Below are 112,261 nucleotides of genomic sequence, written 5' to 3'. Positions count from 1 at the left end.
TGCAGCGCGTCTTCAAGGGCTTCATGTCCACGATCGCGGTCCTCGTGGGCCTCGTCGTCGCCACGGCGGTGGCGCTGGCGCTGGGCGACGCGGACTTCTCCGGGGTCGCGGCGGCGGCGCCGGTGGGCGTCACCACGCCGTTCTTCTTCGGCATCCCGCAGTTCTCCCTGGCGGGCATCGTGTCCATGGCCATCGTCATGGCGGTGACCGCCGTGGAGACCACCGGCGATGTCTTCGCCACCGGCGAGGTCGTCGGCAAGAGGATCACGCCGCGCCATATCGCCAACGCGCTGCGCGCTGATGGGCTGTCGACCCTCCTGGGCGGGGTCTTCAACTCCTTCCCCTACACCTGCTTCGCGCAGAATGTCGGGCTCGTGCGCCTCACCCAGGTGAAGTCCCGGTGGGTGGTCACCGCAGCGGGCGGCCTCATGATCCTCCTGGGCCTGCTGCCCAAGGCGGGCGCCGTCGTCGCCGCGATCCCCTCCCCCGTCATCGGCGGGGCGTCGCTGGCCATGTTCGCCTCCGTGGCGGTGGTGGGCATCCAGACCCTGGCCAAGGTCGACATGCATGACAACCGCAACGCGGTCATCGTCTCCTCCTCGATCGGCCTGGCCCTGCTGGTGACCTTCAAGCCGGACCTGGCGGGCATGATGCCGTCCTGGCTCGCGATCCTCTTCGGATCGGGCGTGACGATCGGCTCGATCACCGCCGTCGTCCTCAACCTGATGTTCTTCCACGTGGGGCGCCAGTCCGGCCCGGATGTGGCGCGCGTGGACGGCCGGGCGGTCAGCCTGGAGGAGGTCAACGCCATGGACCGCGAGCAGTTCGTCGCGGCCCTCTCCCCCATGCATGCCGGGGCCACCTGGCCCGCCGAGCGCGTGTGGGAGCGGATTCCCTTCGAGTCGACCGCCGAGCTGCGGGAGGCCTTCCAGGACGTCGTCCTGTCCGCCGACGGCGTGGAGCAGGCCGCCCTGACCGCTGGCTACCGGGACATCGTCGACCTCATGCTCGGCCAGGGCGCCGAGGATGACCCCCAGGCCGGCCTCGACACCGCCTCGCTGGCCCTGGGCGAGTTCAACGACGCCGAGGCCGCCGAGCTGCGGGCGCTCGCCGAGGCCTACCACGAGCGCTTCGACCGCCCGCTGGTCATGTGCGTGGAGCGCCTGGCCGACCGCTCCCAGCTCATCGCCCGGGGCTGGAGCCGCGCCCAGGCCTCCCCCGCGCGCGAAGCCCGCACCACGATCGGGGAGATCGTCGACATCGCCGACGAGCGCTTCGACGCCATGATCGCCGACGCCAACCCCGTGCGCTCCGCCTGGGCCCGCAAGTTCGAGCAGCTCGACTGACCGGGCGTGAGCGCGCTGAGGGCCCCGCACCATGTGGTGCGGGGCCCTCAGCGTTGGTGGAACGTGGGGAATCGAGCCCCGGCACGCGTTTGCGCCCTCATCCCGCTCCCGCGCCCTCATTCTCGCAGTTTGAGGGCGCGGGAGCGGGCCGAGACGGTTTCTGCGGGCCGAGGGCGCGGGAATGGTGGGGAATCGAGCCCCAGCGCCAGCGACCTCAAGGCTCGATCAGGCGGCGAGTGCGACGGCGGTCAGGCGATCTGGGTGATGCGACCGGGGGTGAGGCCGACGGCGCCGGCGGTGTCTCGCACGGTGCAGCCGGCCTGGAGGAGGTCGTGGACGGTGGCGAGGGTATCGGCCCTCAACTCAGCCTCCGCGGCGCGGAGTCGGGCGCGGCGGTTGCCGACCTCGATGGCATTGGCGACCTCGGACGGAAGACTGGGATCAGCGGACAGGAGGACGAGGGGGGTGACGGCGTCGTCCAGGTCGTCGGCAAGGGCAATGGCGTCCGCGATGGCGGTGCGCAGGGCCGCGAGTGTGGGGGCCCAGGTGTGGGCCTCGGGCAGATTGTCAGCCTGGGCGAGCCAGGCGGTGCCCTCGCGAGTAACGGTGGCATTGTAGGTGGCAGTCATCGGAGCCATCCTTTCCCGAGTGCGGGCTCAAGACCACGAGCGATTGCGGCGAGAGTTCCGGCTGGGATATCGCCAGTGTGCTGCGGAACGACAGTATGGAGGGTGGTGCTGTCAGGACGACGATAGGACACCGCGCCTATGGCCATTCGGTGGGCGCGCGCCGGGTTGGGGCGCGCCAAGCAGCGGCCTCGCCGTCGTGCTCGCGGCCGTGTCCGCTCGGCCGCCCATCGAGAGCAGCGGCGGGAGATCTTGAGCAGCGGCGGGACGTTCAAAGCAGCACTGGGCCGTTGAGAGCAGCACGGGGAACGCTGCTCTCGACTGCCCAGTGCTGCCCACAACGGTCATGCGCTGCTTTCAACGGCGCGGCGTCGCCAGCAACTCCCAGGGCGCGTTCCGTCCGGCCCGCCTGTACGGGGGTTCGGGCGACACGACGCGGGTTCGGGGATCATGCCGGGGGTTCGGGGCACAGGACGGGGTCACAGCCCCCGTCGTGACGGGCAAGACCCCGGTCAGACAGGCAAAACCCCGTCCAGAGTGCCACGGCGGCCACCCATCGGAGAGTGATTCACCAGGGCTCACACGGTTCACACCCCGCCCCCCACACTTGCGGACGCGCGCCAGGGTTGCGGACGTGCCCCCGGGGCGCGTCGGCAACCCCAAGACACGTCCACAACGAAGCGAATCCCGCGCAGCGGCGACGACGGGCCGCGCCCCATGGGCAGGCGCGGGCGGGACCCTCCAGCCCCGACTCCATCAAGCCGATTCCGGCACCATCGCAACGACAACCCGGTATCCAACCAACACACGGTGCCCGCCTCGACTGACGGGCGCGAGCGCGCTGAGGGCCCCGCACCAGAGTGGTGCGGGGCCCTCAGAGGTGAGTGGAGATGCGGGGAATCGAACCCCGGTCCGACGGGCATGCAACAGGACTTCTCCGGGCGCAGCTCGCTTTTGAGTTTCTCAGCCCCGGCGTCTCACGCGAGCAAGGACGCCGACGGGCTCAGTCGATGAGGAGTCCCGAGGAACCTACCGACACGGTTCCTCAGCAGTGGCTCCCTAGATGACGCCAGGAACCGGGGCGGAAGCGATCCCCGGGCTGACGGACTTCGAGGCTCGCTCAGGCGGCGAGGGCGAAGTCGGTGCGAGTGTTATCGGCACCTATAGGTTCGCGCAGAGCGTTGACGAGATGACTGCGCATCCTCGGCCCGCTTCTCCTGAACCCATGACCGTCGTCGAAACCGATCATCCCCTATGGAGTTGTACCGCGAGCCGGCTCGACGAGCGGGCCCCGGGCGGCTGCTCATCATAGCAGTCGGCCCGCGAGGCGGTCCAGGCAGCCTCCAAGCCGTCTCCAGGCAGCCTCCGGGCAGCCCAGTGGCCCGGGCCCCAGCCCGCCCGGCCCTCAGCCCCGACGGCGGTTGGCGGCCGCCATGGCGCGGTGCGCCTCGCGGTTGTCCTGGGCCTCCCGCAGCGCCTGGCGCTTGTCCCAGTCCTGCTTGCCGCGCGCCAGGGCGATCTCGAGCTTCGCCCGCCCGCCGATGAAGTAGAGCTCAAGGGGGACGATGGTGTAGCCCTTGGCGGACACGCGCATGGCGAGCTTGGCGAGCTCGGCGCGGTGCAGGAGGAGCTTGCGCTTGCGGCGCGGGGCGTGGTTGTTCCACGTGCCCTGGAGGTACTCGGGGATATAGGCGCCCTGCAGCCAGGCCTCGCCATTGCGGTCGATCTCGATCCACGCCTCGGTGAGCGACGCCCGTCCCATGCGCAGGGCCTTGACCTCCGTGCCGGTGAGCGCCAGGCCCGCCTCGTAGCGGTCCTCGATGAAGTAGTCGTGGCTCGCCTTCTTGTTGCGGGCGATCGTCTTGTGGGCGTCCGAGGCGGCCTTGGCGCGCTCGCCGGGTGTCGGCTTCTTGGGCTTGCCCTGCCCCGCCCTGCCTGATGCGGCCATGGTCGTCTCCCTCCGGTTCATCCGATGCGCTCGCCGCGCCGAGTGGCCCCGGTTGGTGCCGGAGGCGGGCGCGGCGCGCGGACTGGAGAGTCTACGCGCCGCGCGGGCCCCTTCGCGCGCGCCATTCGTGCAGGAGCCCCTTCGCGCGCTGGGCGCTCCGCCCTCGGCTCAGAAGCCGGGCAGGGTCATGGGGTCGATGTAGACGCCGTCCTGCGCGACCTGGAAGTGGACGTGCGGGCCTGTCGCGTAGCCCGTCGAGCCGGTATACCCGACGACGTCGCCGCGGTTGACGTACTGGCCGTCCGCGATCGCCCGCCCGGAGAGGTGGCACAGGGTGATGACGTAGGAGTGCCCGTCGATGTACCCGGCGTTGATGTCGATGCCGATACCGCAGGACGGGGAGTCCCAGTAGGTGGCCGTGCCGGAGACCGCCGCGTACTGCGGGGTGCCCTCGGAGGCGGCGAAGTCGGTGCCCTGGTGGCCCACGCCGACCCCGGTGACGGGGTGGATGCGGAAACCGAAGGGCGAGGTGACGGTGAGCGGCCCGGAGATCGGGTGGCCGATGTAGCCCGAGCCCAGGGAGTCCGCGGCGATGGAGTCCGAGGAGACCCCCGTCTGCCCGGCCGCGTAGGCGGCGCGGTTCTTGGCGTCGATCTCCGCGATCTTGGCCGCGGCGGCGTCGGCGTCCTTGGCGGCCTGGGCCTGCTGGGACTCGAGGTCGCTCTTGCGGGCCTCCAAGTCGGAGGCGGCCTTGGCCTTCTGGGTGGTGAGGGTGGAGACGTTGTCCCGCTTGGTCTTGGCGTCGTCGCGCGCGGTCTGGGCGGCGGTGGCGGCGGCGTCGGCGTCGGCCTTGAGGGTGGCGACCCGGCTGGTGGCCGCGTCCTGGCGGGCCTTGCGGTTGGCGTCCTGGGCGCGCTTGGCCTCCGCAGCCGAGAGCACCGACTCCTGGACACCGGAGGCGATCTGCATGGTCTCGGCGCGCGAGCTCAGCTCCTCGGCCGAGCCCGACTCCAGCACGTAGGTCAGGGAGGTCACCGAGGTGTCGCCCTGGTAGGTGGACACGACGAGCTGGGCCACGGAGCCGGAGGTCTCGTCAGCGGTCGCCTGCGAGGAGGAGGCCTCCGCGGTGATCTGGTCCAGGGAGTCCTGGGCGATCGTGAGGCGGTCGGCGGCGGTCTTCTGCTCGCGTTCCTTCTCCTTGAGGGTCGTCTCGGCGGTCTTCAGTTCCGTCTCGGCGTTCGACAGGCTGGTCTGGGCGTTCTGCAAGTCGATGTACGCCTGCCCCAGGTCCGCGGAGACCCCCTCCAGGGAGGAGGCCAGCTCGGCCTGCTTACGCTGCGCCTCGTTCTGCTCATCGACGGCGTCGGATCGGTCGTCCGCCAGGGCGGAGGAGATGGGAGTCAGGCACAGGGCTGCCGCGAGAAGGATGGGGAGGCTCCGGCGGGACATGGTTCACACCCTCGTGTACTTCGACAGGGAGGCGGCCGAGGAGATCGCGGCCAGCGCGACGGCGGCCAGGATGAGCCAGGGAGCGATGTAGAGCACCTCACTGGTCCGGATGAAGGCGGTGGTGAAGGTCACCGAGCGGCCCAGCCAGTGCTCGACGATGTAGTACACGCCGAGCCACAGCGCGCCGATGGCCATCAGCGCCCCGATGAGCGCCGCGATGACGCCCTCCAGGATGAAGGGCAGCTGTATGAACAGGTTCGAGGCGCCCACCAGCCGCATGATGCTCGTCTCCTTGGAGCGGCTCATCGCGGACAGGCGGATCGTCGTCGAGATGAGGAGGACCGCCGCCAGCGCCATGATCGCCGCCAGGCCCCCGGTGATCCAGGTGGCGCGGTTCATGACCAGGAAGAGGGGGTCGAGGGTGGAGCGCTGGTCGACGACGCGCTCGACGCCGTCGCGCCCCGTGAACTGCTCGTCGACCACCTGGTACTTCTCGGGGTCGTTGAGCTTGATGCGGAAGGAGACCGGCATCATCTCCTCCGTGGCGGTGCGCCCGATGGAGGAGTTGCCGTAGGCCTTCATGAACCTGGCGTAGGCCTCGGCCTTCGACTCGATCGTGTACTCCTTGACGTAGGGAGCCAGCGCCTCGGAGCTGACGAGCTGCTCGACGGCGTCGATCTGCGCCTGCGTGGCCTCGCCGGCGGCGCACTCGGCGCGGGCGGACGACGGCGGGCACATGTAGACCGTCACCTCGACCTTGTCGTACCAGTCCCCCTTCATGGTGGAGATCTGGGACTGCAGGAGGGCGGCGGAGCCGACGAAGAGCAGGGAGACGAAGGACACGAGGATGACCGAGATCGTCATGGCGACGTTCCGGGACAGCCCTTTGAAGGTCTCGGCGGTGATCAGGCGGAATCTCATCAGTGGTTCTCCTCAGCGGTCCGAGCCGTAGACGCCGCGGTCCTGGTCGCGAACGACCTTGCCGCTCTTGAGCTCGATCACCCGCTTGCGCATCTGATCGACGATCTCGTCATCGTGGGTGGCCATGACCACCGTGGTCCCCTGGCGGTTGATCCGGTCCAGGAGGCGCATGATGCCCACGGAGGTCGAGGGGTCGAGGTTGCCGGTGGGCTCATCGGCCAGGAGCAGCTTGGGGCGGTTGACCATGGCCCGGGCGATGGCGACGCGCTGCTGCTCGCCGCCGGAGAGCTCGTGCGGGAGGCGCTTCTCCTTGCCGGACAGGCCGACGAGCTTGAGGGCCTCGGGCACGGCCGTGCGGATGTAGTGGCTCGGCTTGCCGATGACCTGGGCGGCCAGGGCGACGTTCTCGGCGACCGGCTTGGTCTCCAGCAGGCGGAAGTCCTGGAAGACGAAGCCCATCTCGCGGCGCAGCTGGGGGACCTTCCAGGTGGAGATCTGCGACAGGTCCCTGCCCAGGGCGTGGACCTTCCCCGAGGTGGGGCGCTCCTCGCGCAGGGTCAGGCGCAGGAAGGTCGACTTCCCGGAGCCGGAGGCGCCCACGAGGAACACGAACTCGCCGCGCTCGATCTCGATGTCGACATCGTCGAGCGCGGGACGGGCTCCTCGTTTGTAGACCTTGGAGACATGGTCGAATCGGATCATCGGTGGATCGCTCCTGGCTGGCACAGGCGCCAATGCGCGCCGGTCACCGCCACGGTACGCAGGGTGAGGACGAATCCGGCCCATGACACGCCCGGCGCGAGCAAGGCGACATCCCTGTGATCCGCCCGGCCCACAGGACCGCCCGCCCGCTAGCCTGGGCGCCATGAATGACCAGGAGGCGCCGACCGCCGCGAACGACCCCTTCACCTCGATGGTGGATCAGGGGTCATGGGCCCGTTTCACGCCGTCGCTGGCCGACTTCCTGGCGGCCCTGGGCGGCGGGGCCCCGGTCACCCCCTCGTCACCGGGCCCCCTCTTCCCCGCGGGGACGATGATCCTCATCACCGCGCCGGCTCCCGTGGCCGACCAGGAGGCCCTCGGCCGGCGCCGGGGGCTGCGCGCGATTCTCGGCGCACGGCACCGCCCGGAGGCCTCCCCCGAGGTGCCGGGGATGATCGTGCTCGGGCGCGGCGGCGGGGTCGAGGTGGACCTGCCGATCCTCGACGAGGCGGGCAGGTTCCTCCTCGACGACGCGATGCGGCAGGCACTCGGCGCCCTGGGGTGGGCCAGCGACGGCGAGGTCATGCGCCAGGCCTTCGACGACGCCGCCCGGGCCGCTGAGATGATGACGCGCGCGCTCATCGAGGTGCTGCGGGTGGCGCACCCCGCTGACCTCGACCCCCTCGTCACTCAGGTCTGAGTGGCTCGGGCCTGAGCGGCGCGGGAAATCCCGGCGGATCGCCGGGCCACTACTCCTCCCGCGCGGCCTCGTCGTCGACGACGATGTAGGGCGGCTCCGACTGCTGGGCCGGGGCCTCCTGCTCGACCGGCGCCTCCCAGTGGTCGGCCGGCAGCGGGGCCTCCGGGAGCGCGCCCGGCTCCACGGCGTCGGCCGATCCGGCGCTGGCGGCGCCGGGCGTGGTCGCGCTCGTCGGGCTCGCAGGGGTGGCAGGAGTCGCCTGGGCGTCGGGGAGCTCGTTGCCGTTCTCATCGCGGCGGACCCGGGCGAAGCGGGTGAAGCCGCGGCTGAGGTCGTGGCCGGCGGCGGTGAGGCTGAGCACATTGGTGATGACGACGCCCTTGCCCGAGTCCCACGCCTCCTGGGTCATGCGGCCGGTGAGGAGGACGGGATCACCCTTGCGCAGGGACTCGGCGGTGTTCTGGGCCAGGCTCCCCCAGCACTTGGCGGTGAACCACACCGTCGGGTCGTCGACCCACTGGCCCGTTCGCGTGCGGTGGCGGGTGGTGGTCGCGACCCGGAAGCGGCAGTAGGCCAGGCGCCGCTCATCGGTCCCGGAGAAGCTGAGGACGGGGTTGGTGCCCAGGGTGCCCTGGATGGTGAGGTCGAGCTGGTGCGTCATGATGACTCCTGTGGGTGAGGGAGCCGGCCGAGCGCCGGTTCCCTCCCACGGTGCCGCAGACCCCCAGCCCCGTGGACCATGCGCCCCCAGACGTGCGCGCGCGATGAGCGCGGCGGCGCCTGTGGTTCCCGGGTGCCCCGGCAGCGGGCGCGCCAGCAGCCAGCGCTCAGACGCGCAGCGCCTCGCGCAGCTCCCTGTGGCGGGCGAGCACTCCCTGCGCGGGCGTGGTCAGGCCCCGAGCGGCGACGACGGCCAGTCTCTCGCGCACCCGGTCCGCGTAGTCGTTGGCCTCCTGGTCGGCGCGGGCGATGCGCCGGGCGCCGGACCACAGGAAGAGCAGGGCACCCAGGACGAGCAGCGCGATGGGGAGGAGGAAGTTGCCGCCCTGCGCGATCATGAGGCCTCCCCAGGCGAGTCCCAGGAGGGTGGCCACGAGCCCGCCCCACCAGCCGAGCTCGATGATCGGCGACCGGTGCCCGGGCAGGCGGATCGAGCCGACGGCCTCAGCGGTCTGGGCGGCCAGGGTCTCCGGGCTCATGACCTCGGCGTCGACGCTGCTCAGCCACGCGGCGGGCAATCCCTCTGTGGTGCGGCGCATCCAGGTGGTGCGGATGGCGGTCACGGCCGGGCGGGAGGGGGTCTCCGGGCGGGCCAGGGCGCGCGGCAGCGGCCGCGCCAGCCCCTCGCGGATAGAGGCCTCCACGGCGCGCGCGCCCGAGGCGTGGATGAGGGCCTCGACGGCGGCGGCCTCGTGCTCGGGCGAGGTGCCCACGGGGTGCGCCGCGGCGGCGGGTCGCAGTCGCAGGCAGATGGCGTCGAGCTCGGCGGAGGCGGTGCGCGCGGCGTTGGACTCGCGCGAAACCCGCTCGATGAGGATGTCGCGGACCTCGGTGAGGTTGTCGCCCCGGACCGCGGAGACGGGGATGACCCGGACCTCGTGGAGCCCGTCGGAGTCCAGCAGGGAGCGGATGTCGCGAAGGAGCCGCTCCTGCCCACCGGGGGGCAGGGTGTCGACCTGGTTGACGAGCAGCAGCATGTCCTCCTGGCGGGCGCCAAGTCCGCGCAGATAGCCCTCGTGGAGGGCGGCGTCGGCGTACTTCTGCGGGTCGACCACCCATACGAGCACATCGGCCAGGGGCACGAGCCGGTCCACCTGGAGGGCGTGCTCAGTGGTCACCGAGTCGTAGTCGGGGACGTCGAGGAGAACGAGCCCGGCGAGCTCGTCCTCGTCGTCGGCGTCGAGGAGGGACTCGCGGCGGATGCGGCGCTCGTCGTTGACCCCCAGGAAGTCCAGCAGGGCGACGGCGTCATCGCCCCAGGTGCAGGCAGCGGACTCCGAGGTGGTGGGGCGGCGGGCGCCCACATCGGCGAACTGCAGGCCCGACAGGGCGTTGAAGAGCGAGGACTTCCCCGAGCCGGTTCCTCCCAGGAGAGCCACGACAGTGTGGTCCACGCCCAGGACCAGGCGCTCGCCGACCTCCTCCAGACTGGTGCGCGCGGGCAGGGCGAGGGAGGCGGGGACCTCCGTCGGGCAGGAGTCGATGGCGGCCCGCAGGCGGTTGAGCCGGGCGTCGAGGTGCGCGGCGTCGAGCACCATCGGGGCCTCCTCCTTGGCGGTCGAGGCGGTGGTCCAGGACTGATCGGGCTTGGGAGAGGTGGTCATGCGGTCGCTCCAGGGCGGGTGAAGGGAGTGAGCTCGCCCGAGCGCAGGCGCAGGGCAGCGGCGAGCGCGGGGTCGGGGGCGAGCTTGAGGGCTGTCCCGGGGGGAGCCACGCGGGCCAGGGCGGCGTCGAACGTGGCGGTCAGGGAGGCGCGCGCGGAGGCGACGGCGTCGGCCAGGCGCAGCCTGTCCGTGGCGGTCCGGGCGCCCTCGACCCCGGCGGCGGCCGCGATGATGAGGTCGCCGATCGCCGTCCCCCGCAGGCCACGGGCGGAGGCGCCGGGATTGGCGCGCACGTCGTCGGCCCACTGCGCGATGATCGCCTCGGAGTCGGGAACGGCCGGCAGGAGGCGCCCGGCCGACTCCTCCGCCCCGGCCTCCGTCCAGATCCGCTGGACGTCGTCGGCCAGGGCGACGAGGGCAGCCTCGAGGCGCGAGGCGAGGGCCGCCTGCGCGTCGGCGGCGAGCTTGGCCAGTGCCGCGGTGCGCGCCTTGGCCGCGCGCGCGAACAGGCCCCATGGCAGGCGCGATCCCGTGGCCAGGGGGGCGAGCGGGGCGCCTGAGGAGGCCAGAGTGACCCACCGGGTGGCGGGTGCTCCCTCACCGATCTCCCCGCGCTCCAGGTCGGAGCGGATCTCGGCGCCCGGGTCGACGAGCAGGGCGGCGGTGGCCTCTTCCAGGCGCTTGGCCGCCTCGTCCTGGACGTCGACGGCGTCGGCCAGGGCGGCCAGATCGTTCTTGAGGGCGGACCACAGGCCCCGCCCACCGCGGCGCACGAGGCCAGCGGCGCGGTGGCGCCCGGCCAGGAGCTGCAGCCAGTCCCGGATCTCGCCGACGGCGTCTCCCGGCAGGAGGCCCTCGTGCGGGCCGGCGTCGGGGATGACGAAGAAGGGGGCATCGGCCAGCTCGATCTGGTCCAGGCGCGTCATGAGGTCCCTGCGAACCTCGGGCAGGACGTCGGCGCGCACGCGGTTGAGGACGATCGCGATGGGCATCTTCCGCTCCGCGGCGGCCTCCAGCGTGGTCCACGGCGTCTGGTCACCGTAGCGGGCGGCGGTGGTGACGAAGAGCCACAGGTCCGCCGATTCCAGAAGGCGCGCGGCCAGGATCCTGTTGGACTCGTGGACCGAGTCGAGGTCCGAGGCGTCCACGAGGGCCAGGCCCGCGGGCACCGCCGCCGACTCCTGGATCGTGCACACGCTGGCCAGCGAGTGGCCGCTGAGTGACGCGCGGTCCTCTGGGTTGACCACGAGGACGGGGGTGCGCGTCGTCGGGCGCAGGACCCCGGCGACGGAGACCTCCGCGCCGAGCACTGAGTTCACGAGGGTGGATTTGCCAGCACCGGTGGACCCGCCGACGACGACGATCGCCGGGACCTCGGCGTCGGCGATGCGGGGCAGGACGTGGTCACGGATCTGGCAGACGAGGCTGTGGCGCAGGCGGCGAGCGGCCTCCGTCTCGGAAGCGCCCAGCGCCAGATCGAGCCGCTGGAGGTCTCCGACAGTGCTGTTGAGCACCTCGATGAGCTGGGCGCGGCTGAGCGCCGAGGAGGGCAGGCCGTCCCCATGGGGTGCTGGGGATGCCGACGGGGCGGTAGGGGGCATGATCCAACAATATGGGCTTAAGGGCTGATCGCGCTTCATCAATCCGGCGCGGCGACTCCACTCCCTGGGCCCGGTGGCTCGGAAAACGGCGTCATTCCAACGGTGCCCCCACCCGGACTCGAACCGGGAACCTGCGGAATAGACGTCTATTGGACGGCTGGTAGCGGCGATTGACGGCTGAGTGGTGCAACTGGCGGCAACGTGCGGTCATTTCGCGTTGCGTCCAGCGGGCAGCGGCGACGGTGCGTCAATTTCGCGTGGGAAAGCGGTGCGTAAACGTGCCGCCCCACGGTCACGCACCCATGTCTTGCACTACATGCTGTAGTGCACTACAGTAGTGCCATCGGGAGCGACCAATGAGGAGGAACCCACCATGAGCACCAACATCCGCTACCGCGTCCACTGGATCACCGAGCACGACGTCCTCGTCGACGTGGGGTCGCCCGAGGAGCGGGCCACGTCCACCTGCACGTGCATCATCGAGCAGTGGAGCGACGAGGGCGCCGACTGGATCGCCGCCGACGACGACCGCGTCCGGGACGCCATCGATGCCCTGCGCGAGGGCGACGACTGGGAGTCGCCGGACCCCTATGACGACGCCAAGGCGCGACTCCTGGCCAAGGCCGGCCTCACCGAGGCGGACCTCACCGACCCGGACTGCGAGGACTGGTGACCACTGCGGGCGGGGCACCCCGCGCGGGCGCCCCGCCCGCGACGACAAGCGGCAAGAGGAAGGGAGAGGATCGTGGACAAGGAGAAGCTGATCGCCGAGGCGGTGCGCCTCGCGTCGAAGGAGCGCGCCGCGCGCGACGCGGCGGATGATCTCCTGGCCCAGCGGGACGAGGCGATGCTGCGCGCCGTCGAGGCCGGCGCATCCGTCTACTCGCTGCGCGAGCCCATGAAGTTCGCGTCGCACAAGAGCGCCTACATCGCCGTCGAGCGCGCCCGCCGCCGACGCGAGGCCGAGGAGTAGGGTGAGGACGACCACCGCCGCGCTCGCGGCCGTCCTCGCCCTCGGCGCGGTCCTCGTGTGGACGACGACGCGCAGCGCACCGAATGTCGCGCTCGCGGCGTGGAGCGCCTGGGCGGCGGCCCTGGCGACCGCCGTCCTGGCGCGCAGGCGCGCCCGCCGGTAGAACGCACTGAACCGCCCCCTCACCACGCGCAGTGGTGAGGGGGCGGTTCAGTGTTACAAACGTAGGAGATTCTGTCCCCGGCTGGGCCGGACGAGAAAATTTTCCCTACAGATGAAAGGTGGTCAGGCCCTGGTCTCCTCGGTCCCGGAGACAGTGACGTGGGCACTCGCCATCTTGACGAGGTCCCCCGCGTCACCGGGCCCGCGCGTGAGGCGCGTCCCCGATACGGTGACGCGCTCGGCCGGGGCGGCGGCCGCGCCCGCGATCTCCATGTAGGCGCGCCCCCCGGGCAGGCTGAACCCGGTGATGCGGTTGTCGCTGATCGTCACGTCCTGGCATCGCAGTGGGTCGATGGGGACCTCGTGGCCCCAGTCCTGCGCCGCGTTCAGGTCCCCGTCGGCGGGGATGCCCGTCCCACGCCCGGAGGCGTGGATGAGGATCGTGTCCGCCCCCGTGGTGGAGACGAACTCACAGCCCTGGACGGTCAAGCCCTTGATGCCTCGCAGCTTGATCACGGACGTGTCGTAGAGCCCCTTGTTCTCGTGGGGGTCGACGACGCGGCAGCCCCGGATGGTCACGTCCCAGTGCTCGCCGTGCTCCAGCTTGTCGTGGTTGCCGATGATGTTCGGCGCTGGGTAGGTGCGTCCTCCGACCGTGAGCGGCAGGAAGCGGCAGTCCTCGACGATGACGCGTGAGCACGCGACGCCGTCGTAGCCCGTGGCCTGGTTGTGGGAGAGCGTCCCCTGGAGCGAGGCGCCGACCTGGATGTTCTCCTGGAGGGCGCCGTCGCCGACGACGAGGCGGCCGCGCCACTCGCAGTCGGTGAACCGCAGTCCGTCGACGGCGACGGCGTCGACGACGTGCCCGCCGCCGCCGGCGACCTGCTCGAAGATGCACCGCTCGAAGGCGATGTCCCGGGCGTGGTGCAGGGAGGCGACGCACAGGCCCTTCCCGCTGGCGTAGTCCCCCACGATCCTCAGGTCCCGGACGGTGAAGCGCTCTCCGCCGTCCGGGATCCTCCGGTTGTTCTCGGCCTTGGAGGCGAAGAGGATGCCGCCGGACGTCGGTCCCCGCGTGATGGTGGCGCCGTGGCCCTCGATGGTGATCCCGGAGCCGATGCCCTGGACCCACCCATCGATGCGGTAGACGCGCCCTGGGTCGAGGTGGAGGGTGCCCCCACCAGAGCGCTCCAGGCGCCCGAAGGCGGCCTGGAGCGCTGCTGTGTCATCGGTCCTGCCGTCGCCGGCAGCCCCCACCATGGTCGTGGAGACGGCCGGCGCGGGCGAAGGCGGGTCAGCCTTGAACCCACCCCCGGCGTTTGATCTCCCGGGCGATGAACTCGCCCAGGACCTTGTGGCCGGCCGCGTTCATGTGCGTGGCGTCGAACGTGCCGGGCTTCTGCCAGACGTCGCCCATCAGGGACCTCGGCAGGGACCGCTGCGCCAGGTCTTCCCGATCCCCGCTGGTGACAGGCAGTCCGGCGTCGACAAGGGCCTGCTCGCTCGTGAGGTAGCTGGAGATGTCCAGGACCATCGGCCCGAACTCGTTGACGAGCGCGGCGTTGGCCTTGTCCATCATCTTGCGGCGCGGCGCGTCCCGGTTCTCGCCGCTCATCGGCGGGATGGTCAGGACCATCAGGTGGCTCGGCTGGGCGCCCGCGTAATCGGTCCCCAGCCGAGAGATGATGTCCCGCAGATTCTGCATGTACTTCTCGACGAACTGGGCGTCGCCGTAGTGCTGGAAGAGGTCGTTGATGCCCAGCTCGATGATGAACTGGGCGCCCTTGGTCACCGTGGACTCGATCTGCGTCGAGCACCGGTACGTCCCGGGCGGCAGGGGGTGAGCCTGCCCATCGGTGTTCCTGGCGAACACGAAGTAGTTCTTGCCCTGCGCCTGGTCCCAGCGAAGCCGCATGTACCCGGGCACACCGTCCAGGGTGACCTGCCAGTACGTGATGTACGTGTTGACATCCTTCACGTTGTTGCGGAGCAGCTTGCCGTTCATGACGTCGAGCGGCGGGCTCGACAGGGTGACCCGCTTCTCGACGTTCTTGCCGGCCGGGATCTGGTCCCCGTCGATCGAGGACACGATGAACGGGTGAACACCCGAGTAGATCAGGAAATCACTCGTCAGCTGGCCACTGATCGCCTGGTTCTGGAACGCGAAATTGTTCAGGTCCCGCTTCGCGATCGCGTCCCACCGCTCCGACGTCTTGTTGGCGCCGCCGCGCTCGGTGACGTTGCCGCCGGACCAGGAGTCGCCCAGGATCGTGATCGGCATCGTCGAGGTCTTGCCCTCACCAGCCCGGAACTTCGCCAGGTACGGCGCCTGGTTGTTCCAGCCGGGGTCGGGCTTGGGGACGAGGAGATCGCCCTCGGGAGCCCCCGGCGCCACCTTCAGGGCCTGCGCGATCGCCTCGCGCACGTAGGCCTCGACGGCCTCACGCGACATGAGCCCGCTCAGCTCCTGCTTCGTGGCCAGTCCCTGAACCGCCGACCGCACCTCCTGCTGCGCGGCCTTCTGCGCCTCAGCGGCGACCTCGTCCTTCTTCGCGAACGCGCTCAGATCAGCCTCAGGAGCCTTGTCCCCGGGCACAGTGACGGTGACGCCACTGACGGACCCCTTGCCCGGCTCCCACCGGGTCCCGTTGAACCGCAGATCCACGCGGGCATGCGTGTTGCCCTGCGTGTCCGACGCCGGGATCACCAGGGACAGGTCCTTACCCGCCTCCCCCGTCGGGTCCACAGTGAACGAGCCGCCCTTGGTCCACACGGCGCGAGGCTGCTCACTCGCGGTCCCATAGGACACCTTCACCTGAAGGCTTGCGGGAACCGCCCCGGTATGCACCACGTGCAGCCCCAGGACGAGGTCCCTGCCGCCGGGCACCTCGAACACCCGAGTGGACACGTCACCGCGCCACGTGTCCGTCGGGGTGGCGATGACGGACGCGGTACCACCGTCGAGGCGGATCGTCTTGGAATCGTAGACCTTGCCGCCCTCAAGGGATCCCACGAGCACTGTCGGCGCCGTCTCGCCCCCCGCCTGGGCGGCCCAGTAGGTGGGCAGCATCCTGGCGGCCCACGCGCTCAGCGGAGCCGTGACGAACGCGGCCGGGGGCGCCGCGTAGGGGGACGAGGCGGGCACGCCGAGCGGATCCGCCCCGGGAGTGAGCCCACGGTCCGTGAGGAACAGCCCATCGGGCCCCTCGGCCTCGGCCCGCTCATAGACAGCCCGGACGTTGCCGGCGGTGACGTCACGGACCATGTGGACGATGTCCACACCGGTGGACACCATCGCAGGAGTGACCCGCAGCCACGCCTTGCGCTCCCCGCTCGCCTTCAGGTACTCCACGGCCGTGTCCTCGAAGGTGCACAGGCCGTCGAACCCGGCGTCCAGCATGGCGTCGGAGACCGCCACACCGGGATTGCCGAAGACGTAGAAGCCAGCCCCGAAGCGCTCACGGATCTTGGTGATGAGCTCGGTGTACCAGGGGACGCGCTCGGCGTGGGAGTCGAGTCCGGAGGAGACCTCGTCGAGGAAGACGCCGTCGAAGACGTCGGCGCCGTAGAAGGTCCTGGCGTAGCCGAGTTGGCGGATGATCTCGTCGTGGCTCCATTTGGCGGCGTCCGGGCGTCCCTCGCCCCACTTGGCTGGGGCACCGGCCATGCCCTTGTGCGTGGGCACGTACCACAGGACGCGGGCGCCTGCTGCTTTGGCGGCCTTGGCGGCCTTGGCGTAGGCGGGGACCTCGACGGACCAGTCATGGTCGGAGTGGTCCATGACAGCGGTGCCCAGGGGCGCGGGGGCCAGCCACGCGCGCCATGCCGAGAGGTCGTCGTCCGGGCGGGGGTAGGACACGGAGAACCACGCGCGGCCGCCCTTGGCCGGCGCAGTGGGGCGCTTCTCGACGGCGCCGATGCGCTCGGCCAGCGCCTCGACGTCCTTCATGCTCGCCTTGGTGTCGAGGTCGCTTGTGCGGGCGTAGCCGCTCAGGTCGACGTCGCCGCCGCCGGGGTGGTCCTCGATCTTCTTGACGCGGGCGCCGAGTGGGGCGATGGCCGCCTTGATGGCGGCGTCCGCCCCGGCCTTGGAGTAGAGGGTGAATGCCATGGGGGTTCTCCTGGTCAGCCGAGGGTGAGGGTGCCGTCGCCGTTGTCACGGATGTTTGCGCCGGGGGATGCCCCGCCGCCGCCCGGCGATGGGGGCTGCGGGGACGGGGGCGGCTGGTTCAGGGCGCTCGCGATGTTGACGGTGCCCCCGTCGGGGACGGTCACGGTCATCGCCAGCTCCTCCGAGCCGGGGATGCGCAGCTCCAGCCGGTAGGTGCCCGGCACGACCTCGACGTCGAGGGCGCCGTCGGTCAGCATGCAGGTCGCCGTTGAGACGACGACGCCCAGCGGGGTGGATTCCAGGAGCCGGGTCGGGGTGATTCGGACGGAGGTCGCTACCCCCGTGTTGTCGGGGAGGATGAACTTCCCCTGGATGCGGCCGAGCGCCATGCGGGGCCCCTTTCTGGTCAGAGGATTGGTGGTGCGGCGTGGCGCCCGCCCTTGGCGGTGGCGCCCGGTGGGCAGGAGTCGCATCGGGCCGATTCGAGGGCGTCGAGGCGGTTCTCGACCTCGGCGGCGATGCGAGCGCCCTCCTGCCGGATGGAGGCCTCCTCGGCCTTGGAGCGGGACGCGAGCTTGTCGATCCCGGCCCGGAGGCCGTAGAGGGCCTCACCGATGGTGATCTCGGCGGAGCGCTGCGCCTCGGCGACCTGCGTGACAGCCAGGCGCGTCTGGCGCTGGTCCTCCAGGAGCTCGGAGAACTGCCTGTCCAGGTCCTCCCGCAGAGGGGAGCTGTGATCATTGGTGATCGCGTAGTGGGCGTCCTCGGCGGCGCGCCCGGCGATGTCCGCCGACCGACCCGCCCGCTCGACTTTCTCCTCGATGCGCTTGTTCGCGCGGCGCTGGGGGACCCATGCGGCGATGAGTCCGCTGACGGCACCGACGAGGGCGGTGATGAGCACTGAGACGGCTTGCAGCCACTCCGGGTCCCGCAGTGGGGATCCCGGAGTGGCCGCCTCCGTCAGGAGGATCCCTGTCATCAGGTGGCGGGGGCCTCGTGCTCGCCAGTGGCGCCGCCGCCGATAGCCTTGCCGACGGCGCGGGAGGTGTCGTAGACGCCGGCGCCGCCGGCGGCGAGGAACGCCCCGGTGACGATCGCGCCGTAGACGTCGGTGCCCGCGAGGTAGTGGTCGGCGAGGGACAGGCCGATGCCGAAGACGACGGCGAGGGCGCCGGCGAACTTCGTGGGCAGGCCCAGGTCCTTCGCGAAGGTCACCAGGGCGATGACGGCGAAGGGGGTGGCGAGGGTGGTAGCGGCGTCTGCCATGGGTCAGCCCTCCTTCTTGGTCAGGGTGTCGGTGAGCTTCTCGATGGATGCGCGCATGGCGGCGATGTTGGCGGCCATCTTCTCGGTGCGGGCGTTGGTCGCGAAGCTCTCGCGGGCCATCTGGCCGATGGCGGGGGCCAGGTGGTCGTGCAGGAGAGAGCTGATCGTGTTGACGGTGTCGGTTGCTGCGGACAATTCGTCCTCCTGTGTGTTGGCGGCGCCGGAGGCCCCAGCGCCGGGGTCGGTGTGATCGGTCGTGTAGTAGCGGCGCCAGTCGGCGGCGGAGCCGTGGAAGACGTCGAGGTCCAGGTCACGCGGATAGCCATTGACGCGGCCGGTGCCGGTGTACTGGTGGATGTGAGCGCTCATCGGCCACTGGCCGTGCCACGGGTCGGCGTCCCACCCGGTGGGCTTACTGTCGGCGTACTGGGCGACCCAGCGGCCCGTGTCGAACTGCGTGGCCACGCCCCACGGGTAGGAATCGGCAGGGGCGTAGAGCATGAGCCACCTGCTGTCGACGCGCTCGCTCAGGCGGGTGAGGAAGCGCCGCAGGTAGCCCTCGTCGCCCCATGCCGCGTTGTCCGGCTCCTCCCAGTCGACGCAGATCATCGCGTAGCCGAGCCACGAGCTGATCGTGGCGGCGAAGAGGTCGGCCTCGGCCTCAGCGCTGACCTCGCCCTGGATGTAGTGGTAGAGGCCGAGGGGGCGTCCCTGGTTCCAGGCCTGCATGGCTTGGTCGTGCCAGTGCGTGTTGAGGCCGGTGGTGCCCCGGGTGACCTGGACGATCACGAAGTCGGGGTTGACGGCGGCCAGGTCGATGCCGGCCTGGTAGTTGGCGATGTCGATTCCGAGCAGAGTGGTGCGGGTATCCGCTCCTTGCGGCGCGCTCGGGGCGGGGGCGGTCTGGGAGGCCTGCCAGGCGGCGGCCTCGGCGACGGACCCGCCGGGGCGGCGTGGCTGGGCCGGGGGCCGCACCGCGCCGTCGGTCAGGGGCAGCTCCATCGACCAGCCACCAGCCGGGTAGGCGGCCGGGGGCCGGATGATCCACTCCCACTGCCCGGTGAACGGGTGCTCCCAGAAATTGACGACGCGGGTCTCCTGGTTGGTCTGGTCGCCCGGCTCACCGCCGACGATCTCGCCGAGCTCGTTGATCCAGGCCTCGGCCAGGGTGCCGTCGGCGATGGCCACGGACACGTGCCCCGGCTTCCACAGGATGTCGCCCTTCGAGGGGTAGCCGGCGGGCACCAGAGACCAGCCGACACTGGTCAGCTCGTCGATCATGTCGTGGGTGCTCGACGCGCCGGCCGTGGGGTAGCCGCCCATCTGGGCGCCCCAGATCGTGACGCTGGAGCAGTCACCGGCACCGCCGTCGCGGATATCCCACCTCCCCCCGGTCCCATCGCCCTGCCCGTAGCCCGTGGACCACTTATCGCAGACGGTCCACACGGCTCCCACATACGCGTTGATGTCCATGCCTCTGTCCTTTCTCATGGGTCGGGCCCTGGCAGAGACGACTGCCAGGGCCCGGATGGGTGGTGGGTGTCGTGGGGTCAGCCCATGGAGATCGGGAACGCGACGACGTCCAGGTAGGTCCACTCGGCGTGCGGGGCGAGTTCGCCGGTGCCGGATGGCTGCCCGCCTCTCACCCCCATCTGGATTTTGGGGGCGGTTCCTGCGGGCACGTTGGCGACGACGATGATGTTCTGGGTGGAGTCGGTCCCGACGCTGAATCGGGCCTTCCCGACGATTCCCTGGGCGTTGATCTCAAGGTCCATGTGCCCGCTGATGTTGCTCATCCAGGCGGCGCCGAAGGCGATGATCTTCCGGTTGTAGGGGCGCATTTGCAGGGATGAGATGATCATCCCGGAGTAGACGCCGGAGTTGAGGGTGTTCTTCCATGAGTGCCCGTAGTAGTCGCGGGCCGATTCGATCTGGTTGATCGGCACCAGGTCGATGGTCTCGTCCCCTCCCCTGGCGCCGATCGACCGGTACATGACGCCGTCGATGTCGATGTAGGCGGGGTGGGCGCTTGTCGCCGGGTGCCCCTCGGTCTCGGCCCGGGCGAGGGCGAGTCGGGCTGCGGGGACGGAGGATGCGGCCATGATCGTCCCGAGGGCGTCGAGCGCGTTCGGCCACGCGGTGAGCAGGTCGTCGCCGGCTTCCGGGATGGGGGCGCCCTTCCAGTGCGTTGTCGCCATCACGTGTCCTTTCTAGAGTGCCGAGATGAGGCTGATCGCCAGTGAGCACGCGTTGGTGCCGAGGTTCGCCCCGGTCTCCTGGAGGCCCCACAGTGTGACGACGTCGTGGGCTTTGAGGCGCACGACGTCGGAGAAGGTGATCCATGAGGCCCTGTTGTGGGCCGCCGAGATGACGGTCGAGGCGGAGCCCCATTCGCCGCCGATCTTGTAGGCGACCCCCCTGGGGGTGGATGTGGACGCCCCGAATCCGATCATCCCGGTGACGTTGTAGAGCCCGCCGACGGGGACGGACAGTCCGCCGCCGGATTTGATGACCCCGCCGCCGAGGTCGCCGGTGGCGTTGGAGACGGGCATCGTGTGCCATATCCCTGAGGAGAGCTGGACGACCTGCTGGTAGTGGAGGAGCCCGTACGGCCTGTCCACGAACGTCACCCATGACTGGTGCCGCATGGGGGCCCCGTTCGCGGCGACGCCGATCTCCTTCGGCGTCATGACAGTCTGAACGCTCTTGGACTGGAACCGGACGGTTGGGAGCCCATTGGCGTTTCGCTCGATGTACAGGCCGCCTCCATTGGCGGTGATCGGCGCCGTCTCGATGGAGTCGATGGTGATCCGTGCTCCCTTCGGGATGACAGACCAGTCCAGATACATCTGGTGCTTCCAGAGAACATTTTCGTAGGGGAAGGTGGACTCTTTGGGGATCGTGAATACGTGCACGAGTCGAGTCGTCGTGGAATCGACTTCAGTCGCGAATGCCTGAGCCTTAATGCTCCGCTGCGCGTCAGCGTCCCAAATCCACGCCTGCGCACCCTCTTCCACATGAGTCCACTTAGTGTTCTCGATGGTGGCTGTCACTCGCAGCAGCTGCTCGGTTCCCGGCGTGATCCCCCAGTCCCTGATCGACTCGGTGTAGTCGATCTGCGGGTAAGTCTTATCCGCAGCCGTCTTGACGAGCGCCTTGTTGAACGTGAATCGTGGCTTCGTGTAGGAGCCGTCGGTGATGTACTCCGTCGTTACGTCGGCGTACGGCGTCGGGTCGGCGGTCGTCGGCGTCCTCTTGAACGCCCTGAAGTGGGCCGCCGCTGTGGTGTTGAGCCCGACGCGCTTCCAGGCGATCTCGCCGTCCGCGAGCTCTGGCATCGCGATCATCCCACCCATGAGGGTGTTGCCGATGAGGTCGCCGACCACGGCTTCCCCGGCGATGGTGGCGTTCCCGGCGGTGAGCATCTGCGTGGTCACCTCAAGGTACTGGCCGATGGCGGCGACCATCTCCTTCGTGACGACGAGCTTCTCCACGCCGATCGCCCCGTCCGCGATCATCGGCCCGGGGATCGGCGTCCCGTCGTTCGTGAGCCGGGAGGTTCCGATCGGCGCCTTGGAGAACTTCTCCAGCTCGGCCTTGACGCGCTCGGCGGAGTCCGCGAGCTTCTTCTCGGCGTCCTTGAGCTGGCCCTGGGCGAGGAGCATCTTCCCGGCGGTGGCGCCCACGCCGGTGCCGTCGCCCTTCACCGTGGGGGGCTCCATGATCTGGAGGATGCGGCCGGAGCCGTCCATGAGGACGATGACAACGGCGTCGAGCTCGTAGGTGCCGGCGGCGGGCCCGACCTGTTCCAGGCCCTCGCCCTCGGCGGCGGTGTGCGGGATGCGCACGCGCACCATTCCCGCCGTGGGGTCGATGGCGATCACGCGGGCGGTGACGATCGACCCGGACCGGTTGCCGGCGGACGCGGCCGCGTTCAGTGACGCCGTCGCCTTCCCCGATGAGCTGGGGATGGCGTCCAGCCACAGGCTCCTCACCATGCCAGCTCCTCCATGTCGACTCTCATCGTGCCGTCGGGGTCTCCGACGGGCAGGCTGTAGGCGGTCACCCGGCCGACCAGGTGCTCGGTGGCGCCGTCGTCGTGCTCGATGACGGCGGCGATGACATCCCCCGTCTCGATCCTGGGGTCCGGGATGATCTCCAGGGACCGGGAGGACGCTTTCGCCAGGGCGTCCCTCATGTAGGTGTCGGCGGCCTTCTGGACCTGCTCGCCGCCGGTCGCGGCGTTGAACTCCCGGTGGTCCGTGACCCACCCGTACTCGCTGGGGTGGTAGGGGTCCATGGTGGCGGTGGATTCGCCGGTCCACCGGGTCACGGACTCCTCCTCACCGGATCCCTCCGTGCGGGATCCGGTGACGTAGACCCGGTTCGGGCGGCGCTTCACGCTGGAGCGGGGCGCGCCGACGAGCAGGTCGCGGGCCGTGTAGGTCGCCTGCGGTTCCCGGGCGTCGCGGATGGGGTGGATGTGTAGGGCGGCGTCGGCGCCGACGCGGTAGGCGACGCCCTGCGCGGCGCACAGGTCGCGGATCGCCTCGGTGCGGGACGTGCCCCACTGCGTCAGCGATGAGATGGGGCTGTCGGGCACGCCGTCGTCGAGGATGACGGGCAGGGATCCGGCGAGGCGCTGCGCCTCGGATCTCAGGGTCGCGCCCGCCGCCGGGGAGGAGCCCCACGCGAAGGGGTCCTCCTCCAGGGTCTGCATGAGATCCAGGGCGGTCACCGAGACGGCCTCGGCGCCCTCCTTCCAGTCATTGATCTGGAACCAGCCGAGCTCGACGCGCCCGACGCTCCCGTGGTGGTCGATCAGGGCGACCACCTGGACGCGCTGCCCGAAGTTGCCCAGCGGGGAGTCGTCGTGGGTGGGGGCCCAGTCCCTGGGGGCCTCGAAGGTGACCTGCCCGGGCACCGTCCTCGACGTGGTGACCTCCAGCTTGACCGCTCGGACGGGGATACTGGTGGCCAGGACGCGGCGGCCACGGATCGAGGAGACCTCCACGCCGACGGCGACGGCGCCGGACAGGACATCCAGGGGCGGTCCGGGCCTCATACCGGCATCCCCTGCACGAGCTGGGCGATCCTGAAGGCGCTGTAGTGCTGCCAGCCGCCCTCTCGGTGGGCGTCGGCGTAGGCCTGCCACTCGCCCCACGTGGTCACGGGGCACGCGCCCATGGCGGTGCCCAGGCCGTGCCCGGTGGTCTCGGGCAGCGCCTGCGTCCAGGCGACCTTGAAGACGATGAGGCTGTCGGTGACTCGCGTGCGCTTGACGGTGTTGACGGTGACGCACCTGGGTGGCACGCCCGGTGTCTGGGCGGCGGGCACGAGGAGGATCGGCGAGTGGGAGCGCAGGGTCGCCCAGACGTCCGCCTCGCGGGCGGGGTCGTCCAGGGCGATCTGCCCCTCCCCCGTCACAGGGTCGTCCTCGATCGCCCAGCGCGCCACGCGCGCGTTGAACTGTTTGACCGTGGACGCCCAGGAGACCGGGTCGTCGTTGCTCTCGTAGGCGAGCCAGGGCACGGAGCGCCCGGAGGCGTCGCAGACGTGGACTCCCCACCAGTCGCCCTCGGGGCGGACCAGGGTCACTGACTCCAGGCCCGCCCGGTAGGTGGTGGGTACGCCTGGCTCGGCCAGGGCGTCGGCGATCAGGTGCTCCCCCGGGCCGACGACGGCGAGCACCCGCTCGTCGGCGAGCACGAGGGTCGTGAGCGCCGTCGTGCTCAGGAACAGGGACGGCAGCCGTGAGACGGTGCCGACCCATCCTTTGAGCGCCATGACGGGGCCCCCTTCTGTCAGATCGCGTTGATGGCCTGCACGGCCACGTCCGTGGCCCGCTCGTCGACGTAGGCGGTGAACTCGCGGTCGCCGACCTTGAGGATCACTGTCTCGGGGAACGCCCCAGGGCGGTTCTCCAGCAGGTCCCACTGGCTGGACGTGAACACTGGCTCGGGCTTGCCCGTGGCGTTCTCGACCAGCGTGAACCCGGGCTGGAGGAACCCGCCGGAGTCGTACCGGAAGCGCCCGTATCCGCTGATCGCGCCGTATTCGGGGTACTCGCGGACGGGGATCCCGAATGTGGGGGCCTCAACGATGTTGCCGTTGCCCTCGCTGATGGCGACGTGATAGGCGGGGCGTCCCCAGAAGACCAGGTCGCCGGCCGCCGGGGACGAGACCGGCTCGGAGTTGGCCTGGAAGGAGGCCGCCGTGTGCCGGGGCACGTTGTAGCCCATGGCGCGCAGCGCCCAGACGATCAGGCCCGAGCAGTCCACTCCCCCGGGCACGCTCACACCGCCCCACACGTAGGGCGTGCCGAGTGCTTGGAGGGCCTGCCCCACCAGGTCGCTGGACGCGGCCGGTGAGACCTTGTCCGTGAACGACTTGATGAAGCTCTTGATCCCCTCCCAGAGCATGGAGGGGATATGCCCGCCGAGCTTGGTGAGGAACCCGGAGCCGGGGATCTGCCCGATGAGCGCCTTGACCGGCTTGAGCATCAGCTCCTCAAGGGCGCCGAGGGGGTCCTGGATGATGGACTTGGCGGCCTCGGCCGCGTCGCTCATCCAGTTGATGGCGCCATCGATGGTCGAGGCGACGCCGTGGCGGGTCTTATCCCACGCCTTCTTGAAGATGCCGCCGTCCCAGAAGTGCTGGGTGAACGGCCGGTAGCCCCGGTCGCCGCCGGGGACCGGGGAGCCGGAGGCGGCGGCCCGGTTCATGGCGTGCACGGCGGCCGGGCCGCCGACGGCGCGCACCCACTCGGGGCGCATGATGGCCTCTCCCCCGGACAGGGCGAGGCGCCCGCCGCCGTCGTTGGACACGAAATGGTAGATGTCCCGCCCCGGCGAATAGCCCGGGAGGACGCCTCCGGATGCGTATCCGGCGATCGGCGCCACGGTCGGGAGGCGGGTGTCGAGGCCGATGGTCTCAGCGATTTTGTCAAACGCTTTTTTGATTCCGCCGGTGTAGACCGTGTTAATGACGAAGTTGATGGGCTTCGCCGCGATCCCCTTGATGGCGTCGAAGGCGGTCTTGAGCGTGTCCTTGAACTTCGTGAACGCCTCACCCATCTTCGTGGCGACGGTGGTCACCGTGGGCTTGAGCGTGTTGTTCAGGAAGTCCTTGAACGAGGTCAGCTTCTGGTTGATGAAGTTGAACGCGGGGCTGACCGCGTTGTTCCAGAGCCACATGACGATGCTGCCGACGGCGCGGATCACGACGTCGGCGACGGACCCCATGAGCCGGAACGTCGGGACGAGGACCACGCCGATGGTGCTGATGAGGGTCCCCAGGACGCTGATGATCGTGCCGAGCACCGTGGACAGGGGCGGCAGGACGGCCGCGATGATGTTGCCCAGGACGCTGACCAGGGTCCCCAGGACCGATGCGAGCACCGGCAGGACCGCCTGCACGATCGGGACGATCGCGTTGATGACCGACTGGAGCGGCGGCATGAGGTTCTGCACGACGGCGAGGATCGCCGGCATGAGGGTCTGCGCCAGGTTCGCCAGGATCGGCGCCAGGAGCTGGATCACCTGCGCGAACAGGCCTGCGATCACGCCGACGAGCTGGGCGAAGACCGGGGCGATCGCCGTCAGTACCTGTGAGAGCACGGGGAACACTGACTGGGCGAGGCTGGTCAGCGCCGGCATCACGGCGGCGAGCGCGGTGGTCAGCGCCTGCCCGATCGTGACCACGAGCCCGGAGAGGATCGGGGCGAGCTGGTTGATGGTCTGGGTCAGGATCGGGAAGACGATCTGACCGATCTGCACCAGGCCGGGCGTTACCGCCATCAAGGCGGCGCCGAGCTGGTTGCCCAGGGCCCCGGCGATGGATGCGAAGGCCCCGCCGAGGGCGGCGATCGTGGGCTGCATGGACTGGAAGATCAGGCCCAGGGAGGAGAACGCGGTGCCGACGGCGGAGCGCAGTGCCTCCGACTGCGTCCACATGGAGGCGAACAGGCCGATGACGAGCCCGACCGGGCCGGACAGTCCGCTGAACAGGCCGCCGATGACCGGGAGGTTCGTGGCCAGGCCGCCCAGGGCCCCGACGACGGCGCCGATGATCGGGGCGAGCCCGGCCAGGGGCCCGAGCATGGAGGACAGTCCCTCGCCGCCGCTGGCCTTGATCGCGGTGATGGCGTCGGCGACGCGCTGCCCCATGCCGGTGATCCCGGAGGTGAGCTCGTTGATCTTCGCGGCGATCGCGTCAACGCCGATGGCCTCGATGATGGAGGCAAGAGCCTTCTTGACGCGGTTGCCAGCGTTGGTGAAGGCGGTGCCGATGCCGCCGGTGGCGGTCTTGGCCTGCTCGGCGAAGGACGCCATGCCGTCCAGGCCCTGCTCGTTGAGGGACAGGAGGGCGTTGTTGAACTGGTCGAAGGAGACCTCGCCGTTCTTCATCGCATCGTAGAGGGCGGATGTGTTGCCGGAGGCTCCGAGGATGGACTTGCTGATCATGTCCATCTGGCCGGGCATGGCCATGGTCATGGACCGCCAAGCCTGCATGTCGACGGTGCCGTTGGCGAGCATCTGCCGGTACTGCTCCATGGCGTTCTCCACCAGGGCGGTGGAGGCGCCGCCGGCGAGGAGCGCGTTGTTCAGGGCCAGGGACACGTCCGTGGCCTTGGTCAGGGACCCGGTCAGGGGCGCCAGGCCCTTCGCTGTCTGCACCAGTGCGTCGGTGCTGGTGGGTAGGCCGTCGAGGGCGCCGCTGATGCGCTTGATCTGCTGGGTGGCCTCCTCGGAGGAGTAGCCGATGTTCCCCATGACCTTGGGGAAGTTGTTGAGCAGGTCGGCGCGCTGGATGGCGCCGCCGAGGTTCCCGGCGATGGTCGCGGAGAGCCCGGCGATGGCGAGCCCGGCGGCGTTGACGCCGGTCTGCACCGCCCCGGAGAGGGCGCCGCCGATGCTGGAGCCGATGCGCCCGGCGGTGCTGATGGCGGCGCTCGCCCCGCTTGAGAGGGCGGAGCCGATGCGCCCGCCTATGCCGTCCAGGGCGCCGCCGACCTTGGAGGAGATGAACTGGCCGACGGGGGCCCATGCGGAGCCGATCCGGGACAGGGCGCCGCCGACGGGGGCGAGCCGGGAGCTGATGGCCGTCCCGAGCCCGGACAGGCTGGACGAGACACGGGCCTTGATGGCGTCGCCGACGAAGGCCCACTTCGCGGCCGTCTGCGCGACGACACCTGCTGCCGGGGCGAGGCGCGACGTGATCGCTGACCCGAGCCCTGACAGGCTGGAGCCGATGCGCCCGCTGATCGCCGTGCCGATGCCGCCGAGAGATCCAGCGGCCTTGCCGACGATGCCGGACAGTGGGGCGAGCGCGGTGGACGCCACGCGCCCCACGCTGCCGAGCGCCGTCCGGAGCGGCCCGGTGATGTGGCTGGTGATCGAGGCGAGGGCCCGCCCGATGGGGGCGAGCTCCTTGATCGTCGTCGAGGATGCTTCCCGCGCGTACGCGCCGAGCAGGCGAATGGAGTCGGCGGCGGAGCGGGTCTGGGCGGCGATGGCCTTGCCGATGGAGGGAGCGGATCCGATGGCCTTCGTCATCCCGGCGACGAGGCTCGCGCCGAGGCTCTGCCCCGCCCTCGTGGTGACGGCCTGGGAGCCGCCGAGCGCCTTCGCGATCGCGCCCTCAACGCCCTTGAGGGAGGGGATGATCTGCACGTACGCGGCGGCGAGCTCGACGGTCTCGGTGGCCATGCCATCCCCTCCCTCAGCGCTATTGAGCTCGTTGTGTGCGGGCCTTGAGACGGGCGACCTTGCGCCGCATCCTCTCGTCGTCCCGCTCCTGCTTGGCCTTCCACCCGACCTCCGGTGGGGCGGGCGCGGCAGGCGGCTTCGTGCCCTTCTTCGCGAACAGGGAGAGGACGACGGTCTCCAGGTGCCACAGGCCGCGCAGGATCGCGGCGGTCTCGTCGCTCCAGGCCATATCGCCGCCGTTGACGCGGTGAAGGCCCGCTCCCGGTGGGAGTCCCTTGATGAGGGTCAGGCAGCGGCGGCAGGTCATGCGGCCGCGCCACAGGTCCGCCAGGTCGACGCCGTAGTAGCGCTGGAGGTCGGCCTCGATGACCTCCCCGTGCTCGGCCAGGAGCGCGGGGAGGTCGGTCAGTTTCCCGCGCCGACCGCGTTGAGGAGCTCGGTCGCCATGGCGTGGACGGTGGAGACGCGGAGTCGTCCGTCATCGCTGCGGCATGACTCGATCAGGGCGTCGCGCTTGTCATCGTCATGGATCACGGCCTCAAGGAATCGGTCGGGGACGCCCCTGGTGAGCAGGGTGACGGCCTCGTAGTCGTCGATGTCGTCGGGGTCGATCAGCAGATCGACGTCCCGGAATCGGATGCTGATCGGCGTGCCCTGCGCCTCGGCCTTGGGAAGTCGGTCCTGGGGGGCCTTCGCGCCGGCGGCTTTCGCCCTGGTGGCGGTCTTCTTGGCGGTGGTCTTCTTGGTAGTGGCCACGGTTTCTCTCCTGTCGGTCAGTCGTCGGTCGACTGGGTGTGGTGACCTGGCCCCCGCAGCGGACCGACACGCTGCGGGGGCCAGGAGATCGCTGTCAGGACTTCTTCATGTTCGGGTCATCCGTGATGAGGATGATGTCGGATGCGAAGGTGCCCTTGATGGAGTAGGCGGCGTCGTCGGTGGCGTTGATCGTGAACTCGGAGCGCTCACCGACCTCGAACCGCGAGCACGCGTAGACGTAGGTGTGCCCGTTGGCCTTGACCGTGACGGCGATGGCGCAGGCGTCGATGTCGCGTGCGTTCGACATCGTGTGGGTCGTGATCCCGCCCTGCGTATCGGTGTTCTTGATCTTCCACTGGAGGGACAGGGTCTGGTAGTTCGACTGGAGGGCGATGAACTCGAAGTCCGTCGAGGAGTCGGTCATGACGGTCCGGTAGACGCGGTGGCCCTGGTGGGCCTTGCGCTTGTCGACGGAGTCGTCAGGGCTGAACTTCATCCCGTCCTCGTTGATCCAACCGACCTCTTTCCACGGGTCGGTCAGCGCGCTGAGGTCCGTGGGCAGCTGGGTGCCGAGGGGTGCGAGTGCGACGGCGTCGTCGTCGGATCCGAACTGGAGGATCTGGGTCGCGTCGAGCTTGGCGTAGGTCATGCGGTCTCCTTGGTGGTGTCGCTGGCCTCGCCGCTTGCGGGGTCGGCCTCCTGCTTCCATCCGCCGGGGCCGGCGGTGGTCTCGGTGGCGGGCTCGTCCTGGACGGCCTGCCCGTAATGAATGAGCCGGGCGATCTCGCCCGGCTCGGTGACGTCCACGACGTCCTTGATGCTTCTGGGCTCGCCGTCGACGACGGCGGGCGCGGTGATGCGCATCCTCATGTGTTCTCCCTGATCCGCTGGTGCTTGATGAGGGCCGTCCACCGGTAGCGGTAGGAGCCGGATGCGGTGGGCGGCTGGTAGGAGGGGCCGCCGATCTCGCGGCGCCTGGTGACGCGGATGCCGCCGGGCAGGACGGGCGGCATGGTGAGGGTGACCCAGTCGCGGGCCTGCTGGGCCAGGTCGCTGGCGTCCTTCTTGGAGATGTCGGACCAGGCCTCGAAGGTGAGCATGGGCTCGTCGGAGGACAGGGTGCCGATGCCGCCGGATCGCTCGATGAGCACCCACTTCGGTGGGCGGGGGTTGGAGGTCTGCCCGACGACGGGGACGTGGAGGATCGGGGCCAGGGCCTCGACGAGAGAGTCGATGATGTCCATGTCTGTCAGGCCCTTCCCGCGTCGAGGGCCTTGATGAGGACGTTGTCGTCCGCCTGCCGGACGATGCTCTCGTGGGTGGAGGTGCGGATCTGCACGCTGTAGCGGCGGATGCGCTTGTCGCGGCGGCGGACCTCGAAGCCGGTGCCGGCGGCGTCGGCGATCTGCTGGGCCTTGCGGTCGAGGAGCGCCTGCACGCCCGGCGAGGTGAGGAGTTCGCGGGCGCCCTTGGAGTTGATCCTGACTCGCACGGTGCTGCTCATTGGTTGCCCTCCCATCGCTTGCACAGGACCTCAAGGTGGTCCAGTCCTCCCAGTGGGGACTCGAAGACGCTGGGCTCGCCGATGACCTCCCAGTCGCGGCCGCCGTCGGGGAACCGGATCCGGGAGCGGGCGGTGCACGTCGAGGCGGGGTCCAGGAAGACCTGGCGGCCGCCGGCGGCCACGTCGCGGCCGCCGGTGGTCTCGATGCCGGACAGCGAGTACCACACGCAGGTCTCGACGGTCTCGACCGGGCTGGTCCAGTCCTCGACCTGCTGCCCCCACTCGACGCGGGTGCCGGGGTTGAGGATGGTGACGGTCTGCGACGCGAACGACGGCAGCATGGACGCCTCACCCTCCTTCTTCAGGCCCAGGATTGGAGTCGGTAGGGGGCGAGCGCGGTCATGTCGTCGCCGTCGAGCTTGAGGCCGGTGCGGGCCCAGGACACGGAGACCTGCCCGGCCTGCTCCCTGGTGGCGCCCATCGGGGATGCGCAGGCGCCCAGGACGGCCTGCGTGATGACTGAGGCGACTGCGGGGGCCTCCTCGTATCCGTGCCGCATGGTGACCTCCACGGCCCGGAATCGTCGCGGGAATGGGGGCCCGTAGGACTCCAGCATCCCGGCCCGGCTCCATCCCCACTGGGTTGGAGCCCACTCGATGCCGTTGACCTTGACGGTCTCGACGTCGACGACCCGCCCCGATGGCAGTTGGAGGGCGTGGCCGCCGGTTCCGTCCAGGGTGACGGTCTCCCGGATGATGGGGGCGATGTGCCAGCCGCACCACTCCTGGACGGCGTTCTGGGCGGCCCTGATGAGGGAGGGGAGGCGGGCGTCTGCCTGGCGGATCTTGCCGCCGGAGGCGATCGCCACGTCGGCGGCGGTCACCATTGCGTGGAGCATGCCGGGCATCGGCCTGCCTCCCCTCGTTCCCTCACTTGTTGGATGCGTGACGTGCCTTGTTGGCGCGGGCGGGTGCGTCCTTCGCCTCGGCGGGCTCCTCCGTGTCGGGAGCGGCGTCCTCGGCGGGCTCCTCCGTGTCGGGAGCGGCGTCCTCGGCGGGCTCCTCCGTGTCGGGAGCGGCGTCCTCGGCGGGCTCCTCCGTGTCGGGAGCGGCGTCCTCGGCGGGCTCCTCCGTGTCGGGAGCGGCGTCCTCGGCGGGCTCCTCCGTGTCGGCGAGGCGGAGCCCGAACTTGTCGAGCTCGTCGACGCGGTACCGGATGCCCCGGATCGTCACCATGTCGCTCATCAGCCGGCCGCCTTCACCAGTGCCAGGCGGTTCGGGCGCCAGATGACGACGCCGGCCCGCAGCTCGGCGCGCACGTACACGAGGTTGCGCTGCGCGTAGTCCTTGTGCTGGTTGAACGCGGTCACGGACAGGCCCTCGCGGTCGAGGAGCTGGACCTGCTTGAAGTCACCCATGAGCGCCTGGCCCTTGGTGATCTTCTCGCTGGTGATGACCGGGACGCCCCACAGGGTGTTCGGGCCGATGCCGAAGGGCCCCTGCCCGTAGAAGCGCTTCTCGGCGTCCTGGAGGAGGTCAATCTCCTCCTGGTCCTCGGGGTTGAGGAGGATCGCCTGGACGGTGCCGCCGACGCGCGCGATCTTCGTCTTGGCCCGGCGGACGGCCTTGATGATGTCCATGACGCCCTCGGCGGAGGTGTAGGTCTGCTCCTGCACGCCGCTGGTCTTCAGGATGCCCTTGGGCTCCTGGGCGCCGGTGCCGTTGAGGATCTTGTCCTCGATGACCGTGTCCAGGTTGTAGGCCAGGGAGGTCTGCATGTAGGACGCGAAGGCGGGGGCGTCGGAGAGGAGCTGGTTCGTGACGGTGAAGCCGTCGGCGAAGGTGTAGGGGGACGCGGTGGCGAGCGAGGTCTCCATGTCCGAGGTCGGCTTGAGGCCGTCGTTGGGGCTGGTGGCCTCGGCGACGATCGCCGCGTTGTTCGTGACGCTGGTGATCTGCACGTAGTCGAAGGCGCCGGCCATGCGCCCGCGCCCGATGACGTCGAGCAGGGTCAGGGGGCGGCGGTCCACCATGTCCACGGTCGGCATGCGCAGCGTCGCCGGGCGGCTGACCGGGGTGCCGAGCACGTCGCCATCGGCCTTGCGGTTGGCCATGAAGTCGGCCATGTCGCCGATCTTCACGCGCGGCATGGACAGGGGCGTGCCCTCTCCCAGGCCGGTGGGGTTGGCCTTCTGGAACTCGGTGTAGGCGTCGGACTTGATGTACCGGTCGCCGAGCGTGGTGGCGTTCTTGAAGCCGGAGTCGTCACCGGCGTCGTAGGCGTCCTCCTCGGGGGTCTTGGCGATGCCGATGAGGGCGGCGGTCAGGCCCTTGGCCTTGGCGATCTTCTCATCGAGGGCCTTGACCTCGTTGACGGCGTCCTCGACGGCCTTGATCTGCTCGTCGGTGACGTCGCCGCCGGCGGCGTTCATGATGTTCTGGGCGTCGATGGCGGCCTTAGCAGCGGCCTCGCGCGCCTCGGTGAGCGTGGACAACGGTCACGCTCCTTTCTGCCCGGTGAGGGCGTTGATCTGCTGGTTGAGTCGCGCGACGGCCTCCACCCGTGCCGCCTTACCGCCATCGGGGGCGGCCTCGGAGCCATGGGTGTTGTCGTCGCCTTCCCCCTCCTCGGGGGCGGTCTTGGTGGTGGCCATCCGCTCGGCGGCGATGGCCCGCAGGGTGTTGATCTCGTCGTCGGTCAGCGCGGTGGGCGCGTGCTTGACGTCCTCGATGCTGGTGTCCTGGTTCGCGCCGATCGGGACGACGCTCACCTCGTAGAGGGTGAGATCGCGCAGCTCGCGTGCCTTGGTCTTGTCGTCGAGCGTGACGACGGCGTCCTCGACGACGTCGTAGGCGAAGCTCATCTGGGCGACGGCGCCCGCCTTGAGGAGCCGGTGGACCTGCGCGCCGGTGGGGTTGTCGAGGTCGAGGGAGCATGTGACCTTGAGCCCGTGGTCGTCCTCGATGGCCTCGATGACGACGCCGATGAACATTTCGGGCTGGTCCAGCCTGTGCCTCCACAGGACGGGGATCGGCAGGCCCTTCTCCTTCCACTCCTTGAGGGTGCGGGTGAAGGCGCCCTTGGCGACGATGTCGCCGTAGGCGTCGGGCTCGCGTGTCCAGGTGGAGGCGTAGCCGGTGAACCCGGCCCCGTCGTTCGTGGCCTTGACCTCGACGGCGATGCTCTTGCGCAGCATCATGGGTCCTTTCAGTGGGCGTAGTAGAGGTTCACGGAGCAGGTGCATCCGGCGACCTCGTCGGCGCCGCCGACGGGGTCCCCGGGCCACTGCATGCCGTTGGAGAACGGGGCGTGCGCCGGGGCGATGTCCCCGTTCATCGCGACATGCGAGGGGCGCGGGTTGTCCGCGTAGGTGACCCACTCCTTGACGCACCGGCCCGGGGCGGCCTGCTTGGCCGCCTCGACGACGGCGAATCCGGCCATGGCGGCCGCGAGCGCGCGCCCGGCCGATGTCGAGCGCTGGTTCTCGGCGTTGGTGAACACCTGTGCGATGTCGCCTTCGGCGGCGAGGGCTGCCTCGATCTGTCGTCGGGTGGTCTCGTTGACCCATCGGGCCCGTGACGCCGTGACGGCCTTGAGGTAGTTCAGGGTGCGGTCCTGGTCCCAGTCCTGGTCGGGGTCGAGGCCCAGGGAGCGGACGGCGTCGCGTCCCATCTGCTCGACGCAGGCGGCGGCGAGTCGGTACAGGTCGGCGCCGAGTTCGCGGTCCCATCGGTCCTGGTCCCACCAGTCGGCCTTCGGGCCGATGGAGGCGGTCACGGAGCGGGCCTGGCGGGCGAAGAAGCGGCGCAGGATCTCCTGGGCCTTCTCGTCCCATCCGCCGGTGAGGTCGGCTGATTTGACCAGTGGGGCCCCGTTGGGGGCCTTCGAGGCCGGTGCGGGGGCCGTGCTCTGGTTCTGGGTGCCGGAGTCGGTGGGTGAGGCCTGCCCGCCCACGAGGACGTTGAGCGGGGTGATGAGGTCGTCCCCGCCGTCGATGGCCGGCAGGTTCTGGCGGGCGCGGGCCTCATTGCGGGTGAGCCATGGGGCGCCGGTCGAGGTCTGGAGGATCCGCGCCTGGTCCTCGAAGGAGCCGCGGAGCTTGGCGTCGAGGTGGGCCTCGACGTAGAGGCCGGAGTTGGGCTCCAGGATGTCCACGAGTGGTGCCAGGGCCTGCTCCCAGGCCTCGATGTAGGGGCCCAGGTTGTCGCGGTAGAGGGACTGGCGGAAGGCGTCGACGTTGGAGTAGGTGCCTTCGCGGACGCCGAGGATCTCGGGGGCGATGTGGTAGGCGGTGGCGACCTCGACGTCGGTCAGGCGCCGGGCCTCAAGGTCGTTGAGGTCGGCGGGGCGCCATTCGCGGTCATGCCACTTCATGCCCTCGTCGAGGACCATCACGCCGCCGGCCCGCTCGGCGTGCGCCTCGAAGGAGCGCAGGCTCGTGAGGAAGTTGTCGCGGGCCTCTCTCTTCGGCCAGGGGGTCTCGCGCTCCACCCATCCTGTGTGCAGGGCGGCGCGGCGCATGACCTCGCGGCGGTAGGACACTGATTCGGCGGACTCCCGCAGGAGCGCCGCCAGGGTGTCCACCGGGGAGGTGCCGCGCCCGTGGGACTGGGAGTAGCCGACGTCGAGGAGGAACCCCGCCGGGTCGAGGTCGCGGGCCTGCCCATCGGAGCCGGTGACACGGACGGCGGTGATGCGGTCCAGGCCGTCGGTGACGAGCCGGAAGCGGCGCGGGGGGATCCGCACCAGGCGAGTCCCGCTCTTGTCCTGCTCGACGGCGACGGCCCAGCGGTCGTTGAGGAGGCCGTCGAGGATGACGCGCTCCCAGAACCGCATCTGCGTCTGCCCGGGAGCGTCCGTGGGGCGCGCGATGAGCTCGGCGAGAGCGCCGTCGCGCACGCGGGCGCGGTCGTTGTCGCCGTCGAGCCGGTAGACGTGCAGCGGAATGCTGGCGATGTTGGCGGCGATGAAGCTGGTGACCTTGCGGATCGACGGCTGTGTCCTCCACGCCGAGGCGAGGATCGACTCCCCGCCGTCGTAGTCCACGAGCGGGACGCCGGGGTCCGCGACGTCGAGGCTCACCACGCCGCGCTCCTCGGCGAAGGCACCGAGCTCCCCAAGAGACTGGAAGATCACGAGACCACCTGCACAGGACACGGGAGCGGGACGATGAGGAGCCCGTCGAGCACGGAGCCGCCGGCCTGCTCGCAGTCGGCGAGGATGATCCAGTCGCGCCCGACCTGGCGGAGGGTCGCCCGGACGGTCTGCCCGTCGACGGCGACGACGACGCGGTGCCCCACATAGGGCCTGAGGGCCTTGCGCATCACGCACTCCATTCGTCACCAGAGGTCCACTGGACCGTCCTCGTAGATCGATTTCTCCTCGGGGACGGTCGTCAGCACGTCCCAGAGGGCTGCGGTCACCGCCACGAGCGGCGCCGCGTTGTGCGGAGAGTTGCGGCGGTCCCATGACCAGCCGTCCCCGTAAACGCGCTGCGCGCCGGTCCTGGCCGGCAGATCCAGCACCTCCTGCCCGCGATGGGACAGAGGCGCCAGCGCCCCGCCCGGGTCGGCGGCCGCCATGACGCGGTCGTAGATCAGTCCGCAGCCGACGGTCAGGTCCGTGCCCTGCCACGGGACCACGGTCACGCCCTCGACGTCGGACAGGGCCTGGATGAGCGTCGCCGCCGGGCATCCCCTGCCCTGCACCACGACGCGCACCGGATGATCCTCATCCGCAATGCTCGCGAACCAGTCGGGCACCCACTCGATCCAGTCCCCGCCGGGACGACCAGCGGCGACCTCGACCTGCGGGCGCCCATCCTCACGGAACCCGGCGACCCCGATGTATGCGCTCCCCCGGTCCCAGTTCACGTCCACGCCGAACGTCACCGGTGCCCCCTCGGGGATCACGCCGTTGACGTCCTCGCACAGACCCCACGCCTCACTGCCGAACGGGCCCTCGACCATGCCGGTGACCCACTGGCACAGGCACTCGGTGCGGAACACCGGCTCCGGATCCGTCGCGCACGCCGACGCCAGGGTCGACTCGGCCATCGTGTACCCCAGTGAGGGATTCGCCTCGGCCCAACCGGCGCGGTCCGCCACCGGGAGCCCCGGACGCGCCGACCACTCGAACAGCCCGAGGGTCCCGTCCGCCGCCGTCAGCGCCTCACCCGAGCAGATCCCGTCAGGGTCACCGACCGCCAGATGCGCCTTCTTGCGCAGGGACATCAGCACCACGGACGAGTCGTCGCCGGCATTGCTCATGCCCCAGATCTGCGCCTTGGGACGGGCCATCGTCGTCTTCGTCACCGCGCCCCAGGAATCCCAGTTGGTGTGCTCCCGCAGCTCATCGAGGACGACCAGGTCACCGGAGAGCCCGCGCCCCGCCTTGCGGTTCGCGGCCTTCACCTTGTACTTCTGCCCGCCCTTGAGATCCAGGCTCTTCTTGCCGTTGACCTTCACGACGCCCTTGACCTGCTCATTCAGGGCGTCGACCGACTCGACGATCTCCACGCACTCCGACCACACGGTCTCAGCGACGTCGAGGTCCTGCGCCGTGCCGATCACCAGCCCCACCTGGAGCGCGTACAGCGCCCAGATCGTGAGCACCTGCACGACCGTCGACTTGCCATTCTGCCGGCCGACCAGCAGCACGATCGTGCGGTAGCGGAGCCGATCCCCGGACTTAGCGAGCTCCAGCGCCCGGATCAGCAGGGCCTGCTGCCACGGCAGCAGATCGATCCCCAGGATCTCGTGCGCGAACTCGATCACCTGGTAGCCCAGCGACCTCGACGGCGTCAGGGGGCGCAGCGGAGGAGTGTGCACGCGCGGCTCGGACAACCCGCGCCGGCTCGCGTCCTCCACCAGGGGGCACTCCCGCTCCGCTTTGCGGATGAACCGGTCGTAGTAGGCGCCCGCGTCAGACGGCGTGGAGCTTCTTCGTGCCCTTGCGGAACTTCGCGAGCGCGTCGGCATCGTTCTTCTTCTCCTTCTTCTCCCACACGGCCCGCATCTCGGGCGTGAGCCCGAGTGCTGCCGAGGTCTTGAGGAAGAGGGACTCGCTGACGTTGTCGAAGCGCCCGTCGATCACCGGGAAGTCGGGGTCGTCCAGGCGGGCGGCGAGCCGGCGGAGCAGTTCGACCGTGCCGGCGTCGGCGTCGGTGATCCACTCGGCGGCCTGGAGGGCCTCGTCGAGGGTCGCGAGCATGGAGACGTCGGCGGGGAGGGTCATAAGTGACTCCTAAGACTGTTTTTCCGCGCGACCCCGGGCATCGCCTCGGGGAGGGGGAGTCCACTGCCCGCCCCTCTCGGGGCCCCGCTCAGCACCCCCGTGATTGTGACCCCCCTCTCATGTCAGACGTCTGAGGTGTGGTCTGCCCCACTGTTGGCTGGTGGTGCCGAGGTCGGGGGTGCTGGTGGTGGCGCCTCGGGATCGGTTGCAGGCGGAGTGGGTGATGCGGAGGTTGGCTGGGTCGAGTCTGAGGTGCGGTGCGTCGCGCCATGGCTTGATGTGGTCGACTTCGGGCGCGTTGGGCTGGTTGGGTCGCGCGCCGTAGTGGATGGGCAAGCCGCATATTGCGCATGGAAGGTTGTGTTGCTTGGCGTCGTTGGTGATGCGTGTTCGGAGGGTCTTCCATGCTCGGCTGTCGCGTCGTGTGGTCATGGGCGTGTCCTTTGGTTGGGTGCGGCGAACCCCGCGAACCTGGCCGGGTTGGTGGCGGCCGTGTGGTTCGCGGGGTTCGTCTTGATCCCGTCGCATCCCTGACGCATCTGCGACTGCGGGTTGTCCTTGGGCGGACTGGTCCCGCTGGGGTTGAGTGTTGCAGGGTGTCTAGCTCGTGTCTAGTTGACGGTTGGTTTTGGGCGTGTCGTTGGTGGGTGGGTGTGGTGGGTGGATGCGGTTGAGGACCTGGTGGAGGGGGTAGAGGGTGCGTCCCTGGGGGTCCTTGCCTTGGGGGGTGAGGTGTCCTCGGTGGGCCCAGGTGCGGATGGTGGAGGGGGTGACCCCGGCGGCGAGGGCTGCGGCGTTGGTGTCGACGAGGGGGGTGGTCACTCGCTGGGCTCGTCCTGCTCCTCGACGATGATCTTCAGGATCTTGGATGTCAAGGTGACTGCGAGGAAGAGGTCGGTGAACCTGCGGAGGTTGCGGTGCTGCTGCCAGGCGAGGTAGGCGACGGCGATGGCGAGGGTGGTGATGGAGGCGGTGGTGATCATCGGTGGTTCTCCTGGGTCTGTCGTGCGTGGGCGATGAGGTCTGCGGCGTCGAGGAGGAGTTGGGCGGTTTGGTCCCAGGTGAGGGGGTCTTCTTGTTGGAAGGTGAGGGCGACGTCGTTGAAGTGGTCGGTGATCTGGTCGAGTTGGTCTTCTGTCAGCATGTCTTCTTCTCCTGGTCGCAGTGCGCGTGGATGGCGATGCTGGCGCTCATGCCTGATCACCCACGGTGCTGAGGAAGCTGATGAGGCAGCAGAGTGGGCAGTCTTTTTCTTCGTGGGGGATGTCGGGGTGGTCGCTTGACGGGACGGCGGTCATGTCCTCCCACTCGTCGATGCTGTCGCAGTCGAACGCGCCGGCGATGACGACGGTGTCGGTCCCATACAGCTGGTACTTGCGTTTGCTACTGTCGAGGCACCTGTAGCCTGTGAAGAAGGCGAGGGTCCCGGGCTCGATCGGGTTGCCGTCGACCTTCCCCTTGAGGATGCGGATTATTGGCGCTGTCGGTTCGGGCTTGTGCGCGAGGAGGAGGACGGTTGATGCGCTGGTGGCCTCGTCTTCGCCGTGGGTGCGGATGGGGAGTGTCTGTTCGTTGGGGTCGTAGTCCTCGATGGTGAGGTATTTGTCTCCCGGTTTCAGGTCGCTGCCATTGATGATGAGGGTTTTGATGTCGATGCGGGTCATTGGTCAGTCTCCTTCGAGGAAGTGGGTGAGGTCGAGCACGGCCTGGGCGGGGTCTGTTAAGTGGTGGTTGGTGGTGGCGTATGGGGTGGTGCGCGTGGCGTTGATCTTCCCGGTGTCGTCGTCGATGGTGAGGGTGTAGGTGCGCAGGCTTGAGGTGATGACGCGTATCCAGGTGGGTCGGCAGAGGACGGTGATTGGTTCGGTGGGGCCGGTGGTGCGGCGCATGGCGTTGATGAGGATCTGCCATGGCGTAGTGGTGGTGGTCATCGGTTCAGAGGGTGGTTGTGATGGTGAGGGTGGTGAGGGCGGTCGCGGTGAGGGCGGTGGCGGCGGTGATGATGGAGGCGCAGGTGTCCTGGGTCTTGGTGTCCCAGTGGGCGCCGTGGTGGTAGAGGCGCAGTGGGATGGCGAGGGCGAGCGTGGTGGTGGTCATCGTGGCCGCGACGGTGAGGAGGGTGGCGGCGTAGGCCCATTGCGGGAGGTTGGCGAGGGTGGTGAGGGTGTTCATGAGGGGTTGGTTTCCTGGGGTTAGGTGAGGGTGGTTTGGCCGAGGATGACGAGGAGGAGGACGGCGCTCATGCCGGTGGCGAAGGTGAGGGTGATGGTGTTCGAGGCGCGGGCGTCGAGTTCGGCGGCGTGGAGGTGGGCGGCTCGTCTGGCGGTGAGGATCGCGAGGGCGGTCAGGATGAGGGCCGTGATGAGTCCTGTGGTGGTGGGGGCGGTCATGGTTGGTCCTGGTCGCAGTTGTGGCAGATGAGGGCGGCCGGGGGTTCGCCGGTCATGTCGGTTCCGCAGTGCGGGCAGTAGCCGATGTCGGGGCCGGCGTCGTCGTAGTCGTCTTCGGGGATCATTGGTCTGCTCCTGTCAGAAGGCGGGCTCGCTGTTGCCGGGGCCCCATGGGTCGTTGGCCGGGGGGTGGGGGGCCGGGGTGTCCCATCCGCTGGTCTGGTGGGCGGCGGGGTTGGGGTTGTGGGTTTGTGGGCGGCGGGGGATGACGCCTCGGAATCTGGGGTGGGCGAGTTCGAGGGATTCGCCGGGGGTGCCGTCGCGGCGCGTGTAGGTGCGGCGGATGAGGGTGCCGGTGACGGTGACGCGGTCGCCCTTGGTCAGGGTTTCGGCGGTCTGGGCGTCGTGGTCCCAGAGGGCGCAGCGGATCCACAGTGGGTCGCCCTGCTGCTCGAACTCGCCGGTCTGCCGGTTGAGGCGGGTCATGGTCGCGGCGATGCTGAGGTCGGTGACCTGTTTGCCCTGCGGGGTGAAGCGGGTCTCGGGGTCCTGCCCGAGGTTGCCGGTGATGGTGGCCTCAACGCTCATCGTCGTCCTCCTGCACGTCGTCGTTGTCGTGGTTGTTGTCGAGGTGCTGGGAACAGGTCTCGCACCAGGCCGGAAGGTCCCGGTCGGTGGCGTCGCCGAGCCTCATGCCTCCACCTCCTTCTCCGAGGGGCGTGGGGTGTTGCGGAGCCAGTCGGCGGCCTCACTGGTCAGGGGGTAGGGGACGGTGCCGTGGAAGCTCCGGGTCTTCGTGGTGGAGCCGGTCTCGAAGAGGAGGAGCATCCATGAGTCGCTGCGGGTCTTGGAGAGGTGGGCGCGGCGGATGCCGTTATCGAAGGAGACGCTCTGGCCGGCGTCGGGGGCCATGGCCCGGATGAGGTGGGCGGCCCAGCCCATGTCGGCGCTGACGCCCTCGTCTTCCAGGAAGTGCCGGTACATCAACTGGATGCACGTCGTCGCGAGGGACGCCGCGTCCGCGCCGGTGTCCTGGTCCCAACTTGCCGTGCGATCGACGGCCCCTGTGGCGGTGAGGAAGTCGCGGGTGATGCGCCAGGGGGTGGGGCCGCCGTGTAGGACGATGCGGATCCGCTCGCCGCCGATCTGCCAGACGGCGAGGTCGTCGTCGCCATGGCAGCGCATGTGCCCGAGTCCGAGGAGGTGGTTGTCCGCGAGCGCTTTGCGCAGGACTCCGGTTGCCGTGGTGGGGTTGTCGTCGGGGAGGCTGGTCTTGATGAGTTTGCGGATCTCCTCAGCGAGGGTGGACGGGGCGAGGCAGCGGAGGAGGTTGAACTCTCGGTCGGTGGTGAGGTCGGAGTAGTTGAGGTTCCAGAAGTCCTCCTCAGCGCTGTACGTGATCTCGGCTTCCATGGCGGGGCCGTAGAGGGTCACGAGGGGTTCGTTGTTGCCGGCGGTGAGGTCGAAGGGTCCCCAGTGGGGGCCTTGGATGCTGGTGATGATGGCGGCGATTCGGTGCCATTGGCTGGTGGCGAGCATGGGCTAGTGGACCTCCGTTGTGTTGTTGGGCTGGCGTGTGGTGGCGAGGAGTGGGGGGAGTGTGGTGATGAGGAGGAGTGCCACGGTGGGCAGGAGGATGTGGGGGGCCCTGGTGATGATGGCGGCGACCAGTCCGGTCAGGGCGATGGTGATGGCGGTCGCCTCGATGCGCTTGGGGTTCACCGGTGCGCCTCCCAGTCGGGGTTGTCGAGGTTCTGGCGGAGCAGGGTGAGGAGGTCGCGGATGGCGTCGATGTTGTCGCCGCGCACGCCGGCGGCGGTGATGTCGAAGCTGAGGACGGTCCCACTCATCCCGGCCTTGTTGGTGGTGATCTCGGCGAGGGGGGTGATGGTGAAGCCGGCGATGGGGATGGTGGGGCCGACGGCGACGCCTTCGTCGGGGTTGACCATCCAGCCCTTGCCGTCTGGGATGAAGCCCGCGTCGTTGCTAGGCTCGTTGTTGAAGGGGGTGTGCATTGCTTCTCCTTCCTCGGCCCTCGCCCGGCTGCATCCCGGGCGGGGGCTCTTCTTGTGTTGTCCGGGTTGTCAGGCGGGTGTTTCGATGACCTCGAAGGCGGTCTCGAATTTGACGGGGTGGTGGGCGAGGATCGCGCCGATGAAGGCGGAGCCGGCGTTGGCGTCGCCCCGCAGCTGCCGTGAGGCGGTGCTCTTGTCGACGCCGATGGCGTGGGCCCAGGCGGTCACTCCCCCGGCGTCCTTGCATGCCCGCTGGACCCACTCAGTGCGGGCGCGCACTGTGTGCGCCATGTCGGACCTCCTTGGTGTTGGGTTGGGCCAACTCGCTGGTTGGGTTGGCCCGTCACGGTCCGACCGTACACCCATCGTTGGTGCGCCACAACTCGAATGTTGCGTCAACCCATATTGCGATTTTGCAACAACGCAACTATGCTTGCGCGTATGAGCAACACGACCTGGTGGGGCTACGTTCGGTCCCTCATCGGAGACGACGCCTACAGCACCGCCGCCGACCGGGCCGGCTTCGACAAGTCCGCGTTCACCCGGTGGGCGCGCGGAGCGGGGGCGGCCCCGGAGTTCGCCGTCAAGCTCGCCCGCGCCTACGGGGCCAACCCGCTGCCCGCGCTGGTGGCGTCGGGGCTCCTGACCGAGGGCGAGGCGGACACGCGCGAGGTCGCGGTCGGCACGCGCGACGCGCTGCGACGGGCGTCCGACGCCGATCTCCTGCGAGAGCTGCTCAGACGCGTCGATGACGTCGGGGCCCTGGCCGGCCAGTCCGGCACGGGGCGCCGATGACACGGGGCGCGCCACCTCACGAGATGATGATTGGAGACGGGATCATGAGGAAGTCGAAGCAGCCGTACGAGACCGTGACGGTGCGCAAGTCGAAGGAGACCAGCAAGCTGGTCGCGCAGGGATGGGAGGTGGTCTCGACGTCGGGGAAGGAGAACTGGTTCTGGGGGTCGGACTACCGTGCGGTGCTGCGGCGCCCCAACCCGAAGTACAAGGGCCGGGCGCCCATCGCCTAGCAGCGCGCGAATTAGGGGGCCGTCCCCACCACTGGGTGGGGACGGCCCCCTAATCGTCTTGGACCGGCGGGGCCGGTCGTCGCCGGTTACATCTCGTCGCGCCGAAAGGAACCCCCTAAGAGTGATCTTCAGCATTCATTCTGGTTGGCGGAGCGGCGGCAGCGCCGGCACCCAGGACGCCCGGCACCGCAGGCACGCCGCCCTCTCCCCGTCGAACAGCACGACGCCGTGCCCGCACTCGGGGCACGGCGGGTCGCAGTCCCGCAGGACGCGCACCGGCTCGGCCAGCCCCTCGACCTGATCGCAGCGCGCCAGTAGGAGCGTCAGCGCCCGCCCGGTGCCCCACAGCACCTCGAAGTCGGTGCGCTCGACCTCGGCCGCCGTGGCCGCCAGGAACGCGCACCCCTCGGCCAGCCCGAGGCGGGCGAGCCCCGCCCTGAGAACGCCCCGGTGCATGGCCTCGCGCTCGCGGACGATGCGGGCGGCGTCCTGGGCCAGGGCGATGACGGCGTGCCTGGCGGGCGCGCGCCCGGCGAACCTCCCGGCGAACCTCCCGGCGGCCGGGCCGTGCCCGCTCCTGCCGGGGGTCGGGTCGAGCGCGGCGATGCGGCGGGCGACCTCCGGGGCGCCCCACTGGATCCAGTCCACCCACTCACTCATTGTCCCGTCCTGTTCCGTGCATTTCCTGTGAGCCGATCTGAGGAACTTTTTCCACCCCACCCTTCCCGGGGTGCATCCGACGCATTCTGTCGCGTTCTAGGCGGCAGCGGTGGATGATCCGGGGGGGTTCTGAGCCTGCGGAGGACTTCCCGGGCGCGCTCCGGGCCGGTGAGTCCGCCGAGGACGTCCGGCCCCTCGATCGCCGGCGGCGGGGTCCGCCCGATCGCGTCCCACGCGGCGTCCTCGGCCGAGTCGCGGTCCAGGCCGTCCATGAACCGCTCCTGGGCGATCCGGCGCCAGGCGATCTCGACGGCCGGCTCACGGCCGAGCCCGGCGGGGATGAACTCGCCGTGGGCGGCGATCTCGTCGCGCAGCCTGGCCCGGCGCTCGGCGTAGGAGCCCGAGGGCGCGGACCGCATCGCCTCCAGGAGGTCCCCGGGAGTGACCTTGGGCGCCCTCTCGGATGTCTCGCGGCGCGTGGCGAGCCAGGCGGCGCCGGCCATGAGCCCGGACTCGGTGGCGTCCGGGGCGGCGGCGTTGATGGCCTGGGCCCAGAAGGCGTCCTGGCCCCGCATCGCGAAGTTCAGGTTCGCCAGGGTCAGCGCGTACAGGACGCGGCCCATCGCCTGGGTGGTGATCATGCCGCGCCCCCGATCATCATCGGGAGCGGCGCCGGTTCCTCGGACGGGCGCTGGGAGTCCAGGAAGATCTGCTCGGCCTGGGACAGTCGCGGCGCCCGATCGCGCTGGGCGGACAGGCGGAGCCGGTCGAATTGTTTGCGCAGCGTCGGCATGGACAGGACGTTGGCGCGCCAGAAGTCGTCGCCCTCGACCCAATCGATGGCGGCGAGGGCGCTGTCGACGGTGACCTGGTCGCGGTCGATCATGAGCCGGGCGCTGGTGCGCCAGGCCCTGGTGATGCGGGGGCGCTTGCCGGTGCGGCGCTGGACGGAGTCGGCCATGGCGTCGCAGACCCGCTCGACGTCCGGGCGGTCCTCGTCGTCGACTCCACCGACGGCGCGCTTGTCCCGGGCGAGCTCTTCGCGCTCGCTGGAGACCAGGGCGACGCCCAGCCCCGGCGGCTCGACGTAGCCGTCGGAGGCCGGGGGCGAGGGCTGCGGCGAATCGGGGTCGGCGATCTCATCGCCGACGAAGAATTTCCCTGTTCCCTGTTCCCTGTTCCCTGTTCCCTGTTCCGGGAGTGAGCCCTCAGTGAGGGTGTCATGAGTACTCACTGAGCCCTCAGTGAGTGTGCAGGTTTCGGCGTCATAGCGCGGATATCTCGGCTTCGACGGGCGATTCACGCGCTGATGTTTGTCCCACGCATTGACCTGTAGATAACTCCCCCCGTCGGGGCCCCGGAATCGGGTGATCAACCCCCTGTTTGAGAGCGTCATGAGGCCTCCGTGAACACTCACTGAGCCCTCAGTGAGTGCGTCGAGAGGGAACAGTGAGCACAGGATGAGCTGCTCACTGTCGCGCCCCACGCCGTTGTCGTCCACATAGGACCACAGGCCTATGAAGAGCAAGCGCTCGAAGTAGGTGAGGGCGGCGATGTCGTCGCTCGTCCAGAAGTCTGGCTTAATGGTCCGGATCCTCATGCTCAGCTCCCAACGTTGGCGTACTCCAGTAGGACGTCGGCGTGGCAGGGGGCGTCGAGCGGGCACCAGCACATGAGGTCGTGCCCGCCGAGCTCCTCCTCGGCGTAGACCTGCCCGAGCAGGTCGTCAGCGAAGATGTCCCGGAAGTAGCAGACGGCGGACGCCTGCGCCGCCTCGTAGTCCAGGTGCGTGTCGAGGACGTCGAGGTAGCCGTGGCAGGCGAGGTCTATGACCTTCCAGTCGTTGGTGTCGCGCACGACCTTGTAGGGGTTGCCCCACTTGGTGCCGCGCCCGACATAGATGGCGGGCTTGCCGCATCCGCAGGAGCACATGGGTGCCCGCCACCCCGTGGCGCGCTTCCTCTGGACCCGCTTGGGTGTCATGCTGCGACCCCCTCGGGGTGGAGTGCCCGGCTGGTGCGCATGCGCCACGTGAACGCTGCCCACTCCTCCTCAGACCACGGGTTCATTCTGTCCTTCGCCTCGGCGTCGCTGGCGTCCTGGTTGAGGCCGTGGAGGTGCGCGGCGATGGCCTCGCGCGCCGCGTCCTCAGTGAGGCGGATCTGTCCTGACAGGACACGGGGCAGATAGTCCGCGTCGCTGGAGTGGCCCAGCATTTCGCTGTGCCACTCGTAGGTCATGCCCCTTGGGTTCTCCTCCCAGAGCTCTTCGGCCCAGTCGATGACGTAGGAGCGGACGTCGAGGCAGGCGGGGCACTCGTTGAATCGCCAGATGCTGCCCTCGTCGGCCACAGTGTCGGAGCCATATCGAGTTCCCGGGGCGATGCGGCGTCCGCAGACGTCGCAGTGGGCGCGGCCTCGGGAGATGGGGCGGGATTCTCGGATGACGCGGTTCATGGTGTCTCCTCAGTGATGTGCAGGGTGAGTCGGTGGGCGCCGGTGGGCAGGTCGGGGATGGCCGCCCCGATGCGCATATCGGGGCCGATCAGGTGCGTGGCATCGTCGTCGGGGAGGAACTCGTAGTCGATGAGCCCGTCCACGGCGGCCTTGATGGTGGGGTAGGCGTTGGCGGGGTCTGTGCGTCGGCGTGTGCGGCCGTGCACGAAGACCTCGATGCGGGCCCGGGCCAGGTGCTTGGGGAGGTGGGCGCGGCGTGCCTGCATGCGGGCGATGGCCCGCAGGTCCCGCACGCGCCTCGCTTTCTCGGCCCAGTGGTAGCGGCCATTGGAGGTGAGCCACAGGGACGCGGGCACGTCGAGGGTGAGGATCATGGGTGAGGTCACAGCAGCCTCCCCGCGATGACCCTGGAGACCGCGCCGGACCCCGGGAAGAGATCGTCCACAGTGTCCTCGGCGGGGTCGTAGCCCAGGAGATCCAGCACCCAGGTGACCCACTGGTCAGGCTTGGCTCCGACGAGCCCGGCCTGGGGGTGGGGGGCCTGGAGCGTGTCGGGGACGCTCATGCCGGTGCTGGCGGCGCGACGCGAGTCGGGCACGCGGAAGATGAGCGCCTCCCAGGTGGATCTGACCCTGGCGCCGTCGGGGATGGCGTTGGTGACATGCCAAATGCCGCATCTGGCGCCCAGCAGGTCCGCGTGCGGCAGGAGCTCGCCGAGGGTCTTGGCGGACGCCGCCATCGCCCACCCGTCCCAGTGGAGGTCGAGGTCGGTCATGAGCTCCATGTGCTGCTCGGGGTCATCCCACAGGCCGGCATCAGGATGCCACTCTCTATCCTCGCGCCTGCGTCCTTTGGCTCTCCCGGGAGTGCCGTAGTGCGGGTGCTGTCCGCCGCCGTACCAGAGGGTGGCGCGTCCCAGGTACGGCGGGTCGGCGATCGCCAGTCTCATCAGCAGGCCTCCCTCGCGATGAGGGATGCGAGCATGTCCGGTGTGCCGAGCTCATCCGTCTCCTCGGGGGCGTGCCCCCCCATGGCGGCCCAGCCGGCGAGGATGCTCAGGGCGTGGGCGGCCTGCTGGGGGACGACGCCGTTGCCGAGCAGGCGCAGCTGCGCGGTGCGGGACACGCCCGGCACGTCGGTGACCCACCCCTCGGGGAGGCCCATCATCCACTCCACGAACCGGGCGGACAGGCGTCGCCCGGTGGGGGTGGGTTCGGTGGGGGGCGGGCTCGGGCGGGTCAGAGTCTCCCACTGGATGATGGCCGGCAGGTAGGTGCCGTAGTCGATGCCGCCGCGCTCAGCGGTGCTGACGGCCAGGTCTCCGAGCGAGAGCCCGTACCCTGGGGACTGCCGCTGCTCGGGCTGCGCCTTCGGGGTCGGCAGGAGCCTCACAGCCGAGCGATCACGGTCTGGAGGTTCGGGGCGCCCGTCCCGTGGGTGCCGGGGCCAGTCGCTGATGATGCGGAGGGCGTCGGCAGCAGCCTCCCGCCGCGTGGCGAGCAGGAAGAGTCTGGCTCGCCGGTGGGGGGCGCCGACGTCGGAGGCGCGCACAGTCGTCCACTGCGCGTCATACCCGAGGTCGGCCAGGTCTCCTGCCACACGGCCGAGCGCCCGGCATAGGGGCTGCTCCTGGTCCACAGTCCAGCCTCGGGCTCCCACGAAATCGTCATCGTCACTCCTACTCCATGCCGGGGCCGACAAGGCCCCGGCGACGTTCTCCCAGATGACCACCAGCGGGGCGAGCCGGTGGATGGCGGTGACCATGGACTCCCAGAGCCCCGACCTCGTGCCGGGGCGCATGCCCGCCCGGCGCCCCGCAGTTGACAGGTCCTGGCAGGGCGACCCGCCGGTGATGACGTCCACGGGCTCCACGCGCGCCCAGTCCACGCGGGTGACGTCACCCAGATTCGGGGTGTCCGGGTACCGGTGGGCGAGCACCGCGCGGGGGCCGGGCTCGATGTCAGCCACCCATGCGGTGCGCACGGGGCCGAGCATGCCGAGGGCGAGGTCCAAGCCCCCGTATCCGGCGAACAATGATCCGACGGTGGTCATCACGCATCCCATTCGTCGGCCAAGTCCGTGAGGATGGAGGCGGCGGCCATTTCTGCGGCCTGGACGGGGGTGAGGGTAATCCCGTCTCTGTTGATATGGCGGTAGACGACCAGATCGCTGGGATATGGGCCGGCGATGATCTCTATGCCGTGCTTGTAAATGCCCCATCCGATGCGATGCTGGTCGTTGGAGACGACATAATTGAGGCACATGTTGAGGTGCAGGGCTTTCAGGATGCCATTGGTCTCCAATATGGCACGGTAAGCGCTCGGGGCCGGTTCGGCCTGCGAGACTCGCTCGACAATTTTATCAATGGCTTCCTCGGTGCTGTACGAGCAGGGTAACCACGGCGCGTACCATCTATTGCGTCCCGATAAACTGATGACGGTGGCCGTATCGCAGCCGACAGTGACACCGAGAGCGTATGGTTCGGCTTTGACTGACGTCAGGGCGGCGACGCTAACGATCCTCTTCCGGACGAGGCTGTCTCGCATGTAAATAGCTGTGTCGTCACCGATTTCCAGCGTCTTGGTCCCGTTGTAAGCCTCGGCGAGGAGGACGCGCTCGTGCAGGACTCGCTCGATGCGGGAGGACGGGCTCATGATCACCTTGTCGAACACTGGGTCTGCGACCCAGGCGGCGCCTCCGTTCTCGGCGATCACGAACGGACGCCCATTCTCGAAGATACTTCTCACGAATATCATGATCTTTCCTTGCTACTAGTCAGTGGTGTGGAGACTCAGGCTAATGTTCGTCACAGACTGTCCCCGTCGATCAGTGTGCAGACGATTGACGCCACGCCTTCGAATGTGCGCGGCAAGAAGGTGTCAAACACATCTGCCATGCCATCCCCGTTGAAGAGCACGTAGACGACGTCGTCAGGTTCCTCAGCGATATAGCAGCACCGGTTGTCCGCCACCTCTATGACCACGTCATTGCGCTGTATCACGGGGCATTTGAAGAGAGCGAGTACTCTCGCCACTAGTCGCTTCATTTCGAACGCGCTGTACGGCGCGTGAGTGCCCGAGAATACGCGGGAGACTCGCCCAGACGGCTCGAAAGGTTTAACGCCGGGTATTTCCGGTGGGAGAAGGAGGTTGAAATCTTCGCCCTGTAGAACTGCATAATTGTGATCCAACGCGTCAGTTGCAATGAGGTCAAGGTAACCAAGTCGTGGTGAGAGTCTCAACGTGTCGAAGCCTTCGACGGTGGTGCGTTCCAGCGTCGTCCTCTTCTTTTCGGGGAAAATCATTGCCGGGCCTCGATCCCGAGTTCTTTCGCCTGCTTCTCGGTCATGGGGCGCGCGGTGAACCGCAGGATCATGACGGGGCGCTCCCCGTGGCGGATCTCGGCGGTGACCTGGCTGGTCAGCACCATGCGCGCCGACCGCAGCTCGTCCATGAGGTCGGCGATGGCCTCGCACCTCTGGTGGGTCAGGGGGACGCTCTGGAGCATCCTCCACGTCCACTCGCGCTGATCGGCGTTCACGGCCGGGCCTCCTCGACGACGGCCTCGCCCACCTCGACGGCCTCGGGGGCCGGTTCGGCGGTCTTGGGGGCCGGTTCGGCGGTCTTGGGCTTGCGCTTCCGGCTGATGCGCACCGGCTCGGTGCTCTCCAGCTCGATGTCCTCCACCGAATAGGCCATGCCCGCGAGCGCGTCCGGGGCGATGCGGCGGCAGGCCTCAGCGGCGCCCTTGGCGTAGAGCATCGCCTGCGGGTCGGAGGAGTACTTCTTGTTGGAGGTGTAGCCGGCCTGCTGGGCGCGCTGGATAGTCCATGTGCAGCGCTCGATGTGCTCGCTGCCGCGTCGCCGTCCGCAGACGGTGACTGATTCTGGGGTGGATTCCTCGGTCCAGATCTCGTGGCCTGCGGCGAGGACGATGGAGACCATGGAGCGGGCGTACAGGCCGGTCTTGCCAGCGACGACGTAGATGGATTCCAGGGCGGTGGTGGGGTCCAGGCCGAGCGCGATGCCCCTCATGATCGCTGCGGCCGCGTCTGCGGGCTTGCCCCTGAAGACCTCGGGGCACTGCGCAGTGCTGGTCAGGGCGTTGGCGAGGGCCTTAGCGAATTGCATGGAGTCGGCCCATGCGGACAGGCTGCGTCGGGCGCTGTCGGCGAGGGCGACGGGGCCGGCCCCGGTGGAGGCTGCGGTATCCAGGTCCTCGCGCAGGCTGGTGGGGTGGGTGTTGATCAGGTCGGTCATTTGTAGGTCCTTGGTCAGTGGGCGGGGGCCCAGGAATCGATGGTGGGGATGAGGCGGGAGACGGCCAGGACGCTGGTGAAGGCCTCCATGGCCGCTTCGATGGGTGGGCCGTCGACGAGGCGGGCGCCGTCGGGGGTCAGGTGGACGACGGCGATCCGGTCGACGAGGGGGATGGGGACCTCCTGGTCGTCTTGGACCATGAAGTCGGCGCTGGCGTAGGCGGCGAGCTGGAGGAAGTGGGAGCCGTGGACGCTCTTGGAGGTCTTCCAGTCGCACAGGGTGGGGGTTCCGTCGACCCAGGCGAAGAGGTCGGCTGTGCCGGCGTACCAGTGGGTGCGGGAGGCCAGGCGTGCCTCGGTGGCGATGGGGCGCACGTCGTGGGCGTCGAGGAAGTCAGCGGCGGCCTGGACGTAGGGGACCATCTGGGGGTTGACGTCGACGTCGTCGCCGTGGGCCAGGGATTCGGCCAGGGCGTGCACGGCGGTGCCTCGGATGGCTGCCCTGTCTCGCTCGGCCCAGGGGGCGCGCTTGAGGGTCTTGATGACGGCGTCGGCGCCCATGGTCGCCACGTCGTGGGCGAGGGTGCCGGAGGTGTTGACGGCGGTCTCGGCGACGACTTTGGCGGCCCAGTAGGGCAGGGCGGGTTTGGGCAGGGCCTTGCCGATGATCGTGGTGACGCCGGGGACGGGCCGGCCGTCGAGGGTGTAGCGGTGGCGCTTCTCGTCGAAGGTGAGTGTCGTGGTCATGCCGCGTTGCCGATGCTGATCGGGGCGAGGCGGTCGACCTCGTCGCGCGGGATGAGGGTGCCCCGTCCGATGGGGCGGGCGTAGCCGGGCAGGGAGCCGCGCCGGAGGGAAGCGTAGATGGTGGATGGGGCGACGCGGAGGCGGCGGGACGCCTCGGCGACGCTGTAGCAGTCGCGCACGCTCAGGCCCGCCGGCAGGGCGTCGAGCTCGCGTGTGGTGGTCGTGATCATCACTGCTCCTGAGTCAGTCATCCACTAGACCGTCTAGTAGATGCCGACGACACTAGACGCAACTGAGTCGAAAATCAACAACACGCTGCCGCACTGAACCGCACACTGGACGAATTTGCCGGAAATCGTCATCATGGGCGCATGACCGACTCCCTCTCAGCCCTCATCCGCAGATCCGGACGCTCATACGCCCAGATCGCCGCCGACGCCGGCATCTCCAAGGCTCGCGTCGGACAGTTCGCCCTGGGTCAGTCCACGACCGCGCCCACCCCCCGCACGGTCCACGGCCTGGCCTACGCCCTCGGCGTGGACTCGCAGACGATCCTGGACGCCATCGCCGGGGAGATCTCCCCGGCGTCGCGCGCCGACGCCATCGCCTCCCGCATCGCATCGCTGCCCGATGACCGCCGCGCCGTCATCGAGGCGACGCTCGCCGCCCTGGAGGCGATGCGCTGATGCCCCGCCCACCACTGCCCATCGGCACGTGGGGCTCCGTCACCCTGAGACAGACGGGCGGCGCGTGGGAGGCGCGAGCCCGCTTCCGCGACTACGACGGCGTGACCCGCCAGGTGCGCCGCACGGCCCCCTCCCGCACGGGCGCCCGCAACGCCCTGACCGCCGCCCTGACCGAGCGGGCGCACTCGGTCGGGCACGATCTCACCGCCGACTCTCCCGTGTCCGAGGCGATCGCCCGGTGGCGCACCGGCCTGGCCGACCGCAGCGAGGGCACGCGCCGCCTCTACGCCTGGGCCCTCGACCGGCACCTCTCCCCCGCCGTCGGGCGCCTGCGCCTGCGCGAGCTCACCCCGCAGACGGCGGACCGCGTCATCATGACCATCAGCGAGCGCCACGGGCCCGGCACGGCCCGCACCTGCCGCACGATCCTGTCCCAGGTCATGAGCGAGGCCGTCCGCCTGGACGCCATCGACTCCAACCCCGTCGCCGCGACCAGGGCCCCGCGCACCGCCAAACCGGAGCCACGCGCCCTGACGCCCGCCGAGCTCGCGGCCCTGCGCGAGGCCGTCGCCGCGCACGAGGCGCGAGGACGCTCGAAGTCCGACGTCGCCGACGTCGTCGAGGTGCAGCTCGCGACCGGCATGCGCATCGGCGAGGTCCTGGCCCTGCGATGGCAGGACGTCGACCTGTCCGCCGGGACGGTCACCGTGTCCGGCACGGTCGCGCGCACCGCCGAGCGCCCGCGCAGACTCTTCAGGCAGGACCGGCCCAAGACCTCCTCGTCGAGGCGCACGCTGTGCCTGCCCGGCTTCGGCCTCGACGTGCTCATGCGACGCTCCCTGACGCCCCTCGACGACACGCTGGTCTTCCCGTCGAGGGCGGGGACGGTCAGGGACCCGGAGAGCGTGGAGCGCACGCTGCGCCGCATCCGCGCCGGCATCGGCATGGAGTGGGTCACGACTCACACCATGCGCCGGACCGTGGCCACGGCGCTGGGCACCCCGGAGGCCGCGAGCGCCCAGCTCGGCAACGGGGCGGGCGTCGCTAGACGGCACTACATGCAGCGCCCGGACGTGGCCCCGGACGCCACGGAGGCGCTGGAGACACTGGCACCAAAGCGGGGCGTAAACGCGCCCGAGGCCGTCCAGTAGACGAGGGGCGCCGAGGGGAGCATGGCGCGCTACCAGCGGTTATGGTGCCCCCACCCGGACTCGAACCGGGAACCTGCGGATTAGAAGGCCGATGCTCTATCCATTGAGCTATGGAGGCGCGCGCCGGGGCACCCCAGCGGCGACCCCAGCCTACGGCACGCCGCCTCTCGGCCACCTCCGCCCGGTATCGTGGCGTGGGGCGCCGACGCCCGGCTGGGGCGATCTCCCGTCACCACCCATGAGCGCGTCGGCATCCCACTCCAGCCCACACGTGGACCTGTTCTGCCCGTCCGGAAGGATCGCCGTGCCACCGATCGCGCTCGTCGTCCAATCACTGTCCTCCCATGCCTCGGCGGAGCCCAAGACCTTCACCGAGCCGTTCCGGGTAGGCCGCACGCCCGACTGCCAGGTCCAGGTCAACCACCCGCTGGTCTCGCGCCACCACCTCATCGTGCGACCCGAGCCCGCCGGCTGGTACGTGCTGTGCGAGGGCCGCAACGGCATGCTCGTCGACGGCGTGCCGGTCAGGGAGGCCTTCATCACCCATGGCACGCGCATCCAGCTCGGCGATGCCTCGGGGCCGGCCATCGCCCTGACCCCCGTGGGAGGTCCCGTCGCACCGCCCATCGCCCCCGGCGCACCCCAGATGGGGATGCCGATGGGCCCGCCGCAGGGGCAGCCCATGATGCCGCCGATGGGCGCGCCCGGGGGACCACTGCCCGGGCAGACCGGGCAGCCCTTCGTCCAGCCGCCCGCTGGCCCTCCGTCGGGCCAGTACCCGCCTCCGACGGCTCGGCCCCTCGGGCCGCAGGGCCCGCAGGGGATGACAGGCGCCCCCGGCCCAGTGCCCATGGGACCCGCCGGCCAACCCGGCCCGCAGGGGATTCCCGCCCCGCACGCCGCGAGCGCCTCGGGAAGCACCTGGGTCCCCGGCCCTGCCCAGCCCGCCCCGGCGGAGAACCACCCGGATCGGCCCGAGGAGGAGCCCGGGCGCCTCGGGGGCGCTGGAGAGCCTGTCGGCACCTCTGGCACGGAGCCCTCAGCACCGTCCGCGGAGGCGCCCGCAGCGGCCGGGGACTCCTCCCAGAGGCAGAGCGCGGAGACGCTCCTGGGCGTCCCCTCGGCGCCGAGCGCCGGGGCCCCCGCGGACTCCGCGCTCTCCGCCCCCTCGTCCGGGGAGGACGTGGAGCGCATGCGCGCGCCCATGCGCCGCCAGACGATCCAGGCCTTCCGCATCAAGGCGGCGGGGACGATCGGCCGCGCGCCGGACAACGCGCTCGTCCTCGACGACCCGCTCGTCTCCAAGCACCACGCCAGGATCGAGCCGACGCCCCAGGGCATCCTCATCACGGACCTGGGCTCGACCAACGGCATCTACCTGGGTCCGCAGAGGGTGCCGCGCATCCTCGTGACGCAGCCGAGCATCGTCGGCATCGGCTCGACCTTCATCGCGGTCAACCCCGACGGCACCTGCGAGGTGCAGGTCAACGCCGGCACCGGCGGCGAGCTCATCGGCCAGGACCTCGTCTTCGAGGTCAACGGCGGGGATCTGCGACTCCTCGACGGCGTGTCCTTCTCCCTGCCCGGCAATGAGCTGCTCGCCGTCGTGGGCCCCTCCGGCGCGGGCAAGTCCACCCTGCTCAAGGCCCTCACCGGGGAGCAGAAGGCCCAGCAGGGCCAGGTTCTCTTCGACGGGATCGATGTCTACGACCACTACCCGATCATGCGCAACAAGATCGGCGTGGTCCCCCAGAACGACGTCGTCCACCAGGCGCTCACCGTCCAGCAGACGATGGACTACGCCGCCGAGCTCCGCTTCGCCAAGGATGTCTCCAAGGAGGAGCGCCGGCGCAGGATCGCCGAGGTGCTGGAGGACCTCGATCTCACCCAGCACGTGGACAAGCGGGTCAAGAAGCTCTCCGGGGGCCAGCGCAAGCGGGTGTCGACGGCGATCGAGCTGCTCACCCGCCCCTCCCTGCTGTTCCTCGACGAGCCGACGTCGGGGCTCGACCCCCAGCTCGACCGCGACGTCATGGACCTGCTGGCGAGTCTCGCGCATGGCACCCGGCCGGGCGACACGGGGCGCACGGTCGTCGTGGTCACCCACAACGAGAACCACATCGACCGGGCGGACAAGGTCCTCATCCTGGCCGCCGGCGGAAAGCCCGTCTACTACGGCCCGCCCCAGCAGATCCTCGCCCACTTCCGGCAGCGCCACGCCGAGCTCACCAGCCAGGGCCGGCTCAAGCTCTACGCGCCCAAGGGCGACTTCACAGATCCGCCGGCGATCGACGGTTTCGCCGACGTGTACGCCCTCATCCGCAACCACACCCCTGAGCTGAGGCAGTACCTCGAGGCGACCGTGCCCTCGACCCGCCGCGGCGGCGCCCCCGCCAAGGAGCGGGAGGTGGATGCCTCCACGAAGAGGATCCCCAAGCAGTCGGCGCTGCGCCAGATGTCAACCCTCGTGCGCAGGCACCTGCGGATCATCGCGGCGGACCCGTCCTACCTCATGTTCATGCTGGCGCTGCCGGTGGTCATGGGGCTGCTGACCAAGGCGATCCCCGGCAGCGACGGCTTCTCCATGCCGGTGATCCCCGTGCCGACGGCCGAACAGCCCTGCGTCTTCTACTCCAACCAGGCGCTGCAGCTCCTCGTCATCCTAGTCACCGGCGCGGCCTTCTCCGGCATGTCGGTGACGATCCGCGAGCTCATCGGCGAGAGGGACGTGTTCCTGCGGGAGAAGGCGGTCGGACTGCGCTCGGGCTCCTACCTACTGGCCAAGACGATCGTTCTCGCGCTCATCGTCACCATCCAGGTCGGTCTCATGGTGGGGATCTCCCTGCTACTCAACAAGGCCCCGTCGTCCGCGATCCTCATGGGATCGCCCGTGCTCGAGCTCGCCGTCGGCCTGTGGGCGGTGGCCTTCGCCTCCGGCCTCCTGGGGCTGGCGATCTCCGCGTATGTGTCGAGCTCGGAGCAGGTCATGCCCGTTCTCGTGGTCTCGATCATGGCCCAGCTCGTGCTGTCCGGTGGGATCATCCCTGTGGCGGGCAAGGCGGTCTTCGAGCAGCTCGCGTGGTTCATGCCCTCGCGCTGGGGCTTCGCGATGACGGCCGGGACGGTCGACCTCAACACCATCAACCCGCTCCACGCCGACGACCTGTGGGACCACACCTCGGGCCAGTGGCTGGCGAACCTCGGCGCGCTGGGGATCATCCTCGTCGTCGCGCTGGCCGTGTGCTACACGGGGCTGTGGCGCCGGGGCCGCCGCTGAGCGCGCCCGCGCAGAGCCCGGGATTTGGGGCCCGCCATCGGTGACGATGGCGGGCCCCAGTTCGCTGCGAGTGGTCGGCGGGAGGCGCGCTTCAGCCGTTGACGCGGTAGAGGACGTACTCCCCGGTCACTGTATCGGGCTGCCAGATGAGGAAGAAGTTGCGCAGACCGGCGGGATCGACGCCCGCCGCACGGAGAGCTGAGTCCTTCGCCTCGGCGCCCCGGCCAGGAGCCGCCGCCCAGTCCCCGGGGACGTGCCACAGCTCGGCACCGGTCGACGGGTCGTAGGCGCCGAGGATGTCCCCCTTCCGGGGTGAGCCGTAGATCGATCCGCTCAGTTGAATGAGGATCGTCTTGTCATCGGCGGTCCAGCCGATGGGGTTGAGGGTGCAGTCGTCGCCCACCTCCTTGGGCGGGATGGACAGCGAGGCGCTGCCGAGGGTGGCTGTGCAGGCCTTGGCATCCACGGTGAGCACGTCCATCCGGGAGGCCCCCGCCACAAGGGTCTTGCCATCAGAGTTCGGCTTCTGGAGGCTGGGGAACTTCGCGCTCCCCTCGAGCGTGATCTTGTGCCCCTGGATCCCCTCGTCGCCCGCGCGCTCGAGGATCTCCAGGAGGCGCTTGGGACTCACGGGGCCGGAGAGAACCCAGGAACTCCTGCCGGGGTCCGTGGCGGTGCCAGCACTATTGCCGGCCGAGTCGTAGACCGTGCAGGTGCTGCCATCGCAGTTGTAGACGGTCTCCGGACCGGCATCGATACCGATGCCCCCCGGTTGCGGCTTGCTGCCATCGAAGTCCGACGAGCTGCCCGAGGAGCTGGTCACGATCTGCTTCCCGGTGGCCGAGTCGAGGACCATCGTCTGCTTGGACCACGAGTCGTAGGCCTCGATGAAACCGTCGCGGATGATCGCCTTCTGGAACTCGCCGCGCACGGTCCACACGGCGCTCCCAGCGCTGTCCAGGGCCATCAGATTCCCCTCATATCCGCCACTGTGAACGATCGCCCGCGTTCCATCGGAGCCGACGGGCTTGTGGTCCTTGGGCAGGGGGGAGGAGCTCTCCGTCGCCGCGCCATCCGCGCTGAGGGTCACGAGCACGGACGCGCTCTCGTCGTTGCGAAGGCAGAGCGCCTGGCGCTCGGTCCAGAAACCCATCGCGTCATCGCACTCCCCACTCCACGCCGCCTCCTGGGAGGAAGAGAGGAAGTCATAAAGATAATACTTATTGAAATCGCTGGCACCTTGTCCCTTGGCGAGCATTGCCGAGCCCTCAGGGGACAACCGGGAATCGTCGTCCGCGCGCTTGAGCTCTCGGGCGGATTCGGCGCTGCTACCCGCGGCGATGCCCGAGGTCCATCCCATGGCCGAACGGCCTACGGTCCCCGCGTCGCTGCGGAACCACCACCACGCGCCCCCCGCGGCGAGCGAGAGGACGAGGAGGACAGCCAGGCCGCCGAGCACCGCCTTGCGACGACAACGCTTGCGGGGCACGGGCGCAGCATCGGAGGGCAGCCCCGGCGGGGCGTAGAGGGCGGCTGGTGACGAAGGGCTCGCGGCATCCCCTCCGGGCGCCATGCCCGCGCCCTCGTACTGCCCCTGACCGGGGCTGGCGGCGCCACCCACGCCACCCGGCATGACGGCGGTGGTGGGCACGGTCCCCGCCGAGCTCATGAGCGTGGCCTGCTGGCCGCCGTCGTAGGCCGGGGCGCCACCCGCCATGGCGATCGTCGGAGCCGTCTGACCTCCCTGGCCCGCGGGGAGCCAGGGGGCGGCCATGGTCGGTGGCGTGGAGGTGCTCGCGGCCCCTGCCGGGCTGAGCCCGGAGGGCCCGGAGGCCACGGACGGGGCAGAGGCCGCTCCCCCGCTTCCCGCGCCTTGATCCGCCGTCGGGATCTCGTCCCAGCCGTAGGGCATGACCGAGGGGATGGTCGGGGGCGGGGAGACCAGGGCCGCTGTGGCCGGCAGCCCCTGGAGCGCCGGGACCATCTGCTCCAGGCGGGAGGCGACCTGCTCCATGGCGGGGCGGCGGTCGGGGTGCTTGACGAGCATGGAGGCGATGAGCTCCCACAGGTCGTCCGGGATGCCCGCCGGGCGGCCCGGATCGCGCTGGGCGTGCTGGGCGAGCACCTGGACTGGCTGGCCCACATAGGGAGGGACACCGCAGGCGAGCTCGTACAGGACAATGCCCAGGGCGTAGACATCCGCGGCGGGCGCGGGCTGGGCCCCCGCGATCGTCTCGGGGGCCATGTAGAGGGGCGTTCCGACGGCACCGGTGCCGGTGACCGTGGCCAGCGAGTCGCAGATCCTGGCGATCCCGAAGTCCGCGATCCTTGGGATCGGGGCGACGATGCCGCCGTCGCCCCAGGTGGTCACCGCCGAGGGGGTCATCGTGGCGGCGGAGTCGATGGTCTCCTGGGCCGGCGACGCGTCTGGGGAGGCGTGGCGCCCGCGGCGCGCGGCGGTCTGCCAATTCTCCAGAAGGATGTTGGCCGGCTTGATGTCCCGGTGGACCACGCCAGCGGCGTGGACGGCGACGAGCCCCTCGGCGATCCGCGCGCCCAGGCGCGCCAGGGCGGCGGGCGGCAGGGGCCCACTGGACATGACGGCCTCGCGCAGGTCCGACCCCGGCACGTAGTCCATGACGATCGCAAAGGTGGTGCCCTCGACCACCATGTCGCGCACGGCGATGACATAGGGAGAGTGGACGCGCATGAGAGTGGCGCGCTCGCGCACGAAGCGCTCGACGACGCTGGGGTCCTCGATGAGGTCCGAGCGCAGGATCTTGACCGCCAGGGGCTCGGCCGCGCCGTCGGACTCCTCAGTCCTGCTGGCGAGCCAGACCTCGCCCTGGGCGCCGCGCCCGATCCGCTCGTTGAGCAGGTAGGAACTGCCGAGAGGACGCGGCTCGTCAGGGGATGTCATCGAGGAACTCCGTGATCTGCGGGGCAAGGGCTGGCACTGGGACCGAATCTACGTCAGGCAGCGGGGCGATGGGGAGCCGCCGGGAGGGATGGGCGTGCCGGGGGACGAGCCGGACTAGACTGCTGGCCCGTGAGCCGACAGATAACGACCTCGGATCCCCTGGTGTGGATCGACTGCGAGATGACCGGCCTCGACCTGGGCGCCGACGCGCTCATCGAGGTGGCCGTCATCGTCACCGACTACGAGCTGACCCCGCTGGGCGAGGGCATCGACGTGCTCATCAAGCCCCCGGCCGCCGCCCTGGAGCAGATGGGCGACTACGTGCGCTCCATGCACTCCTCCTCGGGCCTGCTCGACGAGCTCGACGGCGGGCGGACGATGGCCGAGGCGCAGCGCGTCGTGCTCGACCATGTCCGCTCCCTCGTCCCCACGGCCCGCACGGCGCAGCTCGCCGGCAACTCGGTGGGGACGGACAAGGCCTTCCTCGCGCGCGACATGCCCGAGCTCATCGACTACCTGCACTACCGGGTGGTGGATGTCTCCTCCATCAAGGAGCTGGCCAAGCGCTGGTTCCCCAGGACCTTCTTCCAGGCCCCGGAGAAGCAGGGCGGGCACCGCGCGCTCGCCGACATCCTGGAGTCCATCGACGAGCTGCGCTACTACCGCGCAGTGCTCTTCCCCGACGGCGAGGGGCCGTCCTCGGACGAGTGCCGGGCCGTCGCCGCCGAGATCCTCGCCCACCCGACGACGGCGGCCGGCCGCCAGGCCTGAGCACCCGGGGCGCTGGCCAGCGGGGCCGCCGGGCAGCTCCGGGGAGCGCCGGGCGGTGGCGTGACGCAGTCCACGGCCCCTGGTTTGCCGGAGGTCTGAGCGAGCCGATACAGTACCGATTCGTTGCGGTCCTGCTCATCGCGGGCACTGCGCATGGTGGCTGTAGCTCAGTTGGCAGAGCGCTTGGTTGTGGTCCAGGAGGTCGCGGGTTCAAGCCCCGTCAGCCACCCCGAAGGTCAATGATTCTCCAGCCTTTCCCTCCTGATGCCAGTTCGAATCGATGGCGAGAAACCTTGTCATGACGGAGCCGCCTCCCCCATCGGGGTCTCAGATCAGGAAGGCTGGCTCCACGATCCGGAGGCACGCTCGCGGCGAGGCGCCGGCGGAGGAGTTCGCTTCCGCTCTGGACGTGGTCCGCCGATACCGAGCCTCCTTCGCCAAACCGCTCTCCGAGGTGACTGATGAGCTACGACGTATCGTCGGCTCACTCAACATCAAGGCTGAGATCTCCCAACGCCTCAAGCGGATGGACACGATCATCGACAAGCTCTCCCAACGCGAGACGGGCCTCAGCCTCGACCGGATGGTCGACCTCGGAGGATGCCGTGTCGTCTTGGACGACGACAGCCTCCACGACCTCAGTCGGATCGGGGAACAGCTGAAGCTCACGTGGGCGGGGGACATGCAGGCCAACCGCGAGAAGGACTACATCTCAGAGCCTCGGGCGTCTGGCTACCGCGCCAAGCACCTTGTCCTCCTCAAGGACGGCCGGCTCATCGAGATCCAGCTCCGCACTGCGCGCATGCACGCCTGGGCCCAAACAATGGAAGCGCTCGGCATGTTGGTCGACCAGAATCTCAAGCAGGACCAGGGGCACAGCCTCCCGCAGGAGTACGGACGCGCCCTGTCCAAGATGTATCAGCAAATCGATGGGAGCTATCGCATGACCGATCAGGATCTCGTGGACTTCCAGCGAATCAGCGAAGAGCTATCCTTTATGTTTGAGAAGATGTTCGATGAGAGGAGGCTCGCAGATGGCCATTGAGACCAGCACTACCAGGCAGTTCCTCCTGGTGTACGACCGCAAGCGGGACTTCTTGGCGGAGCAGAGGGACTTCGGCGCGGACATGGACGCGGCTGTCGATGCGTTCCGGGAGGCCGAGCTGCGCTACCAGGATCAGCCGGAGATGGACATCGTCCTCATCGGCTCCGATTCCATCGAGACGATCAAGCGAACGCACTCCACATACTTCAAGGGGTTCAGCAGCCAGGTCCTTGAGGACATCCGCGCGCCCCTCGAGCAACAACTGATCCGCCAAAGCGCCTGACAACCGCGCCTCTCCCAGCCCTTGGTGACGAGCGGCACGTATCGCCGGTAGCCTCGAAGCATGGAGACGACGACCACCTCTTCACCACGGCCGATCGTGGGCTGGAGCCTCATGGCGATCGGCATGCTCCACACCCTCACCGGCCTCGCCTCCCAGTGGTCGCGGATCACCACGGCCCTCGCCGAGGACGGGGTCGGGACCTGGGCATCGAGCGCGGAGACTGCTGCCGCCTACTGGTTCCTCGTCGCCGGGGCGGCCCTCATCCTCCTGGGAGGAACCATCGCCGCGCTCGAGCGCCATGAGCCAGCGCTGCCGAGGGGAGTCCTCGCGGGACTGGCGGCCCTGACGATCGGCGGCATCATCACAATGCCGGCCTCAGGCTTCTGGTTCCTGACGATCCCGCTGGTCCTCGGGCTCCTGCGCCGGCGCGGCCAGGCGGGCCCGACCGCCAGCGCGGGCTGACGCCGGCTCGGATCAGCCCCGCTGCCGCCACTACCTCCTGGCGCGACCTGTCATGGCCGCCCTCCGCACAACACCCTTCGCCAGCGGGTTTGCCCGACTCCCAACACTGGGTTAGGTTCCCCATACTTGATCGCTCGCGAGCGGGCGCGGACAGCTCTCGCTCCTCCTCCGAGACCGCTTCCCCGTCCCCTACCCCGACCCCGTTCCATGCAGCGCAGAGACTTCATGCTCCTCCTCGCCCTCGGGACCGCCACGGCCACCGGGGGATGCTCGCTCCTTCCCGGCAAGGACGGTGCCACCGCGAGCCCCTCCCCCACGCCGTCGTCATCGGGGACCATGGCCGCCGAGGCCTCGTCACCCTCCCCCACACCGTCGCCCACCCCGTCCCGCAGTCCTCTCTGGCTCCAGGACGGCCCACCATCACTGCCCTCCCCCACTGCCCCGGACGGCGTGATCACCGGGCTGCCCGACGGGGTCGGCAACGTCGTGGCGATCACCATCGACGACGGCGCCGACTCCGCCGTCGTCGACGCCTACCTCGACTTCGCCAAGGACTCCGGTGTCCGCCTCACCTTCTTCGTCACCGGCTCCTACCCCTCCTGGACCGACAACCGCGCCAAGATGCTGCCCCTGGTGGAATCCGGGCAGATCCAGCTCGGCAACCACACGTGGACGCACCCCGGACTCACCTCGCTGAGCGACGGCGCGATCATCTCCGAGCTCACCCAGTGCGAGGACCTCCTGAGGAGCCAGTACGGCGTGACCGGCACCCCCTTCATCCGCCCGCCCTACGGGTACCGCGACGAGAGGGTCGACGCCGCCTGCGCCCAGATCGGCTACACCGCCCCCACGATGTGGTACGGCTCCTTCGGGGACTCCGGATTGCTCACCGAGGACGTCCTCCTCGGCGAGGCCCGAAAATGGCTCCTCGCCGAGCACATCGTCATCGGGCATGCCAACTTCCCCACCGTCACCCACCTGTACGGCCAGATCATCGACATCCTGCGCGAGCGGTCGCTCACCACCGCCACCCTCGACGACGTCTACTTCGGCGCCGGTCACGACCGGCACGTGTGAGGAGGGCTGATCAGCGCGGGCTGACGCCAGCTCGGATCAGCCCCACCACATGCCCGTCGGTGAGGGCCTCCCAGGTCGCCTCGACGATGTCGGTGCCCACGCCCACCGTGGACCAGGTCCGCTCGCCGTCGGTGAGGTCGATGAGCACCCGGATGATCGCGCGCGTGCCGCGCTCGGCGTCGAGGATCCGCACCTTGTAATCGGACAGCTCGAAGGCCCGGATCTCCGGGTACACCTCCGCGAGCGCGTCGCACAGGGCCGCGTCGAGGGCGTTGACCGGGCCATTGCCCTCCCCCAGCACCGCGAAGCGCTTCCCGCCCGCGCGCAGCCGCACCGTGGCCTCCGCCTGCGTGCGGGTCGAGCCGTCCACCGGGAGGAAGCGATCAGCCCCCACCGGGGCGGCCCGCACCGAGGCCTGCCAGGACTCCACCCGGAAGTACTCGGGCAGATCCCCCAGCGCGTGGCGCAGCAGCAGCTCGAAGGAGCCGTCAGCGGCGTCGTAGGCGTAACCGGCGGCCTCGCGGGCCTTGACCGCCTCCGCCACACGGCCCAGGACGTCCCCATCGCCGGAAGCATCGATACCGAGCTCGCGGGCCTTGAGCTCGATCGAGGCCCGCCCCGCCATCTCCGAGACGAGCATGCTCATCGTGTTGCCCACGCGCGCGGGGTCGATGTGCTGGTAGAGGTCGGGGTCCACGCGGATCGCCGAGGCGTGCAGTCCCGCCTTGTGAGCGAAGGCCTTGGCCCCCACATAGGCCTGGCGGGTGGAGGGGGCGCGGTTGGCGATCTCCCCCACCGAGCGGGAGATCCGCGAGAGCTCCGACAGGCGCCGCGCCCGCTCCTCCTGACCGCCGGGAAGGGCCGTGAAGCGGGTCTTGAGCTCCAGGTTCGCGATGATCGTCAGCAGCTCGGCGTTCCCGGTGCGCTCCCCCATGCCGTTGACGCAGCCCTGGACCTGGCGGGCGCCGGCCTCCACCGCCGCCATCGCCCCGGCCACGGCCAGGCCGGAGTCGTCATGGGTGTGGATCCCGACGACGCAGTCCGGCCGCCCCGCGGCGTCAAGGGCCTGGCGCAGGCGGGCGACGGCGCTGGTGATAGCGTCCAGCAGCGCGCCGCCGTTGGTGTCGCAGGCGATGACGGCGCTGGCACCGGCGCGGGCGGCGGCCACGGCCACCTCGATCCCGTAAGCGCCGTCGGCGTCCGCATCCCGGTCCAGTCCGTCGAAGAAGTGCTCCAGGTCGATCATCGTCTCCCGGCCCGCTCCGACCAGAAGGGCGGTCGAGTCGGAGACCATGCGCAGGTTCTCCTGGGGCGTCGTGCGCAGCGCCCGCTCGACATGCCTCGGATCGGACTTCGCCACGAGGGTGATCGCGCTGGCACCGCTGTCCAGGAGCGCGCGCAGGCCCGGGTCCTCGGCGGCGGGGGCGCCCGGGCGGCAGGTGGCGCCGAAGGCCACGAGCCGGGCGGTGGCCAGATCCAGGTCCGCCGCCCGCGTGAAGAGCTCGGTGTCCTTGGGGATGGCGCCGGGCCAGCCCGCCTCGACATAGGCCACGCCGAGCTCGTCGAGGAGCCCGATGATGGCGAGCTTGTCCCCCACGGTGAAGGAGATCCCCTGCTGCTGGGCGCCATCGCGCAGGGTCGTGTCGTAGATGGCGACGGCGTCGCCACTCGTGGGCAGAGTCGCGCCACCGGCTCCCATGGCGCCTCCTTCATCGATCATCGGCCAGCGGATGGGCCGTCAGGACGGCTATCAGTCGTGGCCAGTGCGGCATTCCAGCCGTCATCCTGTCACGAAACAGCATCCGTCTTCCCACCGGACCACCCGCTGGCCGCGTCTCGGCACCCGCCGGCCCCATGCCCTCCCGCGAAGGGAGGAGCCTGTGATCTCCACCGGTTCCACTGCGCGCGCAGCGCCTATAGGGGATACTGGGAATACGCCGCCTGAGGCGCCTCAGTGCTGATATAACCGCTGACCTGTTGTATCTCTCGCACGGGTTCCGCGGGCACCGCACCCTTCCCCCCTGACCGAAGGACTCTCCCTGTGGTTGAGCATGGCGCCGCGCCGACAGCGCCCGGGACGAGGACGGCCCAGCCGTCCACGACGCCCCCAGCGCCGCCGGAGCCCCCCGCGCCCGCGGAGCGCGGGGCGGGGCCGCAGTGGCGGGAGCGTGAGATCGGCGGCTCCCGCCTGCACCTGCCCCACGGCGCCACCGCCGCGCTCGACTCCGCGATGTGGGCGCTGGCCGTGATGATCGTGGCCGCCCTCAGCCTGACCGCGGGGATCGACGCGCGCCCCGAGGGCCTGGGGGTCACGCTGACGGCACTGCTGTCCGTCGTCCTCCAGGTCACCGGCTACCTTGTCTTCCTGCGGGGGCGGGCTCGCTTCGCGACGATCGACGAGATCCCCTCGGTGCTGCTGACCGACGTCGTCATCGCCGTCGCGCTGTCCGCGGCCTCCGGGATCTCCGCGGGACTCCTCCTTCCCCTGCGCGACACCATCCTGTCCGGGGGCGCCGCCCTCACCCTCCACCTGGCCTGCCGATGGCTCTACCTGCGGGTGGTCGAGATGCGCCAGCGGCCGGTCGGCAAGCGCGCCCGCCGCACGATCGTCATGGGAGCCGGGCACGGCGGCGCGGCGGCGATCAGCCTCATGCAGGACGACACCTCCTCGCCCTACACGCCCGTCGCCCTGCTCGACGACGACCCCGCCAAGCGGCACCTGAGGCTCTCCGGGGTGCGGGTGCTCGGCCCCTGGCGCTCCCTGGCGCAGGTGGCCAGGGAGACCAACGCCGACCTCGTCCTGCTGGCTGTGCCCTCGGCCAGCCCGGACCAGGTCGACGGCGTCGTCACGCGGGCGCGCGAGCTCGGCCTCGAGATCCGTGTCATGCCCGGCACCGAGGAGCTCATGGGCCTGGCGCCCTCCCTCGCCCCGGCCCAGCCGAGCGCCCTCGCCCAGCGGGGCACGGGGATCTTCCGCCCTCTGGAGATCTCGGACCTGCTGGGGCGCCGGGCGATCGACACCGATGTCGACGCCATCGCCTCCTACCTCACTGGCGAGAGGGTCCTCGTGACCGGCGCGGGAGGCTCCATCGGGGCGCAGCTGTGCCACGAGATCGCCCGGTACCGGCCCGAGCGGCTCATCCTCGTCGACCGCGACGAGTCCGCCCTCCACGCCGTCCAGCTGTCCCTCGACGGCGAGGCGATGCTCGACTCCCCCGACCTGGTCCTCGGAGACCTGCGCACCCCAGGCCTCATCAATGCTCTCTTCGACGAGGCGCGACCGACCATCGTCTTCCACGCCGCGGCGCTCAAGCACCTCACCCTCACCGAGCGCTTCCCCGAGGAGGCGTTCCTGACCAACGTCGCCGCCACGCGAGACCTCCTGGCGGCCGCCACCAGCCACGATGTGCGCCTGTTCATCAATATCTCCACTGACAAGGCGGCCGACCCCACGAGTGTGCTCGGCTACTCCAAGCGCATCGCCGAGAGGCTGACCGCCGCCGTCGGCCGGAGCCTGCCCCCCGAGCGGCGCTTCATCTCCGTGCGCTTCGGCAACGTCCTGGGCTCGCGCGGGTCGGTGCTCCACACCTTCGCCTCCCAGTTGGAGCGCGGGCTGCCCCTGACCGTCACGGACCCCCGCATGGAGCGCTTCTTCATGTCCATCAACGAGGCCTGCCAGCTGGTGCTCCAGGCCGGGGCGCTGGGGCGCAGCGGGGAGGTGCTCGTCCTGGACATGGGCGAGCCGCACAATATCGAGTCCCTGGCCAGGCGCTTCGCCGCCCTCATGGGCTATGACGAGCCGCAGGTGGCCTACACGAGGGTCCGTCCCGGGGAGAAGATGACGGAGTCGCTGTTCGGCGCCGGGGAGGACGACCGCCGCCCCTGGCACCCGCTCATCTCCCATGTGGACGTCGCGGCGCTCCCACTGGGCATCCTGACGGACATCGACGATCTCCGCGCGCGCTCCGAGTGGGGGCGCCAGGGCGAGCTCGTGCGCAGGTGGATGACCGACACGAGCCAGGCTCCCGCGCCAGCCACAGGGCCTCGCACCGACGGCGCAGGGGACGCGATGATCGCGGACGGCCCAGAAGGCGCGGAAGCCCTTGTGAGCGGTCCCCTAGCGGCGAGGCCAGCCGGTACGCAGGCGATCGCGCTGGCAAGCCGCCAGCCGGGCAGGCCGGTGAGCACACCCCGTCCTGGCGCCCCGGCCACCAGGGGCGCTGCCGAGCGGGCCGGGGCCACCGCGTGATCCCGCAGGCCGTGTCGATCCCGTCCTCGCCCGGCGCCTCCTGGGGGGCCTGGGACCTGGCCGTCAGCGCACTCACCGGCCTGGTGGCAGGGGCGGCCCTGACCGCCCTCATCATCCCGGTCCTGCGGCGGGCCGGCGTCATCGATATCCCCGTGGGCCGCTCCCTCCACGCGCGGCCGATCCCCCGCGGCGGGGGCGCGGCCCTGGCCCTGGCCACCGTCGTGGCCGTCATGACGGGGCTGGTCAGCGCCGTGGCGAGAGGGCCGGTCCCCAATTCCGGCAGGATCATCGAGGTGGTGAGCGTGGGGCTCAGCGCGATCCTCGCCCTGGCGATCCTGGGGCTCGGCGACGATCTCTACACGCTCCCGATCGGCGCCCGCCTCATCGCCCAGGTGATCCTGGGCGCCGGACTGGCCCTCCTCACGACGTCGATCACCGGCGCCCCGCTGTGGCTCGCGGTCCCGCTGGACGCGGGCGCCGTCGCCATGGTCAACGCCACGAACTTCATGGACGGGGCGAACGGCGTCGCCGCCGGGCACGCCCTCGTGACCGCGGCGTACTACGCGCTCGTGGCCTGCCTGGCGCGCATCCCCGGCCTGGCGCTCGTCATGGCGGGGCTCGGCGGGGCGGCCGCCGGGTTCCTGCCCTTCAACGCGCCCCGCGCGCGGGTCTTCCTCGGCGATGCCGGCTCCTACGCTCTCGGGGCGGCCTGGTCCTTCGCCGCGGCGCTCTGCCTGGTCTCCGGGGTGCCCCTGCTCGTCGCGGTGGCCCCGCTTCTCGTGCTCGCCACGGACACGGGCCTGACCCTGTGGCGCCGCGCCCGCTCCGGGCAGCGCTGGTACGAGCCGCACCGCGAGCATGTCTACCAGCGGCTCGTCGCCGCGGGGTGGCCGCATGGGGCGGTGGCGGGCCTCGTGGGCGCCTGCGCGGCCGCCTGCTCGGCGGTCGCCCTGGTCTCCTGGGAGGGACCCGGCGGGCGTGTCGCGTGGGCGCCGGGGATCATCGGGGCGCTGGCGGTCCTGGCGTGCTACATGAGCCTGCCCGCGATCGTGGGCGCGGCGCGCGGCCGGGCCCGCGGCGAGGACGGCCCCTACCCGCGGGCCGAGTCGCCCGAGGGGGGCGGGGAGCGATGAGGATCCTCCTGCTCACCCACTACTGGGAGCCCGAGGCCGGCGCGCCGCAGAACCGCTGGCGCCGGCTGGCCCGTGGCCTGGTGGAGCGCGGTCACGAGCTCGCCGTGCTCGCCCCCGCCCCGCACTACCCGGCGGGCACGCTCCTCGATTCCTCTCCCCGGCTCGCCCCGGGGGCCATCGCCCGCGATGCCAGCGGGGCGATCATCCACCGCACGGCCTTCCGGCCCTACGGGACGGGCATCGGCGGTCGGGGCGCCGATCAGGCGCTCGCGGCGGCCGATGGGGCCCGCCTGGCCCTGGCGCGTTTCGGCGGGCGCCACCGCCCCGACGTCGTCATCGGCTCGGTCCCGGGCCTGCCCACCCTGCCCGCGGCGCTGGCGGTCGGACGCGCGCTGCGGCGCCCCGTCGTCGCCGAGCTGCGCGACGCCTGGCCGGACATCCTCGATTCACGCCACCACTGGGCCGGCGCCCCAGGCGAGCCTGACCGCATCAACAGCGCGGACATCAATAGCGCCAACAGGCCCGGCAGGGCGCCCGGTGGCCTCAGCGGCGCGCTGCCGAGTCTCCCGCGCCTCTCGCGCCATCGCGCCGCGGGACTCATCCCCCCGGCGGTCACCGCCCTGGAGCGGCGGGCCGATGCCGTCGTGGCCACCACCGACTCCTTCGCCCAGGCGCTGCGCGAGCGCGGCATGAGGAGGGTGGAGGTCATCCGCAACAGCGCGACCCCGTCCCACTGGAGCCTGCCCGCTCCCCCGCTGCGCCGACAGGGCGATAACGGGCGCCCGGAGCTGCGCGTGGTGTATCTGGGCACGATCGGGCGCAGCCAGGGGCTGGCGTCCGCTGTTCAGGCCGCTGCCCTCGCGGCGGACCAGGGGATCCGCCTGAGGCTGCGGCTCGTCGGCGATGGCGCGCAGGCCGCCCATGTCCGCGCCACCGCCGTCAGGCTCGGCGCCCCCGTGGAGATCCTCCCGCCCGTCGCGCCGGAGGCGGTGGCCGAGCACTACGCCTGGGCGGACACGGTCCTCGTGAGCCTCCAGGACTGGCCCGCCATGTCCATGACGGTCCCCTCCAAGCTCTACGAGGCCCTGGCCACCGGCCGCCACATCTCCGGCGCGCTCGACGGCGAGGCCGCCGCCATCATCCGATCCGCGAGCGCCGGGATGGTGGTGCCCCCGCAGGACGCCGCCGCGCTCGCCTCGGCCTGGGCGGCTCTGGCGGCGGACCGCTCCCGCCTGGCCGCGAGCGCCGGGCCGCGGTGGCTCACCCGACACGCCGGCGAGCGCGACCAGCTCGACCGCTACGAGGCGCTGCTGCAGGAGGTCGCCCGTGCCTGAGACCAGAGCCCCCTGGACGGGTTCCTCTCACGCCGCCCCGCGGCCGGCGCCCCCTGTGACGCTCACCCGGCTTCGCGCCGTCAGCCTCCTGGCCGACACCGCCGCGCACCATATGGCGGAGGACCCCCTCCTGCTAGCCCTGCAGAGCGCGCGCCGCCTGCCCCATGGGGCGCGCGCGGCGCTGTCCGAGGCGGTGGGCGCGGGCGCGGCTGGCGGCTCGATCCGCCCGGCCCTCGCCGCCATCCTCGCCGACCGCCCGGACCTGGCGGCCGAGGCGCTCTCCCAGGCCCACCCCGGCTCCGGCCTGGGACGGCGCCTGGCGGCGGAGATCGCGCTGGCCTCGGGCCGGGCCGACCTCATCCCCGGCGGGGCCGAGGGCGCCCCAGCGAGGATGAGGGCCCGCCAGCTGTGGTCGCGGGGGCAGCTGTCCGAGGCCATCGGGGTGCTCGACGCCGCCCTTGCCGACTCCCCGTCGCCCCGCGAGCCCCGGCCCGCGCGCTCTCATCGCCCGCTCCGGGCAGCCCGGGCCCGCCTGTCGGCCGAGCTGGCGACGATGTCCCCCGGCTTCGCGCTGCCCGCCGTCTCCTCCCCCCACTGGCAGGGGCCCCTGCGCTCGGCGGCCCCCCGAGTGCTGCACCTGCTCACCAACTCCCTGCCGCACACCCAGTCCGGCTACGCCATGCGCTCGCACCACCTGCTCGTGGCCCAGAGGCGGGCGGGCGAGGAGCTGCGGGCCGTCACCCGGATCGGCTACCCCGTGACCGTGGGCCGTGTGGGGGCGGCGCCGTGCGACGTCGTCGACGGCGTCGAGTACCACCGGTTGCTCACCGCCCGGCTCGCCCCCACGCCCGCTGCCCGCCTGGCCCAGACGGCGCGCCTTCTGGCCCAGCAGGTGGCGGCCTTCCGCCCCGAGGTGCTGCACACGACGACGAACTACGCCAACGCCCTCGTGGTCGCCGCCGTGGCCCGGGGGCACGGCCTGCCGTGGGTCTACGAGATGCGCGGGATGCTGGAGTACACGTGGGTGGCCTCCCGTCCCCCCGAGCAGCAGGCCGAGGCCCTCGCCTCCCAGCGCTTCGCCCTGCTGCGGGCCAAGGAGACCGAGATGGCCCGGATGGCCGACGCCGTCATCGTCCTGTCCGCGCTCCAGCGCGACGACCTCGTGGCTCGGGGCGTGCCGGCCGAGCGGATCACGGTCATGCCCAACGCCGTCGAGGCGGAGGTCCTGTCCGCCGAGCACCGCTCCCCCGCCGAGGCGCGGACTCGTCTGGGCCTGCCCGCCGACGGCTTCTGGGTGGGAAGCGTCTCCTCCCTCGTCGACTACGAGGGCTTCGACGTGCTCCTGCGCGCCGTCGCTCTCGCGCGGGAGCAGGGCCTGGACGCGCGCTGCGCGATCGTGGGCGACGGCGTCAGCCGCCCCGGGCTGGTCGCGCTGGCGGGCCAGCTGGGGCTCGGCCCCGGGGTCTGCGTCCTTCCCGGCCGTGTCCCGCCAGGCGAGGCCCTGGGCTGGTACCAGACGCTCGACGTCTTCTGCGCGCCCCGGCGCGACACCCCGGTGTGCCGGATGGTCACGCCGATGAAGCCGCTGACGGCGCAGGCGCTCGGGCGCCCGGTGATCGCCTCTGACCTGCCCGCGCTCGTGGAGGTCACCCGGGGCGGCGGGCTCCTCTTCCCCGCGGGCGACGCGGGCGCCCTGGCGGAGAGGATCCGCCAGCTCGCCCAGGCCGGCAGCGAGGCGGGAGCCTCCCGAGCGGCCCACATCACGCCGTCGGCTGGGATGAGCCTGCCCACCTGGGAGGAGAATGGGATGGCAGCCCGCACGATTCATGAGGAGGTGCGATGAGTATCAGTCCTCCGGCACCCTGGCTCGGAAGGTCCGATATGACAGGGCTGAGGCCCGTCGGCAAGCGCCCGCCCCTGGGGGCGTACATCCGGCAGACCTGGCGGCGCCGTCATTTCATCTGGGCGGACGCCCGCGCCCGCGCCCTGGGCACCCAGCGGGGAACACTCCTGGGCAACATCTGGCTCATCGTCAAGCCGATGCTCGACGCCCTCGTGTTCTTCTTGGTCTTCGGGCTGCTGCTGGAGACCAACCGCGGCATCGACAACTTCGTGGGCTACCTGCTCGTGGGCGTGACGATGTTCCCCACGCTGCAGCGCGCCATCACCGGCGGGGGCCAGGTGCTGTTCGCGGGGAGGAACCTCATCCGCTCCTTCTCCTTCCCACGGGTGGCCCTGCCGATCTCCTTCATGATCCGCGGCGCCCTGGACACCCTGCCGCCGCTGGCCGCGCTGCTGCTCATCGTCATGATCCTGCCGCCGCACGCCTGGCCGTCGTGGCACTGGATCCTCATCATTCCGATCTTCGCCCTGCAGAACCTCTTCGCCCTGGGCCTGACGCTCTTCACCGCGCGGCTCACGGCGCAGCTGCCGGATATGCGCAATGTGTGGCCCTTCGTCGCCCAGTTCTGGTACTTCGGCTCCGGGGTGTTCTTCTCCTTCGACAAGATGATGCACCGGCCCGCCGCCCGGTTCGTCGTCGACTGGAACCCCGGCTACAAGCTGCTGACCATGTACCGCGACGTCATCCTCTACCAGCGCGTGCCCTCGGGGCGCGACTGGGCGGTCATGGGCCTGTGGGTGCTCATCACCGTGGGCGTCGGGTACGTCTTCTTCTGGGCGAAGGAGGAGTCCTATGGCGTCGAGCGCTGAGATCCCCCCGCGGGGCGGCTCGCCGACGACGGCCGGCCAGGCAGCGGTGACGCCCGCGACGGCCCCCGCGACCGTCGTCGTCGACGACCTCCATGTGCGCTACCGGGCGCCCTCGGCGGACGCCTCGGCCATGCGCGCCCTCAGCCCCGCCCGGCAGGTCGCGATGAGGGCCCTCGGTCAGCGCCCGCGCGTGGCCGTCGACGCCCTCAAGGGCGTGTCCTTCGTTGCCCGCGCCGGGGAGTCCCTGGGGATCCTGGGACGCAACGGCTCGGGGAAGTCCACCCTGCTGCGCATCGTGGCGGGCCTGGAGACCCCGCGCTCCGGGAGGGTGCTGGCCCGCTCAACACCGGTGCTGCTGGGCGTCAACGCGGCCCTCGTGCCCGACCTGCCCGGGGAGCGCAACGTCATCCTCGGCTGCCTGGCCATGGGGATGACGCCGGAGCAGGCCCGCGCCGCCCTGCCCGGGATCGTGGGCCTGGCGGGCATCGGCAAGGCCATCTACCGGCCCATGAACACCTACTCCTCGGGGATGGCCTCGCGGCTGCGCTTCGCGATCGCCGTGTCCGCCAGCCCCGACATCCTGCTCATCGACGAGGCCCTGTCCACCGGGGACGCCGCCTTCAAGGAGCGCAGTGAGAGCCGGATGGCCGAGCTCCGCGCGAATGCCGGCACGGTGTTCATCGTCAGCCACGCCGCCCAGACGATCGAGGAGATGTGCACGCGGGCCATCTGGCTCATGGACGGCGAGCTCATCGGCGACGGCCCCGGCCCGGAGATCGCCCACGACTACCGCTGGTGGTCCTGGAACGTGGCCAAGGGCGAGCACGCCACCGCGGAGGAGATCCTTCAGCGCTGCCGCCGCAAGTGGGCGCCACGCGCCCCGGCTGCCCCGGCGCTGGCCCCGGCTGCGAGCCCTGCGCCCGCCCCCTCGGCACCGCGAGCGCAGGCACCGGCGGCAGCACGGGAGACGGCCTCGGCGCCTGTCGTTAGGATGAGCGGGCAGGCGGCCCCCGGGCACGCCGCTCCCCCACCCGTATCTCCCCGCGCGGCGCGCAGCACCGGCTACGCGCCCCGTCACCGTAAGGACGCCTCCCAGTGACCGCACCCGCCCCCGCTCGATCCCTGGCGATCCTCGGATCCTGCGTGGGCAGGGACTCCGCCACGGTCCTCCAGGAGCGCGGCTGGCGGGTCACCCGCTACATCGCCCGGCAGTCCATCATCTCCACGGGCACCGCGGTGGACATCAGCGCCATCGACGCCGGCGCCCTGGAGAGCGATTTCGCGCGGCGCTGCCTGGCCTCCGACGCCGCGGGCGACGCCGAGGCGCAGCTGGAGGGCCTGGCCACCACCACCGATGCGCTCCTGTGGGATCTCACCGACGAGCGCCTCGGCATCATCGAGACCTCCCCCGGGCACTGGCTCACCCGCTCCACGGAGGGGCTGACGGCCGGCCTGCGCACGGGCTCCGACTTCTACGCGCCATTGGGCGGGCGGCTCATCGAGCTGGGCACCGACGAGCACCAGGAGCTCTTCGCCACCGCCCTGCCCCGCCTGGCGGCGATGCTCGAGCGCGTCGGGCTGCTGGAGCGCACGATCCTCCTCCAGGCGCCCTGGGCGGCGCGCACCACGCGGGGGCGCTCCACCCTGCGCAGCTGGGGCATGAGCGCGCTGGGCGCCAACTGGGCGATGATCGACTACTACGAGCGGGCGCGCGAGCTGGGCACGCATGTGCTCCAGGTGCCCGACGAGCTCGTCGTCGCCGACGACAACCATCGCTGGGGGGCGGCCCCCTTCCACTACATCGGCGCCTTCTACGAGTGGGTGGCCGACGGCGTCGAGGCCTTCGCCGCCCGCGCCTGAGCCCGGCCGGCGCGACTCAGGGCATCTCGCCGGCCCCCGGCGGGCCCCAGTGGCTGATGCGGGAGGTCGCCAGGATCTCGGCGTCGTCGATGGCCCAGGTGTGCTCAGCGGCGTCGCCCCGGCGCTGGACGAAGCCGAAGCGGGAGGTGGAGTAGACGCGCGCGCCGGCGTCGATGGCCCCGCGCAGCAGGGCGGTGTCCTCGCCCCGGGAGGCGTCGGGGAAGCCGACGGCGCGCGCGAGGTCGATCCTGGCCACGATCGTGGGGCCGGAGACGAAGGCGGTGTACCGGTGCTCCCACTCGGGGAAGCGCAGGACGGTGAGACCGCTGCCGGACAGGTGCATGTAGTGGGCGTGCTTGCCGACGATCCCTGCCCCCGAGTAGTCGATAGCGGCGAGAGCCTCGGCCAGGTAGTGGGGGCTGTAGAGATCGTCGTCGTCCATCTTGGCGATGAGGTCGGCGTCGACCCGCTGGAGCATGGCCGTGTAGTTGGCCCCGAGGCTCGCGCTGGTCGGCGCGCTCATCCAGGTGGGCTCCAGGCCGAGCTCGCGGGCGCGGGCGCGGGCGGCGTCGTCGGCCTCGAAGCCGTGGGTGAGGATGACCGGGCGGATCTCCACCCCCTCCTGGGCGGCGAGGGTCTCCAGGGCCCCTGCCAGGCGGTGGGGGCGGTTGGTGGAGATGAGGGGCGCGATGGTGGGGGGCCGGTGGCGCCGCTCGGCCATCCCCAGGTCGGCCAGAATGGTGTCCACCCGGTGGGTGTAGGTGTGGTGGGCCCAGATCTCGCGCTGGGCGAGGTGGGTCATGCGCTCGCCGAGCCCGGGATTGGCGCACAGCGCCCGGATGGCGTGCTCGGCGCCGGTGCGGTCGCCCAGGACGGCGAGGCTCCCGGCCGGCAGGAAGGCGCCAGTGGCGGGGCTGGGCATGGTGACCACCGGCGTGCCGCAAGCGGTGATCTCGAAGATCCGGCGCGCCATCATCGACGGGCTGGTCACCACGGAGTTGACGTTGAGGAAGACCCGGTGGGCGCGGTAGGCGGACAGCATCTGGATGTAGTCCAGGCTTCCGCGCACGGCCCGGTCGTGGGGCGCCGGGAACTGGTAGCGCTCGTCCTCCCCCAGGTAGCGCGAGTAGATGACGAGGTCGTGGCCGCTGCGGCGCCCGGCGTCGGCGGCTGCGCCGAGGAGGGTGTCCATCTGCTCGCGGCGCTCGGGGTACTTGTGGGCGAAGTACATGCCGGCGAAGGCGACGCCGTGGCGCTCAACGGGGCGAGCATCGGGCCCTGTCAGGCGGATGGGGTTGTGGATGGAGGGCTGGGCGGCGAAGGGCAGGAGGCCGACGCGGTCGTGGCCGAGCGCGGCGCGGTAGCGCGGCAGGAGGGTGGAGTCCGTGGTGTAGACGCGGTCGAAGAGGGCGGCGGTGGCGATGGCGTCGTCGTAGTGGGCGGGGTCCTCCTTGTTCCAGAAGACCGTGGGGATGCCCGCCGCCCGGGCGGCGGCGACGAGGGCCCGCAGGCCCTCGGAGGGGGCGGACTCTCCGAGCACCTGGTAGATCCAGGCGTCGTCGTTCCCGTGCCAGGCGGACTCGACGAAGATGAGGTCGAGGGGCTCGGATGCGATCTGCTCGCGCCAGCGCCCGGGGTCCAGGGGGACGGCGCGCCACTCGTAGCGCAGGGCCAGGGTGGTGAACTCGTCGGCGATGACCCCGGCCCTCACCTGGTGCCGGGGCTCGGCGTCCTCGGGGAGGGACCAGTCGGGGATGCCATCCACGCCCCGCGGGGCGGCGGTGCGCGCGCGCCGGTGGCTCGCGGTGGGGCGGGCCGCGCGCTGGCGGCGGCGGTGCTCCCTCAGGCCCGCCAGGCCGCCGTGGCGCAGGTGCCACAGCGCGCGCCGCGCGCTCACAGCTCGATGGTGCCCTCGGGGAGGGACCAGCCCAGGATGAGGGCGTTGACGGCCATGAAGGTCGGGCCGAGGACGACGCCGGGCACCCATGGGTGGTCGGCGATCCGGTAGTCCGAGGAGTCGAAGAGGAGGGTCGGGCGCTTGAGGCGCTCGGCATACTCGACGACCATGTCGTGCTGCGGGGACTGCGGGGAGGTGAGGAAGACTCCCCTGGCGCCCGTGGGCCGCTCGGAGGCCAGCAGCTCGGCGAAGACCGCGTCCTTGGTGGAGGTGAAGACCTCCGGGCCGGTGAAGTGGGCGTCGTCGCGGGAGCGCTCGTAGTACTCATCCCCGAGGACGGGGTCGGCCGCCACGAACGGCAGGCCGAGGGCCACCCCGTGGCGCACGGCGCCGGTGGCCCCCTTGGAGGAGCCCAGGAGGCAGACCTGTGCGGGTGGGATCTCGAGGGAGCGGATCACCCGGGCGATGAGCGAGCTGACGGCGGTGGCGTTGCCGGGGGCGTCGAGGGTGTCGCCGTAGAAGGAGCCGACCACGCCGCCCAGGTCGCCGATGCGCAGGATCGCGGTGTCCCCGGGGGTCAGGCCGCGCAGGTGCTGGTAGTGGTGGGGGAAGTACCTCCACAGGGAGGCCTCGTTGTAGTTCGAGTGAATGGCGGAGAAGACCACGACGAGGCGCCGCAGGGCGTTGCCGCCCTCGGGCAGGATCATCTGGTAGAGGACGCCGTCCTTCGTCATGGAGATCTCGCCTGAGGTGATGGGCTGCCAGAAGCTCCGGATGCGGCCGCGGGCGATGTACTTGGCGACGCCGTCGCCGCCCTCCCAGATGAAGTAGCCCTTGCCCGCCAGGAGCTTGTGCAGGGCGTGGAGGCGGGCGTCGGATCGGCCTACCCCGATGGGGCCGCCGGAACCGGTGATCGCCGCGTCGGCGACCCGGATGAAGTCGGGGTCCTGCTCGGCCAGGGCGGCCTGGAAGCCGGCGGGGTCGGAGGCGAAGTCGTCGAGGGGAACGTCCCACACGCCCTTGTGGGGGCGGCGGGGCAGGAGCTCGACACCATCTAGGTAATCCATGTCGGTACCTCTCAGCTCTGGCGGGCGCTGGTGGACAGCGGCGCGATCGTGCTCCCCACCGGGATCCCCAGCAGGAGGGCGTTGAGCGCGGCGATAGCGGGCCCGAGGACCGCGCGCGCCACATCGGGGTGGGCGGCGACCCGGGGGTCATCGGACTCGTAGACGGCGCAGGGGCGCCGCAGGTCCCGGGCGAAGGCCTGCGCGTCGGAGGAGATCTCGGATCCTCTGGCGGTCAGGACGGCGCTGGGCGGCGGGGAGGCGCTGCCGGGCTCGTCGATGAGCTCGGCGAGGACCTCCTCGACGCGCTGGGGGAAGATGGGGGCGCCGGTGAAGTGCTGGTCGTCGCGCTCCTCCCGGTAGAAGGTGTCGTCGACGATCGGGTCGACGGCGACGAAGGGAAGATGCAGGCGCAGGCCGTGGATGGCGGCGCCGGTCGCGCCCTTGGAGGGGCCGATGAGGCAGACGCGCTGGGGCGGCAGGCCGAGCCTGCGGATGGCGGCCACGATGAGCTCGGAGATGTCATCGCAGTTCGACGGCGCGTCCGCGGTGTCCATGAAGAAGGAGCCGGAGATGCCGCCGAGGTCCCCCAGCCTCAGCACGGCGGTGCCAGGGGGAGTGAGCGATCCGATGTGGCGGAACTGGGGGAAGATGTAGCGGTCCAGCCCGGGGTGGTTCCAGTCCGAGTGCATGCCGGAGAAGACGACGACGAGGTAGCGGGGGGTCACGCCCCACTCGGGCTCCTGGAAGGAGTAGGCGACGCCGGAGCGGGTGAGGGAGCACTCGCCGGTGCGCACCTGGTCCCAGAACGAGCCGACGCAGTCGCGCCGCACGAGGATGCCCTCGCCGTCGCCGGCACCGGCCACGAGGTAGCCCTCGGCGGTGATCGCCTTGAGGGCCGCGCGGACCTTAAGGTCCTGGCGCGCCAGGGCGATGAGAGTGGTCCCGGCACCGAGGCGCTCGTCGGTGACCCTCAGGCGGTCCGGCGGCGCCATGGTCGCCGGCTTGAGCGTCGAGCGGGGCGAGGCCATGAGCGAGGGCAGGTCCACGGTCACGGTCCTGCTTCCCGCCTCCTGGCGGACGGTCCCCACGTCGTCGAAGACTCCCACTGTTCCTCCTCGTGCTGGGCGCGGTTGATGCCTCTGGTGGTCGATCGGTCAGGTCATGAGGGCGCCGAGCGCCCGCTCGGAGGCGTGCCCGTCGTCCCAGGGGACGAAGAACTCGGCGCGCTGGCGGTAGCGGTCCCCGTAGCGCTCGTTGTAGCCGTCGATGCCCCCCAGCTCGGCGAGGAGGGCGTCCTGCTCGTGCAGGAGCGGGCCGACCGCGCACTCCCCCACGGTCATGTACATGCCGCGCGAGGCCGTGTAGTCCTCCAGGTCGGGGACGTAGTTGAACACGGGCTTGCCGGTGCACAGGTAGTCGAACATGACCGAGGAGTAGTCGGTGACCAGGGTGTCGGAGACGATGAGCAGGTCGTTGATGTCGTGGTGCTCGGTCAGGTCGAGGATCCTGGCCCGACTGGCGTCCTTGGCCGAGGCGCGGCGGTTGTAGTTGTGCCCGCGCAGGATGATGGTCCACTCCTCACCCAGCTCGCTGGCCAGGCGATCCAGGTCGAGGAGCTCCTGCATGGCCGAGACCTGGCCCCCGGCACCGGTCTCCCGGAAGGTCGGGGCGTACAGGAGAACGCGGGCGTCGGCGCGCAGGCCGAAGCGGGATCGCAGCTCGCTGCGCTCGGCGTCGTCGGCCCGCACGAGGCGGTCGTTGCGGGGGTAGCCGATCTCCAGGATCGGGCCGTCGTAGAAGAACTCGCGGGCGGCGATGGAGGAGAAGAAGGGGTTGGGCGAGACCAGGCCGTCCCACTCCGAGCTCTCCTCGCGGCCCCGCAGGGCACCGACGGCGTAGGCCCAGGGGGTCTCCTCGATATGGGAGCGCCCGATGTGCTTGAGCGGCGTGCCGTGCCAGGTCTGCAGGTAGCGCTGGAAGGGCCGGTTCCCGTAGCCCTCGATGCCGCCGACGTTGTTGACGACGTAGCGGGCCCTGGCGAGCACCTCGAACCACTTCGCGGAGCCCTTGAGCAGCGGGGTGGCGCCATCGGGCACGATGACCGAGCCGTCGTTGACGGCCCAGTAGAGGTCGAGGCCGGTGTTCTGCCTCTTGAGCTCCTCGAAGAGGGCCAGGGGCGAGTCCGCGGCGTGCCCCTCCATGAAGGAGGCGAACACGGCGGCGTCCATGGGCTCAACACTCGTGGCGGTCTTCCACTGGTTCAGGAGCCGGAAGCGGTTGTGGCGCCCGCGCTCGGTGTGGAGCAGTCCCTCATCGACCAGCATGGTCATGTCCAGGGAGTCGGCGGAGATGTGGAAGCGCGAGTGAAGGGCGCCATCCCAGATGTTCATCTGGAGGGTGGTCTGGAGCAGGGAGGAGTTGGCGCGGATGCGGTACTTGGAGTCCCGCCCGTCCACGCGCAGCCAGAAGTGGTACTCCCCCGTCCTCCAGGCGATCTCGCGGTCGGCGTACCAGCCCTTCTTCCAGGGGCGGATGGTCACCGCGAAGCGCCCGGGCGAGGGGACATCGAAGGAGCAGTGCTCGAAGGCGCCCTTGTCGCTCCACATCGACACCGTCGACGCGGGGTCGACCTCCGCGGGGCAGCGGCCGGTGAGGCGCCAGGCATGGTCCTCGTAGGTGATCTCATCGACGATGAGCGAGGAGGCGCCGTCGACGAGGCACAGGGAGCCATCGGAGTCCCCGCGCACGGACCAGGCCTGGTCGCCGCTTAAGCGCACGAGGCCCTGAGCGGGCACGACCCGCTCCCAGTCGCCGCGGGCGTTCTTGACCTCCAGGTGCCAGCCGTTGCGCGCCCCCTTGGGGACATCGCGGCCCGGGACCCGCGACATGGACATCGAGGCCTCGACGGCGCCGCCATCACCGCCTTTGAGGACGGCGGGCAGATTGGTGGAGTCGTGGTCGCGGATGTAGCGGGCCTCGCGGATGGGCGAGCCGTCGACGGAGCGGATGAGGGTGGCGAGGCTGGCGTCGCGCTCGACGACGCTGGTGGCCAGGAAGGAGAAGCGGCGCTGGTCCACGGTCAGGGGCCGGGTCCAGGACGACCAGTCGATGGAGGCGCTCCAGCCGTCGTCGGAGATGGCGGTGTCCCCCAGGCGGATCGCGCCGCCGCGCCACACGGGGCGCAGCTCCTCGACGTCGGAGGCATGGGTGCGCGAGGCCACCGAGTACCACATGGTCCAGGTCCGCGAGGCGCCGGGCTCCTCGGGCAGCGCGGGCAGGCGGGTGGCCAGGGGCTCGGAGACGATGAAGCCGCAGTCCTCGCGGTCCCCGATGCCCGCGGGCCAGGAGCCGTTGGCCCACTCGTTGCGCACCCGGCGGTGCTCGATGGGCACGGTCAGCCCGTCGTTGGAGCGCAGCTCGAAGGAGATCACCTGCTCCGCGCCGGTGGGCAGGATGTCGAGGAAGGCGTAGCCCTCGACGGTGAGCAGGCCGTCGTGGATCTGGGCCTCGGTGACGGTGCAGCGGGGCTTGGCGTAGCGGACCATCGAGTCGTAGCCGCCCTCGATGAGGGGGGCGAGCATCTCAGGGTTGACACTGAGATCGGCGTGAATGCCGCGCTCGTCCTCGACGATGGGGATGTCGAAGAAGTGCCGGTTGATCCACGCCTCGGCGCGGTCGGCCATCTGGATCTCGCCGCGGGCCTGCCAGGCCACGAGCGCCCGGCGCCCGAGCGGGATGCGGGCCATGAGATCGGGGGTCACATGCGGCCAGTAGCGGGTGAGGGTGGAGATGTAGGCCTGGTCGAACTGGGGGTCGCGCCCGAGGTAGGGGGCGTAGACGGGCAGGTCCCCCTCGAGGAGCTTGAACAGGAGGGTGTCGCGCAGGACCTCGGAGTTGGCCTGGTCGGCCACGAGGTCCCAGGTGCGGTCCACCATCTCCATCTTGTCGACGAGGTTCTTCAGCTCCCCGCGCTTCTGGGTGATGGAGGAGCGGTCCTCGCGCTCGCGGTAGAGGTAGACCGAGTCGAAGACGACGTCGATCGAGGAGGCCGCCGCGTAGGCGCGGGCCACGGGGAACATGTCCTCGTAGAGCTTGCCGACGGGGAAGTCGATGCCGTTGTCCGCCAGCAGGGAGCGCCGGTAGACCTTGTTCCAGGAGGTCGTGTCGAACATGAGCTCGGGGTGCTCCTGGATCTGCACGCCGGTGGCCACCCTGGAGCCCGGCGCGAGCTCGGGGTAGAGGGCCAGATCATGGGAGTAGCCCTGGTTCCAGCCCTGCCATTTCCTCTCGCCCTGGAATCGGAGGACGTTGCCGGTGGCGATATCAGACCCGCTGTGCTCGAGGGCGCCCATGAGGCGCTCATAGGCGCGGGGGTCGAGGAGGTCATCGGAGTCGACGAATCCGATGAAGTCCCCGGTGGCGACGGCCATTCCCGCATTGCGCGCGTCGGAGAGCCCGCCATTGGGCTTGTGGACGACCCGGATGCGGGCGTCACGGGTGGCCCAGGCATCGCACATCTGGCCGCAGCGGTCCGGCGAGCCGTCGTCGACGAGGATGATCTCCATGTCCTGATAGGTCTGCTTGACCACGGACTCGACGGCGGCGTCGAGGTATTCCTCGACCTTGTACACCGGGATGATGACGGAGAGCTTGGGGCCGGTGGTCATGGAGTGCTGGACCGGCTCGGTGGAGGTGGCGGCGGCGAGCACCGGCGGCAGGTGGGACGGCTCCTGGGCGCGCTGGGCGCCCTGGTGGCGCCGGTGGTAGAGCGCCCGCCGCACGGACTTGGGCACCACAGCGCGCCAGATCGGCTTCAGGGCGGTCGTCGCGGAGGATTCAGAGCTGTCCGCGGCCATCGGGCCTCCTTCGTCTGCGGGTGCGCGGGTCGTCAATGAAGAGGATCAGGACTGGGTCATATCGCTCTTGATCTGCGTCGTCGATATCTCGGGCGTCCGGGGCAGGTACACGACCTCGCAGAGCGAGCCGAGCTGCTCATCGAACTTCCCTTCCCAGTCGTCACCCATGACGAACGTGTCGATCTCGTATTTCGCGAGGTCATCGACCTTCTGCTCCCATGTGTTCTCGGGGACGACCAGATCGACATAGCGGATGGCCTCGAGCATCGCCCTGCGCTCCTCATAGGAGAAGTAGGCCTTCTTACCCTTCCCCGCATTGAATTCATCAGACGACAGGGCGACCACGAGATAGTCGCCGAGGGCCTTCGCGCGCCTGAGCAGCTCGATATGCCCGTAGTGCAGGAGATCGAATGTCCCATATGTGATGACACGACGCATCGAAGAACTCCTCAGGGAGAGGGCAGAGCACCTTCAGAACCGAAGATCACGATTCGATACCGAGTATGGTCGATCAATCCGGTCCTGTCACTCGTTCAAAGGGACCGATTCCATGGACAACCTCACAGGAACAGCATTTGATCTGGTAATTCTCAGAGAACACTCAGGATTGCCGACGCGACCAGAGCCCCCGGGTGTCGATGACGGTCCTGCCCGCGAGCGCCGACTGGTCGAGCCCGCGTATCTCCCGGTGGTCCACGAGGAGGAGCACCGTGCCCGCCCGGGCCACCGCCTCGGCCACCGGAGCCAGGCTCACACCGGGCCAGCGGGCGAGGGAGTCCGGCAGGGCGCCGATATGCGGCTCGGCGACGACGATCCTCGCGCGCGGAAGCGCCCGCGCCAGCGCCTCGACGATCGCCAGGGCAGGGGACCCGCGCAGATCATCGACGTCGGCCTTGAAGGCGAGCCCCAGCGCCGCGATGGTGGGGGCCTCCTGGCCCCTCACCGCGCGCAGCACCCGCTCGACGACGCGGCTGGGCGTGGCGTCGTTGACCTCGCGGGCGGCGCGGATGAGGCGCGCCCGCTCGGGGGCGGCCTCCACGATGAACCAGGGGTCCACCGCGATGCAGTGCCCGCCCACGCCCGGGCCGGGATTGAGGATGTCGACCCTCGGGTGCCGGTTGGCCAGCGCGATGAGCTCCCAGGGGTCCACTCCCTGGTCCTGGCAGATCGCGGCGAGCTCGTTGGCGAAGGCGATGTTGACGTCGCGGTAGGCGTTCTCCGCCAGCTTGGCCAGCTCGGCGGTGCGCGCGTCGGTGAGCAGCGGCGCACCGGTGGAGAAGGCCGCGTAGAGGTCGCGGGCGCGCCTCGCCCCTCGGGCGGTCAGCCCTCCGATGATCCGGTCGTTCTCGATGATCTCCGCCATCGCCCGGCCCGGCAGCACCCGCTCCGGGCAGTGGACGACGTCGACAGCCGCGCCCGCGGGGAGGGCGGGCACAGTGGCCCCGGCCCCGGCGCTTCTCGCGGCGCCCGCCTCGTCCCGCTCGGACAGGGGGACGGCCAGATCGGGGCGTGCCGCCTGAATGGCGCGGGCCAGGCGCGCCGTGGTGCCGGGAGGCGAGGTCGACTCCAGGATGATGAGCTCGCCACCGGCGAGCACGGGAGCGATGGCGGTCGCCGCCGCGTCGATGCTGCTCAGGTCAGCCCGGTGGCCGGCGGCCAGGGGCGTGGGCACGGCGACGACGTACGCGTCGGCGCGAGGCATGGCCTGCTGGGCGGTGAGCCTGCCCCTCATGATCTGCTCGGCGATGGCCTGCCTCAGTCCGGCCTCGACGAAGGGCGGCTCACCCCTGCCCACGGCCGCGACCCTGGCGGCGGAGGTGTCCACGCCGATCACCCGCAGGCCGGCCCTGCCCAGCGCGGCGGCGGTGGGCAGTCCGATGTACCCCAGGCCAACCACCGCGACGGTGCTGATCGGGGCCCCGTCCGCAGGGTCGGCCGAAGCGAGGGTCCGCGTCGTCGTCACTGTCTCACTCCCTCACTCCATCTCGATGCCCATGGGGCTGCTCTTCCCGCTCGTCCTCGTCATGCGGCCCGCGAGCGGCTGGCTCCGGCTGGGCCGGGACCCGCGCCTCACTCGACCGTGGAGGGGAGCTGCGGGACGGTGTCGGCGTGCTCGACGAGGTACTGCGAGACCGTGTCATTGGCGACCGCCTGGAAGAGGGGGGTGTCGGCGGTCGGGTCGAGCATGACGATCGACTGGCCGTCCTCGCTCGTGCTCGTGCCCTGGTAGGGGGCGGTGACGTAGGTGATGCCGCTTGATCCCAGTCCGCGCAGGCCCAGGGCGAGGGACTGCATCTCGTCGATGGAGAAGCCCTCATCCACCGACACGGTCCCAGCGGCCTTGGAGAGGAAGCTGTAGAGCCCGGCAGGATCGGACATGAGCCCGCCGTTGAGGACCTGGGAGACGATGGCGCGCATCCAGGCCTGCTGGCGCTGGATCCTGGAGAAGTCGCCGTGGGAGAGGCTGTAGCGCTCACGGGTGAAGGCCAGGGCCTGGGCCCCGTTGAGATGCTGGGCGCCCGCGTCGAAGTGGGTTCCCGCCAGCGTGGTGGGATTCTCCAGGCGAAGGGTCACCCCTCCGATCTCGTCGGTGAGGGTGGCGAAGGACTCGAAGTCGGCCACCGCGAAGTGGTCGATGCGCACGCCGGTGAGGTTCTCAACGGTCTGGATCGCCAGCGCCGGCCCGCCGTAGGAGAAGGCGGAGTTGATCTTCCCCTGCCCGTGCCCGGGGATATCGACCCAGGAGTCCCGGGGGATGGAGAGCACGGAGATTCCGTGCCGGTCGCCATTGACGTGGACGATCATCATGGCGTCCGTGCGCTGGCCGCCCTGCTCCCACTGGGAGGGGTCGCCAGCGCTGATCCGGGAGTCCGATCCCATGACGAGGATGTTGACCGGGGCATCGCCCTGGACCTCCGCCGCGGTCGGGCGGTCGGTGAGGCTGGAGAAGGGGTCGGGGATCCGCTCGATGGCCGAGTCCACGCGATGGCGCAGCCACCATCCGAAGGCGCCCACAGCCGAGACCAGCACGAGGAGGAGGACGAGGGCGGAGATGAGCGCGGCCCTCCAGCGGTGCCGGCGACGGCGCGCTGGAGGCTCCTTCTCCGTCTCATCGGAGGCCGCTGGCGCCGCAGAGTCCGGGGTAGCCGCGGCGGCGATCGCGAGCGCCGCGGCGTCGTCGGTCAGGTCGTCGGCGGGCGCCTGTTCGGCGGGGGCGGTGGGAGCAGCGTCCCCCGGGTACTCAGCGTCGTCGACGGCGTTGGCAGCCTCAGCGTCCCCAGCGTCCGCGGCGGAGAGCTCCTCAGGATGAGAGTCCCCCTCGGCCTCCGGGGTGCCCTCGGGAACGGCGGGATCGTCCGCCTCCTGGGACTCGTCCGGGGCGGGGGCGGCGTCGGGCTCGACGGGGCTCATCGGATCGCCTGGGCCGGCCAGCTCGGCGCTTGAATCGTCGGTGTCGCTCGGCACATCCGGATTTCTCGCGTTGTCATCGGCGGCAGGGACGAGATCAGGGGTCTCGTTCATGGCGCTATGGCATCACACCGGGGGCGTTTCCACCAGCCAGCGAGACCGGTAGGAGTGTCATCAGGGCAGATGCTCCAGGGCCTGGGATATCCAGGCGCGCAGATGCTCCAGGGTGTGCTTGACAGGATCTGGCCCGGCCCCCTCCGGGGCGCCAGTGGCGGGGGCTGACTCGCGCCCCGGCCCGGGGGGCGCCGCGAGGAGACGACGCAGCCCGTCGATGAGCCCGGCGTCGTCGTGGGTGATGGGCCAGGGGGCGTCGTCGGGCCAGTGGCCGTACAGGCCCTGATGGTGCCGGTAGTCCTCCAGGTCGGGCACATGGGCGATTGCGGGGCGGCCCGTGAGAGCGAAGTCCATGATGATGCTGGAGTAGTCGGTGACGAGGATGTCCGCGGCGAGCATGAGGGACTCCACGCTGGGGCGGTCGCCGACGTCGATGACGCCCGCGGGCGCGCCGGGAGCTTCGGGGAGCTCGGGGTCTCCGCTCGGGGCGCCCAGGGCGGGGCGGTTCATGTGGTGGCCGCGCAGGAGGACGACGGCGCCCGTCTCGCGGGCCACGCGCTCGGCGTCGACGAGGCGGGTGATGGAGGACTCGCCGTCGCGCAGTTCCTCGCGCCAGGTCGGGGCCAGTAGGACCACCGGGGCGTCGTCGGGAATCCCCAGCTCGGCGCGCGTCCGGCGCCGGGTCGCGGCCCGGGCGCGCGGATCGGCGGTCAGGGGCGCGTTGCGCGGGTACTCCCCCACCCACGTGGGGCCCGTGTAGCCCAGGGCCGAGCGCAGGCGCTCCTCGGCGGATCGCGACTGGGCGAGCAGAAGGTCCCACTGAGGGGCCTGGGCGTCGATCATGCGCAGGTAGGTGAGGCTGGTCGCCCCGGGGGCGGCGTCGTGGCCGAGGCGCTTGATCGGCGTGCCGTGCCAGGTCTGGAGGACGCGCTGGCCGGGGCGCTTGGCCCACCAGATCGGCAGGCAGTCGTTAGTGATGATGACTCTCGCAGTGCGCAGGGCGCGGAACCACTCCTCGCTGCCGCGGATGAGCGGGATCGTGCCGGGGGGCGCGGGCACGGTCCCGTCGACGACGGAGAACCAGAGCGGGGCCCCGATCCCCCGGCGGGCGAGGTCGGCGGCGATGGCGCCCGGGCTGTCCCCGCCGCTGCGCCCCTGGAAGGACTCCAGGAGGATGCCGTCGGCCAGCGGCCCGAACTCCGCCTCGATGAGCAGGCGCCTGCCGCGACGCGTCCGCTCGCTGGGCGCCAGGGGCGGCAGGAGGCTGACCGAGACGCGCCCGGCCTGGACGGCGAGCCTCGCGCCGCGGCATGGGCCGGCAAGGTCGAGCATGGGGGCGAGCCCGCCCGCAGGTCGGCAGTCCACGGCTGTCCCGTCGGGCAGCGCCCAGCGGAGCCACGAGGCACCGAGGGGGATGGCGGGGTCGTCGAGCGGGATCGATGCCCGCCACACGGGGGCGGCGGGGCGCGCGGGCGCTGCGGGGGTCATGACGGCCTCCACGGGGCCCCGGGAGGAGGCCAGGATGAGGCGGGCTGAGCGCTCCTCGGCCCAGTCGCCGCCGGGCCCCTCCAGCCAGAGCCGCTCCTCCTCGATCCAGGCGCGGTCGATCCGCGCGGCCCCGGGGTCCTCCCCCGGCGCCGGAGGCGGGCTGGCCGGAGCGGCCCGCCGCGCGCCCACCCACAGGTGGCCGTCCGGGTCGCGCCAGGTGGCGTGCTCGCCCGAGGGCAGGGCCTGGCTCATCCAGGCCGGGGCCGTGAGGAGGGCTGAGACCTCCTCGGATCCTGCGCTGAGTGTCACGCGCAGCGGCGCGCCGGTCTCGGGGGGCGCGTCCATGGCCAGGGTGGCGCGGAAGCCCGCGGCCTCGTAGCCGCGCCAGGGGTCCTGGGCGGCCTCGTCGGCCTCGGGGGCACTGCGGGGCTCGATCTCGATGGTGCCGCGGATTGGCGCCCCTTCCTCGCCGGGACAGGCCGATCCCTTTCGCGTGCGCTGGCCGACGAGCTCGATCCGGGGTCGCCCTGCGAGCGCGGGGTCGAGGCCGGGCACGCGCGCCCACCCCTCGATGACAAGGCTGCCCGCGTCGCGCCAGACCAGGTTCGTCGCCCGCGCCTCCAGGCCGAGGTCAATGGGCCGGATCGCGATCAGCGGCGCCGGTAGCGGGCTCAGCCGGTCCAGGACGGGGGCCGCGGCGCTCAGGCCGGCCCCGGCGGCGTCGGGGATGAGAGGGACGCTGGTGGTGTCCTCAGCGCGAGAGCCCAGGGCCTCCCAGAGCTCGTCGAGGGAGCCGTGGGCGAGGGTCCACAGGAGCGCCCGGTCGAGGAGCGGCAGCATCCCCCAGGCCGGGTCGGCCGCGTCCGGGAGGAGCCGGGCGGCCAGGGCGCGCAGGCGCAGGGCCTCCCCCTCCCCCGACGTCGCAGCGGTCAGTGCGAGGGGCAGGAGCCGGTTCCTCAGGATCGTCGCGAGGAGGCGCTCGCGCACGGGGCCGGAGGCGCCGTCGAGCAGCGCGGGCAGGCGGTCAGCCGTGCGGGCAAGGGCGTCCATCTGGCGCTCCCGGCTGGCCGGCTCGGCTGCGGTGCGGGAGCGGACGAGGGTGTCGACGACATCGATCCGCCGGGCGGCCACCAGCAGGGCGAGGGCGGCATCGCCGCGGTCAGCACGATCGTCGGCGGCGTCAGGGGCATCGAGCGCTCCGCGGCTGGCCAGCTTCCGCCAGGCGCGGGTGCGGGCCACGAGGCGGCCGGACGCCGGGGCCTCCAGCAGGTCGAGGGCGTCGTCGAGGCGCAGGCCAGCGTCCACCGGGCCCAGGGGCTCGGGGGCCCAGTCGCCGTCGAGCGCGCGGCCCGCCCCGATGGCGAGGTCAGAGCCCGTTCGCCGCAGCGACTCGATGAGGGCGGCGGGCCCGTCGTGCTCGATCCGGTCCTCCCCCGCCATGAGGAGCGCCCAGCAGGAGCGGGCGGCGTCCAGGGCAGCCCGGGCGCCCCCGTCGATGACGCGGACGCGGGAGTCGCGAGTGGCGAGTTCCTCAACCGCCTCGCGCGCGGCGCCGTCGAGGGCGCCATCGCCGCTCCCCCCGATGGCGACGAGCACCTCGATCTCGCGCAGGGACTGGTTGAGGCAGGAGCGGATGGCGGCCCGGGCCGTTTCCGCAGTGCCGGGATCGACCAGGACGATGCTGAGCGCGGGCCTGCACCACCGCCGTCGCAGGCGCTGGAGCAGGGGCGGACCGGGCACGATCAGGGGGTGGGCCGGGTCAGGGGACGGGCGGGCGGCTCAGGCGAGCCGGTACATCCAGCCGTAGGGGTCGGGCGCGGTGCCGTTCTGGATGGCGGTGAGCTGGGCGTGGATCTCGCGGGTCACCTCGTGCCCGCCGAGCTCGACGTCGAAGCCCTCGCCCTTGAGGCGGCCCAGCGGGACGACGACGGCGGCGGTCCCGCAGGCGAAGACCTCGGTGATGGCGCCGGAGCGGATGCCCTCGAGCAGGCCGGCCAAGCTGATCGTGTCCTCCACGATCCGCCGCCCGGAGTCGGCCAGGAGGCGCAGGATCGCGGAGCGGGTGGAGCCCTCGAGGATCGTGCCGGTCAGGCGGGGCGTGCGCACGGTGCCGCCGGCGTCGACGACCATGAGGTTCATGCCGCCGAGCTCCTCGATGTTCGTCTGGGTGACGTCGTCGAGGAAGCAGACCTGGTCACAGCCCTGCTCGGCCGCGATCTGCTGGGGCAGGAGGGAGCCGGCGTAGTTGCCGCCGGTCTTGGCGGCGCCCGTGCCGCCGCGGCCGGCGCGGTGGTAGTCGCCTGAGACCCAGATGCTGATGGGCGTGAGGCCGCCCGTGAAGTAGACGCCGGACGGCGAGGCGATGACGTAGTAGTCGATGACGCTGGCCGAGTGGACCCCGAGGAAGGGCTCGGAGGCGAAGGCGAAGGGCCGCAGGTAGAGGGACTCTCCCTCGCCGGAGGGGACCCAGGCGGCGTCGGCGCGCACGAGGCCGACGAGGGAGGCGATGAAGTCCTCCTCGGGCAGCTCGGGCATGGCCAGGCGGCGGGCCGAAGCGTTCATGCGGGCGGCGTTGTAGCGGGGGCGGAAGGTCCACACGGAGCCGTCGGCGTGGCGGTAGGCCTTGATGCCCTCGAAGACCTCCTGGCTGTAGTGGAGGACGGCCGCCGCCGGGGACAGGTTGAGGTCGCCGAAGGGGATGATGCCGTGGTCGGTCCAGCCCTGCCCGGCGACCCAGCGCGCGTGGGCCATGTGGTCGGTGAAGGTGGAGCCGAAGCCGGGGTGCTCCAGGAGCCTCGCCCGCTCCTCCGCGCTCGCGGGAGCAGGGTTGGGGGTGAGGGCGAAGCGGCCGGCGAGCTCGTCCGCGGCGGGGACGGGGACCTCCGCGGCGCGGGCCAGCGGGGTGGTGAGGGAGTCGATCGGGGAGATTGGCGTCGCAGCGGTGGTCTCAGGCATGGGCCCACCCTACGTCCGTTCTCATTGAGCGGACAGTGGATCTCATATGCCGTCCCGCATCGACCCCGCATCGAGGGCGACGGAACCGCTGTGACGATCAGTCCGTCGGCTCCGCCGTCACAACGACAGCGGAGCTGGGCTCCCCGCGGCGTCAGGCCCGCAGGGCGGCGACGATCGCGTCCCCGATCTCACTGGTGGAGCGGGTCAGCGGGCCGCCCTCCTCGTTGGCGCGCGCCCGGGTGGCCATATCGGCGTCGACGGCGGCGCTCACCCGCGCGGCGGCCTCGGGCTCGCCGATGTGCTCCAGGAGGAGGGCGACGGCGGAGATGGTGGCGGTGGGGTCGGCGATGCCCTGGCCCGCGATGTCGGGGGCAGAGCCGTGGACGGGCTCGAACATGGAGGGGAAGGCGCGGTCGGGGTTGATGTTGCCGGAGGCGGCCAGGCCGATGCCGCCGGTGACGGCCCCTGCCTCGTCGGTGAGGATGTCGCCGAAGAGGTTGTCGGTGACGATGACGTCGAAGCGGGAGGGGTCGGTGACCATGTAAATGGTGGCGGCGTCGACGTGGCAGTAGTCGACGCTCACGCCGGGGTACTCCGCGCCGACGGCCTCGACGGTGCGCCGCCACAGGTGGCCCGCGTGGACGAGGACGTTGTGCTTGTGGACGAGCGTGAGGTGCTGGCGGCGGGCGTTGGCCTGCTCGAAGGCGTAGCGCACGAGGCGCTCGACGCCGAAGGCGGTGTTGACGCTGACCTCGGTGGCGATCTCGTGGGGAGTGCCCACGCGCACGGCGCCGCCGTTGCCGCAGTAGAGGCCCTCGGTGCCCTCGCGCACGACGACGAAGTCGATGTCCCCGGGCTCGGCCAGCGGCGTGGGCACGCCCGGGTAGTACTTCGACGGGCGCAGGTTGACGTAGTGGTCGAGCTCGAAGCGCAGGCGCAGGAGGAGGCCGCGCTCCAGGACGCCGGAGGGCACGGACGGGTCGCCGACGGCGCCCAGGAGGATCGCGTCGTGCTCCTTGATGGCGGCCAGGTCCTCGTCGGTGAGGGTGTCGCCCGTGGCGTGCCAGCGCTCGGCGCCCAGGTCGAAGTCGGTGCGCTCGATGGTGGTGCCGGTGCCCGCCAGGGCGGCGTCGAGGACCTTGAGCCCCTCGGGGACGACCTCCTTGCCGATGCCGTCACCGGGGATCACTGCGAGCTTGATGGTCTGCGTCATACGCGGACCCTATGGCCTGCCCCGGCGCCTGGCCCCCGCATCTCATATCCCGGCCCTCCCCTCGCCGAGACCGGGCGAACAGCACGGCGAAACCGGGCGAACAGCACGGCGAGACCGGTTCACTCGCCGTCGAGGATGCGGCGCGCCCGCTCCACGAGCGGCGCGATGGCCTCCCGGCTGGTGTGGTCGTAGCCCTCGACGATGCCATCGGCGACGGCGACCGCCCACTCCCCGCGGTGGCGGTACTTCTGCACCCGCTTGGCGAAGGTCTTCAGCAGCGCCTTCTCCACGAGACCGAGGCCCTCGTAGCGCACGCCGCCCTCGAAGTAGAAGAAGGGGTAGCGGTCCTGCGCGAGCTCGGCCCGGGTGAAGGTGGCGGCAGGGACCCGCCAGTTCCGGTCGGGGTGGACCGGGGTGCCGCCGTTGGCCCACACGAGGACGCGGCCCGACTTCTCCAGCCCCTCCTTGGCGAGCTTGCGCCTGAAGGCGCTGAAGCCCCGGATCGTGCTCATGCGCACGCCGGCGCCGAAGACGATGAGGTCGTAGCCGCGCAGCGGGAGCCGGCGCGCCTGCTCCCAACTCATGACATCGGCACCCAGGTCCTCGGCGATCCACTCGCCGTAGGCGCGGGAGAAGCCGGTGAGCGAGTTGTGGATGACGAGGGCCGCGGGCTGGGCGGGGACGGGCCGGGTCGCGGGGGCGGGGGACGCTGTGGTCGCGGGCGTTTCTGACACTTCGTGCTTTCGGGATTCGTGGTGGCCGGGGACGGCCGGACTGTACGGAAGTGCCGTCCTAGGGTGCCAATCGAGCACGCCGCGCGCACTGCGCCCCCGCCTGCCCTCGCCGGGAGACGCCCCCTCCCCGCTCCTCCCCCAGGCGCGCCGTGGGGCCCGCCGATGCTCTCGGCGGGCCCCACGGGCGTGTCGCGGACCGGGCGTCCTTCCACAGATCGAAATCTCGCCGTGCTGTTCGCCCGGTCTCGCGAGAGAAGAGAGGGGCGTCAGCGGGCGACGGAGCCCTCGGTGTAGTCGGCGTCGACCTCGGCGCGCCAGGCGAACATGGAGCGCACCTCGCGGCCGGTGGCCTCGATCGGGTGGGCCTCGCCGGCCGCCCGCAGCTCCTTGAACTCGGGGGCGCCCGCGGCCTGGTCATCCATGAAGCGCTTGGCGAAGGAGCCGTTCTGGATGTCGGCCAGGACCTCCTTCATGTGCTCCTTGACGTCCGGGGTGATGACGCGCGGGCCGGAGACGTAGTCCCCGTACTCGGCGGTGTCGGAGCAGGACCAGCGCTGCTTGGAGATGCCGCCCTCGTTGATGAGGTCGACGATGAGCTTCATCTCGTGGCAGACCTCGAAGTAGGCCATCTCGGGCTGGTAGCCGGCCTCGACGAGCGTCTCGAAGCCGTACTCGATGAGCTTGGAGATGCCGCCGCACAGGACGGTCTGCTCGCCGAAGAGGTCGGTCTCGGTCTCCTCGCGGAAGGTGGTCTTGATGGCGCCGGCGCGGGTACCGCCGATGGCCTTGGCGTAGGACAGGACGAGGGGCCACGCCTGGCCGGTGGCGTCCTGCTCGACGCACACGAGCACGGGCACGCCGCGGCCGGCCTCGAACTCGCGGCGCACCGTGTGGCCGGGGCCCTTGGGGGCGACCATGATGACGTCGATGTCCGCGGCGGGCTTGATGTAGCCGTAGTGGATGTTGAAGCCGTGGGAGAAGAGGAGGGCTGAACCGGGCTTGATGTTCGGCTCGATCTCCTGGGAGTAGAGGGTGGCCTGGACCTGGTCGGGGGCCAGGACGACGACAACGTCCGCCCAGGCGACAGCCTCGGCGATGGGCTTGACGGTCAGCCCGGCCTCCTCGGCCTTGGCGACCGACTTCGAGCCCTCGCGCAGGCCCACGACGACCTCGACCCCGGAGTCGCGCAGGCTGAGCGCGTGGGCGTGGCCCTGGGAGCCGTAGCCGATGACGGCCACCTTCTTGGAGGCGATGACGGACAGGTCCGCGTCGTCGTCGTAGAACTTCTCTGCTGCCATGGTGGGTCACTTCTCCTTGAGTTGATCGGTGATGGATCTCGGACCGCGTGTGATGGCGACGGTCCCGGACTGCACGATCTCCTTGACCCCGTAGGGCTCCAGGGAGGTCAGCAGCGCGCGGACCTTCGACTCCGAGCCGACGGTCTCGATGACCACGGAACTCGGGGAGACATCGACGACATGCGCGCGGAACAGGTCGACGATCTGCAGGACGGCGGTGCGGTTGGCATCGTCGGCGTGGACCTTGATGAGGTAGAGCTCGCGCTCCACGGAGGTGGCGGGATCGAGCTCGACGATCTTGAGGACGTTGACGAGCTTGTTGAGCTGCTTCGTCACCTGCTCCATGGCGCGGCCCTCGGCGTTGGCGATCACGGTGATGCGCGAGACGCCGTCGGTGTCGGTGGGGCCCACGGCCAGGGAGTGGATGTTGAAGCCGCGACGGGTGAACAGCGCGGACACGCGGGTCAGGACGCCCGGGGTGTCCTCGACCAGCACGGACAGGGTGTGCATGGTGCTCGCTGGGCTCGCTGCGCCAGCAGTGCTCGCTGCGCTCATGGGGCTCACTCCTCCTCCCACGCCGGGCTCATGCCCAGGGCGTGCTGGATCTCGTCATTGGACACGCCCGCGGCGACCATCGGCCAGACCTGGGCATCCGCCGAGCAGATGAAATCGACGACGACGGGGCGGTCGTTGATGGCATTGGCCTTCTCGATGACCGCATCGAGGTCCTCCAGGCGCTCGCAGCGCAGGCCGACGGCGCCGTAGGCCTCCGCCAGCGCGACGAAGTCGGGGATGCGCCGGGTGCCGGCGCCGGTGTGCAGGTCCGTGTTGGAGTAGCGCTGCCCGTAGAACAGGGTCTGCCACTGGCGCACCATGCCGAGCGAGGAATTGTTGATGATCGCGACCTTGATCGGGATCTCGTTGAGGGCGCAGGTGGCGAGCTCCTGGTTGGTCATCTGGAAGCAGCCGTCGCCGTCGATGAGCCACACCGGCCTGTCGGGCCGGCCGACCTTGGCCCCCATCGCGGCGGGCACGCCGTAGCCCATCGTGCCGGCGCCCGCCGAGGTGAGCCAGGAGCGCGGCTGGTTGAAGCCCAAAAAGTGCGCGGCCCACATCTGGTGCTGCCCGACGCCGGTGGCCCAGATCGTGTCCTCGGGCGCGCCCGCGGCCAGGTGGGTGATGACCTCCTGGGGCTGGAGGATGCCATCATCGGTGTCGGTCCAGGCGACGGGGTAGCGGCGGCGCACGTCGGCAACCTCCGCCACCCACGGCTCCAGGCTCACGCGCTCCTCGCCCAGGGCGGCGATCGCCGCGGTGAGCGCGGGGACGACGTCGCCGACGTCGCCGACGATGGGCACGTCGGCGGTGCGGATCTTGGAGATCTCGGCGGGGTCGACGTCGACGTGGATGACGGTGGCGCGCTGGGCGAAGGTGTCGGGCTTGCCGGTGACGCGGTCGTCGAAGCGCGCGCCGAGGCTGACGACGACATCCGCCCTCTGGAGGGCTCCGACGGCGGGCACGGTGCCGTGCATGCCCGGCATCCCCAGGTGGAGGGGGTGGTCGGTCGGCATGATGTCGAGCGCGGTGAGCGTGGTGACGAAGGGGGCGCCAAGGGTGTCGATGAGCTCGGTGAGCGCCTCCGTGCTGATGCCGGCCCGGGCCAGTCCGCCGCCGAGGTAGAGGACGGGGCGCTGGGCGTGGGCGAGGACCTCGGCGGCCTGCTCGATGCGCCGCTGGTTGGGGCGCCCGGGGAGGCTGTAACCGGGAAGGCGCAGTTGGGGCGGCCAGTGGAACTCGGCAATCCCCACCTGGGCGTCCTTGGTGACGTCGACGACGACGGGGCCCGGGCGGCCAGTGGAGGCCAGGTGGAAGGCCTCCGCGACGCGCTCGGGGATCTCGGCCGGGTCGGACACCAGGAAGGAGTGCTTGACGAAGGGCATCGTCGAACCGATGACGTCGGCCTCCTGGAAGGCGTCGGTCCCGATGGCCGAGGCGCCCACCTGCCCCGTGATCGCGACCATGGGGACGGAGTCCATATGGGCGTCGCCGATGGGGGTGATGAGGTTGGTCGCCCCGGGGCCGGAGGTGGCCACGCACACACCGGGCCTGCCGGTGGCCAGGGCGTAGCCCTCGGCGGCATGCCCGGCGCCCTGCTCGTGGCGCACGAGGATGTGGCGGATCTTGGTGCTGGACAGCAACGGATCGTAGAAGGGGAGGATCGCTCCACCCGGCATGCCGAAGATGTCGGTGACTCCGAGCTCCTCCAGAGAGCGGACGAGCGCCTCGGCGCCCGTCATCACCTCGGGGACAGCGGCAGTCGGGGTGTCCTGGCGCGCCATCATCGCCCTCCTATCGGTCGGTCCGCCCGGCGCTGCGCCGGCTGGGACCACCGTATGGCAGTCCATGAGGCGAGTCATATCAGAGACCGATCGTCCCATATCGTGGAATCACGAACTCTCGATGAAGGCTATGCGCCTGGTCGCGTCGATTGCGGGGTGCGCTGTGCCTTTGATCCGTCATCAGACATAGGCCCCATGATGAGAGAATGTCAGGGCAACCGCCGGGCCGCACCGGCGGGGAGGGGGCATCGCCGCTCCCTGGACATGACCGCATCTCAACGACGATCCTGCGCGCCGAGGCCGGGCAGGACCGGAAGGCTACGATCATCGTGACCCACGGACTACTCACGCATCTGGCCGAGAACCCCGTTCTCGTCCTCTTCTTGCTCATCGGTATGGGCATACTCGTCGGCCATATCAAGGTCCGAGGCGTCAGCCTGGGCGCCGCCGCCGTCCTCTTCGCGGGCATCGCCCTGGCTGCTTGGGGGATCTCGCAGCACGTCGAGATCACGATCCCTGGCCCCCTGGGGACGCTCGGACTAGCGATCTTCACCTTCGCCATCGGCATCCAATCGGGTCCCAACTTCTTCCACGTCCTGCGCACCGCCGCCGGCCCCCTGGCGCTCATGCTGCTCTTCTTCGTCCTGGCCGCCAGCGCGGGCCTGGGGCTGGGCCACGCCCTGGGCATGGACTCCGCCCAGATCGCCGGCACCTTCGCCGGCGCGCTCACCAACACCCCGGCGCTGGCCGCCGCAGGCAACGCCGCCACGCTCTCGGGGAATCCCGACGGCGCCGCCATCGCCACGGTCGGCTACGCCGTCGCCTACCTGTACGGCGTCATCGGGATGCTGTTCTTCAGCCTCCTGGCCCTGCGCTACCGCACCTCGGATCGTGACAAGCCCTCCCCCCTGGCCAATCGCACGATCCGCGTGGAGCGCTCCGACGGCCCGGTGATCGCCGACATCGCCGCCAGGATCTCCGGAGAGCTCAAGTTCTCGCGCCTGCGGCGCGGCGAGACCGGTCCGATCACCCGTCCCTCGGGCGAGGACCGCGTCTTCAAGGACGACCTGGTGACCGTCGTCGGCACCCAAGACGCCGTCAACCAGGTCATCAAGGAGCTGGGACACGGCTCGTCGCACTCCCTCATCGAGGACCGCAAGTACCTCGACTTCCGCCGTATCACCGTCTCGGACCCGAAGCTCGCCGGCCACACCCTCGCCGATCTCGATATCGACCACCGTTTCGGCGCGACGATCTCGCGTGTGCGGCGCGGCGACGTCGACATGGTCGGGACCCCGGACCTGGTCCTCCAGCAGGGCGACCGCGTGCGCGTCGTCGCCCCGACCGGGAGGATGGCCGAGGTGTCGAAGTTCTTCGGGGACTCGGCCCACGGCCTGTCCTCGATCAACCCCATCGCGCTCGGCCTGGGCATGGCCCTGGGCATCGTCATCGGCGAATGGGAGATCCTCACGCCCACCGGCGCCACCTTCTCTATCGGCTCGGCGGCCGGCACGCTGCTCGTCGGGCTCGTGTTCGGCCGGATCGGGCGCATCAAGAACTTCGTGACCGCCATCCCCTTCACGGCCACGGCTGTGCTCGCGGAGTTCGGGCTCCTGGTCTTCCTCGCGCAGGCGGGCACGAAGGCGGGTGGCCAGATCGCCGATGCCTTCACCGGCGGCGACTGGTGGAAGATCCTGCTGACCGGCTTTGTCATCACGACGATCGTGGGCTTTGGGCTGTACGCCTCGATGCGCTGGGTGGTGAAGATGGGCGGGACGCGCCTGTCCGGGCTCCTCGGCGGCGCGCAGACGCAGCCGGCGGTGCTGGCCTTCGCCAACGAGCGCACCGGCGCCGACCCCCGGGTGGCCCTGGGCTACGCGATGGTCTACCCGGTGGCCATGATCGTGAAGATCCTCATCGCCCAGATCCTCGGAGGGCTGTAGTCCGCGCGTGGGCGTCCCGCTCCCCGGATCCCCGGCCGCCCACGGACCGCCCACGGCAAGGGGCCTGGCTCACCATGGATGAGCCAGGCCCCTTGCCACGCCACGACGCCGCTGAGCAGGACCCTCTCAGGCGGTCTCGGGCTCGGGCAGCTCGATCATCCCGGAGGTGGGCATGTCGTGGCGCCAGTTACGGTCGGTCATGATGCGGGCCAGGGCGAGGCCCACGCCGATAGCGGTGATGACGAAGAGGACCTCCGCGATGCTGGCGGCGGCCTCGCCGACGGCCACCCGCGTGTCGACCGTGTGGTCGTTGAGCGCGGAGATGGCCCGGTAGAAGGGCACGCCCGGGATCATGATGACGACCGCCGGCACGGACAGCGCCACGCGGGACAGGGAGGCCCGTGAGACGAAGGCTTGGGCGAGCAGGCCGATGACGACGGCGGCCAGGCCCACGGCCATCTGCCACGGGACGTGGTAGACGTCGATGAGGACGAGCCTGCCCGTGTTCGCCACGGCGCCGATGACCGCCGAGATGAGGCAGGCCCGAGCCCTGGCGTTGAACAGGACGGCGAAGCCGTAGGCGGCGATGAAGGAGCACAGGAGGCGGAGGCCGTGGAGGATCGGGCCCTCGGGCGTGGTAGCGGCGGTGCCGGTGACATCCCAGTCGGCGATGGAGGTGACGGTCCACACGGCGACGCCGGCCGCCATCATGACCATCATGACGTAGGACATGCGGGACACAGCTGAGGAGAAGTCCTGCCGGACGAGGTCGAGCATGGCGGTGACCATGGGGAAGCCGGGGATGAGGAAGAGGATCGCGGAGATGATCCCGCCCTGGTGGCCCGCCGAGATGAGGCCCGCCGTGCTCAAACCCGCGATGACCATCATGTACAGGGTCGAGGCGACGACACCGCTGACGAGCCATGTGTAGAAGTGCTGCATGTGGCGCACGAGCATGGCCCGCCGCACCGCCTGGCCGAGGGCGGCGGCGAAGAGGACCGCAAGGCACTCGGCCCATCCGCCCTTGTTGAGGAAGCAGAACCCGGCGCAGGCGATACCGGAGGCGAGCGCGTTGGAGACGGGGCCGTAGAGCCCGTGCATCTGCTCGACCTTGACGAGCTTGGCCTCGAGCACCTCGACGCGTTCGTGCGCGCGCAGGTCGTGGACGATGCGGCGCAGCGCCTCGAGGCGGTCGACGTTGACACCGACGCGCCGGACCTCGGCGGTCTCAGTGCGGAAGCGCTCCCCCTCGTAGGAGGAGGTGACGAGTTCCGTCATGGTGACAGTGGCCTGATGGCGGTCGATGCCGACGGCGGAGGCGGCCCTGGCCATGGATGACTTCACCCGGTAGGAGCCCGCTCCAGCGGCGAGCATGAGCTTGCCGAGGTGGAGGACCACCTCGGACTGCTGCATCAGCCTGTCTGCGTCGAGGCCGGAGCGGGGGGCATCCGGGTCGTGTGGAGGGAGCGATTCATTCACGCGGATCATCGTGCCCGACCCACTGTGACGAGTCAGGGTCCGAAGGCCCAGTGCCGGACGTGGTTCTGAGCACGTCCCTCTTCAGCATCATCGCGGCGCGCCGTTCCTCCAGGCGGATTGACAGGGTGAGAGGGCCCTGGTGCCATATGGGGCATGACAGGCAATGAGCGGCAGCCGCGTGTTCGCGCCGCGGATGTGGCGGCCGCGGCCGGAGTGTCGACGACCGCCGTCTCCTTCGTCCTCAACAGCCGCGATGAGGGGAACATCTCGCCCGCGACTCGCGAGCGCATCCTGCGGGCCGCGCAGGAGCTCGGGTACCGCCCCAACCATGTTGCGAGGAGCCTGCGGAGGAACTCGACCAGCTCCATCGGGCTGGTCACGGACGCATTCGCCTCCTCGCCCTTCGGGGGCAGGCTCCTCGCCGCGGCCACTGAGGCGGCCAATTCCGCTGGCAACGCCCTGCTCATGATGGATCTCGGAGGCCGCGTGGAGCGCGCCGCCGAGGCGATCGAGGCGCTGGAGAGCCGCCAGGTCGACGCCATCATCTACGCGACCATGGGCTTCACCGAGCTCGACGAGCCCCCGGTATCCCGCATCCCCCTTGTGCTCGCCAACTGCGTCACGCGCCGCCCGGGCAGGCCCTCGGTCAGTCCCGACGACGCCGGAGGAGCCAGAGCAGCCCTGGAGCATCTGGCCGGCCTGGGGCACACGCGCGTGGCGATGCTGGGAGGGCATTTCTCGCCTGGCGCGCGGGGCGACGAGGTCGGGAACGTCTCGGGCCCGATCCGCTGGCGGGCATTCAAGCAGGCAGCTGATGTCAAAGGGATGGATGCCAGGCTCATCGGCCGAGGATGGGCGATCGACGACGGCTATGCCGCCGCGATGGAGGCGCTCAGCCTCCCGGGCGCGCGGCGGCCGACGGCGCTCTTCGCCGTCTGCGACCGAGTCGCGGCCGGGGCGCTGCTGGCGGCCGCGCGCCTGGGGATCCCCGTTCCCGAGGACCTGTCGATCATCGGCTTCGACGATCAGGAGGCGCTGGCGGAGAGCCTTGTCCCAGCGCTGACCACTGTCGCCCTCCCCCACGCGCTCATGGGCTCCACCGCGGTCGCGATGGCGATGGCGGCCGCCCGGAATGACTCGCCCGACCCGGCCCATCGCGTCCTGGAGTGCCCCGTCGTGCTCCGCGGCTCGACGGCGCCGCCCCGGTCGGGGCGAGTCGCCGTCGAGCCCGACAGAGCCCGCTGAGCACCACAGCGGCGCCCGCATGACGCCCGCACGGCGCCTCAGGGCACCCGGGGAATGATCTCCGCGGCCCTGGCCGTCCCCTCGGTGGCGCAGTCCACCTGCCACGCCTCGTCATGCCGCCATGTGGCGGGGATCCCCGAGGAGCGGTAGAGCTCTAGCACCGCGCCATCGACCCAGGCCTGGTCCCCCTGGGACAGGTCGACCGTCCCCAGGACGGGATGGGTGAGCGTCACGCCGTCCCCGAGGACGTCGATCGCCCAGCGCCGGTCGGCCAGGCTCGTCCGTCCGGTGGGCAGCGCCCTCACGGCGCCGATGAGGGTGGTGGCCGCGCCCAGGTCGATCCTGGAGCGGACCTCGCCGCCGACCAGCGACAGGCGGCGGGGAAGGCTCAGGCATCCCGCGTGGTCGCGCACCGCCGGGTCCTGCCCCTCCTGGCGCACCCAGCCGATGAGGAGAGGATCGGAGTCAGTGACCACGACCTGCGGGGCGTAGAGGTCAGCGCCATCGTCGAGAACATGAGCGCTCTCCGCGACGAAGCGGAGGCGCCCGTCCTCCTCCGTGAGATCGCCGACGGCGGCGACGACCTCGCTGAGCCGTCCGCGGTCATGGAGGGAGACGATGAGGACCCACCGCCCGCCGAGCGGGAACAGCTGGGGGCACTCCCAGACGTCGGCGCTCCCGATCCGCCTGAGCACGGGATCGTCGTCGACGAGCAGGCCGAGGTATTGCCAGTCGGTCTCGCGCTCGCGGTCGAACAGCGCGATGGCGGGACCGCCGTCGTCCAGGCCCGCGCCGAGCACCGCCAGCCGGCGGCCCTGGTGCTCGAACACGTACGGGTCGCGCATGATGGCGATGCCGTCGGCCCTCGGGGTCTGCCCGACGACGATCGGCGCCTCCCAGTCGCGCAGGTCGGGGCTCCCCCAGCGCAGGCAGATCGTCGACTGGACCGAGGCGTCCACGACGCCCGAGTACGCGACGGCGGGCCGGTCGTGCCCGGGCACGAACACCCCCGACCAGCACCCGAAGGAGTCGGGACCACCGGGGGTCGGCGAGAAGGCGACGGGCTCGGCATCCCAGTTGGCCAGGTCCCTGCTCGTGACATGGCCCCAGGCGATGTGGCCGTGGACAGGCCCTTGCGGGTTGTGCTGGTAGAACACGTGCCAGACGCCGTCGACGAGGGTGATCCCGTTGGGGTCGTTGAGCCACCCCCTGGCTGGGCGCAGGTGGTAGCTCGTTGTGGGGGCGCTCATCGTCCCGTTCCTCCTTATCGGTGCGATCCCGCCGTCAGGCCCTCGCGCAGCGTGCGCTGCCCGAAGGCGAAGACGAGGAAGGCGGGGATCATCGAGATCACGACGCCCGCCAGGACCGTGGCCACGGATCCAGTGCCCATATTGCCCTGGAGGGAGACCAGTCCGAGCGGAAGGGTGAAGTTCTTCTCGCTGATCTCGAGGATGAGGGGCCGGAAGAACTCGTTCCAGTGGAAGTTGAAGGCGAGGATCCCGACGATCGCCATCCCCGGCATCGCCAGGGGCGCGTAGATGGCCCGGAAGGTGCGCCACGCCCCGGCGCCGTCGAGCTCGGCCGCCTCGCCCAGCTCCGCGGGGAGTCCCATGAAGTACTGGCGCATGAGGAAGGTCCCGAAGGCGGTGGGGATGGCGGGCAGGATGAGGGCGATGAGGGTGTCGGCGAGGTGCATCCCGCGGATGAGCATGAACACCGGCACGATGGTCACCTGCATGGGCACCATCATCGTGGCGAGGATGAGGGCGAAGAGCATCTTCTTGCCCCGGAACTCGAAGCGGGCGAAGACGTACCCCGCCATCGCGGCCGAGACCATCTGGCCGATGGCGATCGCGCCCGTGACGAGCACCGAGTTGAGGATGAGCAGCCACATATCGACTTGCTTGAACACCGCCGAGTAGGACGAGAAGTCGAATGTGCTGGGGATGATGGAGCTGTCGGCGGACAGGGCTTCGGCGGGTGGCCGCATCGAGGCCAGGATCGTCCAGATCACCGGGGCGAGGGTGATGAGGCTGGCGACGGCGAGGACTGCGTAGGTGGCGAGTTTCTTCATGGGTCGGGCTCCTCAGCCGTAGAACACGAAACGTCGGGACAGGCGGAATTGCAGCGCCGTCACGAGCATGATGACGATGGTCAGGATGATCCCGATCGCGGAGGCCCTCCCGAACTGGAGCTGCTTGAACGCCGACTCGTAGATCACCATGACCGCGGTGCGGGTGGAGTCGCCCGGGCCCCCGCGCGTGAGCACGTAGGGCTGGTCGAAGATCTGCAGGGCGGAGATGATCGCCATGACGGAGGCGACCAGGGTCGTGGGACTGACCAGGGGGAAGGTGATCCTCCAGAACTGCCTCCAGCCCGTGGCGCCGTCGACCTGGGCCGCCTCGTAGACCTCCTTGGGGATGGAGGCGAGTCCTCCGAGGAACAGGAGGAACGAGAACCCGAAGTTCTGCCACACGTAGACCAGGACGACGACCACCATCGCCCCATGAGTGGAGGTCAGCCACGGGACATTGCCGATGCCGAGCATGGCCAGAAGGTGGTTGACCAGGCCGAAGTTCTCGTTGAACAGGTAGGTCATGATGATGGAGACCGAGGCCGCCGACAGGATGAGGGGGAAGAAGAGCACCGAGCGGAAGAACGACCTGGCCATGCTCGGCATCTTGCTGTTGACGAGGACCGCGAGGCCGAGGGAGAGCGCGAGCTGCAGGGTCACCGCCACGACGACGAAGCCAATGGTGTTGAGGAAGGAGACCCGGATCGTCGGGTCGGCCGCGATGCTGGTGAAGTTGTCCAGGCCGACGAACTTCGGGGGCGTGATGATGTCCCAGGAGAAGAAGGCGAGGCCGATCGAGGCGAGGATCGGCAGGAAGCTGAACACTCCCAGCCCGATCACTGTGGGCGCGAGGAACAGCCAGATGAGGAGTTTCCGTTGCATGTCATGCCTCCAGGGCTCGGGTGAGGTCGGCGTCGAGTCGCTCCAGGGCGCCGGGGAGGGCGTCGGCCGGGCCCGTCACCGCGCCCAGGACGTTCTTGATGAGCGCTGTCTCGACGGCGGCCTGCTGCGGTGGCGCGGGGATAGGGGCGCAGGGGTGCTGGTCGAGGGTGTCGTAGAAGACCTTCCAGTGGGCGGGGCCCTTGGCCGCGTAGAAGGCCTCGTCGCACATCGAGCGCCGTGTCGGAGTGGTGTCCGGCTTCGTGAATGCCAGGCGCATGCCCTCCTCGGATGTGCAGAACTTGACCCATTCCCAGGCCTCGTCCTTGCGCTTGGAGGTCCTGAGGATGGCGTAGCCGGCGGCGCCGAACTGGTGGCGCTGGGACCGCCACTTCGGGAAATAGGCGACGTCGTAGTCCTGAGACGCGAGGCCGGCCGCGGACAGGCCCTCGACCCAGTAGCCGCCCGCTGGGGTCATCCCGATCGATCCGCCTGAGAACTGCCCGACGAGCTCATTGCCGCCGCCCTGGGCCGGGCTGGTCCCCAGCCCTTCCTCGACGATCGCCCGGAGGAACTCGAAGGACTCGGCGACGCGGGGGTCGGTGGCGTTCGAGCCCTCCCAGAGGTAGCCGCCCGAGTAGGAGGCCTCCTGCCCCGGGTAGAACTGCTGCCAGAGCCACTGGCCACCGTCGGCCTTCTTCTCGGTGAGGAAGCTGGTGTCGTTGGCGTAGAGCCAGGGAACCACCCCGCCCCAGAGCCGGTTGGTCCAGTAGAACGGGATGAATCCCGTGCCGGAGCTGGCCTTCATCGTGCGGGCCATCGCCAGGAAGTCCTCGTGGGTCCAGTCCGAGGCCGGGTACGTCACGCCAGCGCGCTCCATCGCGGTCGTGTTGAGGTAGACGTTCGCGGCGTTGAAGTCGATGGGCATCTGGTAGAGCGAGCCCTTGTACATGAACGCCTCGATGAGACTGGGGTGGACATCGTCGAAGTAGTTCTTGACCTCGGCGGCATCGCGCATGACGTAGGGATCGAGGGGCTCGGCGAGCCTCTCGGCGAAGAGCTGGGCGCCCTCGGTGGCCACGACGCACACGTCCGGGGGCGTGCCGGCAGCCACCATGGTGAGGATCTTGGCGAAGAAATCCGCCCAGTCGGCCCCTTGGACCGCCTGGAGCCGGACGGGGATATCGGGATGCTGGGCGGCGAACGCCTCGACGAGCGACGCGCGCGCGGCGGCGTCCTGGTTGGTCCCCAGGATCGCGATCGTGAGCGAGTTGTCGTACCGCCCGGGGATGTCCGCCCCGATCAGACGTGACCACTGACTGCCGAGCAGGGCCGCCGAGCCGACCCCCACAGCGCCTGTCAGCAGTCCGCGTCGGGAGAGCTGAGTCATCGTTGACCTCCTGCCTAATTCGATTTAGGTGGAGTCATTGTTGTGCCCGCCACAGGGGGTGTCAAGAGGGGCGCTGGCGGGGATGCTGGGGAGGCGGAGCCCGTGAGCCCCGCCCAGGCCTCCCGACCTGACTCATGACGCTTAGAGGTTGCGCCGGTAGGTCAGGGTTTCCGGTTTGGTCGGGTCTCCCAGCGGTAGCGTGTCCAGGCCTCGCCGATGAGCCTGCGGGTGATGATGATGGCGTTGGCCAGCGCGATGAACGCCTCGATGACGATGGTTCGTCTCTCAGTGCAGATGAGGAGCTTCTTGAAGCCCCGGTTGTGCCATGAGTTCGTGCGCTCGACCACCCACCTCGCCCCGGCTTGGAGCGGTTCGCCCTTGGTGCTGATGACCCAGTCGCAGCCCAGCAGCTCGAGTAGGTCCCGGGTCTTGCCCGAGTCGTAGCCGGCATCGAGGTGCACGGTGATGCGCTCGGGCAGGTCGAACCCGAACCGACCCAGCCTGGCCAGTGTGGGAGCCAGCAGTGGCGAGTCGTGGCGGTTGGCGCCCGCGACCTGGCACCCGATCGGGATACCGGAGGCGCCCGGCCATCAGCGAGCGCTTCGTGCCCTGCTTGGAGCGGTCCACCGGGGACTTTCCGGCGGCCTGGCCCCCGCAAGGGGCTTTGACGATGCACCCGTCGACAATGATGTTGTCGAGCTTGAGACCGACGATCTGGTCGTAGGCCTCAAGGCACAAGTCCTCCAGGCGGGTGAAGACGCCAGCGGTGATCCACTCATCGCGGCGACGGCGCATGGTGGTGGCCGAGCAGGTGGCATCGGCGATCTTGTTGTAGGCGGCGCCCAGCACGAGTACCTGGACGAGCTTGTCGAACACGAGCCGGTCGGGGATTCGGGGCCGGTGGCAGCCCAGGGGATGGTGATCGGGCCGCTCGGGCAGCAGCGCGGCGAACTGGACCCACAGCGGTTCGAGGATGGAGGATGGGACAGCGGGCATGAGGAGACCTCCTGCACCAAGAACCGAGACTCGACACCTCACCTTCTACAGGCCCTCATGCCCGCCACCGCGCAACGCCACACCCCACCTACCGGCGCAACCTCTTATGTGCATCGGATCTATTGCCTCACGAGGCTCGTGACGTGGGGTGGGCGCCGTCGGTTCAGGGATCTGATGGACGCTGTGAAGGTCTGGGCGTGGTGGGGAAGCCGGTCGTAGCGGAGGGCGTCTCGTCGTCGAGCACATCGGTGCAGGCAGGCCGGGGAAAAGCCTTCGATCGCGGTGCGCAGGTAGGTGAGGCGGCCTGACGCTTTGCTCGGCCTGGAGGCCTTGGGCGTGAGGCTCCTCGCCTGTGGACCCGACAACCTCCCCCGCATGGGGCACGTCCGACCTTCTTGACGTCCAGGTGGATCATGTGATCCGGGAGGCGGGTCCGGACGGGCTTTTCGGCTCGGTTGGTCTGCCCGGTGGGATCGATGCGGCCTCGGCGGCTACATGGGCGACAGGGTGGCCGGCCTGGATGCGCATTGCGAGCCAGTAGCGGTTCTGAGGCGTCAACGGAGCATCACGGCAGGTCATGCCAGCCGGGCGTTCTCCTGTCAGAAGGATGATTCAGTACCACACAGCCCGGCGGCCCAGTCCTCACTGCCGCATTCCACCACCCAAGGTCACCGTCCCATCACTCGTCTATCCAATCTCGCCGATCGGTGGACTCAGTGGGTGAGGCTCCGCCCTCCGCCCTCTGGGGCTGCACCAGGACGGCCACGGTGCGCGCCGGCACCGAGATCGTCCCGCTGGCGCGGTCGAAACCGGTGCGGCGCACCACCTCGTCGGCCCCCTCGGCCTGGATGGGGGAGAGGTGGAAGTCCCGGCCCGCCAGCTCGGGCAGCGGCTGAGTGAGCGTCTGCCCCGAGGCGTTGAAGACCACCAGGACGGCGTCGAGCTCGGGGTCCACGTCGCTTCCGCCCCGGGTGTCGTCGATGAGCATGACGATCACTCCCGGCGGTGCCCCGAAGCCCGCCCCTGGGAAGCTCAGCTTGTCCTGGATGAGGCGGGCCGAGCCCAGGCTGAACAGTGGTGTCGAGGCGCGCAGCCGCAGCAGGTCCAGGGCCTGGGAGCGGGCCGCCGCGATCTCCTCGGGCGAGGGCCGCAGCCAGTCGTCCTGCAGCAGCGGCCCCTGGATCGCCCAGGAGCCCTCATTGCGGCTGGCCGGCGGCAGGCCCCGCCCGAAACCATTGGACTGCCCCGTGAAGTCGATGGCGTTGAACCAGTCCCCCGAGTTGTAGGAGTCCCGGTCCAGGGACTTGCTGCGCAGCAGCTCGGTGCCCGCGCACCAGAAGGCCGGCGACTGCGCCAGCGCCACCGTGGCCAGGCACACCGTGTTCATCCGCACCCGCTCGGCCACCGGCATGCCCTGGGGCAGCTTGTAGGCCAACAGGTCATAGAGCGTCTCGTTGTCGTGGGCGTCGACGTAGTTGACGTTCTCCTGGGGGTGGGAGGCGAAGGCCGCCGGCGCCCCGTTGTGGATGAGGTCAATGCCGCGGCGCACCGACCCGTCCGAGAAGGTCATGACATAGTCCTTGAGGTTGCCCGCCAGACCTAAGCGCACCAGATCGGTGCGGTGCGCCAGATCCGCAGACTGGTCGTGCCAGCCGCGGTGGTCCAGGCCGCTGGGCTGAGTGAGCAGGCCGGTGCCGAAGCCCTGGAAGACGCGGTGGTCGGGGTCGAAGGCGCCGCCGCCGTGGACGGCGTCGCGCAGGCGGTCGTTGAAGGCGCCGATCCCGGTGCCGTCGAGCTGCCCCCGGGTGGCCTGCACGAACAGGGCGTTGCCCGCGACCTCCCCGAAGTTCCAGCCCTCCCCGTAGAGGTAGATGGAACGGCCGTCGACGCCGTCGGCCTCCAGCGTCAGCTCGTCCAGGGCCGCCCGCACGCGCTCCATGACGGCGCGCGGGTGGTGGCCCATGAGGTCGAAGCGGAAGCCGTCGACCCGGTACCAGCGCGCCCAGCGCACCACCGAGTCGACCATGAGGCGCGCGCACAGGGCGTTCTCCGTGGCCGTGTTGGCGCAGCAGGTCGAGCTCGTCACCCGCCCGACGGCGTCGAGACGGTGGTAGTAGCCCGGCACCACCCGGTCCAGGACGCTGCGCGGATCCTGCCCGCAGGCGGCCGTATGGTTGTAGACCTGGTCGAGGACCACCTGGAGGCCCAGGTCGTGCAGGGCCCCCACCATCTCGCGGAACTCGACGACGCGCGCCCCGCCGTCCTGGTGGCCCTCGGTCGCGTAGGAGCCCTCCGGGGCGCCCCAGTGGAGCGGGTCATAGCCCCAGTTGTAGGCGTCGTGGTCGGCCACCTCCGCGACGGCCGCCTGCTGGTCGGTCGAGGCCGGGTGCGCGCCGGCGGGGATGTTGGGGGCGCGCTGGGAGCCGCGGTGCTCGGGGATGGTGGCGATGTCGAAGGTGGGCAGCAGGTGGATCGTGTTCATGCCGGCCCGGGCCAGCTCGGCCAGGTGGCGCACGCCCGCCGAGCCGGCCACCGTGAAGGCCCGGTAGGTGCCGCGCAGCTCGGGCGGGACGGTGCCGTCGGCGGCGGAGAAGTCTCGCAGGTGGAGCTCGTAGATGCTGCGGGCCGAGTCGTTGCGAACCGCCGGCGCCCGGGTGGTGGCCCACCGTTCGGGGGCCAGGCGTGGGTCGGCCAGGTCGACGGCGACCGAGCGGGTCGAGTCCGTCGTCAGCGCCGTCGAGTATGGGTCGGTGACGACGTTGGTCTCCACGCGCCGAGTGGAGGGCACGTAGACCCGCACCTCCCACAGGTACTGGCAGCCGGCGGTGATGGGGGCGGCGGGCCGGCCCGGGCCGGGCTCGCCCCCGGGGGCGCTTGCGACGGCGTCGGCCGGCTGGTCGGGGCGGTTGGCGACGACCCAGCGGCCGTCGCTTGAGCGGACGGCCGGGGTGCGTCGCGGCGGGCCGGGGACCTCCGGCACCGAGCCCAGCGGGTCTCCGGTCTCCCAGGTCAGGAGGGTGACGGCCTGCGCGGTGGGCGCCCACAGGGCGAAGGAGGGCAGGCCGCCGGTGAAGGTGACGCCCAGCTCGGCGCGGGTGGCGGCCTCGGCGTAGAGGTGGTCCAGGAGGATGGCGGTCTGCACCCCGGTGAAGGCGTCGAGGCGGGCGCCGCTGACGTCGGCGGCCTCGGTGGGGTACGGGAGCCCGACGTACTGGGCGATGGCGACCTGGCCGGTCAGGGCGGAGGCGACGGCGTCGTCGTCGAGCAGGGGTGCGCCGTCGGCATCGGTCGCGCTCAGGGCGATGTAGCCCTCCAGGTGGGGGTGCGCGGCGAGGACCTCGCCGGGAAGGTTCCCGACGATGCGCAGGGGCGTGACCGTCGGGGCGGGCATGCCCTCTGCGCCCAGGATTCGGCCGTGGATGGCTGCGGCGCCGCCGCCGGGTGCCGTGATGAGACGCAGGGCGAGGCCGGAGCCGGGGATGGGGTCGCCGGCGTCGGTGACGACGACCTCGCGGTCCATCCCCCGGGGCAGTAGCGACAGCGGCCACGCCACGATGGCGGGGGTGACCCAGTAGGCGCGCTGCTCCTCACTGCCGGTCACGGGCGGGAGGGCCGCGGTGGTGTCGAGTGTGCAGGTGAGCGTGTAGGTGAAGGTCATGGTGGTGTCCTCCCGGGTGGAGGCGCCGTGGTGGGACGCCGCCGGTCCTGCCGGTCGTGTCGCGGGCGGCCCCGTATGAGGGGGTCGGCAGTGGGGCCGCGCACCTCGTAGTCTCCCCCGGGCGGCGGGGCCCTGTCAGCCCGATGGCGGGAATTCTCCTGCCCGGCCTGCGGCCCGGGGCCTCGGGCGTTCCGTCGGCGGGTGAGTCCTGCCCTGGCCGGGGGCATCCGACGCGTGCGGGGCCGTTTCGCACGGTCGGGGACATCTCTGTGCGGCCGGGTGCGGTTCGCGCGTTCGGGGACAGGAATCCGGTCCCCGCACGCGCAGGATGTCCCCGGCTGCACGGGATTGTCCCCCTTGCTGCCTCGGACATGTGACATCTCTGGAGTATGGCGACAGTCCCGTGACATCACGTTCGCCGCCTCAGGCGCCGCAGCCCGTCTTCGTGTCCACATCTGCAGCAAAGGCCTCAGCAGGATTGGAACGCGAGAGAGCGAACCGCGTGATTCCGCGGTTCTGTCGGCGACCCGTTCGGGGCGCAGGCTCCTTTGCTGCAGATTTGGACATTGTCACGTTGTTGTGCGCAGTTCCGGCCGCACGGACGTGCCCGTCGGTGGTGAAGGGCTGAGTGGGACGGCGCGGGTCGAGGTGGCCCGACGGGCGACGGTCGGCACTGATGTCACCGCCAGGCTCTACGCTCGAGGCATGGCTCGCCGTACGCCCGAACCCGACTCGCCCTCGCTGTTCGACGCCGCCGGCCCCGATGGCTCCGGCTTCGTTGACGACCCGGCCCGCCCGCTGGCCGACCGGCTGCGCCCGCGGGTGCTTGACGACGTCGTCGGCCAGGACCAGCTGCTCGCCGACGACGCCCCGCTGGGCCGCATGGTCGCGTCCGGCCGTCTGTCATCGGTCATCCTGTGGGGCCCGCCGGGCTGCGGCAAGACGACGATCGCCCGGCTCCTGGCCGACCGCACCGGCATGGTCTTCGAGCAGGCCTCGGCGACCTTCTCCGGGGTGGCCGACCTGCGCAAGGTCTTCACCCCCGCGGCCCGCCGCCGCGAGATCGGGCAGGGCACGCTCCTGTTCGTCGATGAGATCCACCGCTTCAACCGCGCCCAGCAGGACTCCTTCCTGCCCTATGTCGAGGACGGAACAGTTGTCCTGGTCGGCGCGACCACCGAGAACCCGAGTTTCGAGCTCAACGGCGCCCTCCTGTCTCGCTGCCAGGTCATGGTCCTGCGCCGCCTGGACGAGGCCGCCCTGACCGAGCTGCTAGCGCGCGCCGAGTCCCTGATGGGTCGCAGCCTCGCCCTGACTGAGGATGCCCGCACCTCCCTGCTGTCCATGGCCGACGGCGACGGCCGCTACCTGCTGGGCATGGTTGAGCAGGTCCTCGCCGCCCAGGACGCAGACGGCCCGGAACCACTTGACGTTGAAGGGTTGCGCGGCGTCATCGCCTCCCGGGCTCCCCTGTACGACAAGTCCCGCGAGGAGCACTACAACCTCATCTCCGCCCTGCACAAGTCGATGCGCGGCTCCGATCCGGACGCCGCCCTGTACTGGCTGGCGCGCATGCTGAGCGGGGGCGAGGACCCGCTCTACGTGGCGCGCCGTCTGGTGCGATTCGCCAGCGAGGACGTCGGCATGGCCGACCCGGCCGCCCTCCAGATGACGCTGGCGGCCTGGGACGCCTACGAGCGCTTGGGGTCGCCTGAGGGGGAGCTCGCGATCGCTCAGGCGGTCGTCTACCTGGCCACCGCGCCCAAGTCCATCGCCGTCTACCGCGGCTACGGCCGCGCGGTGCGCCTGGCCCGACAGACCGGCTCGCTCATGCCGCCGGCCCACATCCTCAACGCCCCCACCCGACTCATGAAGGAACTCGGCTACGGCGAGGGCTACGAGTACGACCCGGACACGACCGACGGCTTCTCTGGTGCGGACTACCTGCCCGACGGCGTCGAGCGCCAGGCCCTTTACGAACCCACCGCCAACGGCCACGAGCGCCGCATCCGTGAGCGGCTGGAGTACTGGGAGGGCCTGCGGGCGAGCAAGCGCGGTGAGGGCTTTGGTGAGGGAGGCGACGGCCGGTTGGGTGAGGGCGTCGGCGGCAGACTGAGCCAGACGGGGACTGAGACGCAGGCCAGTTCCTGACCTTTCTCGTATCGACGGGGACAACCGACGCGTGCGGGGGTATTGCGGCGCGGCCGGGGACAATCGACGCCGTCGGGGACGTTTCTCCTGACTCATGACGCTTAGTGTGCCGGGGGTGGGGTGCTCAGGGCGGTGAGGATGTCGTTGGCGGTGTCGGTCAGACGTGGTGCGGCTGCGAGGTGGTGGCCGTTTAGGTTAATGGTGACCTCCTGCAGGCCGCGTAGCTCGCGCACGATCCTGGCGATGCTGATCCCGGTGGTCTCCTGGAGGTAGCGGGCTACGGCCAAGGCGGCCATGACCACGGTCAGGTGAGCCTCGATAGCATCGCGGGTGTGGTGGAAAACGGGGCGGGCCCTCAGGTCGTGCTTGCTCATCGGCGAAGGACTGACCGGGCGTGCCACAGCTCGTGATAGGAGGAGACGACCTCACCGGCGCCCATCAGATGCGCGGGGATGTTGGTGACGTAGCCCTTGAGGCCCACCAGGGAGCGGGCCCGGGCGATGGAGGCCTCATCGAGGACCTGATCGCCTTTATGGGTGGTGACGAACCTGGTGCCCTTGGGACGCTTCTCGCCGGCGACGGATGGCCCTAGCGCGGTTCTCTTGGGCGGTCAGGGTCTGAGTGTCCCTGGCGGCGCGCTTCTTGGAGTAGGCCCACACCGCCCACCACGACCCCGGATACTTGGCTGGATCCCAGACGGGCTCAGCCCTGAGGCTCTTATTCCGCTCGGTGTTCGAGCCTGTCTTGGGGGTGATGGTGTCGATCAGCTGCCCATCGGTGAAGGCGTCCCCGTGCCAGTGGCAGTGCGCCTCCAGGTCCCCCGGGGCGCGGGTGGTGCGTGAACCGACGATGAAGCCGACTCCGGCCTCATCCAGGGCGTTCAGGTTGGCGGCTGAGAGCATGCCGGCGTCAGCGACGATGACAAGGTCCTCGATGCCGTGGGCGGCCTGGAAGGCCTCCACGATGGGGATGATCGTGGTGGTCTCAGCCTTGTTCCCTTCCCAGCAGCCGATTCTCAGGGGGAAGCCGGCCCGGTCGACCAGCAGGCCGACAATGACCTGGGGGTCGGCCCTTCTCTCTTTGGAGTAGCCGACCTTGCGCGGCTCGTCCTCCTTCTCGGTGTCGAAGTAGAGCGTGGTGACGCCCGTAGACACAGTGACACGTCGCCGGCGGCCATGGCGTGCTTCAGAGCCGCGGCACTGATGGCTTGGCGGTAGTCGCGCTCGAT

The 112,261-nt window shown here is 70.4% G+C and carries 109 protein-coding genes, 2 tRNA genes, 1 other RNA gene and 2 pseudogenes (1 of these 114 cut by a window edge); 26 read left to right on the top strand and 88 right to left on the bottom strand.

All coding sequences use genetic code 11. The features are described 5' to 3' along the window. A protein-coding gene (locus tag A1QA_RS0106960; protein ID WP_017178197.1) for a solute carrier family 23 protein crosses the window boundary here: on the top strand, positions 1–1,346 show its 3' portion. Its footprint begins 637 nt before the window's first position; 1,346 of the gene's 1,983 nt are visible here — the last part of the coding sequence; the start codon falls outside the window, past its left edge; the stop codon is at positions 1,344–1,346. Positions 1,347–1,594: 248 nt separating this feature from the next. Here the strand turns inward: A1QA_RS0106960 and A1QA_RS0106955 are convergent, their stop codons facing one another. From A1QA_RS0106955 to ftsE, 6 genes are all read right to left on the bottom strand, one after another. Continuing rightward, positions 1,595–1,975 carry a hypothetical protein gene (locus tag A1QA_RS0106955; RefSeq protein WP_017178196.1) on the bottom strand — a complete coding sequence of 127 codons (381 nt, stop codon included), beginning with the start codon at positions 1,973–1,975 and terminating at the stop codon, positions 1,595–1,597. An 879-nt stretch (positions 1,976–2,854) separates the two neighbouring features. After that, positions 2,855–3,225: a transfer-messenger RNA gene (ssrA, locus tag A1QA_RS15345) on the bottom strand. Positions 3,226–3,377: 152 nt separating this feature from the next. Further along, positions 3,378–3,920, bottom strand: a complete 543-nt coding sequence (gene smpB / locus A1QA_RS0106950; protein ID WP_017178195.1) for an SsrA-binding protein SmpB — start codon at positions 3,918–3,920, stop codon at positions 3,378–3,380. 168 nt (positions 3,921–4,088) lie between these two features. Continuing rightward, positions 4,089–5,369 (bottom strand): peptidoglycan DD-metalloendopeptidase family protein, encoded by a 1,281-nt coding sequence (locus A1QA_RS0106945; protein WP_017178194.1) that lies wholly within the window; start codon positions 5,367–5,369, stop codon positions 4,089–4,091. Positions 5,370–5,372: 3 nt separating this feature from the next. Next, positions 5,373–6,290 (bottom strand): permease-like cell division protein FtsX, encoded by a 918-nt coding sequence (gene ftsX / locus A1QA_RS0106940; RefSeq protein WP_017178193.1) that lies wholly within the window; start codon positions 6,288–6,290, stop codon positions 5,373–5,375. Between the two features lie 12 nt (positions 6,291–6,302). After that, the gene (ftsE, locus tag A1QA_RS0106935; protein WP_017178192.1) at positions 6,303–6,992 is read right to left on the bottom strand and encodes a cell division ATP-binding protein FtsE; all 690 of its coding nucleotides are present in this window, start codon (positions 6,990–6,992) and stop codon (positions 6,303–6,305) included. 163 nt (positions 6,993–7,155) lie between these two features. Here ftsE and A1QA_RS0106930 point away from each other — a divergent pair, with 163 nt between their 5' ends. Further along, positions 7,156–7,692: a TY-Chap domain-containing protein gene (locus A1QA_RS0106930; RefSeq protein WP_017178191.1), complete on the top strand. Its 537-nt coding sequence runs from the start codon at positions 7,156–7,158 to the stop codon at positions 7,690–7,692. A gap of 49 nt (positions 7,693–7,741) precedes the next feature. Here the strand turns inward: A1QA_RS0106930 and A1QA_RS0106925 are convergent, their stop codons facing one another. The 3 genes from A1QA_RS0106925 to A1QA_RS0106915 all read right to left on the bottom strand — a co-directional run bounded on the left by A1QA_RS0106925 (position 7,742) and on the right by A1QA_RS0106915 (position 11,617). After that, positions 7,742–8,353 (bottom strand): single-stranded DNA-binding protein, encoded by a 612-nt coding sequence (locus tag A1QA_RS0106925; protein WP_026048760.1) that lies wholly within the window; start codon positions 8,351–8,353, stop codon positions 7,742–7,744. Between the two features lie 166 nt (positions 8,354–8,519). Next, positions 8,520–10,016, bottom strand: coding sequence for a GTPase (locus tag A1QA_RS0106920; protein WP_017178188.1), 1,497 nt, complete (start codon positions 10,014–10,016; stop codon positions 8,520–8,522). Then, positions 10,013–11,617: a GTPase domain-containing protein gene (locus A1QA_RS0106915; protein WP_017178187.1), complete on the bottom strand. Its 1,605-nt coding sequence runs from the start codon at positions 11,615–11,617 to the stop codon at positions 10,013–10,015. The genes A1QA_RS0106920 and A1QA_RS0106915 overlap by 4 nt, the downstream gene beginning before the upstream one ends. 373 nt (positions 11,618–11,990) lie before the next feature. Between A1QA_RS0106915 and A1QA_RS0106910 the strand changes: the two genes are divergently transcribed. The 3 genes from A1QA_RS0106910 (at position 11,991) to A1QA_RS15850 (ending at position 12,753) form a co-directional block, all read left to right on the top strand. Further along, entirely contained in the window at positions 11,991–12,290 is a 300-nt protein-coding gene (locus A1QA_RS0106910) for a hypothetical protein (protein ID WP_017178186.1), read from the top strand. Between the two features lie 72 nt (positions 12,291–12,362). Next, complete coding sequence (locus A1QA_RS15025) at positions 12,363–12,590, top strand: hypothetical protein (RefSeq protein WP_017178185.1); 228 nt, start codon at positions 12,363–12,365, stop codon at positions 12,588–12,590. Position 12,591: 1 nt separating this feature from the next. Beyond that, entirely contained in the window at positions 12,592–12,753 is a 162-nt protein-coding gene (locus A1QA_RS15850) for a hypothetical protein (RefSeq protein ID WP_017178184.1), read from the top strand. Between the two features lie 122 nt (positions 12,754–12,875). On the opposite strand, the gene A1QA_RS0106895 is transcribed toward A1QA_RS15850, so the two are convergent. The 40 genes from A1QA_RS0106895 to A1QA_RS0106690 form a co-directional block, all read right to left on the bottom strand. Next, positions 12,876–14,012 (bottom strand): hypothetical protein, encoded by a 1,137-nt coding sequence (locus tag A1QA_RS0106895; protein WP_017178183.1) that lies wholly within the window; start codon positions 14,010–14,012, stop codon positions 12,876–12,878. Between the two features lie 34 nt (positions 14,013–14,046). Next, positions 14,047–16,863: a spherulation-specific family 4 protein gene (locus A1QA_RS0106890; RefSeq protein WP_017178182.1), complete on the bottom strand. Its 2,817-nt coding sequence runs from the start codon at positions 16,861–16,863 to the stop codon at positions 14,047–14,049. 14 nt (positions 16,864–16,877) lie between these two features. Then, positions 16,878–17,252, bottom strand: coding sequence for a hypothetical protein (locus A1QA_RS0106885; RefSeq protein ID WP_017178181.1), 375 nt, complete (start codon positions 17,250–17,252; stop codon positions 16,878–16,880). Positions 17,253–17,269: 17 nt separating this feature from the next. Further along, positions 17,270–17,842 carry a hypothetical protein gene (locus A1QA_RS0106880; protein WP_017178180.1) on the bottom strand — a complete coding sequence of 191 codons (573 nt, stop codon included), beginning with the start codon at positions 17,840–17,842 and terminating at the stop codon, positions 17,270–17,272. After that, a complete protein-coding gene (locus tag A1QA_RS0106875; RefSeq protein WP_017178179.1) occupies positions 17,842–18,129 on the bottom strand; it encodes a hypothetical protein in 288 nt (95 codons plus the stop codon). The genes A1QA_RS0106880 and A1QA_RS0106875 overlap by 1 nt, the downstream gene beginning before the upstream one ends. Positions 18,130–18,132: 3 nt before the next feature. Beyond that, positions 18,133–19,602 carry a GH25 family lysozyme gene (locus A1QA_RS15020; RefSeq protein ID WP_017178178.1) on the bottom strand — a complete coding sequence of 490 codons (1,470 nt, stop codon included), beginning with the start codon at positions 19,600–19,602 and terminating at the stop codon, positions 18,133–18,135. 77 nt (positions 19,603–19,679) lie between these two features. Further along, entirely contained in the window at positions 19,680–20,327 is a 648-nt protein-coding gene (locus tag A1QA_RS0106860) for a hypothetical protein (protein WP_017178177.1), read from the bottom strand. 12 nt (positions 20,328–20,339) lie between these two features. Then, complete coding sequence (locus A1QA_RS0106855; protein WP_017178176.1) at positions 20,340–22,127, bottom strand: hypothetical protein; 1,788 nt, start codon at positions 22,125–22,127, stop codon at positions 20,340–20,342. Then, positions 22,121–23,194, bottom strand: a complete 1,074-nt coding sequence (locus A1QA_RS0106850; RefSeq protein ID WP_017178175.1) for a hypothetical protein — start codon at positions 23,192–23,194, stop codon at positions 22,121–22,123. Before A1QA_RS0106850 ends, A1QA_RS0106855 begins: the two co-directional genes overlap by 7 nt. Then, entirely contained in the window at positions 23,191–23,916 is a 726-nt protein-coding gene (locus A1QA_RS0106845) for a hypothetical protein (protein ID WP_017178174.1), read from the bottom strand. The genes A1QA_RS0106850 and A1QA_RS0106845 overlap by 4 nt, the downstream gene beginning before the upstream one ends. Positions 23,917–23,933: 17 nt before the next feature. After that, positions 23,934–27,839 (bottom strand): tape measure protein, encoded by a 3,906-nt coding sequence (locus A1QA_RS0106840; protein ID WP_017178173.1) that lies wholly within the window; start codon positions 27,837–27,839, stop codon positions 23,934–23,936. A 19-nt stretch (positions 27,840–27,858) separates the two neighbouring features. Next, positions 27,859–28,146: a hypothetical protein gene (locus tag A1QA_RS13935; RefSeq protein ID WP_017178172.1), complete on the bottom strand. Its 288-nt coding sequence runs from the start codon at positions 28,144–28,146 to the stop codon at positions 27,859–27,861. Positions 28,147–28,244: 98 nt separating this feature from the next. Continuing rightward, complete coding sequence (locus A1QA_RS0106830; RefSeq protein WP_017178171.1) at positions 28,245–28,595, bottom strand: hypothetical protein; 351 nt, start codon at positions 28,593–28,595, stop codon at positions 28,245–28,247. 94 nt (positions 28,596–28,689) lie between these two features. Continuing rightward, positions 28,690–29,244: a phage tail tube protein gene (locus A1QA_RS0106825; protein ID WP_017178170.1), complete on the bottom strand. Its 555-nt coding sequence runs from the start codon at positions 29,242–29,244 to the stop codon at positions 28,690–28,692. Continuing rightward, positions 29,241–29,465 carry a hypothetical protein gene (locus A1QA_RS0106820; protein WP_017178169.1) on the bottom strand — a complete coding sequence of 75 codons (225 nt, stop codon included), beginning with the start codon at positions 29,463–29,465 and terminating at the stop codon, positions 29,241–29,243. Before A1QA_RS0106820 ends, A1QA_RS0106825 begins: the two co-directional genes overlap by 4 nt. Then, positions 29,462–29,839 (bottom strand): hypothetical protein, encoded by a 378-nt coding sequence (locus tag A1QA_RS0106815; RefSeq protein WP_017178168.1) that lies wholly within the window; start codon positions 29,837–29,839, stop codon positions 29,462–29,464. The genes A1QA_RS0106820 and A1QA_RS0106815 overlap by 4 nt, the downstream gene beginning before the upstream one ends. A 5-nt stretch (positions 29,840–29,844) precedes the next feature. Next, positions 29,845–30,099, bottom strand: coding sequence for a hypothetical protein (locus A1QA_RS0106810; RefSeq protein ID WP_043508371.1), 255 nt, complete (start codon positions 30,097–30,099; stop codon positions 29,845–29,847). Next, positions 30,096–30,440 carry a hypothetical protein gene (locus A1QA_RS13930; RefSeq protein WP_017178166.1) on the bottom strand — a complete coding sequence of 115 codons (345 nt, stop codon included), beginning with the start codon at positions 30,438–30,440 and terminating at the stop codon, positions 30,096–30,098. Before A1QA_RS13930 ends, A1QA_RS0106810 begins: the two co-directional genes overlap by 4 nt. A gap of 20 nt (positions 30,441–30,460) precedes the next feature. Next, a complete protein-coding gene (locus A1QA_RS15015) occupies positions 30,461–30,997 on the bottom strand; it encodes a hypothetical protein (protein WP_154652308.1) in 537 nt (178 codons plus the stop codon). 31 nt (positions 30,998–31,028) lie between these two features. Next, on the bottom strand, positions 31,029–31,343 hold the full coding sequence (locus A1QA_RS15010) for a hypothetical protein (RefSeq protein WP_017178164.1): 315 nt from the start codon (positions 31,341–31,343) through the stop codon (positions 31,029–31,031). Beyond that, the gene (locus A1QA_RS13915) at positions 31,343–32,593 is read right to left on the bottom strand and encodes a phage major capsid protein (RefSeq protein WP_017178163.1); all 1,251 of its coding nucleotides are present in this window, start codon (positions 32,591–32,593) and stop codon (positions 31,343–31,345) included. The genes A1QA_RS15010 and A1QA_RS13915 overlap by 1 nt, the downstream gene beginning before the upstream one ends. 3 nt (positions 32,594–32,596) lie before the next feature. After that, a complete protein-coding gene (locus tag A1QA_RS16170) occupies positions 32,597–33,295 on the bottom strand; it encodes an HK97 family phage prohead protease (RefSeq protein ID WP_167320645.1) in 699 nt (232 codons plus the stop codon). Positions 33,296–33,306: 11 nt separating this feature from the next. Then, a complete protein-coding gene (locus tag A1QA_RS15005; RefSeq protein ID WP_017178161.1) occupies positions 33,307–35,235 on the bottom strand; it encodes a phage portal protein in 1,929 nt (642 codons plus the stop codon). Further along, on the bottom strand, positions 35,232–35,423 hold the full coding sequence (locus tag A1QA_RS15840) for a hypothetical protein (protein WP_017178160.1): 192 nt from the start codon (positions 35,421–35,423) through the stop codon (positions 35,232–35,234). Before A1QA_RS15840 ends, A1QA_RS15005 begins: the two co-directional genes overlap by 4 nt. Positions 35,424–35,438: 15 nt before the next feature. Continuing rightward, positions 35,439–36,968, bottom strand: a complete 1,530-nt coding sequence (locus tag A1QA_RS15835; RefSeq protein ID WP_154652307.1) for a terminase — start codon at positions 36,966–36,968, stop codon at positions 35,439–35,441. 55 nt (positions 36,969–37,023) lie between these two features. Next, complete coding sequence (locus tag A1QA_RS0106765) at positions 37,024–37,335, bottom strand: terminase small subunit (RefSeq protein ID WP_017178158.1); 312 nt, start codon at positions 37,333–37,335, stop codon at positions 37,024–37,026. A 117-nt stretch (positions 37,336–37,452) separates the two neighbouring features. Then, complete coding sequence (locus A1QA_RS16800; protein WP_026048757.1) at positions 37,453–37,767, bottom strand: HNH endonuclease; 315 nt, start codon at positions 37,765–37,767, stop codon at positions 37,453–37,455. Between the two features lie 168 nt (positions 37,768–37,935). Beyond that, the gene (locus A1QA_RS16315; protein ID WP_017178157.1) at positions 37,936–38,157 is read right to left on the bottom strand and encodes a MerR family transcriptional regulator; all 222 of its coding nucleotides are present in this window, start codon (positions 38,155–38,157) and stop codon (positions 37,936–37,938) included. Continuing rightward, positions 38,154–38,318: a hypothetical protein gene (locus tag A1QA_RS15825; RefSeq protein ID WP_017178156.1), complete on the bottom strand. Its 165-nt coding sequence runs from the start codon at positions 38,316–38,318 to the stop codon at positions 38,154–38,156. The genes A1QA_RS16315 and A1QA_RS15825 overlap by 4 nt, the downstream gene beginning before the upstream one ends. Then, positions 38,315–38,479 carry a hypothetical protein gene (locus A1QA_RS15820; protein WP_017178155.1) on the bottom strand — a complete coding sequence of 55 codons (165 nt, stop codon included), beginning with the start codon at positions 38,477–38,479 and terminating at the stop codon, positions 38,315–38,317. The genes A1QA_RS15825 and A1QA_RS15820 overlap by 4 nt, the downstream gene beginning before the upstream one ends. Positions 38,480–38,525: 46 nt before the next feature. Beyond that, on the bottom strand, positions 38,526–38,999 hold the full coding sequence (locus A1QA_RS0106740) for a hypothetical protein (protein WP_017178154.1): 474 nt from the start codon (positions 38,997–38,999) through the stop codon (positions 38,526–38,528). 3 nt (positions 39,000–39,002) lie between these two features. Continuing rightward, on the bottom strand, positions 39,003–39,266 hold the full coding sequence (locus A1QA_RS0106735) for a hypothetical protein (RefSeq protein ID WP_017178153.1): 264 nt from the start codon (positions 39,264–39,266) through the stop codon (positions 39,003–39,005). 4 nt (positions 39,267–39,270) lie between these two features. After that, positions 39,271–39,507, bottom strand: a complete 237-nt coding sequence (locus A1QA_RS0106730) for a hypothetical protein (protein WP_017178152.1) — start codon at positions 39,505–39,507, stop codon at positions 39,271–39,273. Between the two features lie 20 nt (positions 39,508–39,527). Further along, the gene (locus tag A1QA_RS0106725) at positions 39,528–39,725 is read right to left on the bottom strand and encodes a hypothetical protein (RefSeq protein ID WP_017178151.1); all 198 of its coding nucleotides are present in this window, start codon (positions 39,723–39,725) and stop codon (positions 39,528–39,530) included. Next, entirely contained in the window at positions 39,722–39,850 is a 129-nt protein-coding gene (locus A1QA_RS16685; protein ID WP_017178150.1) for a hypothetical protein, read from the bottom strand. The genes A1QA_RS0106725 and A1QA_RS16685 overlap by 4 nt, the downstream gene beginning before the upstream one ends. Positions 39,851–39,863: 13 nt before the next feature. Further along, positions 39,864–40,313: a single-stranded DNA-binding protein gene (locus A1QA_RS15000; RefSeq protein ID WP_017178149.1), complete on the bottom strand. Its 450-nt coding sequence runs from the start codon at positions 40,311–40,313 to the stop codon at positions 39,864–39,866. A 102-nt stretch (positions 40,314–40,415) separates the two neighbouring features. Continuing rightward, complete coding sequence (locus A1QA_RS0106705) at positions 40,416–41,264, bottom strand: hypothetical protein (protein ID WP_017178147.1); 849 nt, start codon at positions 41,262–41,264, stop codon at positions 40,416–40,418. 3 nt (positions 41,265–41,267) lie between these two features. Continuing rightward, positions 41,268–41,447, bottom strand: coding sequence for a hypothetical protein (locus tag A1QA_RS0106700; RefSeq protein ID WP_017178146.1), 180 nt, complete (start codon positions 41,445–41,447; stop codon positions 41,268–41,270). After that, positions 41,444–41,740 (bottom strand): hypothetical protein, encoded by a 297-nt coding sequence (locus A1QA_RS0106695; RefSeq protein WP_017178145.1) that lies wholly within the window; start codon positions 41,738–41,740, stop codon positions 41,444–41,446. Before A1QA_RS0106695 ends, A1QA_RS0106700 begins: the two co-directional genes overlap by 4 nt. Positions 41,741–41,809: 69 nt before the next feature. Continuing rightward, positions 41,810–42,031, bottom strand: coding sequence for a hypothetical protein (locus A1QA_RS0106690; RefSeq protein WP_017178144.1), 222 nt, complete (start codon positions 42,029–42,031; stop codon positions 41,810–41,812). Between the two features lie 150 nt (positions 42,032–42,181). Between A1QA_RS0106690 and A1QA_RS13890 the strand changes: the two genes are divergently transcribed. Further along, a complete protein-coding gene (locus A1QA_RS13890) occupies positions 42,182–42,535 on the top strand; it encodes a hypothetical protein (protein ID WP_017178143.1) in 354 nt (117 codons plus the stop codon). A 44-nt stretch (positions 42,536–42,579) separates the two neighbouring features. Further along, entirely contained in the window at positions 42,580–42,768 is a 189-nt protein-coding gene (locus tag A1QA_RS0106680; RefSeq protein WP_154652306.1) for a hypothetical protein, read from the top strand. 135 nt (positions 42,769–42,903) lie between these two features. Here A1QA_RS0106680 and A1QA_RS0106675 read toward each other — a convergent pair whose 3' ends face one another. The 14 genes from A1QA_RS0106675 to A1QA_RS0106605 all read right to left on the bottom strand — a co-directional run bounded on the left by A1QA_RS0106675 (position 42,904) and on the right by A1QA_RS0106605 (position 51,119). Further along, positions 42,904–43,428 carry a hypothetical protein gene (locus A1QA_RS0106675; protein ID WP_017178141.1) on the bottom strand — a complete coding sequence of 175 codons (525 nt, stop codon included), beginning with the start codon at positions 43,426–43,428 and terminating at the stop codon, positions 42,904–42,906. Further along, complete coding sequence (locus A1QA_RS0106670; protein WP_017178140.1) at positions 43,425–44,069, bottom strand: hypothetical protein; 645 nt, start codon at positions 44,067–44,069, stop codon at positions 43,425–43,427. Before A1QA_RS0106670 ends, A1QA_RS0106675 begins: the two co-directional genes overlap by 4 nt. Further along, on the bottom strand, positions 44,066–44,662 hold the full coding sequence (locus A1QA_RS15815; protein ID WP_154652304.1) for a hypothetical protein: 597 nt from the start codon (positions 44,660–44,662) through the stop codon (positions 44,066–44,068). The genes A1QA_RS0106670 and A1QA_RS15815 overlap by 4 nt, the downstream gene beginning before the upstream one ends. 368 nt (positions 44,663–45,030) lie before the next feature. After that, a complete protein-coding gene (locus A1QA_RS0106655; RefSeq protein WP_026048756.1) occupies positions 45,031–45,411 on the bottom strand; it encodes a DUF4326 domain-containing protein in 381 nt (126 codons plus the stop codon). After that, on the bottom strand, positions 45,408–45,884 hold the full coding sequence (locus tag A1QA_RS0106650; protein ID WP_017178138.1) for a hypothetical protein: 477 nt from the start codon (positions 45,882–45,884) through the stop codon (positions 45,408–45,410). The genes A1QA_RS0106655 and A1QA_RS0106650 overlap by 4 nt, the downstream gene beginning before the upstream one ends. Next, positions 45,881–46,270 (bottom strand): hypothetical protein, encoded by a 390-nt coding sequence (locus A1QA_RS13875; RefSeq protein WP_017178137.1) that lies wholly within the window; start codon positions 46,268–46,270, stop codon positions 45,881–45,883. Before A1QA_RS13875 ends, A1QA_RS0106650 begins: the two co-directional genes overlap by 4 nt. After that, positions 46,267–46,833 (bottom strand): hypothetical protein, encoded by a 567-nt coding sequence (locus A1QA_RS0106640; protein WP_154652303.1) that lies wholly within the window; start codon positions 46,831–46,833, stop codon positions 46,267–46,269. The genes A1QA_RS13875 and A1QA_RS0106640 overlap by 4 nt, the downstream gene beginning before the upstream one ends. Continuing rightward, complete coding sequence (locus A1QA_RS0106635) at positions 46,833–47,936, bottom strand: DNA cytosine methyltransferase (protein WP_017178135.1); 1,104 nt, start codon at positions 47,934–47,936, stop codon at positions 46,833–46,835. The genes A1QA_RS0106640 and A1QA_RS0106635 overlap by 1 nt, the downstream gene beginning before the upstream one ends. Then, positions 47,936–48,640 (bottom strand): alpha/beta hydrolase, encoded by a 705-nt coding sequence (locus tag A1QA_RS0106630; protein WP_017178134.1) that lies wholly within the window; start codon positions 48,638–48,640, stop codon positions 47,936–47,938. Before A1QA_RS0106630 ends, A1QA_RS0106635 begins: the two co-directional genes overlap by 1 nt. 50 nt (positions 48,641–48,690) lie before the next feature. After that, on the bottom strand, positions 48,691–49,188 hold the full coding sequence (locus A1QA_RS15810) for a hypothetical protein (RefSeq protein ID WP_154652302.1): 498 nt from the start codon (positions 49,186–49,188) through the stop codon (positions 48,691–48,693). Beyond that, entirely contained in the window at positions 49,185–49,424 is a 240-nt protein-coding gene (locus A1QA_RS0106620; RefSeq protein ID WP_017178132.1) for a hypothetical protein, read from the bottom strand. The genes A1QA_RS15810 and A1QA_RS0106620 overlap by 4 nt, the downstream gene beginning before the upstream one ends. Continuing rightward, complete coding sequence (locus tag A1QA_RS13870) at positions 49,421–50,143, bottom strand: hypothetical protein (RefSeq protein WP_017178131.1); 723 nt, start codon at positions 50,141–50,143, stop codon at positions 49,421–49,423. Before A1QA_RS13870 ends, A1QA_RS0106620 begins: the two co-directional genes overlap by 4 nt. A gap of 14 nt (positions 50,144–50,157) precedes the next feature. After that, the gene (locus A1QA_RS13865) at positions 50,158–50,889 is read right to left on the bottom strand and encodes a PD-(D/E)XK nuclease family protein (RefSeq protein ID WP_017178130.1); all 732 of its coding nucleotides are present in this window, start codon (positions 50,887–50,889) and stop codon (positions 50,158–50,160) included. Further along, positions 50,886–51,119, bottom strand: a complete 234-nt coding sequence (locus A1QA_RS0106605) for a helix-turn-helix domain-containing protein (RefSeq protein WP_017178129.1) — start codon at positions 51,117–51,119, stop codon at positions 50,886–50,888. Before A1QA_RS0106605 ends, A1QA_RS13865 begins: the two co-directional genes overlap by 4 nt. A gap of 141 nt (positions 51,120–51,260) precedes the next feature. Between A1QA_RS0106605 and A1QA_RS16310 the strand changes: the two genes are divergently transcribed. Both A1QA_RS16310 and A1QA_RS13860 read left to right on the top strand, forming a co-directional pair. Then, positions 51,261–51,575 (top strand): hypothetical protein, encoded by a 315-nt coding sequence (locus A1QA_RS16310; protein ID WP_017178127.1) that lies wholly within the window; start codon positions 51,261–51,263, stop codon positions 51,573–51,575. Further along, positions 51,575–52,726: a site-specific integrase gene (locus tag A1QA_RS13860; RefSeq protein ID WP_017178126.1), complete on the top strand. Its 1,152-nt coding sequence runs from the start codon at positions 51,575–51,577 to the stop codon at positions 52,724–52,726. The genes A1QA_RS16310 and A1QA_RS13860 overlap by 1 nt, the downstream gene beginning before the upstream one ends. Positions 52,727–52,768: 42 nt before the next feature. Here the strand turns inward: A1QA_RS13860 and A1QA_RS0106585 are convergent. Next, a tRNA-Arg gene (locus tag A1QA_RS0106585) sits at positions 52,769–52,844 on the bottom strand. 186 nt (positions 52,845–53,030) lie between these two features. On the opposite strand from A1QA_RS0106585, the gene A1QA_RS0106580 reads away from it, so the two are divergent. Then, positions 53,031–56,003, top strand: a complete 2,973-nt coding sequence (locus tag A1QA_RS0106580) for an ATP-binding cassette domain-containing protein (RefSeq protein ID WP_017178125.1) — start codon at positions 53,031–53,033, stop codon at positions 56,001–56,003. Positions 56,004–56,094: 91 nt separating this feature from the next. Here the strand turns inward: A1QA_RS0106580 and A1QA_RS14990 are convergent, their stop codons facing one another. Further along, complete coding sequence (locus A1QA_RS14990) at positions 56,095–58,923, bottom strand: serine/threonine-protein kinase (protein WP_017178124.1); 2,829 nt, start codon at positions 58,921–58,923, stop codon at positions 56,095–56,097. A 141-nt stretch (positions 58,924–59,064) separates the two neighbouring features. Between A1QA_RS14990 and orn the strand changes: the two genes are divergently transcribed. From orn to A1QA_RS0106545, 6 genes are all read left to right on the top strand, one after another. Further along, positions 59,065–59,694, top strand: coding sequence for an oligoribonuclease (gene orn / locus A1QA_RS0106570; RefSeq protein WP_026048755.1), 630 nt, complete (start codon positions 59,065–59,067; stop codon positions 59,692–59,694). 156 nt (positions 59,695–59,850) lie between these two features. Then, a tRNA-His gene (locus A1QA_RS0106565) sits at positions 59,851–59,923 on the top strand. Positions 59,924–59,992: 69 nt separating this feature from the next. Next, a complete protein-coding gene (locus A1QA_RS0106560; RefSeq protein WP_017178122.1) occupies positions 59,993–60,739 on the top strand; it encodes a RelA/SpoT domain-containing protein in 747 nt (248 codons plus the stop codon). Further along, the gene (locus A1QA_RS0106555; protein ID WP_017178121.1) at positions 60,729–61,022 is read left to right on the top strand and encodes a hypothetical protein; all 294 of its coding nucleotides are present in this window, start codon (positions 60,729–60,731) and stop codon (positions 61,020–61,022) included. Before A1QA_RS0106560 ends, A1QA_RS0106555 begins: the two co-directional genes overlap by 11 nt. A 60-nt stretch (positions 61,023–61,082) precedes the next feature. Next, positions 61,083–61,484 (top strand): DUF6463 family protein, encoded by a 402-nt coding sequence (locus tag A1QA_RS0106550; RefSeq protein ID WP_244266108.1) that lies wholly within the window; start codon positions 61,083–61,085, stop codon positions 61,482–61,484. 207 nt (positions 61,485–61,691) lie between these two features. Beyond that, on the top strand, positions 61,692–62,561 hold the full coding sequence (locus A1QA_RS0106545) for a polysaccharide deacetylase family protein (protein ID WP_026048754.1): 870 nt from the start codon (positions 61,692–61,694) through the stop codon (positions 62,559–62,561). Between the two features lie 10 nt (positions 62,562–62,571). Here A1QA_RS0106545 and cimA read toward each other — a convergent pair whose 3' ends face one another. Next, a complete protein-coding gene (gene cimA / locus A1QA_RS0106540; RefSeq protein ID WP_017178118.1) occupies positions 62,572–64,260 on the bottom strand; it encodes a citramalate synthase in 1,689 nt (562 codons plus the stop codon). A 342-nt stretch (positions 64,261–64,602) separates the two neighbouring features. Between cimA and A1QA_RS0106535 the strand changes: the two genes are divergently transcribed. The 7 genes from A1QA_RS0106535 to A1QA_RS0106505 are packed head-to-tail and all read left to right on the top strand — an operon-like array spanning position 64,603 to position 73,849. Next, entirely contained in the window at positions 64,603–66,810 is a 2,208-nt protein-coding gene (locus tag A1QA_RS0106535) for a polysaccharide biosynthesis protein (protein ID WP_017178117.1), read from the top strand. Positions 66,811–66,821: 11 nt separating this feature from the next. After that, positions 66,822–67,943, top strand: coding sequence for an MraY family glycosyltransferase (locus A1QA_RS0106530; RefSeq protein WP_244266107.1), 1,122 nt, complete (start codon positions 66,822–66,824; stop codon positions 67,941–67,943). Then, positions 67,940–69,277, top strand: a complete 1,338-nt coding sequence (locus tag A1QA_RS0106525; RefSeq protein WP_017178115.1) for a glycosyltransferase family 4 protein — start codon at positions 67,940–67,942, stop codon at positions 69,275–69,277. Before A1QA_RS0106530 ends, A1QA_RS0106525 begins: the two co-directional genes overlap by 4 nt. After that, the gene (locus A1QA_RS0106520) at positions 69,270–71,120 is read left to right on the top strand and encodes a glycosyltransferase (protein ID WP_244266106.1); all 1,851 of its coding nucleotides are present in this window, start codon (positions 69,270–69,272) and stop codon (positions 71,118–71,120) included. The genes A1QA_RS0106525 and A1QA_RS0106520 overlap by 8 nt, the downstream gene beginning before the upstream one ends. Then, positions 71,117–71,989, top strand: a complete 873-nt coding sequence (locus A1QA_RS0106515) for an ABC transporter permease (RefSeq protein WP_154652301.1) — start codon at positions 71,117–71,119, stop codon at positions 71,987–71,989. The genes A1QA_RS0106520 and A1QA_RS0106515 overlap by 4 nt, the downstream gene beginning before the upstream one ends. After that, positions 71,973–73,088, top strand: coding sequence for an ABC transporter ATP-binding protein (locus A1QA_RS13850; RefSeq protein ID WP_017178112.1), 1,116 nt, complete (start codon positions 71,973–71,975; stop codon positions 73,086–73,088). The genes A1QA_RS0106515 and A1QA_RS13850 overlap by 17 nt, the downstream gene beginning before the upstream one ends. Then, the gene (locus A1QA_RS0106505; RefSeq protein ID WP_017178111.1) at positions 73,085–73,849 is read left to right on the top strand and encodes a DUF6270 domain-containing protein; all 765 of its coding nucleotides are present in this window, start codon (positions 73,085–73,087) and stop codon (positions 73,847–73,849) included. The genes A1QA_RS13850 and A1QA_RS0106505 overlap by 4 nt, the downstream gene beginning before the upstream one ends. A 16-nt stretch (positions 73,850–73,865) precedes the next feature. On the opposite strand, the gene A1QA_RS0106500 is transcribed toward A1QA_RS0106505, so the two are convergent. From A1QA_RS0106500 to A1QA_RS0106435, 14 genes are all read right to left on the bottom strand, one after another. After that, positions 73,866–75,746 (bottom strand): glycosyltransferase family protein, encoded by a 1,881-nt coding sequence (locus tag A1QA_RS0106500; protein WP_017178110.1) that lies wholly within the window; start codon positions 75,744–75,746, stop codon positions 73,866–73,868. Next, positions 75,743–76,813, bottom strand: a complete 1,071-nt coding sequence (locus tag A1QA_RS14985) for an XcbB/CpsF family capsular polysaccharide biosynthesis protein (protein WP_017178109.1) — start codon at positions 76,811–76,813, stop codon at positions 75,743–75,745. Before A1QA_RS14985 ends, A1QA_RS0106500 begins: the two co-directional genes overlap by 4 nt. A gap of 11 nt (positions 76,814–76,824) precedes the next feature. Continuing rightward, the gene (locus A1QA_RS14980) at positions 76,825–77,919 is read right to left on the bottom strand and encodes an XcbB/CpsF family capsular polysaccharide biosynthesis protein (RefSeq protein ID WP_017178108.1); all 1,095 of its coding nucleotides are present in this window, start codon (positions 77,917–77,919) and stop codon (positions 76,825–76,827) included. A gap of 48 nt (positions 77,920–77,967) precedes the next feature. After that, positions 77,968–81,669, bottom strand: a complete 3,702-nt coding sequence (locus tag A1QA_RS0106485; RefSeq protein WP_020372763.1) for a bifunctional glycosyltransferase/CDP-glycerol:glycerophosphate glycerophosphotransferase — start codon at positions 81,667–81,669, stop codon at positions 77,968–77,970. 45 nt (positions 81,670–81,714) lie between these two features. Beyond that, positions 81,715–82,107, bottom strand: coding sequence for a glycerol-3-phosphate cytidylyltransferase (gene tagD, locus A1QA_RS0106480; RefSeq protein WP_017178107.1), 393 nt, complete (start codon positions 82,105–82,107; stop codon positions 81,715–81,717). 163 nt (positions 82,108–82,270) lie between these two features. Continuing rightward, positions 82,271–83,632: a UDP-N-acetyl-D-mannosamine dehydrogenase gene (wecC, locus tag A1QA_RS0106475; RefSeq protein ID WP_017178106.1), complete on the bottom strand. Its 1,362-nt coding sequence runs from the start codon at positions 83,630–83,632 to the stop codon at positions 82,271–82,273. A gap of 107 nt (positions 83,633–83,739) precedes the next feature. Beyond that, positions 83,740–85,191, bottom strand: coding sequence for an LCP family protein (locus A1QA_RS0106470; protein WP_017178105.1), 1,452 nt, complete (start codon positions 85,189–85,191; stop codon positions 83,740–83,742). 60 nt (positions 85,192–85,251) lie between these two features. After that, a complete protein-coding gene (locus A1QA_RS13835; RefSeq protein WP_017178104.1) occupies positions 85,252–88,419 on the bottom strand; it encodes a bifunctional glycosyltransferase/CDP-glycerol:glycerophosphate glycerophosphotransferase in 3,168 nt (1,055 codons plus the stop codon). Positions 88,420–88,458: 39 nt separating this feature from the next. Next, a complete protein-coding gene (locus A1QA_RS0106460) occupies positions 88,459–89,634 on the bottom strand; it encodes a branched-chain amino acid aminotransferase (protein WP_017178103.1) in 1,176 nt (391 codons plus the stop codon). 151 nt (positions 89,635–89,785) lie between these two features. Continuing rightward, the gene (locus A1QA_RS0106455) at positions 89,786–90,847 is read right to left on the bottom strand and encodes a 3-isopropylmalate dehydrogenase (RefSeq protein ID WP_017178102.1); all 1,062 of its coding nucleotides are present in this window, start codon (positions 90,845–90,847) and stop codon (positions 89,786–89,788) included. A gap of 119 nt (positions 90,848–90,966) precedes the next feature. Next, positions 90,967–91,581, bottom strand: a complete 615-nt coding sequence (locus tag A1QA_RS0106450; RefSeq protein ID WP_017178101.1) for a flavodoxin domain-containing protein — start codon at positions 91,579–91,581, stop codon at positions 90,967–90,969. A 266-nt stretch (positions 91,582–91,847) separates the two neighbouring features. After that, a complete protein-coding gene (gene ilvC / locus A1QA_RS0106445; RefSeq protein ID WP_017178100.1) occupies positions 91,848–92,879 on the bottom strand; it encodes a ketol-acid reductoisomerase in 1,032 nt (343 codons plus the stop codon). 6 nt (positions 92,880–92,885) lie between these two features. Continuing rightward, positions 92,886–93,434, bottom strand: a complete 549-nt coding sequence (ilvN, locus tag A1QA_RS0106440; protein WP_017178099.1) for an acetolactate synthase small subunit — start codon at positions 93,432–93,434, stop codon at positions 92,886–92,888. A 5-nt stretch (positions 93,435–93,439) separates the two neighbouring features. Then, complete coding sequence (locus tag A1QA_RS0106435) at positions 93,440–95,218, bottom strand: acetolactate synthase large subunit (protein ID WP_026048750.1); 1,779 nt, start codon at positions 95,216–95,218, stop codon at positions 93,440–93,442. Positions 95,219–95,547: 329 nt separating this feature from the next. Between A1QA_RS0106435 and A1QA_RS0106430 the strand changes: the two genes are divergently transcribed. Continuing rightward, the gene (locus tag A1QA_RS0106430; protein WP_043508399.1) at positions 95,548–97,161 is read left to right on the top strand and encodes an aspartate:alanine exchanger family transporter; all 1,614 of its coding nucleotides are present in this window, start codon (positions 95,548–95,550) and stop codon (positions 97,159–97,161) included. 126 nt (positions 97,162–97,287) lie between these two features. On the opposite strand, the gene A1QA_RS0106425 is transcribed toward A1QA_RS0106430, so the two are convergent. Next, entirely contained in the window at positions 97,288–98,574 is a 1,287-nt protein-coding gene (locus A1QA_RS0106425; RefSeq protein WP_017178096.1) for a threonine/serine exporter family protein, read from the bottom strand. A 219-nt stretch (positions 98,575–98,793) separates the two neighbouring features. Here A1QA_RS0106425 and A1QA_RS0106420 point away from each other — a divergent pair, with 219 nt between their 5' ends. Next, on the top strand, positions 98,794–99,885 hold the full coding sequence (locus A1QA_RS0106420) for a LacI family DNA-binding transcriptional regulator (protein WP_043508369.1): 1,092 nt from the start codon (positions 98,794–98,796) through the stop codon (positions 99,883–99,885). A gap of 38 nt (positions 99,886–99,923) precedes the next feature. Here the strand turns inward: A1QA_RS0106420 and A1QA_RS14975 are convergent, their stop codons facing one another. The 6 genes and pseudogenes from A1QA_RS14975 to pulA all read right to left on the bottom strand — a co-directional run bounded on the left by A1QA_RS14975 (position 99,924) and on the right by pulA (position 108,882). Beyond that, on the bottom strand, positions 99,924–101,135 hold the full coding sequence (locus A1QA_RS14975; RefSeq protein WP_017178094.1) for a glycoside hydrolase family 32 protein: 1,212 nt from the start codon (positions 101,133–101,135) through the stop codon (positions 99,924–99,926). A gap of 14 nt (positions 101,136–101,149) precedes the next feature. Beyond that, positions 101,150–101,959, bottom strand: coding sequence for a carbohydrate ABC transporter permease (locus tag A1QA_RS0106410; RefSeq protein WP_017178093.1), 810 nt, complete (start codon positions 101,957–101,959; stop codon positions 101,150–101,152). 12 nt (positions 101,960–101,971) lie between these two features. After that, positions 101,972–102,841, bottom strand: coding sequence for a carbohydrate ABC transporter permease (locus tag A1QA_RS0106405; RefSeq protein ID WP_017178092.1), 870 nt, complete (start codon positions 102,839–102,841; stop codon positions 101,972–101,974). A gap of 1 nt (position 102,842) precedes the next feature. Continuing rightward, on the bottom strand, positions 102,843–104,228 hold the full coding sequence (locus tag A1QA_RS0106400; protein ID WP_017178091.1) for an ABC transporter substrate-binding protein: 1,386 nt from the start codon (positions 104,226–104,228) through the stop codon (positions 102,843–102,845). Between the two features lie 161 nt (positions 104,229–104,389). Further along, a pseudogene (locus A1QA_RS13825) lies at positions 104,390–105,224 on the bottom strand (IS5 family transposase). A 679-nt stretch (positions 105,225–105,903) separates the two neighbouring features. Next, positions 105,904–108,882, bottom strand: a complete 2,979-nt coding sequence (gene pulA / locus A1QA_RS13820) for a pullulanase-type alpha-1,6-glucosidase (protein ID WP_017178089.1) — start codon at positions 108,880–108,882, stop codon at positions 105,904–105,906. Positions 108,883–109,587: 705 nt separating this feature from the next. Here pulA and A1QA_RS0106385 point away from each other — a divergent pair. Continuing rightward, entirely contained in the window at positions 109,588–111,033 is a 1,446-nt protein-coding gene (locus tag A1QA_RS0106385) for a replication-associated recombination protein A (protein ID WP_017178088.1), read from the top strand. A 101-nt stretch (positions 111,034–111,134) separates the two neighbouring features. Here the strand turns inward: A1QA_RS0106385 and A1QA_RS13815 are convergent. Next, positions 111,135–112,261: pseudogene (locus A1QA_RS13815) on the bottom strand (IS1634 family transposase); the annotation flags it as partial.

This window comes from Actinomyces timonensis DSM 23838, assembly GCF_000295095.1.
GTDB lineage: Bacteria > Actinomycetota > Actinomycetes > Actinomycetales > Actinomycetaceae > Actinomyces > Actinomyces timonensis.
This window is presented reverse-complemented; position numbering and strand designations above follow the sequence as displayed.

Coding starts and splice junctions, on each gene's coding strand:
- A1QA_RS0106955 (WP_017178196.1), bottom strand. CDS start 1,975: ATGACTGCCACCTACAATGCCACCGTTACTCGCGAGGGCACCGCCTGG.
- smpB (WP_017178195.1), bottom strand. CDS start 3,920: ATGGCCGCATCAGGCAGGGCGGGGCAGGGCAAGCCCAAGAAGCCGACA.
- A1QA_RS0106945 (WP_017178194.1), bottom strand. CDS start 5,369: ATGTCCCGCCGGAGCCTCCCCATCCTTCTCGCGGCAGCCCTGTGCCTG.
- ftsX (WP_017178193.1), bottom strand. CDS start 6,290: ATGAGATTCCGCCTGATCACCGCCGAGACCTTCAAAGGGCTGTCCCGG.
- ftsE (WP_017178192.1), bottom strand. CDS start 6,992: ATGATCCGATTCGACCATGTCTCCAAGGTCTACAAACGAGGAGCCCGT.
- A1QA_RS0106930 (WP_017178191.1), top strand. CDS start 7,156: ATGAATGACCAGGAGGCGCCGACCGCCGCGAACGACCCCTTCACCTCG.
- A1QA_RS0106925 (WP_026048760.1), bottom strand. CDS start 8,353: ATGACGCACCAGCTCGACCTCACCATCCAGGGCACCCTGGGCACCAAC.
- A1QA_RS0106920 (WP_017178188.1), bottom strand. CDS start 10,016: ATGACCACCTCTCCCAAGCCCGATCAGTCCTGGACCACCGCCTCGACC.
- A1QA_RS0106915 (WP_017178187.1), bottom strand. CDS start 11,617: ATGCCCCCTACCGCCCCGTCGGCATCCCCAGCACCCCATGGGGACGGC.
- A1QA_RS0106910 (WP_017178186.1), top strand. CDS start 11,991: ATGAGCACCAACATCCGCTACCGCGTCCACTGGATCACCGAGCACGAC.
- A1QA_RS0106895 (WP_017178183.1), bottom strand. CDS start 14,012: ATGGTGGGGGCTGCCGGCGACGGCAGGACCGATGACACAGCAGCGCTC.
- A1QA_RS0106890 (WP_017178182.1), bottom strand. CDS start 16,863: ATGGCATTCACCCTCTACTCCAAGGCCGGGGCGGACGCCGCCATCAAG.
- A1QA_RS0106885 (WP_017178181.1), bottom strand. CDS start 17,252: ATGGCGCTCGGCCGCATCCAGGGGAAGTTCATCCTCCCCGACAACACG.
- A1QA_RS0106880 (WP_017178180.1), bottom strand. CDS start 17,842: ATGACAGGGATCCTCCTGACGGAGGCGGCCACTCCGGGATCCCCACTG.
- A1QA_RS0106875 (WP_017178179.1), bottom strand. CDS start 18,129: ATGGCAGACGCCGCTACCACCCTCGCCACCCCCTTCGCCGTCATCGCC.
- A1QA_RS15020 (WP_017178178.1), bottom strand. CDS start 19,602: ATGGACATCAACGCGTATGTGGGAGCCGTGTGGACCGTCTGCGATAAG.
- A1QA_RS0106860 (WP_017178177.1), bottom strand. CDS start 20,327: ATGGCGACAACGCACTGGAAGGGCGCCCCCATCCCGGAAGCCGGCGAC.
- A1QA_RS0106855 (WP_017178176.1), bottom strand. CDS start 22,127: ATGGTGAGGAGCCTGTGGCTGGACGCCATCCCCAGCTCATCGGGGAAG.
- A1QA_RS0106850 (WP_017178175.1), bottom strand. CDS start 23,194: ATGAGGCCCGGACCGCCCCTGGATGTCCTGTCCGGCGCCGTCGCCGTC.
- A1QA_RS0106845 (WP_017178174.1), bottom strand. CDS start 23,916: ATGGCGCTCAAAGGATGGGTCGGCACCGTCTCACGGCTGCCGTCCCTG.
- A1QA_RS0106840 (WP_017178173.1), bottom strand. CDS start 27,839: ATGGCCACCGAGACCGTCGAGCTCGCCGCCGCGTACGTGCAGATCATC.
- A1QA_RS13935 (WP_017178172.1), bottom strand. CDS start 28,146: ATGACCTGCCGCCGCTGCCTGACCCTCATCAAGGGACTCCCACCGGGA.
- A1QA_RS0106825 (WP_017178170.1), bottom strand. CDS start 29,244: ATGACCTACGCCAAGCTCGACGCGACCCAGATCCTCCAGTTCGGATCC.
- A1QA_RS0106820 (WP_017178169.1), bottom strand. CDS start 29,465: ATGAGGATGCGCATCACCGCGCCCGCCGTCGTCGACGGCGAGCCCAGA.
- A1QA_RS0106815 (WP_017178168.1), bottom strand. CDS start 29,839: ATGGACATCATCGACTCTCTCGTCGAGGCCCTGGCCCCGATCCTCCAC.
- A1QA_RS0106810 (WP_043508371.1), bottom strand. CDS start 30,099: ATGAGCAGCACCGTGCGAGTCAGGATCAACTCCAAGGGCGCCCGCGAA.
- A1QA_RS13930 (WP_017178166.1), bottom strand. CDS start 30,440: ATGCTGCCGTCGTTCGCGTCGCAGACCGTCACCATCCTCAACCCCGGC.
- A1QA_RS15015 (WP_154652308.1), bottom strand. CDS start 30,997: ATGCTCCACGCAATGGTGACCGCCGCCGACGTGGCGATCGCCTCCGGC.
- A1QA_RS15010 (WP_017178164.1), bottom strand. CDS start 31,343: ATGAGCGACATGGTGACGATCCGGGGCATCCGGTACCGCGTCGACGAG.
- A1QA_RS16170 (WP_167320645.1), bottom strand. CDS start 33,295: ATGCTGCGCAAGAGCATCGCCGTCGAGGTCAAGGCCACGAACGACGGG.
- A1QA_RS15840 (WP_017178160.1), bottom strand. CDS start 35,423: ATGCGCAAGGCCCTCAGGCCCTATGTGGGGCACCGCGTCGTCGTCGCC.
- A1QA_RS0106765 (WP_017178158.1), bottom strand. CDS start 37,335: ATGACCCTCCCCGCCGACGTCTCCATGCTCGCGACCCTCGACGAGGCC.
- A1QA_RS16800 (WP_026048757.1), bottom strand. CDS start 37,767: ATGACCACACGACGCGACAGCCGAGCATGGAAGACCCTCCGAACACGC.
- A1QA_RS15825 (WP_017178156.1), bottom strand. CDS start 38,318: ATGATCACCACCGCCTCCATCACCACCCTCGCCATCGCCGTCGCCTAC.
- A1QA_RS15820 (WP_017178155.1), bottom strand. CDS start 38,479: ATGCTGACAGAAGACCAACTCGACCAGATCACCGACCACTTCAACGAC.
- A1QA_RS0106740 (WP_017178154.1), bottom strand. CDS start 38,999: ATGACCCGCATCGACATCAAAACCCTCATCATCAATGGCAGCGACCTG.
- A1QA_RS0106735 (WP_017178153.1), bottom strand. CDS start 39,266: ATGACCACCACCACTACGCCATGGCAGATCCTCATCAACGCCATGCGC.
- A1QA_RS0106730 (WP_017178152.1), bottom strand. CDS start 39,507: ATGAACACCCTCACCACCCTCGCCAACCTCCCGCAATGGGCCTACGCC.
- A1QA_RS0106725 (WP_017178151.1), bottom strand. CDS start 39,725: ATGACCGCCCCCACCACCACAGGACTCATCACGGCCCTCATCCTGACC.
- A1QA_RS16685 (WP_017178150.1), bottom strand. CDS start 39,850: ATGATCCCCGAAGACGACTACGACGACGCCGGCCCCGACATCGGCTAC.
- A1QA_RS15000 (WP_017178149.1), bottom strand. CDS start 40,313: ATGAGCGTTGAGGCCACCATCACCGGCAACCTCGGGCAGGACCCCGAG.
- A1QA_RS0106705 (WP_017178147.1), bottom strand. CDS start 41,264: ATGCTCGCCACCAGCCAATGGCACCGAATCGCCGCCATCATCACCAGC.
- A1QA_RS0106695 (WP_017178145.1), bottom strand. CDS start 41,740: ATGCACACCCCCTTCAACAACGAGCCTAGCAACGACGCGGGCTTCATC.
- A1QA_RS0106690 (WP_017178144.1), bottom strand. CDS start 42,031: ATGGCGCACACAGTGCGCGCCCGCACTGAGTGGGTCCAGCGGGCATGC.
- A1QA_RS13890 (WP_017178143.1), top strand. CDS start 42,182: ATGAGCAACACGACCTGGTGGGGCTACGTTCGGTCCCTCATCGGAGAC.
- A1QA_RS0106680 (WP_154652306.1), top strand. CDS start 42,580: ATGAGGAAGTCGAAGCAGCCGTACGAGACCGTGACGGTGCGCAAGTCG.
- A1QA_RS0106675 (WP_017178141.1), bottom strand. CDS start 43,428: ATGAGTGAGTGGGTGGACTGGATCCAGTGGGGCGCCCCGGAGGTCGCC.
- A1QA_RS0106670 (WP_017178140.1), bottom strand. CDS start 44,069: ATGATCACCACCCAGGCGATGGGCCGCGTCCTGTACGCGCTGACCCTG.
- A1QA_RS0106655 (WP_026048756.1), bottom strand. CDS start 45,411: ATGACACCCAAGCGGGTCCAGAGGAAGCGCGCCACGGGGTGGCGGGCA.
- A1QA_RS0106650 (WP_017178138.1), bottom strand. CDS start 45,884: ATGAACCGCGTCATCCGAGAATCCCGCCCCATCTCCCGAGGCCGCGCC.
- A1QA_RS0106640 (WP_154652303.1), bottom strand. CDS start 46,833: ATGAGACTGGCGATCGCCGACCCGCCGTACCTGGGACGCGCCACCCTC.
- A1QA_RS0106635 (WP_017178135.1), bottom strand. CDS start 47,936: ATGACCACCGTCGGATCATTGTTCGCCGGATACGGGGGCTTGGACCTC.
- A1QA_RS0106630 (WP_017178134.1), bottom strand. CDS start 48,640: ATGATATTCGTGAGAAGTATCTTCGAGAATGGGCGTCCGTTCGTGATC.
- A1QA_RS15810 (WP_154652302.1), bottom strand. CDS start 49,188: ATGATTTTCCCCGAAAAGAAGAGGACGACGCTGGAACGCACCACCGTC.
- A1QA_RS13870 (WP_017178131.1), bottom strand. CDS start 50,143: ATGACCGACCTGATCAACACCCACCCCACCAGCCTGCGCGAGGACCTG.
- A1QA_RS13865 (WP_017178130.1), bottom strand. CDS start 50,889: ATGACCACGACACTCACCTTCGACGAGAAGCGCCACCGCTACACCCTC.
- A1QA_RS0106605 (WP_017178129.1), bottom strand. CDS start 51,119: ATGATCACGACCACCACACGCGAGCTCGACGCCCTGCCGGCGGGCCTG.
- A1QA_RS16310 (WP_017178127.1), top strand. CDS start 51,261: ATGACCGACTCCCTCTCAGCCCTCATCCGCAGATCCGGACGCTCATAC.
- A1QA_RS13860 (WP_017178126.1), top strand. CDS start 51,575: ATGCCCCGCCCACCACTGCCCATCGGCACGTGGGGCTCCGTCACCCTG.
- A1QA_RS14990 (WP_017178124.1), bottom strand. CDS start 58,923: ATGACATCCCCTGACGAGCCGCGTCCTCTCGGCAGTTCCTACCTGCTC.
- A1QA_RS0106560 (WP_017178122.1), top strand. CDS start 59,993: ATGACGGAGCCGCCTCCCCCATCGGGGTCTCAGATCAGGAAGGCTGGC.
- A1QA_RS0106555 (WP_017178121.1), top strand. CDS start 60,729: ATGGCCATTGAGACCAGCACTACCAGGCAGTTCCTCCTGGTGTACGAC.
- A1QA_RS0106550 (WP_244266108.1), top strand. CDS start 61,083: ATGGAGACGACGACCACCTCTTCACCACGGCCGATCGTGGGCTGGAGC.
- A1QA_RS0106545 (WP_026048754.1), top strand. CDS start 61,692: ATGCAGCGCAGAGACTTCATGCTCCTCCTCGCCCTCGGGACCGCCACG.
- cimA (WP_017178118.1), bottom strand. CDS start 64,260: ATGGGAGCCGGTGGCGCGACTCTGCCCACGAGTGGCGACGCCGTCGCC.
- A1QA_RS0106525 (WP_017178115.1), top strand. CDS start 67,940: ATGAGGATCCTCCTGCTCACCCACTACTGGGAGCCCGAGGCCGGCGCG.
- A1QA_RS0106515 (WP_154652301.1), top strand. CDS start 71,117: ATGAGTATCAGTCCTCCGGCACCCTGGCTCGGAAGGTCCGATATGACA.
- A1QA_RS13850 (WP_017178112.1), top strand. CDS start 71,973: ATGGCGTCGAGCGCTGAGATCCCCCCGCGGGGCGGCTCGCCGACGACG.
- A1QA_RS14985 (WP_017178109.1), bottom strand. CDS start 76,813: ATGGATTACCTAGATGGTGTCGAGCTCCTGCCCCGCCGCCCCCACAAG.
- A1QA_RS0106485 (WP_020372763.1), bottom strand. CDS start 81,669: ATGGCCGCGGACAGCTCTGAATCCTCCGCGACGACCGCCCTGAAGCCG.
- tagD (WP_017178107.1), bottom strand. CDS start 82,107: ATGCGTCGTGTCATCACATATGGGACATTCGATCTCCTGCACTACGGG.
- A1QA_RS0106470 (WP_017178105.1), bottom strand. CDS start 85,191: ATGAACGAGACCCCTGATCTCGTCCCTGCCGCCGATGACAACGCGAGA.
- A1QA_RS0106460 (WP_017178103.1), bottom strand. CDS start 89,634: ATGCCTGAGACCACCGCTGCGACGCCAATCTCCCCGATCGACTCCCTC.
- A1QA_RS0106455 (WP_017178102.1), bottom strand. CDS start 90,847: ATGACGCAGACCATCAAGCTCGCAGTGATCCCCGGTGACGGCATCGGC.
- ilvC (WP_017178100.1), bottom strand. CDS start 92,879: ATGGCAGCAGAGAAGTTCTACGACGACGACGCGGACCTGTCCGTCATC.
- ilvN (WP_017178099.1), bottom strand. CDS start 93,434: ATGAGCGCAGCGAGCACTGCTGGCGCAGCGAGCCCAGCGAGCACCATG.
- A1QA_RS0106435 (WP_026048750.1), bottom strand. CDS start 95,218: ATGGCGCGCCAGGACACCCCGACTGCCGCTGTCCCCGAGGTGATGACG.
- A1QA_RS0106425 (WP_017178096.1), bottom strand. CDS start 98,574: ATGCAGCAGTCCGAGGTGGTCCTCCACCTCGGCAAGCTCATGCTCGCC.
- A1QA_RS0106420 (WP_043508369.1), top strand. CDS start 98,794: ATGACAGGCAATGAGCGGCAGCCGCGTGTTCGCGCCGCGGATGTGGCG.
- A1QA_RS14975 (WP_017178094.1), bottom strand. CDS start 101,135: ATGAGCGCCCCCACAACGAGCTACCACCTGCGCCCAGCCAGGGGGTGG.
- A1QA_RS0106410 (WP_017178093.1), bottom strand. CDS start 101,959: ATGAAGAAACTCGCCACCTACGCAGTCCTCGCCGTCGCCAGCCTCATC.
- A1QA_RS0106405 (WP_017178092.1), bottom strand. CDS start 102,841: ATGCAACGGAAACTCCTCATCTGGCTGTTCCTCGCGCCCACAGTGATC.
- A1QA_RS0106400 (WP_017178091.1), bottom strand. CDS start 104,228: ATGACTCAGCTCTCCCGACGCGGACTGCTGACAGGCGCTGTGGGGGTC.
- pulA (WP_017178089.1), bottom strand. CDS start 108,882: ATGACCTTCACCTACACGCTCACCTGCACACTCGACACCACCGCGGCC.
- A1QA_RS0106385 (WP_017178088.1), top strand. CDS start 109,588: ATGGCTCGCCGTACGCCCGAACCCGACTCGCCCTCGCTGTTCGACGCC.